This window comes from Micromonospora trifolii (genome assembly GCF_050516465.1).
Lineage (GTDB): Bacteria > Actinomycetota > Actinomycetes > Mycobacteriales > Micromonosporaceae > Micromonospora > Micromonospora trifolii.
This window is the reverse complement of sequence record NZ_CP191526.1, coordinates 5447735-5558733: the sequence shown is the minus strand read 5'-3', so window position 1 is coordinate 5558733 and position 110999 is coordinate 5447735. Positions and strand designations below refer to the sequence as shown.

Genomic DNA, 110999 nt, shown 5'->3' with positions numbered 1-110999 from the left:
GCGCTATCTGTTGGCGATTCCGGTGCCCCGGGCGCGGTTGTTGACGGTGAAGCTGGTGGTCGCGCTCGCGTACTCGGGACTGGCGCTGCTGCTGTTGGCCGGCACCGCGCTGCTGGCCGGCACCCTGCGCTACGGCTGGTCGCCGCTGCGCAGCACCGTCGCCGCCGAGCTGGAACCCACCGAGGGGTTGCTCCGGTTGCTGGCCGTGCTGGGCTACCTGGCGGTCGTACTGCTGGTGGTGGCCGGGCTGGCGTTCCTGCTGTCGGTGACCACGGACGCCGCGCTGGGCGCGGTGGGCGGTGCGGTCCTGCTCTGGATCCTGTCCAGCATCCTGGACCAGATCACCGCCCTGGGCGCGCTGCGCGACTTCCTGCCCACCCACTTCAGCACCGCCTGGCTGGGTCTGCTGTCGACTCCGGTGCAGACCGACGACGTGGTGCGCGGCTGCATCTCCGCGATCAGCTACGCGACGCTGTTCTGGGGGTTGGCGTTCTGGCGCTTCACCCGCAAGGACATCACGTCCTAGCGGGTCGGCTCACAGCCGGCTGTCGGGCGGGCTCACCGACGACGGCACCGCGCTCGGCGCCGGCGGCGGGGCCGGTCGGGTCGGCACCGGCGTGGACGGGTCGGCCTTCTTCCAGGCGCTGACGCCGATCCGGCCGGTGTTGCCGAGGTCGATCGGCCCGTCCGGGTCGACCTCTTCGGCCGGCTGCCCGGCAGCGGGTGCCACCGTCAGGAACTCGCCGTTGGTGGCCACCACCGTCGAGTCGGTGACCAGATTGCGCCAGAGCACCACGGCGGTGGCCCGCTCCCCGGCGGCGAGGGTGACCTGCCGGGGTGGCTGGTCGAAGCCCGAGGTGATCTCCTTGGCGCCGTTGACCACCCGCAGCATGATCGGCTCGCGCGCTTCGTCGAACACGTGCAGCACGGGGTACCCGTCGAGCTGGTAGGGGTGCTCGCCGCAGTTGACCAGCTCCAGGCCCAGCGCGCGCAGGCCCATCGCGGCGTCCCCGCCGGTCGACCGGATCCGAACGCCGGTGGCCGGGCACTCGGCCAGCGGGTCGACGCTCCCCGACGGACTTGCGGCGGTGGTGGGCGCGGTAAGTGGTCGCGGGCCGTCCGGGCCGCCCTGGCCGCGATGGTCGCCAGGCATACACGCGCCGAGAGTGAGAGCCGCCATGAACGCCGTGACCGTCGCGGACGCCGTGCTGACCCGTCGCCGCGCTGCCGTCCCGCGAAAGATCATCAGTAGATCTTCGCCCACGAAGAACAAACACCGTCACCCACCCCGCCCCCGCCCCCGCCCCCGCCCCTGCCGATCTTGCAGGCTCAGTCGCCGATACGCACGGAATGCCCGCTATCTCACGCAACAAGTGCAAGATCGCGAAGAAGGGGGCAGGCCCACCTCGTCGATCATGGAGTTGTGGTGCCTGGTCTGGTACCGGGTGGGCGCTTTGTCACCCACCACAACTCCTTGATCGACGGAGTGGTGTGGGGGCCGTTGTGGGGCCGGTCGGGTCGGGCGTTGCTGGGGACTCGACGGGGTGGCTTCGGCGGCGTGCCGGCCGAGGTGCCCGTTGGGCGGCGGCTCTTCGCTGATGTCGTAGACGATTCAGCTCCAAAGCGAGCGCCTGGGCAGATCCCGCCGCCGCCGGACGGGTCAGGGTGAGGCAGGGTCAGGCTGGCGGGCGCTGGGTGAGGACCGCGTCCAGCAGGCCGGGGTAGAGCTTGTCCAGCTCGTCCCGGCGGAGCCGGACCAGTCGGCTGGTGCCGGCGGCCCGGGTCCGGGTCAGGCCCGCCTCGCGCAGCACCTTGAGGTGGTGGCTACGGGTCGCCTTGGAGACGCCGAAGTCGAAACTGCCGCAGGCGGCCTCGCCGCCCTCGGCGAGCGCCCGGACGATCTGTAGCCGCACGTCGTCGGCGAGTGCGGCCAACACGCTGGTGACCGGTACGCCGGTCAGGTCGGGCTCGTGCGGCTCCATGTGAGCAGTGTAACCCTTGTTCGACAATCATCGAACAACACCCTATGGTCGGTGTCGTTGGTTCGACGATACTCGAACATTGGAGTTGCCGATGCGATCCCGCGCCACCGCCTACCCACTGGTCGCCGTGCTCGGCTGGGGCGTGATGTTCCCGATCCTGGCCAGCGCGCTCGACCGGGTCGACCCGCTCAACCTCACCACCGCGCGCTACCTGCTGGCCGCCGTCGTCCTGGTCGCCATCCTGCTGCTCCGCGAGGGTGCCGGCGCGCTGCGGCACGGTGGCCGGGCGCTGGAGGTGGTGGTGCTCGGTGTGGTCGGCTTCGCGGGCTTCAACCTGCTCACCAACCTGGCGCTCGAACACGCCGCCCCGCAGCAGATCTCCCTCTTCGTGGCCACCACTCCGGTGATCACCCAGCTCGTCCGCTGGGCTCGCGACGGCGTACGCCCGAAGCCGCTGCTGCTGGCCCTCTCCCTGGTCGCGCTCCTCGGCGTCGGTCTGGTGATCACGCGCGGCAGCCTGGCCGGGCTCGGCCAGTTCGGCCTCGGCGGGCTCATGATGATCGGCGCGGTGCTGGGCTGGGGCATCTACACCCACGGCGCCAGCCGGTTCGGCGAGTGGTCGCCGCTGCGCTTCACCACACTGACCGCGCTCGCCGGCACGGCCGCCATGCTCGTCCTGAGCATCGGCGCCGACGCCGTCGGCTGGCAGCACGCGCCGGCCGCCGCCGACCTCGTGGCGGTCGCCCCGCAGCTGGCGTACGCCGTGCTGGTGGGTGCCGTGATCGCGGTCCTGGCCTGGAACACCGGCGTGCAGCGACTCGGCGCCGCCAACGCCGCGCTGTTCATGAACCTGGTCCCGGTGACCACCTTCGCGGTGCAGATCGCCCGCGGCTACCGCCCGGAGCCCGTCGAACTGGTCGGGGCCGCCATCACGATCGCCGCCCTGATCGCCGCGAACCTCGCCGCCCGGCCCCGGACCACGTCGCTGCCCCGGCCGAGCGCGGTGACGGACCCGATCGCGGTGACCGACCCGGTGGCCGTGAGCGCCCGCTGACCCGCCGACGCGGGGCGGCGGCAGGGGACAGCTCCGGTGGTCCATCCGTGGCAGGATGAACCGCCGGGACCAGCGTGTCCATCGATCCGTCGATGCCTGGTGAGGGGGCCGTTGTGACGTCGCTCGAAACCGAGGCCATGCGCAAGGCGGGCCAGGCGATCAGCGCGGACGCGAAGTCATTCGCCGACACGGTGCTGCCCAAGATCGCCTCGCTGACACTGCCGCGGGATGCCTTTCCGATGTTCGCGTGGAACCTGCCTGACGACTACGAGCGGGTCCGGCAGGGCGTGGGCGACGTGGCAGCAGCACTCCAGAAGACGATGGACTCGATCGGCACCGCACTGACCACCATCGCCACCCACTACGAGGAGCAGGAGCGGGTGCGGGGCGAGAACTTCACATACCAGGATTGAACGGAGCCGCGATGTCCGACTCCTCGCTCTACTCCGACCGACTCGACGGCGACACCACCGAAAACCTGTGGGTGCTGGTCGGCATCCTCGGCACCGCGCTCGCAGCGGCCGTCTGGCCCACCGGTGGCGGCCCGGCGGTGGTGGCCGGCCTCACCGCACTTGTCGAGATCAACATCCGTACGCCGGACCCGTGGGACAAGGGTTCCGAGGCGTGGAACGACATGAGCGACGTGTTCGAGCAGTGCAAGGCGGGGCTGACCCGGGCGCGCGGTGACGTCGACACCTACTGGGCCGATCAGGGTGCCGAGGCGTTCAAGGCGTTCCTGGAAACGCGCATCGAGCCGGCACTCAACGCGATCGCGCAGGCGGCGAGCAACGTACGGAACATGTGCGACGACATGTGGTGGGGGCTGACCACGAACCTGGTCAGCTACATCAGCGTCACGGGCGCGGCGCTGGTGGCTGCCGGTGTGGCCTACGCTTCCGGCCCCTACACACCGGCCGTGCAGTGGGCGATCGTCGGAGCCTGGGCGGCATTCGCCATCACGACGCTCACCGCCGTGCTGACCTTCGTGCAGCAGGTGTGGACGGCTGGGCGTGACGTCGGCGACGCCTTCAGCGTTCTGGAGAACATGTTCACAAGCGACAGCGACCGGATCGACACCACGAGCCTGCAACTGCCCGAGCAGGTCCGGGTCCGCATCGCCGAGCCGAAGGGATGGGTGAAGGAGTGAGCGACGTACCAGCCTTCGAGCGCGCGACGCGCGAGGCGGAACGCGCGGCCCTGACCAGCGGGTCGCTGCGAGCGATGACCGACCAGCTCAACGGGGTCCTCGCCCGGATCGCCGAGGCGCAGGAGGCGGTCTACGAGGGCACTGACGACTCGGGCACCGTGGTGGTCAGGGCCACCGGCGCCGGCCGGGTCGAAGACGTCTACCTGAGCCCGCAGGCGGTCCGCGACCTCGACGCACAGGCCCTCGGGGCAGCGTGCGTGACCGCCGTGGGTGACGCCAGGATGCGCGCCGCCCAGGCGCTGACCGCGACGATCGCCGAGGTTTCCGGGCAGCCCGCCCCGGTCGATGTTCCCGCGCCGGTTCCGCAGACGTACGACCCGGCGTCGGCCGCCGAGGCCCTGCGCGCCGCCGCCCGGAGGGCCAGATGAACCCCGATGCCCTGTCCGCGATCCGCCGTGACATCGCTGCCGCCATGGAGTCTGCGGCGGATTTCGCCGAGCGGCCGGCGGGAGAGCAGTACCAGGCTGCGGCCGGCGACGGCGCGGTGGTCGCAACCGTCGGACCGGGCGGTCAGCTGCTCGACGTACGGATCACGCCGCAGGCCCGGCGTGCCGTGGACAACCTCACCCTCGGCGAGTACGTCCGCGATGCGATTCGAGCCGCCGAGGCCGAAGCCGAGCAGGCCCGCACCGCCCTGCTCGGGTCGCTGACCATCGGTGGCCGCTCGGTCGCCGAGATCCTGGCCAACCCGGGGGCCGCGATGCCCGGCACCGACCGACCGCGGCGGCAGCGATGACTCCCGCGCAGCGCGCCGTGGTCGTCATGGTGTCCGTCGTGGTCGCGCTTCTCGTCGTGTCGGGTGCGGTCTGGCTGCTCGCCGGCAGCGAACGGCCCTCGGGCGGCGCCATCGCGACCGCCGGCTGGATTCTGGTGGCCGTACTGGCCGTCTTCGGTGCCGTGGCGTTCTACCTGGGGCGTCGACGCCGGCGCTGACCAGCAGCGCGCCGCCCACCGGGATGCCGGTGGTCGGCTCACACCGTGGGATCTGCGGTAGCAACGACCGACAGCGTTGTCCTAGACTCGACGGCACAACTGAATACCTCATCCAGAGGGGCTGAGGGATACGGCCCGACGACGCCCCGGCAACCACCCCGCGCGCTCACCGCTGAGCGACCCGTGGGGCAGGTGCCAATTCCGTCCCCGCCGCACCGTGCGATGCGGGGAAAGATGAGAGGACTCTCGACATGACGTCGACGCTCGTCGCCTCCGGCATCGACACCTCCGCCAGCCCCGCCCGCGCCCTGGTCTGCCGTGCCTGTTCGGCCCGCTACCCGCTCGCCGCCCAGCACGCCTGTTACGAGTGTTTCGGCCCGCTGGAAGTCGACTACGACGCCGCCGCGCTGGCCGCCGTCACCCGCGAGCAGATCGAGGCCGGCCCGAACAACATCTGGCGGTACGCCGCACTGCTCCCCGCCGGTCAGGACCCGGCCAGCCGGGTCACCCTCGACCCGGGGCTGACCCCCCTGGTGGCGGCCCCGCACCTCGCCGCCGAGCTGGGCATCACCGCGCCGCTCTGGGTCAAGGACGACAGCGCCAACCCCACCCACTCGTTCAAGGACCGGGTCGTCTCGGTGGCGCTCACCGCCGCCAAGGCGCTCGGCTTCAGCCGGTTCGCCTGCGCGTCGACCGGCAACCTGGCCAACTCGGTGGCCGCCCACGCCGCCCGCGCCGGGGTGCCCTCGGTGGTCTTCATCCCCAGCGACCTGGAGCAGGGCAAGGTCATTACCACCGCCGTCTACGGCGGCGAACTGGTCGCCATCGACGGCTCGTACGACGACGTCAACCGGCTCTGCGGCGAGTTGGTGGAGACCGACGAATTCGAGGACACCGCGTTCGTCAACGTGAACGTCCGGCCGTACTACGCGGAGGGCTCCAAGACCCTCGGCTACGAGGTGGCCGAGCAGCTCGGCTGGCGGATCCCGGCGCAGGTGGTCATCCCGATGGCCAGTGGCGAGCTGCTCACCAAGATTGACAAGGCGTTCTCCGAGCTGGTGGAGATCGGCCTGGTCGAGGCGCCGGCCGGCGGCTGGAAGGTCTTCGGCGCGCAGTCCGCCGGCTGCAACCCGATCGCCGTCGCCCTGCACGCCGAGACCGACACGATCGTCCCGGTCAAGCCGACCGGCATCGCAAAGTCGCTCAACATCGGCGACCCGGCGGCCGGCCTCTACGCCCTGGAGGCGGTTCGCCGTACCGGCGGCTGGATGGAGTACGCCGACGACGACGAGATCCGCACGGGCATCCGCGATCTGGCCCGTACCACCGGGGTCTTCGCCGAAACCGCGGGTGGGGTCACCGTGGCCGTGCTGCGCAAGCTGGTCGAGTCCGGTCGGCTCGACCCGACGGCCGAGACCGTCGTGTTCAACACCGGCGAGGGTCTGAAGACCATCGACGCGGTGGCCGGCCAGGTCGGGCCGACCCACCACATCAAGCCCTCGCTGCGAGCCGCCCGCGACGCCGGCCTCCTCGGCTGACAGGCTCGCTCGGACCCGGGGCCGAGCCGATCAGTCGGTAACTGGGTTTTCGCTGTGAGTGTGGAAAACCCGCCGCTACGGACTTGACGGCAGGAACCGGACGGCGCAAGATGCTCCGTGCGGGAGGGCATTTCGCCGAAGACTTTTGAAGTTCTTGCGACCCAACGCCGGAGGCGTTGTGCGAGTGTCCCTCCCGACCACGTTCGATCGGGCCAGCGATTAAATCGCTGGCCCGATCGCTTTTCCCGGGTGCACGCTCAGCGGCATGAGCATCACGATCGCGTCGTTCGACGGCGCCGACCGGACTTCCGTCGACGAGGCGTACCGGATCGGGGTGGCGGTCAACGACGCCGATCTGCCGGACCTACCGCCCTTCTGCCGGCGCCGGTTCGACGCGCTGTTCCACACGCCGTTGCCCGGCACCCGGACGCTCTGGGCGCTGGCCCGACTGGACGGCGTCCCGGCTGGCTTCCTGCAACTGGACCTGCCGCAGCTCGACAACACCGACAACGCCACCGTCGAGCTGAAGGTGCGTCCGGAGCTGCGGCGCCGGGGCGTCGGTCGGGCACTGCACGAGTACGGCGTACGGCTGCTGCGCGAGCACGGCCGCAAGCGGGTCGTCGGGCTGACCGTCTCCGCGTTGCCCGACGGGCCGGCCCGGAGCGTGGCGGGCGACGCGTTCGCCGCGTCGACCGGCGCCCAGGCCGCGTTGGTCGAGGTGCGTCGCCGGCTGGAGATCGCCGAGATCGACCGGGTCGCGCTCCGCGCGGCACTCGTCGAGGCCCAGCCCCGGGCCGAGGGGTACCGATCGGTGTGCTGGCAGGGCGCCACCCCGCAGGAGTATCTGACGGACATCGCCTACCTGGACGGCCGGCTGATGATGGACGCGCCCCTCGGTGACATGCAGTGGGAGCCGGAGCAGGTGGACGCCGAGCGCATCCGCGGCACCGATCGGGCCCTGGAGGCAAAGGGCCGCCGGCGGTACCACCTCGGGATGCGACACGAGGCGTCCGGCCGGCTGGTCGCCTGGACGCTGCTGGAGGTTGGCGCCTCCGCCGACTGGCACGCGTTCCAGCAGATCACCATCGTCGACCCCGCACACCGTGGGCACCGGCTCGGCCTCATCGCCAAGGCGGAGAACCTGCACCACCTGCTCACCCACGAGCCGGCGGTCCGGAGCATCGACACCGTCAACGCCGCCAGCAACAGCTACATGGTGGCGATCAACGAGCAGCTCGGCTTCCGTCCGGTGGACTCCTGGACCGACTGGCAGCTCACCCTCTGAGCCGACCGTTCACCCGTCGGTCCGTTCCAGGCGCCCTACCAGCTCGCCGATCGCAGCGTGGAAGTCGTCGTCCGGACTGAACCGGTGGCCCTGCACCGGCGGGGGCACGGTGTCGGTCGGCGGGATGAGCAGTCCCTTCGGATCCCGTACCCGACGGTCGACCCGGGCAGCCCGGTCGTCGGGTCCGTCCGTGAACGGAACGAACACCGGTCCACCCACCGCGTCGGTGTACCGCCACAGGTTGATCCATCGCCAGGCCAACCGGCTGCCGACCTCGCGCAACATCTCGTCGCTGACGTACCCCGGGAAGATCCGCCGGTAGCGGTTTCCGAGCGGGGCGCCGTAGGTGAGCAGGGCCACCCGCCGGCGGCAGTGATCGGGCAGTTGAAGGATCGTCACCGCCGCTAGCACGCTGCCGTGACTCTGCCCGGACAGCACCACCGCATTACCGTCGGCGGTGAGCTGCCCGATCCGGCGGGTCAGCTCGGGGACCGCCCGCTCGACGTAGCACGGCGGGGCGAGCGGGTGCGCGGCACGCGGCCAGAAGGTGGCCAGTTCCCAGAGCACCCCGACCAGCCGGATCGCGCCGGATCGGTAGGCGACAAGTCCCATCACCGCGAGGACCGTCGCTAACAGCCCGATCAGCAGGGCGCCCAGGTCGGTCACGAAGATCACCGGACGGGCCAGCGGCTCGCCGCCGAGTCGCAGCGCCAGCGCACCCGGGCCGGGTCCGATCACCGAGAGCCCGGCCGCCGCGAGGGTGAGCAGCGCCAACACCACGTACGCGGCGGCCAGCAGCCCTCCGAGCCGGTCCGTCAGCCGGGCACGCACGATCGCGTCGCGGACGGCCCGGACCCGTTCGGGGGCCGCCCGGGAGGCCTCCGGGTAGTCCCGCCGGACCAGTTCCTCGGCCTCCCGACGGCGACGATCACGGCGAATCCGGGGCACGAGCAGGGCCGTCACGAACACCAGGAGCACGGCGAGGCTGAAGCCGAGGGTGACCCAGCGGTAGGCGATCGGCGGCGACAACGGTGGCGCACCAGGCGGCAGCGGCCGTGCGGGCGTCGGGCTGGAACCACGGTCCAGATACTCGGCGATCCCGTAGGTCAGGCCCGAGGAGTAGGCGACGCCCAGCCCGATCGCGACGGTTATCAGCACCGGCGCCCCCAGCCCCGCCAGCAGGAAGAGGGGACGGGGCAGGGAACGGCGCTGCACCACGACCACCAGGCCCAGCATCGCGAGCAGCACCACCTGCCCGGCGAACAGCCCGGCGACCAGCATCCCGTACCCCGGCAACATCCCCTCGGCCGTCCACGGCGGCCGTGGCAGCAACGCGTACCCCAGGGTCAGCGCGGTGAGCGCGACGGCCGCCCAGCGGATCGTCCGCGAGCTCCGCTGGTCCTGCTCTCCGCGCCGCTCAACCGCCGGTCGGCAGAGCAGCACCACCGCGCCGGCGAGCAGTGCCACGTCCGCGGCCAGCAGCAGCCAGCCGAGCAGTGTGGCGTCGTGCGGTGCCAGAACCAGCAGCAAAGTGATGTCGAGCGTGCCCAACGCCACCGCGACGTGAACCGAGCGCAGGCGGCGCAGCAGCGAGCGGGTGTCCCAGAAGGCGGGCGCGTCGAGCCGGTCCGCTCCCACCCCGGGCGCGTGGTCGCTGTCCTCGGGGAGCTGCCAGGTCCGGGCACCGAGCCGCCAGATCAGGACGATCGCGATGATCGGCGGTACGGCCAGCAGCGCGAGCCGCTGCCCGGGCGGCACGTCGCCCAGCCAGGAGATCTCCCGCCGCCCCTCCAGGCACCTCGGGTAGGCCGCGCACTGCCACGCGATCAGGTCGAGGGACACCCCGACGGTGGAGAGCACGTACATCGCGGTCATCGTCGCGGCCAGCAGTCGGCACAGCGCCCGCGCGGCATGGCCGCCGCGGCCGGTGACCGGCAGCATCCAGACCGCGATGTTGCTGAGCATGAACGGCAAGAGTAGGACCAGGGAAAACGTCCGGGTGGCGGTGCCGCCGGTCAGCCTGCTCCAGCGGTACGCCTCAAGCGTCACCCCGTTGCGGTCCGCGGGGGCACCGTAGCCGGGCCGGGGCCGGTAGAAGCCGGCGTTGTCGTCTCCCGCGACCCGCGCGACGATCGGCCGATCGAGGATCGTCTCGGGCCCCTTGTCGGCGACCCCGTGCACCCGGATCTCGGTGATCCTCACCCGCCGCCCTCCCCTGGCCGGCTTCCCTGGCCGGAGGCCCGCGGTTACCCGCTGCCGCCGCGAGCAACCCCGTGCCGTCGACCATTGGCGCTTCTGCTCCGGAACTCGACTGCGGCATGAGCCGCTGTCGGGCATTCGCGCTACTGCTCGCGGACCGGACTCAGGCATGATGGCGGGCATGACGGAGACCCCGCATCCCCTGTACGACAGGCACGCCGACACCCTCAACCGTGCGCTGACCGCGATCACGGAGCGGGGTTACTGGTCCGCCTATCCCGAATCCCCCAGCCCCCGGGTGTACGGCGAGACCGCCGCCGCCGACGGCAAGGCCGCCTTCGAGGCGTACCTCGGCGGTGATTTCCCGCTCGACCAGCCCGGCGCGGGCGTTCGGGTCGCCACCGAGACGAGCCCGTTCGGGGTGGAGTTGGCGGTGCGGTACCCGCACGCCGGCCCCGGCGAGCTGGTCGACGCCGCATCCGCCGCGCTGCCGGCGTGGCGTGACGCCGGCCCGCAGGCCCGGGTGGGTGTCTGCCTGGAGATCCTCGATCGGCTGCACAAGCACATCTTCGAGCTGGCCAACGCGGTGCAGTTCACCAGCGGGCAGGCGTTCGTGATGGCCTTCCAGGCCGGTGGCGCGCACGCGCTGGACCGGGCGCTGGAAGCGCTGGCGTACGCGTACGCCGAGATGACCCGGCACCCGGGCACGGCGGGCTGGGAGAAGGCCGCCGGCAAGGGTGACCCGCTACGGATGACCAAGACGTTCCACGTGGTGCCGCGTGGGGTGGCGCTGGTGATCGGCTGCAACACCTTCCCGACCTGGAACTCGTACCCCGGACTGTTCGCCTCGCTTGTCACCGGCAACCCGGTGATCGTCAAGCCGCACCCGCGCGCGGTGCTGCCGCTGGCCATCACCGTGAAGTACGCCCGGGAGGTGCTCGCCGAGGCCGGGTTCGACCCGAACCTGATCATGCTGGCGGCCGAGGCTCCCGGTGAGAAGCTCGCCAGCGACCTGGCCCTGCACCGCGCCATCCGGATCGTCGACTTCACCGGCTCCACCGAGTACGGCGACTGGCTGGAGACGCACGCCCGGCAGGCATCGGTCTACACCGAGAAGGCCGGCCTCAACACCGTCGTCATCGACTCCACCGACGACTTCGCCGGCATGTGCCGCAACCTCGGGTTCACGCTGACCCTCTACAGCGGGCAGATGTGCACCACCTCACAGAACATCCTCATCCCGGCCGGCGGCATCGAGACCGACCAGGGGCACAAGAGCTTCGACGAGGTGGCCGGCGGGATCGCCGCCGCCGTCGGCAAGCTCACCGCCGACCCGGCCCGAGGCGTGGAGCTGACCGGCGCCATCGTCAACGACGGGGTTCTGGAGCGGCTGGCCGAGGTGACCAAGGTCGGCGAGCCGGTGCTGGAGTCGCGGACCGTGGCCCACCCGTCGTACGCCGACGCGGTGGTGCGTACCCCGACGATCGTGAAGCTGACCGCTGACGACGCGGAGACGTACGGCCGGGAATGGTTCGGGCCGATCTCGTTCGCCATCGCGACCGACTCCACCACGCACAGCCTGGAGCTGCTGCACCGGACGGTCGGCGAGAAGGGCGCGCTCACCGCCGGGGTCTACTCGACCGACGAGGCCGTGCTGGACGCGACCGAGGCGGTGGCGGTCGAGGTCGGGGTGCACCTGTCCTGCAACCTCACCGGCGGTGTCTTCGTCAACCAGTCGGCGGCGTTCTCCGACTTCCACGGCAGTGGGGCCAACGCGGCGGCCAACTCGGCGCTGACCGACGGGGCGTACGTCGCCAACCGGTTCCGGATCGTGCAGTCTCGGCGGCACGTCTGATCTTTGGTTGCTGTTGTGGGTTTCCGGGGCAGCCCGACCCGCTCCGGGCGGTCAGGCTTGATCCCTGCGCAGGTCGGGCTGCTCCGGAAACCCCTCCTTGGGGCACGGTGGCGCGGATGCTTCCGGTTCTTGGGGTCAGGCTGTTCGGCGCATTTGTAGCTCGGTGAGGGCTGGGATGTTCGGGTGGGGGACTCGTACCCCGGTGTCCTTGAAGCCCAGGCGCTGGTACGCGCGATAGGCGCGGTCGTTGCCGACCACCACCTCCAGCAGCAGCTCCGGTCGGCCACAGGCTCGCGACCAGGCGGCCACTCCGTCGATCAGCTCGCCGAGCAGGCCACTGCCGCGCCAGGTCGGCGTGACGTACACGGCGTAGATCACGGTCAGCCCCGGTTCGTTCGGGTGGGTCGTGCCACCGGCGTGCCCCACCAGCCGGCCGCCCGGGTCGGCGATGAACTGCGCGTTACTGGCACCGGCCGAGGTGTAGGCGACCCGGGCGGCGAACTCGTTGTGCGGTCGGGCCGCCGCGTCCGCCAAGGTCTCCAGGAAGGCCAACGGAGCGTCGGCCAGCATCTCCAGGCGCAGCGCGCGCATCCTGGCGGCGTCCTCCGGCCGGACCCGGCGGATCTCCGCGAGCCGCAGGGCCGGCGAGCCCATGTCGGTGGTCATGTCCGCATGCCTACCACAGGGGAGGAACGGCGTTTGGGGAGCTGGGCCGATCCCGGTCACCTCGGGAGCGCCCTGCGACCCTTCCTCCATATCGCAATGACGCTGGCCAATCCGGTGGCTCGGGAACCTGGCCGATCAGCGCGGCAGGGACGTCCCGAAGTGTGTCCGATTTGTGGCCGTGCGCGGCCGTCACTCCTCGTGTAGCGTGCGATTTCGGTCACCTACTTCAATGGCGGTCATCGATCGCTGAGTCGGTGGTCGGCGGCGCCCGGCCGTGCCGTGCGCCGAGGTCAGGCAACGCCGCGCAGAGTGAGGGAAGTGCACCGTGGCACAGGGCTCCGTGAAGTGGTTCAACGCCGAAAAGGGCTACGGCTTCATCGCCGTCGACGGCGGTCAGGATGTGTTCGTCCACTTCTCCGCGATCGAGATGGACGGTTACAAGGCGTTGGACGACGGTCAGCGGGTCGAGTTCGAGATCGCCCAGGGCCAGAAGGGCCCACAGGCAGAGCACGTACGCGTCATCGGCTGAGCTTCTGGCCGATCGGCCCCGTGAGTCGGGGCTGCGGCTGGGGCGCGCAGCCGGGAAGATCGTGAACCGTTCCAGCCGATGCTGAGGAGCGTTCATGACCGACCAGCCACCCCCGCCCACTCCGTCCTCCGGGTCGGGGGAGCCGGACCCGTCCGATCCGTCCTCGCCCACCGGCAGCCCCGGTCACGCCGGTCCGCCGCCCGGCTGGGGGCCGGGCATGCCCCCGGCTGGCCCGCCCTCCGGCCCTGCCGGTCCGCAGCCCGGCTGGGATCCCGGGCAGGGTGCCTGGGGTGCGGCTCCGCCGCCGCAGGGCTGGGCGTTCCCGCCCACCGGGGGTTACCCGCCCGGGTCGGGTCCCTACGGCGGGCAGCCGTGGTACCCGGGGGCGCCGGTCGGCTGGTACCCGCCGGGTTACGGGTTCGACCCGAACGACGCCCTGGTCACGCCGCCCGGCGCCGGCCTCGGCGGCTGGTTCAACAGGTGCGGGGGAGCGCTGCGCCGGGGCTGGCGGCAGTTGGTGCCGATCATGCTGCTCACCCAGGTGCTGCCGGCGGCGGTGCTCTCGGTGATCTCCCTCGGGGTGGACCCGTCGGCGAAGTGGGCCGCCCAGGCCGAATCGACGTCGACCCCCGCGCTGCCGGACAATTTCGCCGCCGAACTGCTGAGCCTCCTGGTCCTGCTGGTCGGCGGCAGCCTGGTGGTCGGGTTGGTGCAGGCCGTCGGGTGGGCCGCCGGCACCTGGGTGATCACCCAACAGGCCGCCGGTCAGCCGGCCAGCCTGGAGTCTGCGCTGCGCTACGGCCTGCGTCGGGCACTCGGGCTGTGGGGCTGGACCCTGTTGGTCAGTCTGCTGATCGGCGTCGGTGTCTGTTTCTGCGTGCTGCCGGGCATCTACCTGGCCTTCGCGCTGAGCATGGCCGGCCCGGTCTATCTCTTCGAACGCCACAACCCGATCGGTCGATCGTTCCGGATGTTCCACGACCGGCTCGGCCTGCTGCTCGGTCGTGTGGCCCTGGTGGCCGTGGCGGTGATCGTCGGCACCCTGATCCCCGGTGGCCTGGAAGGGATCGGCACCTCCGCATTCGGAACGGATCCGTTCTCCTCGGCGGGTACCGCCGCCGGGACGGTGGTGGTGATCGGGATCACCGCCGTGCTGGCCCTGCCGGCCCACCTCGCTCAGATGATCGGTCTGCTGGTGACGTACGCCGAGCAGCGCGCCCATGAGGCGCCGGTGAACACCGCTGGACTGGCCGCGGAACTCGGCTGAGCGACCCCATCGTGCTTGCACTCGGCAGGGGAGAGTGCTAAACAAGTCATTGGCACTCGCATACCGTGAGTGCCAGCGGTCGGGACGGTGGGGCCAGGTTGCACCGGCGTGGAGACGCCGGGGCGGCACATGGCCGGTCGTCGCGGGCTATCCGGCCCGGCCGAAGGACGTCGCCGTCGCCAGGTGGCGACGTCCCAAGGTGCGCACACCAAACGGTCTATCCGGGGCACACATCTCGGGTGGCCCGTGAGTGTCCAGGAGGACAACACCGTATGGCCAAGATGATCGCGTTCGACGAAGAGGCGCGCCGCGGCCTCGAGCGGGGCATGAACCAGCTCGCCGACGCCGTAAAGGTGACCCTCGGCCCCAAGGGCCGCAACGTCGTGCTCGAGAAGAAGTGGGGTGCCCCCACCATCACCAACGATGGTGTGAGCATCGCCAAGGAGATCGAGCTCGAGGACCCGTACGAGAAGATCGGCGCTGAGCTGGTCAAGGAGGTCGCCAAGAAGACCGACGACGTTGCCGGTGACGGCACGACGACGGCGACCGTCCTGGCCCAGGCCCTGGTTCGCGAGGGCCTGCGCAACGTGGCGGCTGGCGCCAACCCGATGGCCCTGAAGCGGGGCATCGAGGCTGCTGTCGCGAGCGTCTCGGAGGAGCTGTCCAAGCTCGCCAAGGACGTCGAGACCAAGGAGCAGATCGCCTCCACCGCCTCCATCTCCGCTGGCGACAGCACCGTCGGCGAGATCATCGCCGAGGCGATGGACAAGGTCGGCAAGGAAGGCGTCATCACCGTCGAGGAGAGCAACACCTTCGGGCTGGAGCTGGAGCTCACCGAGGGTATGCGCTTCGACAAGGGCTACATCTCGGCCTACTTCATGACCGACCCGGAGCGTATGGAGGCCGTCTTCGACGACCCGTACATCCTGATCGCCAACAGCAAGATCTCGTCGGTGAAGGACCTGCTCCCGATCCTGGAGAAGGTCATGCAGTCGGGCAAGCCGCTGCTGATCATCGCCGAGGACCTGGAGGGCGAGGCTCTCGCCACCCTGGTGGTCAACAAGGTCCGTGGCACCTTCAAGTCGGTCGCCGTCAAGGCGCCGGGCTTCGGTGACCGCCGCAAGGCCATGCTGACCGACATCGCCATCCTCGCCGGTGGCCAGGTCATCAGCGAGGAGGTCGGCCTCAAGCTCGACGCCGCCAGCCTCGACATGCTGGGCCGCGCCCGCAAGGTCGTGGTGACCAAGGACGAGACCACCATCGTCGACGGTGCCGGTGACGCCGAGCAGATCCAGGGCCGGGTCAACCAGATCCGGGCCGAGATCGACAAGAGCGACTCCGACTACGACCGGGAGAAGCTGCAGGAGCGGCTGGCCAAGCTGGCCGGCGGCGTTGCGGTGATCAAGGTCGGCGCGGCCACCGAGGTCGAGCTCAAGGAGCGCAAGCACCGCATCGAGGACGCCGTTCGCAACGCGAAGGCCGCCGTCGAGGAGGGCATCGTCCCGGGTGGTGGCGTCGCGCTGGTTCAGGCCGGCAAGACCGCCTTCGACAAGCTCGACCTGGTCGGCGACGAGGCGACCGGTGCGAACATCGTCAAGGTCGCGCTGGACGCCCCGCTGCGGCAGATCGCCGTCAACGCCGGCCTTGAGGGCGGCGTCGTGGTGGAGAAGGTCCGTAACCTCGAAGCGGGTCACGGTCTGAACGCCGCCAACGGCGAGTACGTCGACCTGCTGGCCGCGGGCATCATCGACCCGGCCAAGGTCACGCGCTCGGCGCTGCAGAACGCCGCTTCCATCGCGGCGCTCTTCCTCACCACCGAGGCCGTTGTCGCGGACAAGCCGGAGAAGAACCCGGCTGCCCCGGCTGGCCCGGGTGGCGGGGACATGGACTTCTGAGTCCAGTTTCGACACCGAACGGGGCGGGCCGCTGACGCGGTCCGCCCCGTTCGTCGTCAGGTCGGTAGTGGGCGCTGGTTGCGCCGCTTCTGGGCCCGGTTGTACGGCGGAAGCAGTTGGATCGGCGCGTCCACCATCTCCTGCGGCTCCTCGACCACCGGCGGCTCACCGTCGGTGGTCATCTCGGCCAGCTGCTCGGCGTCGCCGTAGTCGAGCCGGTCGAACGGCAGTTGGCCGGGGAGTTCACCCACCGGTTTCCAGGTGATCGGCGTGCCGTCCTCGGTCTGGTTGTCATCCGTGGTCATGGCTGCCTCCTCTACCGAAACGGTAGGGGGCGTCGATGACCGATGCGGGCGAATGGATCTATGTCCTGTTTGCCCTGGTTGTCACCTGGATAGGGTTCGCCGGTACAGGAAGAAGACCCGCTCGATCCACGCACCCGCGCTGCCCGAATAGAACGGCACCGGTCCTACCCAGCCGATCTGTGCCCGGTCGAGCCCCGCCACCCGCTGGTCGCGCAGGCAGCGCCGCAACAGCACCCCGCCGATACCCGACCCCTCCGCGGCCGGCGCGGTGCCCATCGGCCCGAACCAACTCGGCCGGGACGACCCGTACGCGGCGAAGCCGAGCACCTCGCCGTCCCGCTCCGCCAGGTGGCAACCGGCGTCGGCGCGCCCCACCGACCCGGCCAGCTCGCCGTCCCACGTCCCGCCGAAGGTGGATCGGGCGAACGCGGTCAGCGTCGGCAGGTCAGCCGGCTCCGCCCGGCGTACGGTGACGCCCTGGTCGGCCAGCCGCCGCTCCGCCGCCTCGGTGGACCGCAGTGCCGGCGACCCGTCGTACGACAGGTCCGCGGTCATGTTCCAGGCGGTCCGGTCCTGCTGGTAGCCGAGCGCGAGGGCGGCGCAGACCGCCGGCGTGTAGCGGACGTCGATGCCCGGCCACGCGTAGTACGGCGGATTTCCGGCCAGCAGCACCTCGGTCGCCCCGCGCTCGGCGAGCACCCGCTCGGCCCGCTGGAGCAGCGCCCGGCCGACGCCCCGACGCCGCTGTTCCGCAAGGACCGCGACCAGGTCCACGTGCCCGATCCCCGGCTCGGTCGCCGACACCGAACAGATCAGCACCCCCACCAGGTCCGCACCCCGGTACGCGCCCAGCCCGACCACCGGCCGGTCGGCGGTGGCCCGGGTCCAGAGAACGTCAACGATGGCAGCCGCCTCGGCGGCGTCCTCGGGCAGGTCGAGAGCCTGCTGGCAGAGCTGTACGACGCTGGGGACCAGGTCGGCGGTCAGCTCGGTGACGGTGATCTCGGCGTCCATGGTCGCCGACCCTAGATCACCGGGTGTCGAGCCGCACCCCCGGCTCAGCACTTCAGGAAGGAAACCTGCCTATTGCTGGGCGGCGCGAACCGCGGCGTAGGCGTCGACCTGCCCGGCGCCGGTCACGTTCGACGGAGCACCGCAGGCGTCGGAGGGGCTGTCGGAGCGATAGGTGGGCGTCGCCGCAGTGGCGGTGTCCCGCAGGATCTGCCGGGTCCGGGTCACGTCGCCAACCAGCGCCGGGTTCGCCGACCACATCAGCGCGACCACCCCGGCCACCTGCGGGGTCGCCATTGACGTGCCGTCCAGCGCGGCGTACGTGCCGCCCGGCATGGCCGACACCACAGCCACCCCCGGTGCCAGCACGTCCGGTTTACCCGAGCCACCCGGCACCGGCCCGCGCGAGGAGAACTCGGCGACCCGCCGCTGGGCGTCCACCGCGCCCACGGTCAGCACGTCCGGGTACGGGGCCGGCGGATCGTCGATCGATGCGCACCACGGGCCGGTGTTGCCGGCCGCGGCGACCACGAAGATCCCGGCGGCGTCCAGGGCGGCCGTGGCCGGCCGCAGGACGCGCTGGTCGCAACCCTCGATGGACGGGCAGCCCCACGAGTTGGTCAGCACCTGCGGGGCGCGCTCCGGACGGCCGTCGCTGAACGGGTCGCCGCCGGCCGGAAAGGGCGCCAACATGAACTGGAGACAGTCCAGGTAGTGCGCGGGGCTGCCGAGGTTGCGGTCCAGGTTGACGCAGCCCACCCACTGCGCGTCCGGTGCCACCCCGATGCCGTCCCGCCCGACCGCGCTGCCCACCGTGTGGGTGCCGTGTCCGCCCTGGTCGGTTGGGCTCCGGGTGTCGTCCCAGGGGTCGTACCAGGAGTCGTCCCCACCACGGAACCCGGCCCGCAGCGCCGGATGGCCGCCGTCCACCCCCGAGTCGGAGCTGCCGACCACGATGCCCGTGCCGGTGACCCGGAGTTGGGACCACACCCGGTCGGCGCCGATCTGGCGAATGTTCCACTCCGGGCCGGTGGGCTTGGGCGCGGTGCCCCGGCTCTGCCCGGCCGGGGCCGGCAGCGGGCGCAGGCGTTGGCTGACCAGCACCCGGGCCACCTCCGGTCGGCGGGCGAGCCAGGCCCGCACCGCCGGGCCGCCGTCCACCTCGACCGCGTTGACCAGGTAGTACGACACCGGGTCGAGGCGCAGCCGGTTCAATCCCCGCAACAGGTCGCCCTGGCTCTGCTCGGCGGTCGTCACCAGCCGCCGGTAGACCTCCGCCGCGCGGGCGTCCCGCCCGGCCCGACCAGGCGCGGCGGCCGGAAGATCGCTCAGGTCGGCCTGCGCGCGAAGCACCACGAACAGCCGCTCGCCGTACAGGCCCGGTTGGCCGGGGCCGAGGTCGACCACGCCGAACGCCACCAGCAGCACCACGGCCGCCACCGCGGCGACCCGCCTGTTCGGGGTGCGCGCCGTGGGACGGGCGAGCAGCACCGCGTACCCGATGGCGACCAGGACCGCGACGGCGAGCCCGACGCCGGCGGCGGCCGCCACCCAGAACGGGATGTCCCGGATGCCGACCAGCAGCAGGCTGATCTCTTCCGGGTCGGTGAAGGCCAGCGGACCGAGCGCGGCCAGGCCCACGAGCCAGCCGGTCGCCGTTCGGCCGGCGCGGGTGGCCTCGGCCGGGTCGGCGGTGGGCCGCCAGGTCGCGGCCCAGAGCGCGGCCAGCGCGAAACCCACCGGCGGCAGGGTCAGCAGGGCGGGCAACTGCGCGCCGGACTGGCCGGTCCCCGCCGCGAGCAGCAGCAGCGCAACCCCGGCGACCAGGCCGCCGACCAGCACCAGCCGAGCCGGCCGGGGCGGTCGCCCAACCGCGAACGGGGCCCAGAAGGGTGCGTCCAGCAGAGTCGCGGCCAGCACCCCGAGCGCGGCGGCCGCCAGAAGCGCGAGCGCGGTCTCCAGGAGACCGCCCAGCGCGCCCAGCCAGGCCCACGGCAGCAGCAGCGCCAACCCGGCGGCGACCGCGAGCAGCGGCACCGGACCGAGCCCCAGCAACCTCCGCCGCCGCCCGACGGTCTCCGCGTTCCCGGTGGCCTCGGGCCGCGTGGCGTCGCCGTCTCCGGTGGCCTCGGGCCGCGTGGCGTCGCCGTCTCCGTTGGGTGCCGGGCCGCTGACCGAGCCAACCAGCCCGGGGTACGCCCACCGGCGAGCCGACCAGCGCACGGCGAGCGCGCCGAGCAGCGCGGCACCGGCCAGCGCGGCGAGGTACGCCTCGTGGTGCACCGGCGGCACGACCCGCAGCAGCGTGAGCAGGCCGAGCGCGAGTGCTCCGATCAGCCAGGCCCGCCCGGTGGCCCGGACCGCGGCCGACCGGGGCAGGACGGCCAGCAGCAGAGCGGGCGTGCCGGCCAGCACGACGGTGGCCAGGCCGAGCACCGGCCAGAGCCAGCCGAGCCGGTCCCGTCCGAAGCCCAGCAGCACCTGGTCGGTGAGCCAGCCACCGGTCTGGGTGCCCACGGTGACCGCAACCGTCCAGCAGCCGACCAGCACGGCCGCGACGACCGGCCACGGGGAACTGCGGTCGCTGAAACCGGGTTGCGTAGGTTGACCGTGCATCCGAGAACCTTACGACTACGACGAAGGGTTTCGACCCGAGCGTCGGGTTCCGGGACTTCGACGATCCGTGCAGATCTTGGACAGTTTCCGTTAGCGGGGCGGGCTCAACCGGTAACTGTCCAAGATCTCCGATCGGTCGGTCTGGATCGGGTGGCGAGACGTGTCGTGCGCTTCGGAGCAGGTAGGAGCGGTGCGGGGCGGGCGGCGAATGTCGACCCGTTGGCTCGGCGGTTACGGTGGACGGGTGCGCGACCCCAATATCTCCCGATCCGTCGCCGGTCAGCTCTCACCGGTCCGCCGTGCGTCCGACCTGCGTCGACTGCGTGCCGAGCGCTTCGACGTGCTGGTCATCGGGGGCGGGGTGACCGGAGCCGGTGCCGCCCTGGACGCGGCGTCCCGGGGCCTGAAGGTGGCGCTGGTCGAGGCGCGTGACCTTGCTGCCGGGACCTCCAGCCGGTCCAGCAAACTCATCCACGGTGGCCTGCGCTACCTGGAGCAGTTGGAGTTCCACCTGGTCCACGAGGCGCTCACCGAGCGCGGCCTGCTGGCCACCCGGCTCGCGCCGCACCTCGTACGCCCGGTGCCGATCATGGTGCCGCTGCCGGCCGGGCGGGGTCTGCGGGACCTGCCGGCCCGGGTGTTCCGCCGCTCGTACTACGGCGCCGGGGTGGCCGCGTACGACGTCTTCGCCGGGGTCTTCGGCGGCGGCCGGGGTATGCCCCTGCACCGTCACCTGACCCGGGAGGGTGCCCGCCGGATCTTCCCGAGTCTGCGGGCCGACGCGCTGGCCGGGGCGATCCGCTACTACGACGGGCAGGTCGACGACGCCCGGCTGGTGGTCACCCTGGCCCGCACCGCGGCCAGCCTCGGTGCCACGGTGGTGAGCAGTGCCCGTGCCGTCGGGTTGATCCGGCAGGCGCGCGAGGTGACCGGCGTCCGCGTCCGGGACCTGGAGGCGCCGCCGGGCTCGCCGGACGCGGAGTTCGAAGTGCAGGCCCGCACCGTCATCGCCGCCACCGGCGTGTGGAGCGACGACATGTCCCGGATGCTCAACGACGTGGGCCTGCGGCCCGGCGTCCGGGTACGCGCCTCCAAGGGGGTGCATCTGGTGGTGCCCCGCTCGGCGATCACCGGCGAGACGGGGCTCATCCTGCGTACGGCGAGTTCGGTGCTCTTCGTCATCCCGTGGGGTGGGCACTGGATCATCGGCACCACGGACACCGACTGGCGGCTGGACCGTTCGCACCCGGCCGCCTCGGCCCGCGACATCGACTACCTCCTCCAGCAGGTCAACACCGTGCTGGACCGGCCGCTGACCACCGCCGACATCGAGGGGGTGTACGCCGGGCTGCGGCCGCTGCTGGCCGGCGAGGCCGACTCGACCTCGAAGCTCTCCCGGGAGCACGCGGTCTTCGAGCCGATGCTCGGGCTGCTGCTGGTCGCCGGCGGCAAGTACACGACGTACCGGGTGATGGCGTCCGACGTGGTCGACCGAGCTGCTCGCCGGCTCGGTGGCGCCCGCTCGTCGCGTACCGCCGACCTGCCGCTGCTCGGTGCTGACGGGTACCCGGCGATGTGGCGGGACCGGGCCGACCTGGCGCGCCGGCACGGCGTGCCGGTGGGCGTGGTGGAGCACCTGCTGGAGCGGTACGGCACTCTCACCCTGGACCTGCTGGCGCTGGTCGACGCCGATCCTCTGCTGGCGTCTCCGCTGGCCGGTGCTCCGGAGTATCTGGCGGCGGAGGTCACCTACGCGGCGCGGGCCGAGGGCGCGCTGCACCTGGAGGACGTGCTGACCCGGCGGACGCGGATCTCGTTCGAGACCAGCCACCGGGGGCTGGAGTCGGCGGAGCACACCGCCGAGTTGATGGGCGCGGTGCTCGGGTGGGACGCGGCGACCCGGGCACGCGAGGTCGAGCACTACCGGGCCCGGGTGGAGGCGGAGCGGCAGTCCCAGTTGATGCCGGACGACGCGGCGGCGGACGCGGCCCGGCTCGGCGCTCCGGACGTGCGGGGTTACGCGGCCGACCGGGGCGGCGACGACGATCAGGCGGAGCTGCGCCCGTCCGCTCGATGACGAATTGCGACGTTACCGATGGGTAACCATCGATACCGGCCCGGATGGTGGTTTCGAACGCTACCTACGGTGGGGTAGGTTTCCGCGCGTGCTACCCCGCGCGCGCCCTCGTCTGCTCTCACCCCTGCTCGCCGTCGCGCTCGTCGGCGCCCTGACCGGGTGCTCCCTCTTCGACGGAGACAAGCCGAGAACCCCGGTGGCGCAACCGACCCCCGGCACGGCGGGTGGCGGCTCGCAGCTGGAGATCCCCACCACTGTCGCCGCCGGTCAGGTGAGCCTGCTCCAGCGGCTCGGCGAGGACGGGCCGATGCGCACCCTGAGCGTCGAGCGGAACGGCGCGTGGCAGTGCGTCGACTGCGCCGGCGACGGCGTGACCTCCCGGGGCACCCTCGCACCGGAGCTGACCGAACGGCTCCAGGTGCTGCTCGCCAACCCGGCGCTCGCCGACGAGACCGACCAGGCCCGGCGGTACCGGACCACCTGCATCGACGCGCTGACGTCCAGCCTCATCACCTCGACCGGGCTGATCACCTCGCAGGACTGCCCGGGTGAGGAACTCACGCCGGTCGCCGGGGAGATCCTGCTGCTGCTCACCCAGGCGACCCCGGCCGAGGTCAAGGGCTGACCGCAGCCGGTCAGAGCACCTTGCCCGGGTTGAGCAGGCCGGCCGGGTCGAGGGCCGACTTGATCGCCTGATGCACCCGGACACCGACCGGCCCGATCTCCCGGGCCAGCCAGTCCCGCTTGAGCAGCCCCACCCCGTGCTCGCCGGTGCACGTGCCGCCCAGGTCCAGGCCGAGCCGCATGATCTCGTCGAAGGCCCGCCGACCCCGCTCAACGCTCGCCGGATCGGCCCGGTCGACCACGATGTTCGGGTGCATGTTGCCGTCCCCGGCGTGCCCGACCACGCCGATCGGCACCTCACACTCGGCCGCGATCCGGGCGACCCCGTCCAGGAGCGCGGCGAGCGCGCCGCGCGGCACCGCCACGTCGTCGATCACCAGACCGCCGTTGCCGCCCGGATAGGCGTCCGCCGCGAACTTCTCCATGGCCGGGTGGGCCAGCCGGCGAGCCTGGAGCAGCGCCGCCGCCTCCACCGCGTCGGTGGCCGCGTAGACCTCGTCGGCGCCGACGGCATCACACACCTCGGCCAGCACAGCCAGGTCGTCCGCCGCCCGGGAGCCGGTGTCGGCGGCGGCCAGCAGCAGGGCCTGCGCGTCGGTCCGCAACCCCATCGGCTGGTACGCCTCGATCGCCCGCAGGTGGGTCTGGTCCAGCAACTCCAACAGGCTGGGGGTGAGCCCGCGAGCCGCGATCTCGGCCACCGCCGCGCCGGCCGTGGCGGTCGATCCGAAGACCGCGACCAAGGTCAGCGAGTCGGCCGGGGCGGGCCGCAGCGCCACGGTCACCTCGGTGATCACGCCGAGGGTGCCCTCCGAACCGACGAACAGTCGGGTCAGGTCGTAGCCGGCCACCCCCTTGGCCGTACGCCGGCCGGTGCGCAGCACCTCGCCGGAGGCGAGCACCACCTCCAGGCCGAGCACGTACTCGGTGGTGACGCCGTACTTCACACAGCACATGCCGCCGGCGTTGGTGGCCACGTTGCCGCCGATGGTGGAGGACTCCCAGGAGCCGGGGTCCGGCGGGTACCAGAGGCCCTGTCTGGCCACCGCCCCGGCCAGCGCCGCGTTGACCACCCCCGGCTGGACCACAGCGATCCGGCTCACCGGGTCGATCTCCCGGATCTCGTTCATCGCGACGGTGCTGAGCACCACCGCGCCGTCCACCGCGTTCGCAGCGCCGGCCAGCCCGGTCCGCGCGCCCTGCGGCACCACCGGTACGCCGTGCCGCGCCGCCGCCTGGATCACGGCGACCACCTGCTCGGTGTCGCGCGGGCGGGTCACCACCAGCGGAACGCCGGCCGCGCACAGGTCGGCCTCGTCCCGCTGGTGCATGCGCAGCAGGTCCGGGTCGGTGAGCACGGCGTCGTCACCGAGCGCGGCGCGCAGATCGTCGAGGAGCGCGGTGGGGGCCATGCAGCCGAGGCTAGGTCGCCGACCGGCGATCATCAACATGATCGACTGGGCGGGATAACTTGGGCCCATGCTCTACCTGGACCGGCCGGCCTGGCCGTGGCGCGGTCGGCTCTGGTCGCACCTGATCAGTGACGTCTCGTACGCCGAGCTGCACGCCTTCGCCGAGGCGCTCGGCGCGCCCCGGCGCGGCTTCGACCGGGACCATTACGACATCCCGGCCGACCGGTTCGCGGCGGCGGTGTGGCTCGGTGCCCAGGTGGTGCCGAGCCGGGAGCTGGTCCGTTTGCTCCGCGCCGCCGGCCTGCGTCGGCCGAAGCACCTGGTCAGCCCGCGTTCTCCGGCTCCCCGGTGAGCGCGGCCAGCTCGCGGCGCACATTGTCCCGGGCGGGCTCTTCCCACCGGCTCGCCAGCGGTGGCGACCAGAACAGCGCGGGCAGCGCCAGCAGGCCGGTCAACACGGCGGCCCGCCCAGCCCGGAAGGCCGGCTCCGGCACATGGGCGTACTCCTGGCGGATCGCCGCCGCGTAACGCTCGTAGCTGGCCGGCGGCGTGGCCAGCACGGCCAGGTCCGCATCGCACAGCAACACCCCGTCCCGGTCGCCCGGCGTCACGGTGTGCCCGGCGGTGAGCAGCACCAGCCGGCGCACCTCGGCCACCGTGGGCGCCGGCACCCCGAGCCCGGTGAGCACGCTCTCGGCCAGCGTGGCGCTGTCCCGTTCGTTGGCGTCGCCAGCGGCCCGCGGGTCGTAGACCGCGTCGTGGAACCAGGCCGCCAGCCGGACCACGTCGGCCCGAGCGGCCAGGTCGGCGTGCTGGTCCACCACATCGAGCACCGCCGTCAGATGGGCCAGCGTGTGATAGTGCCGGTGCGGCTCCCGCCAGCGGGCGATCACCTGCTCACCGGCCTGGGTCGTGTCCGGGCCGGGCCTCGCGCCGGCACCTCGGGCCGCCGCCCGCCACCGGTCCAACAGATCAACCACCGCCCGAGTCTGCCGCATCCGCCCGCGACGCGCGGGAAGGGAGGGTTCAGCGGGCCCACCACGGGTAGTCGCGCCCATGGCCGTGGCCCGGGACAAGCGACCTCCGATGGTGCGACGTACCGCGCTGCGCGACGGGTTGGTGGACATCGACGGCGCGCGGATCGCCGAGGCCACCGAACAGCTGCGCCACCGTGGCCGAGCCACCCTGCACGACCGACTGCACCGGGTACGGATGGCCGGCGGACTCGCCGTGCAGGCCGGCCTGGCCGCCGGGCTCGCGTACCTGATCTCGCACAAGGTGCTCGGCAACCCACAACCGGTCTTCGCGCCGATCTCCGCGGTCGGCACCCTGGCCGCGTCTGTCGGCCAGCGGTTCCGCCGGACCATCGAGTTGATCGTCGGGGTGGGGGTCGGGGTGTTCGTCGGCGACCTCCTGATCTACCTGCTCGGCACCGGGGCGTGGCAGCTCGGCCTGGTGGTCACCGTGGCGATCCTGCTCACCATCTTCGCCGGGGCGAGCGTGGCCATCGTCATCCAGGCGGCGGCCACGGCGGTGCTGATCGTGACACTGAGCCCGTCGACGCAGAACCTGGAGATTCCCCGCTTCGTCGACGCGTTCCTCGGCGGTGGAATCGCGCTGCTGGTCACGGCGGTGCTGCTGCCACTGAACCCGCTTCGAGTGATCAACCGGGCCGCCCGACCCGCCCTGGACCTGCTCGCCGCCCAGCTCGACGCCACCGCGGACGGGCTGCGCAACCGGGACCGCGCCACCATCCAGGGCGCGCTGGAGAGGCTGCGCAACAACAAGGAGGAACTGGCCACGCTGGGCGAGGCGATCGAGGGAGCCAAGGAGACCGCCACCCTCTCCCCGGCCCGCTGGCACCGCCGCGACGAACTCACCCACTACGCGGAGGCGGCCGACCCGATCGACCGGGCGATGCGCAACAGCGGCACGCTGATCCGCCGGTCCGTCACGCTTGTCGAGGACGAGGAACCGGTGCCCGATCCGATGCCGGACGCCATCGGCCACCTCGCCGAGTCGGTCCGGCTGCTCAAGCACGAGTTCGCCGCCGGCGAGGAGCCGGAGAAGGCCCGGGAACGGTCGCTGCGGGCGGTCAGCGAGGCCGGCCGGGCGTACGGCGCCGGGGTGGGCTTCTCCGGCAGCGTGGTGGTCGCCCAGATCCGCACCACCGCGAGCGACCTGCTGGTCGCCTCCGGGATCGAGCAGGAGGAGGCGAACCGGTGGATCCGCACCGCCTTCGGGGAGCAGGAGCGGCCGGTCGGTGAGCCCGCCGAGCCCGGCGAGACACCGAAGCCACCCACTGCCCCGCCGGTCGGCTGAGCGGAGCCCACCGCCGGCCGGGCCTCAGCCCAGCTCGGCCAGCGCCGCGAGCAGCCGGTCAACCTCAGCGGCCGTGCTGCCCAGCCCGATGCTGGCACGTAGCGCGGTGGGCGGCAGGTCCCGTCGGCCGGTACGCCCCGCCGCCTCGCTGAGCAGACGCCGGGCCAGCGGGTGGGCACAGAACAACCCGTCCCGTACGCCGATGTGGTGCTCGGCGGCCAGCCGCATGGCCACCTCGGTGGAGTCCCAGCCGGCGACCACGAACGAGACGATGCCGACCCTTGGCGCGTCCGGGCCGAAGGTGCGCAGCTCGACGACGTGCGGCAGGGCGGCGAGGCCGGTCCGCAACCGGGCCAGCAGGGCCTGCTCGTGGGCGGCCAGCGCAACCTGGTCCGCGTTGTCGAGCGCCTTGCACACCGCCGCCAGCGCGGCCGCGCCGAGCAGGTTCGGGGTGCCGCCCTCGTGTCGGGCCGGGCCGGTCGCCCAGGTCACGTCGTGGGTGGCCGGCCCGACGTGGCTGGTGGCGCCACCACCGGCCAGGTAGGGCGGGGCGGCGTCCAGCCAGTCGGCCCGGCCGATCAGCACTCCCGCGCCGAACGGCGCGTACAGCTTGTGGCCGGACACGGCCAGGTAGTCGACGTCGAGCGTGAGCAGGTCGACCGGGGCGTGCGGGGCGAGCTGCGCGGCGTCGAGCACGATCCGGGCACCGTGCCGGTGGGCCACCCGCGCCAGTTCGGCGACCGGCCACCGCTCACCTGTCACGTTGCTCGCACCGGTCACCGCGACCAGCACCGGCAGCGCGGGGCTACTGCCCCGGCGCAGCTCGGTGAGGGCGGCGGCGAGATCGCGTACCGCCCCGTCGGGGTCGCTGGGCACCGGCAGCCGCACCGACCCGCGCGGCCAGGGCAGCAGGTTGGCATGGTGTTCGCCAGCGAACGTGACCACAGTCGTGCCGGCCGGGACGGCCCGCGCCAGCAGGTTGAGCGCGTCGGTGGTGTTGCGGGTGAAGATCACATGATCGTCGGCGCGAGCGCCGAAGAAGTCGCCGATCGTCTGCCGGGCCTGCTCGTACGCGAGGGTGCAGCGCCGCGACAGCGCTCCCGCTCCGCGATGCACGCTGGCGTACCAGGGCAGCAGCTCGGCCACCGCGTCGGCGGCGGCCCGCGCGCACGGCGCACTGGCCGCGTAGTCCAGGTTGATCTCGCCAGGCACGCCGAGGACGTCGAGCGGCGCGGACGGCGCCGACGAAACGGTGGGCAGGCTGGGCAGCGAGGGGACGAGAGTGACGGACACGCCGGAACCTCCGGGGTCAGGGACCCCGGGTGCGACATCGGGACGGGGTCCGCGCTTGCCCAGCACACCGATCGGGCTGGGCCCGGTCATCACCCGGGGCACCCCACCGCGAACTCGACGAGGGTTGCCGGCCAGCAAGCCGGGGCTTGACGCTGGCGCTCGTGACCTGCCGGCAGCATAGCGGCTACCGATGCGGCCGAACCAGCCGGCGGCGGATGGCTACGCTGACCGCATGGCCGACACCCCGCCCGGTTCACCGCTGCCGCCGTCGCCCGCCGCCCCGCCTGCGCCCGCCGTCCCGCCCATGGGTGAGACGCCCCGGATGCCGCTGCGCCGACTGGGCTGGCGGCGGTTCCTGGCGCTGGCCGGGGTGGTGCTGTTGATCGCGGCGTGCGCGGTCTTCATGGTCTTCACGCTCGGCCAGTCGCTCGGTGTGCAGGCCCTGCTGATCGGGGTGGTGGCCGCCATCCTGCCGGTGCCGGTGCTGGTCGCCTGCTTCCTCTGGCTGGACCGGTACGAACCGGAGCCGCTGAAGTACCTGATCTTCTGCTTCGCCTGGGGGGCGTTCGTCTCCACCGCCGCCTCGCTCACGGTGAACGACTTCGCGGCCAACCGCTTCGCCGACTGGGGCCTGCCGTCCGCGTTGACCGGGGTGCTGGTGGCGCCGTTCATCGAAGAGCTGACCAAGGCGTTGGGCCCGATCCTGCTGCTGGTGTTCCGCCGCCGCGAGTGGTCCGGGATCACCGACGGTCTGGTCTACTGCGGGCTCAGCGCGGTCGGCTTCGCGATGGTGGAGAACATCCTCTACCTGGGCGGATTGGGGTACGCATCCGGCGCCGACCGGTACGGCCCGGCCACCGGCATCCAGCAGGTCATCGCGATCTTCATCCTGCGGATCCTGCTGTTCGGGTTCGCCCATCCCCTTTTCACCTCGATGACCGGTGTGGGGCTGGGTATCGCCTCCCGGACGGCCGACCGGCGCATCCGGGTGCTCGCCCCGATCGCCGGCCTACTGCTGGCGATGATGCTGCACGGCACGTGGAACCTGCTGCCCACGCTGACCCAGGCCACCGGCGAGGCCATGATCATGCTGTACGGCTTCCTGGGCCTCATGGTGCCGGTCTTCTTCGGCACCGTGGGGCTGGCGCTGTGGTTGCGCGCCTGGGAGGGGCGGCTCACCGAGCGGGTCCTGCCCGACTACGTCCGCGCCGGCTGGCTCAGCCCGCCCGAGGTGGCCGCCCTGAGCAGTCTCGGCCGGCGGCACGCCGCCCGCAGTTGGGCGCGGCGGGTGGCCGGCGACGCCGGGGTACGGGCGATGCGGGGTTACCAGTCCGCGGCCACCCGGTTGGCCCTGCTGCGCGACGGGGCGCTGCGCGGCCTGGACCGCAAACCCGCCGACCAGGAGCGGACCGCCCGCGAGGAGCGGGAGCTGCTGGACGCGATCACCGAGTACCGGTCGTTCTTCGTGGGTCGGGACCCGCAGGCCCCGGCGGGGGTCTGGGACGGCAGCCGCTACCACCTGCGCTTCCCGGACGGCACGCAGCGCGCGGTGGACGCGCCGGACGAGCCGGTGGTGCCGATCCCGGTGGTGCTGGCTCCCGCCCCGGCTCCGGTGGGGTACGCCCCGCCCGGCTGGCCCGGCCTGCGCCCGGCGTCGCCCTGGCCGCCGACGCACCCCTGACAGCTGCTGCCCGCGAGCTGACGGCTGGCGGTTCAGGCCAGCAGCGAGGTGAGGAAGTCACCGAGGCCCTGGAACATCGCGATCAGCGCGGCCCCGATCCCTCGGAACATCTGCGCGGCGCCGTCCGGCCGAAAGGCCATGAAGTAGATCAGGAACGCGACACTGCCCCAGGTCAACAGCTTCTTCACGAATACCGGCATCGTCCCTCCCCAGGGCCACGGTCGCCGGATGGCTTCCCGTCGTGCGGCCGGGCAAACGGTGCGCGACGGGGCCCGGTGGCCGGGGGAGGTGCGTCAGAGGTAGAGGCCGGTCGAGTCGTTCTCGATGCGCTCGGCGGCCACGGCGTGCACGTCCCGCTCCCGCAGCAGCACGTAACCGCGGCCGTGCAGCTCGACCTCGGAGCGGTCGTCCGGGTCGAAGAGCACCCGGTCGCCGGAGACGATGGCGCGGACGTTCGGCCCCACCCCGACCGCGGTGGCCCAGGCGAGGCGCTTGCCGACCGCGGCGGTCGCCGGAATGACGATGCCGGCGGTGGAGCGGCGTTCGCCTTCGCTGCCCTCCATCCGCACCAGCACGCGGTCGTGCAGCAGGCGGATCGGCAGGCCGGCGTCGAGATCGTTGTCGACGGTCACGCCGCAGACGCTACCGTGTGGCCGACGGTGGCCCGTCGGTGGTTACGCCGGAGGTGGTCGGGGCATTGTGTGGCGGAACCGCCCTACGGTGTCGGGAACGGACGTATGCTGTCCGACCTGTCGCCGTTGGCGGGCCGGGTTTTCTGCCAGGAGGTGCGCTTGAGCCGCTTCGAGCGGGTACGCGGGCGGCTTCGCCGCGCCTACCAGTCACGACAGGAGTCGGCGCGCGCCGACGAGGGCCCCTCGGGTGACGCGTTGAACGACGCGTCGGAGGCGGCCCGGGTGGCGTCGCCGGCCGTGCCGGGGCCGACCGCGCCGCCCAGCACCATGGTCTACGGCGCGCAACCTCCGGTGGACCTGCACAGTTCCACCACCAGCCGGGACGACGCCGACGTTCCGCACGGGCTCCGGATCGCCGCAGCGTGGTGTTGGCGACTGATCGTGATCGGCGTGGTGGCCTGGGCGCTGCTGCGGATCGTCGGCACGATCAAGATCGTGATCATTCCGCTGGCCATCGCGCTGCTGCTCTCCGCGCTGCTCGCCCCGGCGGTGGGCTGGCTGCTGCGGGCCCGGTTCCCCCGGTCGCTGGCGACGGCGGTCGTGCTGGTCGGCGGCCTGGTCGCGGTGATCGGCACGCTGACGCTGGTGGTCAACGAGTTCATTCGTGGCGTACCGGAGCTGAGCGAGAAGTCGTCGGAGGGTGTCCGGCAGATCCAGAACTGGCTGAAGACGGGCCCGCTGCACCTCTCGGACACTCAGCTCGACCGCTACATCGACGAGGCGCAGGCCTGGATCAACTCCAACACCTCCAATCTCACAAGTGGCGCCCTGAGCACCGCCGCGACGCTGGCCGAGGTGCTTACCGGCACGCTGCTGGTCCTGTTCGCGACGTTCTTCTTCCTGCGCGACGGCAACCGGATCTGGCGCTTCCTGGTTCGGCTGCTGCCGGTGGCTGCCCGGTGGAAGGTCGACGACGCGGGTCGCGCCTCCTGGCACACACTCGGCGCCTACGTCCGCGCGACAGTGCTGGTCGCCTTCATCGACGCGGTCGGCATCGGCATCTTCCTGGTCGTCTTCGACATCCCGTTCGCCTTCCCGCTGGCCGCGCTGGTCTTCCTCGGCGCGTTCATCCCGATCGTCGGTGCGGCGCTCTCTGGCGGCGTGGCGGTGCTGGTGGCCCTCGTCGACAGTGGCCCGGTAACCGCGTTGATCATCCTCGGCGCGGTGATCGGCGTACAGCAGATCGAGGGGCACGTGCTGCAGCCGCTGATCATGGGACGGGCGGTCGCCCTCCACCCGCTCGCGGTGATCATCGGTATCGCCGCCGGTGTCGTACTCGCCGGCATCACCGGTGCGCTGGTCTCCGTGCCGCTCATCGCGGTGCTGAACACCGCGGTCCGCCGGCTTGCCGCCCGAAGGGTCCCGGACACCCCGCCCGACGCCGTGGTCGTCGCCTCCCAGGCCCCCTAGACCCGCGCGTCTCGACCGCTAGATCACGCAGGATCACGGAAAGAGTGGCCTCCCGCCAGCGGGAGACCACTCTTTCCTTGTTGTAACGCGATCCTGGGCCTGCCCAAGCGGAGCGGCGCGGGTCAGGACTTGGCCAGGCGTTCCAGGGCGCCTCGGGCCACCTCGGGACGGGTCGTGTACCAGAACGGGGGCAGTGAGCGGCGCAGGAACGGCCCGTAACCTCGGGCCGTCTCCAGCCGGGAGTCGAGCACCGCGACCACGCCCCGGTCGCCGGTCGCCCGGATCAGCCGGCCCACGCCCTGCGCCAGCCGGACCGCCGCGATCGGCACGCTGACCGCCGCGAAGCCGGAGCCGCCGCCCGCGTCCACCGCCGCCGCGCGGGCCGCCGCCAGCGGTTCGTCCGGGCGGGGAAAGGGCAGCCGGTCGATGACGACGAGCTGACAGGCGTCACCCGGCACATCCACCCCCTGCCAGAGCGACATCACCCCGAACAGGCAGCTGGCGCGCTCCTCGCGGAAGCGACGCACCAGCAGCGGCAGCGCCTCCTCGCCCTGGAGCAGCACCGGCAGGTCGGTCCGCGCGCGCAACAGCTCCGCCGCCTGCTGCGCGGCCCGCCGGGAGGAGAAGAGCCCGAGAGTACGACCACCGAGCGCCTCGACCAGCCCGAGCAGCTCCTCTCCGGCAGCCTCGGGCAGCCCGGAGACGCTGGGGCGGGGGAGGTGCGCGGCGACGTACAGGATGCCCTGCCGGGCGTAGTCGAACGGCGAACCGACGTCGAGTGACCGCCACCCGGGGCCCTCGGTGGCCGGTACGACGGTGTTCGCTGTGACGTCGCCAGCGAGACGACGGCCCGGCATCTCGGCGGCCGGCCGGCCGGGGCCGGTGCGGGCGGCCAGCGCTGCTGCGGCGGGTGTCGGTGGGGCGGGCGGTGGCGCGTCGAGCCCGAGGGCGCGGGCGACCGTGTCGAACCGGCCGCCCAGCGCGAGGGTCGCCGAGGTGGCCACGACGGTGCGTTCGTCGTACAGGTGGGTGGCGAGGGTGCCGGCCACCGACAGCGGCGCGACCACCAGTGCCCGGCGGTTGCCGCTGTCGTTCTTCTCCACCCAGGCCACGTCGTGGTCGCCCTCCTCCAACAGCCGCTGCGCGGTGGTGGAGAGCTCGTCCAGGGCGGCCTTGGCCTGCTGCTTGCGGACCGGGTCGGGGTCGTCGGCCTTGACGTCGCCGATCGCGTCCAGGGCGGAGCGGGTCGCCGCGTCGAGCAGCGTGCACGCCTCCCGCAGTGGCGTCGGCAGCCCCGCGGTGATCCGCCCGGCCGGCGCCTCGGCCAGCCCGACCGCCAGGGCGTCGCCGGCGGCGGTGAGCGCCTCGGCGGTCTCCGGGCGCAGCAGCGTACGGGCCCGCCGGGTGGTCCGGTCGATCAGCTCCGGCACCAGCTCCGCCTGGGCGGCGGAGGAGACCCGGTCGGCCAGCTCGTGCGCCTCGTCGACGATGAGCAGCTTGTGCGGCGGCACGATGTGCCGGTCGGCGAGCATGTCGACAGCGAGCAGGCTGTGGTTGGTCACCACGATGTCGGCCTCCCGGGCGCGGGCCCGCGACGCCTCGGCGAAGCACTCCTGCCCGAACGGGCAACGGGTCGCGCCGACGCACTCGCGGGCCGGCATCGACACCAGCCGCCAGGCCTGGTCGTCGACGCCTGGGTCCAGCTCGTCCCGGTCGCCGGTGGCGGTCTTCTCGGCCCAGTCGCGCAGCCGCTCGACCTGCTTGCCCAACCGGCCCGCCTCACCGAGCCACTTCGTCCCGCCGCCGGGGCGCGCCGCGGGGGCGTCGAAGAGGGTGTCCTCCGGCTCCTCCTCGGTGGAGTTGTCCAGTCGGGCGAGGCAGAGGTAGTGATGGCGGCCCTTGAGCACGGCGAAGGTGGGCCGACGGCCGAGCACCGGCTCGACCGCGTCGGCGAGCCGGGGCAGGTCGTGGTCGACCAGCTGGGACTGCAACGCCAGGGTGGCCGTGGAGACCACCACCGGGCCGTCCACAGTGAGCGCCGGCGCGAGGTAGGCCAGCGACTTGCCGGTGCCGGTGCCCGCCTGCACGAGCAGATGCTCGCCGCCGGCCACGCACTCCTCGATCGCCGTGGTCATCTGCAACTGGCCGGGGCGCTCAGCGCCGCCGGGCACCGCGCCGACGGCCGCCGCCAGCAGCTCGGTGCCGCTGGGCCGGGCACCCCGCCGCCGGCCCTTGGCCCGAGCCGACGGGGTGGCGGAACCGGTGGCGGTGCGGGGCGGAGTCACCGTGCGACGGTACCCGGCGCCGCCGACACCGACCGCGCCCATCCGCCGCGTGGCGCGACGCCGACCGGGGCGGGTTGCGGCCGACCCCGTCCGGTTACGGCCGCGCTACGACGCGTTGGGCTGTATCGGTTAGGGTGCGAATCATGCCGAGCGACATGGTCCGCGTGATCTACCGCAAGTACGACGGCAGCGCCCACCGTGACTACCCGGCCCGCCGGCTCACCGAGGACGATCTCGGCGTCTGGCTCGGCGTGCCCGAGGGCACCGAGTCGGTCTACCACGGCCGGCCCTCGGTGGAGAAGATCCCGTTCGTGCTGCTGGTGCCCCATCGCGCGTGGTGGACGGCCATGTTCAACCCCCCGCCCCGCACCAGCGAGGTCTACTGCGACATCGCGACCCCGGCTCGCTGGGAGTCCGACGACACCGTCCACCTGATCGACCTCGATCTGGACGTCGTCCGGCGTCGGGCCACCGGCCTGGTGGAGCTGCTCGACGAGGACGAGTTCGCCGAGCACCGGGCCCGGTTCGGCTACCCGGACGACGTGGTGGCCGAGGCCGAGGCCGCGGCACAGCGGCTGTTCGGGGCCCTGGGCGACGGCACCGAGCCGTTCGCCACCGCCTACCGCAAGTGGTTGGCCCTGGTGGTCTGAGGCCGCACGCCCGGGTCGGGCCGGCTCACCAGCGTGGCGGCCAACCGTCGTCGGCGTCCAGCGGCGGCAGGTCGGTCAGCTTCTCCGGGTTGAGCTGGTTGTAGATGGCGGTGATCCGGCCCTGGTCGACAGCGAACGCGGTGACCACGCGGATCGGTCTGCCGTCGCTGTGCGACGTCTCCAGTTGCAGGCCGAGAATGCCGTCGACGAGCATGGGCCGAGCCAGCACCCGGTCGGCGTACCGGCCGGTCCGGCCGAACAGGCCGAGCGCGAGGCGGGCCACGGCGTCCGCGCCGAGCACCGGCCGACGGGCTGCCGGGAAGTGCCCACCCGAGTCGCCGACGAAGACCACGTCCGGCGCGAGCACCTGGAGGAGCTGGTCCAGATCGCCGGACTCGGTGGCGGAGACGAACGCCTTGAGCACCCGACGTTGCTCGGCCGGGTCGGCGGTGTGCCGGGGTACGTCCGGCGCGGTGACCGCCCGTCGGGCCCGGGAGGCGAGCTGCCGGGCCGCCACCTCGGTGGTGCCGAGCACCCCTGCGACCCGGGCGAACGGCAGCGCGAACACGTCGTGCAGCACGAGGGCGACCCGTTGCTCCGGCGCGAGCCGCTCCAGCACCACCAGCAGCGCCGTGCCGACCTCGTCGTTGCGGACCGCCCGCTCCGCCGGGTCGGGCGCGTAGCCGTCGGCCGGCGGCCGGCCGCCCAACGGGCTCACCACCGGCTCCGGCAGCCACTGCCCGGGGTACGCCTCCCGGCGGACCCGGGCCGAGCGGAGCACGTCCAGGCAGATCCGAGCGCAGGTCGTGGTCAGCCACGCGGACAGGTCACGGATCTCGGCGCGCGCCGCCGGGTCCGCCAGCGCCCCGGCGTAGCGCAGCCAGGTCTCCTGCACCGCGTCCTCCGCCTCGCTGCGGCTGCCCAGCATCCGGTGGGCCACCGCGAGCAGTCGGCCCCGCTCGGCCTCGAACTCCGTCGCCAACTCCCGCACGACCCACCACCCCTTCCGGTCGGCGTCCCGGCCTACATCCTCCCGCCGAGCGGGCACGCCGGCAGCCCCGAAACGGCCCGGCGGGACCGGTGCCTGCCGTCGGCGGAGGTCGGTAGGTGCCGATCAGCGGGCCCAGGTCCCGAGGTGGTTCTCGGCGGGCGGAACGGCGGTGGGTGGGCGATGATCCGTGCATGAGCGCACCCCAGCAAGGGCAGATCGTGGCACCGGACGGCGGTTCCGTGCGGGAACTGCTGCGGGTCACCGCGCCGGTTGATCTCGGCGCGATCGACCCGCGGTCCATGCCCGGCCTGCCGGAGCCCGCGGGCCGCGGCGAGCACCGCAAGACCTGGGCGCGGGAGCAGGTGGAGCTGGTCGGCGAGGAGTTGGGCCGGCAGCAGGAGATGCTCTTCGCGATGGCCAAGACCGGGTCGGAGCGGCCGGCGCACCGGGTGCTGCTGGTGCTCCAGGCCATGGACTGCGGCGGCAAGGACGGCACGATCAAACGGGTGGCCGGCGCGATGAACCCGCTGGGCCTGCACATCCGCTCGTTCGGGCCGCCGACCCGCCAGGAGCTGCGGCACGACTTCCTCTGGCGGATCCGCCGGGAGCTGCCGCCGCCGGGGTACGTGGGGATGTTCAACCGTTCGCACTACGAGGACGTGTTGATCGCCCGGGTCGGCTCGCTGGTGCCGGAGACGACCTGGCGAGCCCGCTATGACGAGATCAACTCGTTCGAGCGGGAGCTGACCGAGGGCGGCGTCACGCTGATCAAGGTGATGCTGCACATCTCGTACGCCGAGCAGGGCGAGCGCCTGCTGGACCGGCTCACGGACTCGCGCAAGCACTGGAAGTACAACCCCTCCGACATCGATTCGCGGGGGCAGTGGGACGACTATCAGGCCGCGTACGCCGAGGCCCTGAGCCGGTGCGGCACGGACGCCGCGCCCTGGTTCGTGGTGCCGGCGGACCGCAAGTGGTACCGGGACTGGGCAGTGGCCCACCTGCTGCGTGAGACGTTCGACACGCTCGAACTGGGGTATCCGGCTGCCGATTTCGACGTGGCGCACGAGCGCGAGCGCCTGCTTGCTGGTGGAGCGGGTGCGGGTGGGACGGCCGAGATGAACAGCAGGTGAACGAGCGGTGAATGAGGCCTGGCCAGGGGTGGGCCGGCGAATTCGCGGTTCGGTCGTTTCCTAGCATTCACCTGGCGGGCGCTTATGGGCGCCTCCACCCTTCCACCGACGCGACGAGGTCTGTGCTGTGAAGTTTTCCTTCCGCCCCACCGAGGGCGCCTTCTACGAGCTCTTCACCAGGGCCGCGCAGAACCTGGTCCGGGGCACCGCGCTGCTCAACGAGCTGGCCCTGCCCGGCGTGGACGTGCAGTCCGTCAGCGAGCGGCTGACCGAGGTCGAGCACGACAGCGACCAGATCACCCACGAGCTGTACAAGAAGATCAACTCGACCTTCATCACCCCGTTCGACCGGGAGGACATCTACCGGCTCGGCTCGCTGCTGGACGACGTGATGGACCACTTGGAGGCCGTCGGCGATCTGCTCTACCTGTACGGGCTGACCGAGCTCCCGGCGCTGCCGCGCGAGCTGCACGAGATGGTCAACGTGCTCGACCAGCAGGCCAAGCTGACCGCCGACGCGATGCCCCGGCTGAAGTCGATGAAGCATCTCGAGGACTACTGGATCGAGTGCAACCGGCTGGAGAACGAGGGCGACCGGATCAACCGGCAGTTGCTCGTCCGGCTCTTCTCCGGTGAGTACGACGCGTTGACGGTGCTGAAGATGAAGGAGGTCGCCGACGAGCTGGAGGCCGCCTGCGACGCCTTCGAGCACGTGGCCAACACCGTCGAGACCATCGCGGTCAAGGAGTCCTGATCCTGTGACTGTGACACCCGAACTCATCGCCGTGCTGGCGGTGATCGGGGTAGCCCTGGCGTTCGACTACACCAACGGCTTCCACGACGCCGCCAACGCGATCGCGACAAGCGTCTCCACCCGGGCGCTGACACCCCGGATCGCCCTCGGGCTCGCCGCGGTCGGCAACTTCGTCGGCGCCCACTTCGGCGCCGGGGTTGCCAAGACCGTCGGCGACAACCTGGTCACCCTCCCCACCGGGGTGAGCAGCCTCGGTGTGGTCTTCGCCGGGGTGCTCGGGGCGATCGCCTGGAACCTCATCACCTGGTACTTCGGTCTGCCGTCGTCGTCCTCGCACGCGCTCTTCGGCGGCCTGGTCGGCGCGACCCTGCTGTCCACCGGCGGCATCGTGCAGTGGGTCAACATCGGCGAGAAGGTGCTGCTGCCGATGGTGCTGTCGCCGATCGTCGGCCTCACCCTCGGCTACCTGCTGATGCTGGCCATCCTCTGGCTGTTCCGGAAGGGGCAGCCGGGCAAGCTCAACCGGGGCTTCCGGTGGGCGCAGACCGCCTCGGCGGCCGCCATGTCGGTCGGCCACGGCATGCAGGACGCCGCCAAGACCATGGGCATCGTGGTCCTGGCGCTCTACACCGGTGGTTTCCAGGAGAGCAAGACGCACATCCCGGGCTGGGTGTTCTGGACCTCGGCGACGATGCTGGCTCTCGGCACGTACGCCGGCGGCTGGCGGATCATCCGGACCCTCGGTCGCAAGATCATCGACCTGGGGCCGCCGGAGGGCTTCGCCGCCGAGACCGTCGCCAGCGCGGTGCTCTACTTCAACGCCCTGGTGTTGAAGGCGCCGATCTCCACCACCCACACGATCACCTCGGCGATCATGGGTGTGGGCGCGACCAAGCGCCTCTCCGCGGTCCGCTGGAACGTGGCCGGCAACATCGTGCTCGCCTGGATCATCACGTTCCCGGCCGCCGCGTTGATCGCGTGCGTCACGTACCTGCTGGTCCGGCCGCTCTTCGGCTGAGCTTCCGGAAGGGCCCCCGGTCACGGTCTCGCCGTGGCCGGGGGCCCTTCCGCCGTTCAGACGTAACGCACGCCGATCTGCTCACGGACCGTGTCCAGCAGGGTCATCACCTCAAGGGTCGTGGCATGCGGCACCGCCGGGCTCTCGGTCAGGCCGGCGGCCAGGCAGCGCTGCACCTCGATCGCCTCGTACTGGTAGCCGTTGCCGGCCCCGTCGGCGACGATCGTCTCCGGCTCGGCACCGGCCCGGTGCAGGGTCACCGAACCCGGCCGGAAGAACGGCTCCGGCAGGTCGATCCGGCCGGTGGTGCCCGTGATCGAGGCGGTCTGCCCGCTCAACCCGACCATGCCGCAGCTCAGGGTCGCCAGCGCCCCGCTGTCGTAGCCGAACAGCATGCCGGTGTTCTCGTCCGTCCCCTCCGGGCCGAGCTGCGCCCAGGACCGGATGTGCTGCGGCGCCCCGAGCAGCAGGTGCGCCAGGCTGATCGGGTAGATCCCCAGGTCGAGCAGGGCACCCCCGCCCAGCGCCGCGTTGCGCATCCGATGCTCCGGCGGGAACGGCCCGGCCACCCCGAAGTCGGCCCGGACGCCGGTCACCGTGCCGATCGCCCCGTCCGCGATCAACTCGACCACCCGCAGGATCATCGGATTCAGTCGCATCCACATGGCTTCCATCAGGAAGACCCCGGCGGCGCGGGCAGTGTCGATCAACTCGGTGCTGGTGGCCAGGTCGAGGGTGAACGGCTTCTCCAACAGCACCGCCCGTCCGGCGGTGAGGCAGGTCATCGCCGCCTCGTAGTGCGCGGAATGCGGGGTCGCCACGTAGATCGCGTCCACCTCCGGGTCGGCGGCCAACTCCACCCAGGAGCCGTAGGCGCGCTTCGCGCCGTACGTGTCGGCGAAGCGCCGGGCGCTCTCCGCCGCGCGGGAACCGACCGCGACCAACTCGGCGTCCGGCACCAGCCGGAGGTCTTCGGCGAAACGGCTGGCGATGTGGCCGGTGGCCAGGATGCCCCAACGAGTCATGCCGGAACGCTAGCCGAGCCAGGTGAACCGCCCGCTCCCCGGCCGCCGACCAGTTCATCCGGCGGGACCCCGGTGTGCTCCTGGCCGCCCCGCAGCGCGCCGCACCCCGCACCCCGGGAACTAGGCTCGCGGCATGACGATCGACAGTGACGGCTTCGCCGCCCCGGCCGCCCTGGTCGAGCACGCCCGCCGGTTCCAGGCCGAGGGTGGCACCCCGGCGACGCCGCGGGTCGCGGCCACCGTGTTGCTGCTGCGTCCGACCGACGCCGACTTCGAGGTGTACGTCATCCGCCGGGTCGCCGCGATGACCTTCGGCGGGATGTACGCCTTCCCCGGAGGTGGGGTGGACCGCTCCGACTCGGAGGCGCACCTGAACTGGGCCGGCCCGACGCCGGGCGGGTGGGCGGGCCGGCTCGGGGTGGCCCCGGAGGCCGCGCAGGCGGTGGTCTGCGCCGCCGCGCGGGAGGTCTTCGAGGAGGCCGGCGTACTGCTCGCCGGTCCGAACCGGGAGACCGTGGTGGGCGACGTCAGCAGCGACGACTGGGAGGCTGCCCGGCAGGACCTGGAGGGGCGCCGGCTGGGCTTCGCGGCGCTGCTCGCCGACCGTCAGCTCACCCTGCGGTCGGACCTGCTGCTGCCGTGGAGCCGGTGGATCACTCCCGAGTTCGAGCCGCGCCGCTTCGACACGTACTTCTTCATCGCCCTGTTGCCGGCCGGCCAGCGGACCCGCGACGTCTCCGGCGAGGCCGACCACACCCTGTGGATCCGGCCGGCGGACGCGCTGGCCCGCGCGCAGGCCGGCGAGCTGACCATGCTGCCACCGACCCTGGTCACGCTGGCCCAGGTGGCGGCGGCCGGCGACCTGGCCGGGGTGGCGCGGGCGGCGGCCGATCGGGACGCCGCCACCCCGGTCACCCCGCGTCTGGATCTGCCCCCGAACGGCGAACCCCGCTTCGTCCTGGGCTGAGTCCGGGCGAACCGCGTCCGGACACGCCAAGGGGCGCCGGTCAGGTCGACCGACGCCCCTGGCGGACCGGGAGCCAGCGGCTCAGCCGAAGCGGCCGGTGATGTAGTCCTCGGTCTTCTTCACGCTCGGGTTGCTGAAGATCTTCTGGGTGTTGTCGTACTCGATCAGCCGGCCCGGGTCGCCGGTCTTCTCGATCGAGAAGAAGGCGGTCCGGTCCGACACCCGCGCGGCCTGCTGCATGTTGTGCGTCACGATGATGATCGTGAACTTGTCCTTGAGCTGGAACATCAGGTCCTCGATCGCCAGCGTGGAGATCGGGTCCAGGGCGGAGCACGGCTCGTCCATCAGGACGACCTGCGGCTCGACCGCGATGGTCCGGGCGATGCAGAGCCGCTGCTGCTGACCGCCGGAGAGGCCCGCGCCGGGCTTGGCCAGCCGGTCCTTGACCTCGCCCCACAGGTTCGCGGCGCGCAGGGCCTTCTCGGCCGCGTCCTCCAGGATCGACTTCTTGCGGACCCCGTTGAGCTTCAGCCCGGCCACCACGTTCTCGAAGATGCTCATGGTGGGGAACGGGTTCGGCCGCTGGAAGACCATGCCGATCGTGCGCCGGACCGCGGTGACGTCCACGTCCCGGTCGTAGATGTCCTGGTCGTCGATGGTCAGACTGCCCTCGACCCGGGCCCCCGGCAGCACCTCGTGCATCCGGTTGATCGACCGCAGGAACGTCGACTTGCCGCAACCGGACGGCCCGATGAGGGCGGTGACCGTCTTCGGCTCGACAGTCAGGTTGATGTTCTCGATCGCCTTGAAGCTGCCGTAGTACGCGGTGACGTTCGAGGCGGAGACGCGCTTGGCCATGGTGGTACCTCCGGGGTTCATCGGCTGAGCCTGTTGCGACGGGCCAGCAGCTTCGCCGCGATCGTCAGGATGAGTACGAGGGCGACCAGGGTGAGTGCCGCGGTCCACGCCCGTGCCGGTGCGTACTTCGACGCGTCACCGGCCTGCTGGTAGACGAAGAGGGACAGCGACGACTGGTTGTTCTCGAAGGGGTTGCTGTTGATCGCGGCACCACCGCCGGCGACCAGCAGCACCGGCGCGGTCTCGCCGGCCGCGCGGGCGATGGCGAGCATGACGCCTGTGACGATGCCGGGCAGCGCCGTCGGCAGCACCACCCGCAGGATCGTCTTCCACTTGGGTACGCCGAGCGCGTACGCGCCCTCGCGCAGTGGCGCCGGTACGAGGCGGAGCATCTCCTCGGTGGACCGGACGATGGTGGGCAGCATGAGCACGCTCAGCGCGAGCGCGGCGGCGAAGCCGGAGAAGCTGGGCCGGCCGTCGTTGAACCACGGCGACACGATCAGCACCCAGAACGCCAGCACGAAGAGGCCGGAGACGATCGACGGAATGCCGGTCATCACGTCCACGAAGAACCGGATCGCGAAGGCGAACTTGCCCCGCCCGTACTCGACGATGTAGATCGCGCAGAGAACGCCGAGCGGGACGGTGATCAGGGTGGCGATGCCGACCTGCTCCAGCGTGCCGACGATCGCGTGGTAAGCGCCGCCGTTGGCGTCCCGGGCCCCGATGTTGTTCATCGAGGTCTGGAAGAAGTTGACGTCCAGTCGGTCGGCGCCCTTGCTGACCAGCGTCCAGACCACCGACACGAGCGGCAGCACCGCCAGTACGAAGGCGGAGTGGATCAGCGCGCTCCAGGTGCGGTTGCGGGCCGATCGGCGCCCCTCGACCGCGTTGGCTGCGGCGAAGAGCCCGACCAGGTAGAGGATCGCGCCGAGGACGACCACGAGGACCGGGCCGCCGATGCCGGTGCCGTAGACGACCACGGCGGAGAGCGCCAGGGCCGCCACGGCGATGGCCGGGGCGGCGTACCAGGGCAGCCGCTTGGCCCGCAGCGAGTCGGGCTGGGCCGGCGGCCGGGTGCGGTGGGAGGTGACGGTTGTGGTCATGCGGCCGACTCCGTGAACTCCCGGCGGCGGTAGATGATCGCCCGCGCCGTGATGTTGACGATCAGCGTGATGGTGAACAGCACCAGACCGGAGGCGATGAGCGCGCCCCGGCCGGTCTCGTTCGCCTCGCCGAACGCGTTGGCGATGTTGGCGGCGATGGTGTTGCCGCCGTTCTCGATCAGGTTGAACGAGATGCCGAAGGTGATGCCGAGGGTCAGCGCCAGGGCGATGGTCTCGCCGAGCGCCCGGCCGAGGCCGAGCATCATCGCGGCGATGATGCCGGGGCGGCCGTAGGGGAGTACCGCGGTGCGGAGCATCTCCCAGCGGGTGGCGCCCAGGGCGAGGGCCGCCTCCTCGTTCGCGGTGGGAGTCTGGAGGAACACCTCGCGGGAGAGCGAGGTGATGATCGGCAGCACCATGATCGCGAGCACCAGGGCACCGAGCATGACGGACGCCCCGAAGGGGCCGTCGCCGCCGAAGAGCGGGATCCAGCCGAAGTGCTGGTTCAGCCAGACCGAGAAGTCCCGGACCGGGCTGCTGAAGACGTCCCGTCCCCAGAGGCCGAAGACCACGCTCGGTACGGCGGCCAGCAGGTCGACCAGGAAGCCGAGCGCGGTGCCCAGCCGACGCGGCGCGTAGTGCGACAGGTAGAGCGCGATGCCGAGCGCCACCGGCACCGCGATGAGCAGCGCGAGTGCCGAGCTGAGCACGGTGCCGAAGGCGAGCGCTCCGATGCCGAACTTCGGCTGGGTGTCGTTGGGGGACCAGCCCTCGTAGGACCAGAAGTTCTCGGTGTTGGCGCGTAGGGCCGGCACCGCCTTGGCGACCAGGAAGATCGCGATTGCGGCGATGATGACCAGAACGGCGGTGCCGGCGGCCAGGGTGAGACCGCGGAAGGCCCGCTCGGCGCCGAACTTACGGCTGCGCGGTAGCGCGCCGCCGCCGCCCAGCCCGGTGCCGCCCGGGGAACGGGTGCTGACTGGTGCCTCGGCCACACGCGCCGAGGCACCGGCGGGCCACTCGTGACTCTGCGTCACGCGCGTCCCACCGGTGCCGGCGTCGGCCGAGCGGTGAGGGGTTTCACCCATCTGCTCGCTCGATTCGGTTGCGGAGGTGTGGAATCGGGTCAGGAGAGGTTCTTGACCGCGGTCTCGACCTTGGTGCGGACCGTCTCCGGCAGCGGGGCGTAGCCCAGCTCGGTGAGAGAGGCCTGGCCCTCGGCGCTGGCGGCGTGGCCCAGCAGGCCCTTGACCAGCTTCAGCTTGTCGGCCGCGAGGCCCTTGCTGCAGACGATCTCGTACGTCGCCAGGACGATCGGGTAGGCCCCGGCCTCCTTGGTGTTGTAGTCGATCTTCAGCTTGAGGTCGTCGCCCTGACCCTCGACGGCAGCACCGGCGATGGTCTTGCCGGCGGCCTCGGCGGTCAGCGCGGCGAACTCGCCGTTGCCGTTGCCGATCTTCGACATCTTCAGACCGGCGTTCTCGGCGAACGACCACTCCATGTAGCCGATGGAGCCGTCCGCGCCCTTGACCCGGCTGGCCACGCCGTCCGAGCCCTTGGCGCCGGTGCCGCCCGGGGCCTTCCACGCCTTGGCGTTGCCCAGGGTCCAGTCGGTCTCAGCGGTCTTCGAGAGGTACTTGGTGAAGTTGTCGGTGGTGCCCGACTCGTCCGAACGGTGGACGGTCTGGATCGTGGTCGCCGGGAGCTTGGCGTCCGGGTTGTCGGCCTTGATCGTGGCGTCGTCCCACTTGGTGACCTTGCCGGCGAAGATCTTCGCCAGGGTGGCCGGCTTGAGCTGGAGGTTGTCCACGCCGCTGACGTTGTAGGCGACGGCCACCGGGCCGATAACCATCGGCAGGTGGATGGCCTTGCCACCGACGCACTTGGCGTCCGCCTGCGGCTGCTCCTCCGGCTTGAGCGCGGAGTCGGAACCGGCGAAGTCGGCGGTCCCGGCGATGAACGCCTGGATGCCGGCGCCCGAGCCGGAAGCCTCGTAGTTGATCGTGGTGCCCTGGCACTTCTGCTGGTACGCCTTGATCCACTCGGCCATGGCGTTCTTCTGCGCCGACGAGCCCTGGGCGTTCAGCGTGCCGGTAGCGCAGTCGACCGCGGCGGCCGAGCCCGAAGCACTCGCGCCGGAGGCGGGCTCGTTGTTGTCCGAGCCGCATGCACTGAGGCCGAGCGTCGCGGCAAGAGCGAGGCAGGCAATAGTGCCGTACCGCTGGAGCTTCACCTGAGGGGTTTCCCTTCGCGTCTGACTTGGCGCCCCGATCCCGGGGCCCGAGGACCGGCACTGACCGGCTGACACGAAAGTTAGAAGTGCCAGGTAGCCGGTTCGCCGGTCGCAAGTGAACGCAAGGTGAACACGTACGGCCCCCGAGATGACCGCTTGCTGAGGGTGAGTTGTCCGTTAAGTGAACCCGGGTACACCTGTCGGAAGTATGGGTATATTTCCGGTTCGGCGTTATCCCGCCGATGCTCGGCCGTTACCCACCGGTGACTCGGTCGGGGCGGCGGCCGACGGTCAGCCCAGGTGGTAGTTGATGTGCGCGGACCAGCGGGCGAAGCCCAGCCGCTCGTAGAGCGCGACGGCCCCGGTGTTCGAGTCGTCCACGAAGAGCATCACCCGGTCGAGGCCGCGCTTGTCCCGCAGATATGTCAGCCCAGCGGTGGTCAGGGCCCGGCCGAGCCCGCCACCGTGCGCGGTCGGCTCCACCCCCAGGACGTACACCTCGCCGATCCGGGCCGACCCCGGCCGCTCGTGCACCTTGGTCCAGTGGAAACCGAGCAGCCGGCCGGTCGCGGTCTCCTCGGCGAGCAGGAAGCCCGCCGGGTCGAACCACGGCTCGGCGAGGCGGACCCGCAGGTCGTCCGACGTCCACCGGCCCTGCTCGGGGTGCTCGGCGAAGGCCCGTGCGTTGAGGGTCAACCAGGCCGCGTCGTCCGCCCCGGGCCGGAACGCGCGCAGCGCCACCCCGTCGGGCACGCGCGGCTCACCCAGCGGGGCGGCCAACGGCCGGCGCAGCTGCCAGAGCACCCGGGCGCGGGTGAAGCCGAGGTCGACGGCGAGCGCGGCGGCCGAGGGGTGGTCGCCGTGCGCCCAGGCCCGCAGTGGCCCGGTGGCCGAGGCGAGTACGCCCCGGGCGAGCGCCCGTCCGGTGCCCCGCCGCCGGTACGCGGGGTGCACCACCAGCTCGACCCCGATCCCGCCGACCGGGTCGGTGGTGTCCAGGTGCGCGTACCCGGTGAGGGTGCCGTCGTCGGCGCGGGCGATCAGATGCACGGCGGGGGCGTCGGCGTCGCGCAGCCGCAGCAGGACGTGTTCGTCGAGCGGGTCCGCTCCGTCCGTGTCACCTGCGGCGCTGGCGAGGGCGAGTACGTCGGCGATCTCCGCCGGCGCCAGTCGGTCGCTCCGGGTCACCTGGTCGCTGGTCGGCTCCGCGCTGCTCATCCCGCCACCGTAGCCGTTGCGTGTCGTGACGCCCGGAGCGTCGCCGTAAAGCCGCGGCTCACGTCGGGTCGGTGGGTAGTGCCTCCAGCTCGAACCGGGCGGTCAGGTCGGGCAGGATCCGGCGCAGCGCCTCCACCGTGCCCTGCCGGTCCCCACCGGCGTCGTGCAGCAGCACCACCGAGCCCGGTGCGGCCTGGCTCAGCACCGTCGCGGTGATCTTGGTGGCGCCGGGCAGTTCCCAGTCCGACGGATCCACCGACCAGTGCAGCGGGGTCATGCCGAGCTGCTGCGCCACCGACACCACCGGGTACGTCCAGGCTCCGCCCGGCTGGCGGTACCAGACGATCGGGGCGTTCGGCACCGCCGCCCGGATCGCCGCGTTGGTGCGCAGAAGGTCGGAGCGGATGGCGTCGGCCGATCGGGCGCCCAGGCCGACGTCGTGGTGCCAGGAGTGGTTGCACAGGGTGTGCCCGGCGTCCACGATCGACTGGACCAGGTCGGGGTGGTTCTGCGCGTTCTCGCCGACCACGCAGAACGTGGCGCGTACGTCGTATTCGCGCAGGAGGGCGAGGACCTGCGGCGTGTAGCGCGGGTCCGGCCCGTCGTCGAACGTCAGCGCGAGCCGCGGGGTGCCGGTGGTGGTGTACGCGCCGAACAGGTTGTCGCCTCCGGCGTCCCGTCCGGACCCGTCCTGGCCGGTCTCGGCTGGGCCGGTCTCGGCCGCGCTGGCGGTAGCGCGCGGGGCTCCGCCCGGCTCGCCAACACTGGGTTGGTCGGCGTAGTGCGGCCCGTCGGCGCTCGTGGTGACTCCGGTGGAGTGCCGAGGCGTCTGGTCGGGGACGAGGCTGCGGCCCAGCACGTACGCGGAGCCGAGCAGCCCCGCCACCACCAGCGTCACGATCCCCACGGCCCGCGCGGTGGAGCTGCCCCGCGTCACGACTTCCACCTGGCTTGCCGGTCACGCCGGCCCGTCGCCCCCGTGTTCAGTGCGCGCACCGTCGCCCCTTTCTCCGACAAACCCGGCAGTCAGAATAGAACTGCCAAGCTGCGCAAAAAGGGCATATGGGAAATCGTCTGGAGCGGTCTGCGGATCAGACCGGCAGGGGCGCGTGCTCCGCCTCGGGAAGCGACCGCGACGGCGGAACGACGAACTTGTAGCCGACCTGGCGGACGGTGCCGATCATCGACTCGTACTCCGAGCCGAGCTTGGCGCGCAGTCGCCGGACGTGCACGTCCACAGTGCGGGTGCCGCCGAAGTAGTCGTAGCCCCAGACCTCGCGCAGGAGCTGGTCCCGGGTGAACACCCGGCCCGGGTGCTGGGCCAGGAACTTCAGCAGCTCGAACTCCTTGTAGGTGAGGTCGAGCGGACGGCCCTTGAGCTTGGCCGCGTAGGTGTCCGGGTCGATGGTCAGCTCGCCGGCCCGGATCGAGCCACCCGCGCCAGCAGTCGCGTTGCTGAGCCGGCCCACCGCCAGCCGCAGCCGTGCCTCGACCTCGGCGGGGCCGGCCGAGGCGAGGATGACGTCGTCGACGCCCCAGTCGGCGTTGAGTGCGATCAGGCCGGCCTCGGTCACCACCGCGACCAGCGGCACGCCGAGCCCGGTGGCGTGCAACATCCGGCAGGTCGCCCGGGCCTCGCTCAACTCCGATCGCGCGTCCACCATCACCGCGTCCGGGCTGGGGCCTGCGACCAGGGTGCGAACATCACGCGGCGCGGTGCGGACCGAGTGCGGCAGCAGGTCGAGTGCCGGCAGTACAGCCGACGGTTCCCCTGCGCGTGCGGTCACCAGCAGCAGGATCTCCACGATCACCTCCGTCCCGGCGGCGCGAGGCCGCACGCGACCAGTCGCACTCATCAAGGAGTGCGCTGAGAAATTGCGTGGTCCCGGCGTCGCTGACGGGCGGGTAACGCGTTGAGCCTAACCGATCGCCTCGGCCGCGCCGTCAGGCCATTTCCTGTTTGTCTACCTTGCCCCTGATCGTGGCCCGGATTTTAACGTCGCTGAAACCCGTGACCACCGCGTCGGGCCGTCGGTCTGGCACGATCGGGTCGTGTTTCCCTCCACCTCGCCCGAGGCCGGCCGCGAATCGTGGCCCGCTGGGCCCCAACCGGGTCCGGCCGCCGCAGCGACGCGCGGCCAACCGCCCGCGCCGCGTACCGGTCCGGCCACCACCGATGGCGACCGCCGCGAACGGGGTGGGCCGCGCCGTGCCCGCCGCGCCGGCGAACCGGCCCGCCGATCCGAAGACGAGATCGACGAGCCGGAAGAGGAGGTCATTCCCCCGGTCGCGGTGCACCGTCAACTGGCGCTGACCATCGCCGGCTTCGCGGCGCTGCTCGGTGTCGGTCTGGTGCTCGGCGCGCAGACGTCGGGCCCCGGTCACCGGCTGCCGTTCGCCTTCATCATCTTCGGCGTCCAACTGTTGTTCGTGCTCGCCTGGACGATGGCCATGCGTCCGCCCGCGCTGTTCGTGGTCGCCGGGATCAGCGCCGCGGTCGCGGCGTTGGTCGACATCGCGGCGGTGCAGACCGACGTCGCCGGCCTGGCGCCGCTGGGCTACCTGGCCGCCGGTGGGTTCCTCGCCGCGGTGCTCGGCCAGCTGGTTCGTCGGGTCGACCGGGTCCGGGTCACCGACTCCCTCGGCTCCACGCTGCTCATCGTGGTCGGCGTGGTGGCCTTCGGCACCCTGATCGTGCTCAGCCGGATCCCGGCCGGCACCCAGGCGATCACCGTCTGCCTGACCGCGAGCGGTGTCGCGCTCACCGTCGCCCGGCTCACCGACGCCGTGCTGCCCTGGCCCCGGCTCGCCCCGCAGGTGCCCCGGGGCGCCGCCGGCGTGGTGGCCGGCGCGATGGTCGGCACGCTGACCAGCGCCCTCCTCGGCAGCTACCTGGTGGCTCCCTTCACGCCGACCCGGGCCGCCGTGATCGGCCTGGTCGCGGCGGTCACCGCCGTCCTCTCCGACCTCGCCGTGGGGTACGCGGAGGCGGGCCGGTTGATGGCCGGCGAACCGCCAACCATGTGGGTGGCCCGGCACATGCAGGGTCCGCTCGGCGGCTTCGCCCTGGCGGCGCCCGCCGCGTACGCCATGTGCATGCTCTTCCTCTGAGTCACGGTTGAGCGCTGAGCCGGTCGGGTACCTACGGGTGCGCCGCCCTGCGGCGTCGGTACGAACGACTCGTCGCGGCGCGACGGGCGGAGACAGGAGGCGGCGTGGCGCAGGACTATCCGGTGGACCAGGCGCGACCCCGACGGCGTGGCCGCAAGCTGCTCATCGGGCTGTTCGTGCTGCTCCTGCTGCTGGCGGCGTTGCTGGTGGTCGCCGACCGGGTCGCGGTCGGGGTCGCCGAGCGGATGATCGGCGACCGCGTACGCCAGGAGATCGCCAAGCAGGGCGCGCAGTCCGCCGCGCCTGAGGTCGAGGTGGGCGGAACTCCGTTCCTCACCCAGGTGTTGGATGGCCGTTACCAGCGGATCACCATCAACCTGCGGGACGTGCAGGCATCGGTCGAGGGCGACGCCGTCCGGCTGCCGGTGCTGGACGTGACCGCCCGCAACGTTCGGGCCTCGCTGGACACTCTGCGCACCGGCCAGGGCGACGTCGTGGCGGACACCGTCAACGGCGCCGGCACGATCAGCTACGAGAGTCTGGCCGCGCTGCTGAACCGCCCGGGTCTCACCCTCGGCGAGCAGAACGGCAAGCTCACCGTCACGGCCCCGGCCGACATCCTCGGTCAGAAGCTCACCATCAGCGGCACCGCCGACGTCACCGTCGCCGACAACGGCGCGGTCGCCCTGCGGTTCAACGACCTGGACGCCGCGGGTCTGCCGAACCTGCCGCTGGCCCGTGCCTTCCTGAGCAACTACGCCAAGAGCATCTCCATCGACGTGCCCCTGCCGGAGTTGCCGTTCCAGCTCGCGGTCCGGGAGGTCCGTCCACTGCCGGAAGGGCTGGCGGTCACCGCCGACGCCAAGAACGTGCCGATCAACTCCGCTGGCTGACGCCGGAGGCGCGGTGGGACGCCGAAATCCTCGGCGATCCCGGCGATTCCCGGATGGTGGTCGGCCCAGTGGCAGCACGGTCACTGGCTGGTAGGCTCCCTGGCCATGGGGACCCACCTCACCAAACGGCGCGCGGTCGACCTGTGCCGCGTGGCCACCTGCCTGTGTCGCCCCGTCATCTGACGGCGGGGCTGTCTCCGGCCGCCTGACGGCGGCCACCGGCACAGGGTTCTCGCACCCTCCGGTTATCCCACCGAACGCCCGGCAGCGGCGCCGTCGCACGAACCCGTGATCCCGTCCTTCCGCTGGGTCCCGCGCGTGGTGCGACAGATACATCCATCGATTCGCGCGCGTTGGCTCACCATCCATCCTCACCAGGGAGTGATTCGATGAGTCGCGACACCGCACTCGTTTCGGCCGAGTGGGCCGAGAAGAACCTCGACGCCCCGGGCGTCGTCTTCGTCGAGGTCGACGAGGACACCTCGGCCTACGAGACCGGCCACATCGCCGGCGCCATCAAGATTGACTGGAGGACCGACCTCCAGGACCAGGTCCGCCGGGACTTCGTCAACAAGACGCAGTTCGAGGCGCTGCTCTCCGAGCGGGGCATCAGCAACGACGACACCGTCATCCTGTACGGCGGCAACAACAACTGGTTCGCCGCGTACGCCTACTGGTACTTCAAGCTCTACGGCCACCGCGACGTGAAGCTGCTCGACGGCGGCCGCAAGAAGTGGGAGCTGGACGCCCGTCCGCTCGTCACCGACGCGGTGTCCCGCCCGGCGACGCAGTACGTCGCGCAGGAGCCGGACACCTCCATCCGGGCCTTCCGCGACGAGGTCGTCGCCGCGATCGGCACCAAGAACCTGGTCGACGTGCGCAGTCCCGACGAGTTCGCCGGTCGCCTGCTCGCCCCCGCCCACCTGCCGCAGGAGCAGGCGCAGCGGGCCGGCCACATCCCCACGGCGATCAGCGTGCCGTGGTCCAAGGCGGCCAACGAGGACGGCACCTTCCGGTCCGACGACGACCTGCGCAAGATCTACGGCGACGCGGGGCTCGACGACGGCAAGGAGACCATCGCGTACTGCCGGATCGGTGAGCGCTCGTCGCACACCTGGTTCGTGCTCCAGGAGCTGCTGGGTCACCGCAACGTCAAGAACTACGACGGCTCCTGGACCGAGTACGGCTCGCTGGTCGGTGTGCCGGTCGCGCTCGGCGACGAACCCGGGGAGGCCTGATCATGACTCTTCCCACCGCCGCGGGTTGCGCCGCACCGGACCAGGCCGCGCCGCTGCCGGCCAGCCTGGACCTGGAGAAGGAAACCGTCATCACCGGCATCGTCCGCTCCGCCGAGGCCGAGCCGGTGCCGGGCGCGTACGTCCGGCTGCTCGACTCGACCGGTGAGTTCACCGCCGAGGTGGTCACCTCGGCGGCCGGGCAGTTCCGGTTCTTCGCCGCGCCGGGTTCCTGGACGCTGCGGGCGTTGTCCCGGCACGGCAACGGTGACACCGCTGTCACTGCCGGCCGAGGCGTCAACGAGGTTGCCGTCACCGTCGCCTGACCCACTGCTCTGATCGACCGGGGCCGGTCACCCTCCCGGGGGTGGCTGGCCCCGGTCGTTTCTTCGCAGCGTGCCGGCACGCCGGGGCGGGTGCCGAAATCCATCGGCATGCGTCACTATCTACGGGTGGATTTCAGGGATGAAAGTGGCGGGTCCGACGAAGCGGTCCCCATCGTCCTCTGCGTGGGCACTGACATGTCGATGCGGGAACGGGTGCTGAGCCAACTCGACGGGAGCGCCCCGGTGCTCAGCTGTTCCGATCTGACCGAGCTACGCGAGCTGTTGTCGTCGCCGACGGGCCCGGCGCCGGTCAATCCCACAGTCCTTCCGCTCACCGAGGCGCGGGGCCTGGTGGAGTGGGGTGAGCTGGTCGTCGACCGGGCCGGACACCGGGTCACCTGGCGCGGCGAGGTGCTCCCGCTGACCCCCACCGAACGGGAGTTGCTCACGCTGCTCATCGGCCCACCGCTGGTGGTGTGGAGCTACGAACGGCTCTGCGCCTCCGCGCTGGGTGGCGCGGACACCGCGGCGCTGCAATCCGCCATCAAACGGCTTCGTCGCAGGCTGCGGGGCCTGCCGGGCGGTCCGCAGGTGCACACCGTACGAGGGATCGGCTACCGGCTCGACCCGCCGCCCCGGCTGAACGACCACTGACTCGCGGTCGCCCCGCCGGACCGACCGCCTCCGCTGCCGGCCCGGCGGCGGGCGCGTGACACCATGGCCGGGTGAGCGGTGCTGTCCAGACGGGTTGGGCCTCTTCGGCCGGCCCCGCCGCGCCGACACCGGCCCGGTCGCGGCGGCGTTGGCTGCTGGCCGTGACCGTGGCCTGGGCCTTGCTGCTGGCCGGGCTCACCTGGATCTCGGTGCGGAACGACCCGCCGACAGTGCGCGAACAGCGTTCCCTCGACCAGGCCGGCCCGGTGGTGGACCGGGCTGTCGGCGAGTTGGCTCGCGCGGCTGGTGCGGCCGGTCTGCTGGAACTGGGTCCGGCGCGGGTCGCGTCCGGCTGCCGGGTCACCCCGTTCGCCGACGGGGCGAGGCTGCGACGCGAGGTCGGGGTGCTCGCGGCCACCGGTGACGAGCAGGCGGTGCTGGCCGGCATCGCCGGCCGGCTGCCGGCGAGCTGGCGGGCCGGGGTCGGGCCCGGGGTGGACGGCCCCGAGCTGCGCGCCGACGCCGGAGACTTCGTGGCCGTCGAGGGTCGGCCGACCGTCGACGGCCGGGTGCGACTGGTCGTCGACACCGGTTGCCGGCCGGTCGGCGCCGGCTACACGCCGTCCCCGGCCACCGCTACCGGCCCGGAGACCGCCGTGCTGACCGCCGCGCTGCGGGCCCTCGACCGGCCGGGCGGCGCCGCTTCGGAGCTGGTCACCGCGCCCTGCCCGGGAGGCGGGCTCGCCCGTACCGCGTGGTCCGCGAACGGTTCCGGCCCGGCGGCCTCGACTGCCGCACTCGCCCCGCTGGCCGGCAACGCCCCACTGCTGGACGAACCCCCGGTGTACGCGTACCGCAGCGGTGCCGTCACGGTGCTGGCCGAGATCAGCCCGGACGCCACTCGACTGGCCGCCACCGTCGGCTGCCCGAGCTGAGTCGGGCGGCCCGCTCGGGTCAGCCGTCGCCCGGCTGATCCTCCGGGTCACGGCTGCGGCCCAACGCGTCGACCATGCCCCACCGGCCGGGGATGTCCAGCAGCTCGACCCGGCCCATCCCCGGTGGCACGGCCGGGTCGATGATCAGGTGCTCGCCCTGCGGCTCCAACCCGAGCATCACCCGCAGCAGCAGCAGCGGGGTGCCGGTCGACCAGGCCTGCGGGCTGCACGCGGTCGGGTACTCCACCGGGTAGTCGGTGAGGTCGCGGGCATAGCCGGCGAACGCCTCCGGCAGCCGACCCTCGAAGTACCGGGACGCCGCCAGCATCGTGTCGCAGAGCAACCCGGCCTCCTCCCGGAAGCCGTACCGCCACAACCCCCAGGCGATGATCGAGTTGTCGAACGGCCAGACCGTGCCCACGTGGTAGCCGATCGGGTTGTACCGTCCCTCGTTCGCGGCGAGCGTCCGCACCCCCCAGCCGGAGAACAAGCCGGGCCCGAGCAGGTGTTCGACCACCTTGCCGGCGCGCGACTCGTCCACGATGCCGCTCCACAGCAGGTGCCCGATGTTCGAGGTCAGCGCGTCCACCTGCCGACCGTCGGCGTCCAACGCGAGCGCGTAGTGCTCGCGGTCGGCGATCCAGAAGTCGCGGTCGAACCGCCGTTTGAGGTCGGCGGCCTGCCGCTCCAGCTCGTCGGCGAACTCCGGGTCGTTCCAGAACTCCCGAGCCAGCCGGGCGGCGCGGACCTTCGCGTCGTACGCGTAGCCCTGCAACTCGCAGGTGGCCCGAGGGAAGCCGGGCAACTGTCCGTCGGCGTATGAGATGGCGTCCCAGGAGTCCTTCCAGCACTGGTTTTGCAGGCCGGTCTCCGGGTTGCGGGTCTGGTACCAGAGGTAGCCGGTGCCGAGCAGGTCACCGTAGGTGTCGATCCACTCCAACGCCCTGCGGACCTGCGACTCCAGCTTGCGGACGAGTGCGGCGTCACCGGTCCACCGCTCGTACTCGTCGATCAGGATGATGAACAGGGGCGTCGCGTCGGCCGAACCGTAGTACGGCGAGTGTGGCTGCTCCTCGAAGCCGGCGGTCTCCCCGTACCGCAGCTCGTGCAGGATCTTGCCGGGTTCCTCGTCCCGGAAGTCGTCCACCCGCTGCCCCTGCAGTCCGGCCAGCATCAGGATGGTCGGCGGAACCAGCTCCGGCAGGAACGGCAGCACCTGCAACGAGGTGATGATGCTGTCCCGGCCGAACAGGGTCATGAACCAGGGCAGTCCGGCGGCGATCAGCCGTACGCCCAGGGCGATCGACTCGTAGCGCAGCGCGGCCAGGTCGTTGAGGCTGCGCCGGTACGCCCCGGCCAGCGGCTCGCAGTCGCAGCCGAGCTTCGGCGCCCGGTCGATCAGCTCCTGCTGCTCGGCCCGGATGGCGTCCGCGCTGCGGCTGCCGCCGTACGGGAGGGTGGCCCGGATGTCCTCGCCCCGGGCCCCGTAGACGACGCTGGACACGTGTAGTCGGGTGGTCCACCTGCCGTTGCGGGCCATCCGGATCCGGAAGGTCATCCCGGTGTCGTCGACCTGTGCCGGCGCGGTGGTGCTGACCACCATCTCCCGGTGGAACGCCTCCCGGCGGTAGGTCAGCCGCAGCTCGTTCTCGGCGACCGTGACCGTGGTCCGGCCCCGCTTCTGCAGAGAATTCTTGATCTCGAACAGGTCGGCGAAGTCCGCCCCGATCTCGATCCGGACGGTGCGCTCGACCTCCGCGCCGAGGTGGTTCAGCACGGTCAGCTCCTCCTCGAAGCTGCCCACTATCGCGCGGCTGCGGATCACCGACGCCTTGGCGTCGAGATAGTGCGTGGGTTCGCCGGGGGCGAGGAAGAACTTGGTGCGGTACGACTCGGCGTCGTCGACAGAGAGGGCGTGCAGCCGTTCGCCGTCCAGGGTGAGCACCCAGGTGGACAGGAAGCGGGTGTCGAAGGAGAACAGCCCGGTGGGGAAGTCGTAGGACGGCTCGATGTCCCCACGCCGATCGCTGACCAGGAAGGTGTTGCCGTCCAGAATGCTGACGAGGTCCTTCACCGAAGTCGCCCGGTTGCTCGACGGGCCGTTTCGCGGGGGTCGCGGGTGCCGGGCGGGTTCGGGAAGAACCGGCGGAAGGCGAGGAAGAGCACCACGTTCCCGCTGAACGTGCTCTCGTTGCGCAGCACCGCCGCGACCCCCTGGGCTTCGCCGGTGATCAGTCGGTCGAAGAGGGCGACACTGCTGTACCAGATGGCGTCGGCCGGGCCACGCCCACGGCTGACCTGCACGAACCCGGGCCGCATCCGGACCAACCAGTGTTCGGTGCGGTGGTCGTCGCCGAGGTCGATCTGGAGGGTGCCGTCGGCGAGGCCGCCCAGGACGTCGGGTGCGCGCGACGGCAGCGCTTCGAAGAATCTCTCCGCCGCCTCGGTCACATCCGAATCGTAGGCAGCCGTCCGAGATGTCGGGTCGGTATCGGCACTCCGCTCGGATCGACCCACCGCCGCCGTGCGGTCAGTAGACGAGTGCCTGTGCGCCCTCGGCCAACGCCTCCTCGACGAAGACCGCGGCACCGGCGATCCGGACGCCGGGCAGTACGTCGTCCGGGCCGATCTCCCGTCGGGCCGCGCACTGCGTGCAGGCGGTCACCCGACCGCTGGTGAGGATGACGTGCAACAACTCGGCCAGGGGTGCGGAGTGCGGCAGGTCGAACTGCTGGGCGCGACCGGGCAGCGCGAACCAGGTGGACTCACCGGTCAGCCAGAGCGAGACGTCCACCCCGGCCGCTACCGCCGTCGCGGCGACGGTGAATGCCTGCGCGCACCGCTCCGGGGCGTCCGCCCCTGCGGTGGCCTTGACGACGAGAGTGCGGGCCATGTGGCCCAGCATAGGATGGCCGGGATGGTTACCGAGATCGGGTTTGTCAGCCTGCTGGTCGCTGGCCTGGGCGGGCTCGCCGGTGGCCTGGTCTACCTTGCCGTACGCATTTCGAGAGGACGTTGGTGACGCTGGTGAGCGAGAACCCGCTGCAGCCGCCGTGGCTGAACGCGCCGCCGGTCGAGGAGTACCCGTTCGAGGAGAGCCACGACCTGCGGGTCGGGCCGAAGCTGCACCCCGCGCTGGATGCCCTGCTGCCGTACGTCGGTCTGTGGCGTGGCCGGGGCAAGGGCGGTTTCCCCACCATCGAGGATTTCGACTACGCGCAGGAGATCCGGATCAGCCACGACGGCCGACCGTTCCTGCACTACGAGTCGCGTGCCTGGATCCTCGACGAGCAGAGCAAGCCGGTCCGTCCGGCCGGCCGCGAGGTGGGCTGGTGGCGGCCGGTGCTGGTGGACGGGCGGGCGACCGACGAGCTGGAGGCGCTGCTGACCACCCCGACCGGGGTGATGGAGCTGCACCTGGGCAAGCGCACCGGCACGCAGCTCGAGTTCGCCACCGACGCGGTTATCCGGACTCCGACCGCCAAGGAGGTCACCGGCGGGCACCGGCTCTTCGGCATCGTCGAGGGTGCGCTGCTCTACGCCCAGGAGATGGCCGCCATGGGGCACGGGCTCAGCCCGCACCTCTCGGCCCGACTCGTCCGGGTCGGCGGCTGACCTCGACGGTCGGCGGCCGACTAGACGGGGAAACCCAGCAGGGCCTGTAGGGCGGGGGTACGCGGGCAGCGAGCCCGTCGTACCCCGTCGAGCGTGTGGACCTCGGCGGCTCCGCGCAGTGACGAGGTGAACCACACGCCGTCCGCCGCGTGCAGTTCGGCGGTGCTGACCATCCGCTCGGCGGCGCGCAGGCCCAGCTCGCTCGCGTGGGCGAGCAGCCAGGCCGCGGTGGTGCCGGCGAGGATGCCGGTGCTGGCGGCCGGCACCGCGCAGAGCGTGTCGTCGGTGAGCCACACCACATTGGCGGTGGGTCCCTCCAGCGCGTACCCGTCGGAGGAGATCCAGAGCACGTCGTCCACGCCGGTCCGGCGGGCCCAGCGGCGGGCAGCGCTGTTCACCGCGTACGACGTGGACTTGATGCCGGCCGGCAGCCAGGTCAGCCCGTTGCGGGCGGCGGCGGGCAGCCCCAGCGGCAGGGTGGCCACCGTGATTCCGTCCCGCCGGGCGGCTCGGGAGGCCGCCGGCACCGGGGCCAGCGTTGCGTAGATCGTGGGCGGGCCGCCGGCCTCCGGGCCTCGGGTGCACACCAACCGAAGTGCCCCCTCCACAGGTGCTGGCCAGCCTGTTCCCACCTGGTCCAGCAGGTCGATCAGCGCGGTGGTGGGAGGCAGGGGCAGCTCGACGGCGGCGGCCGCCGTGGCCAGGCGGGTCAGGTGTTCGTCGCGCAGCCACGGCTGGCCGTCGCGCAGGTGCATGGTCTCGAAGAGGCCGTCGCCGTGCAGCACCCCGAGGTCGTCACCGCGGAGCACCGGGTCGCCGGGCGACACCGGGCCACGCCCCAGGACGGCGATCCGCGCGGTCGGGTCGACCGCGTTCTTCCCGACGGACGACCTCACCATGACCGTCGAGCGTAGCGGTGATCGATCGCGGTGCGGGGAACAGCCGGGTGGCCGAACTATGATCGGACGGTGTCCGAATCCTCCCTCGCGGAAATGCTGCGGGCCCGTGGGCTGCGGCTGACGGCCCAGCGGCAGCTCGTCCTCCAGGCGGTGCTCGATCTGGGCCACGCCACCCCGGAGCAGGTGCACACCGCGGTCCGGGAGGTCGCCGCCGGCGTCAACATCACCACCATCTACCGCACGCTTGAGCTGCTGGAACGGCTCGGTCTGGTCACCCACACGCACCTGTCGCACGGCTCACCGACCTATCACGCCGCCGGTGAACACCAACACGTCCACCTGGTCTGCCGGGAGTGTGGCGCGATCGACGAGATCGATCCGGAGCTGCTCCGCCCCCTCGCCGAGCAGTTGGCCGCGCAGCGCGGGTTCCGGGTGGACATCGGGCACGTGTCACTCTTCGGCGTCTGCGTACGCTGCGAGAACGGGGACGAAAAATGATCGACATCGCGGGTGCGGTGGCCGTCGAGGGCATCGACGAGGCCAGCCGTGACCAGCCGGATCCGGCGCACGTCGCGGCCGGGGTGCGGGGGGTGGCCGCCCACTACGGCGACCCGCTGCGCGAGCAGCGCACCCTCGACACCGAGGTCGGTCTGGTCGACCGGTCGCATCGAGGCGTCATCGCGGTTGCCGGGGAGGAACGCGCCGGCTGGCTGCACACGGTCACCTCGCAGCACCTGAGCGCGCTCGCCGCGGGCGAGGGCACCGAGTTGCTGGTGCTGTCGCCGCACGGCCACATCGAGCAGCACGCAATGGTCGCCGAGGACGGCGAGACCGCCTGGCTGGACACCGAGCCCGGCGCCACCCAGGGCCTGCTGACGTACCTGGAGAAGATGCGGTTCTTCAGCAAGGTCGAACCACGCGACGCGACGGCCGAGCGCGCGCTGTTGTCGCTGGTCGGGCCGGCGGCCATGGAGGCGCTCGGCACGCTCGGCGTGACCGGCCTCGCCGCACCGGACGTGGTAGCGGTGCCGGGTCCGAAGTTCCCGCACGGTGCCGTGCCACTCCGGGCGAGCGCGCGGTACGACGTACGACCGCTGCCGATCGGCGGCTGGGCCCGACGTGGTCCGCTCGGGGTGGACCTGCTGGTGCCCCGGTCGGCGATGGACCAGGTGGTGGCGGAGTTGCGCGGCGCCGGGGTGCCGGTCGCGGGGCTGTGGGCGTACGAGGCGATCCGGGTGGCCGCCCGGCAGCCGCGGGTCGGGGTGGACACCGACCACCGGACCATTCCGGCCGAGGTCGACCTGATCGCCCCGGCGGTGCACCTGGACAAGGGTTGCTACCGGGGGCAGGAGACGGTGGCGCGGGTGCACAACATGGGCCGGCCGCCGCGTCGCCTCGTACTGCTGCATCTGGACGGGGTGACCACCGATCAGCCGCCGGTGGCCGGTACGCCGGTGACCCTCGACGGCCGGGCGGTCGGCTTCGTCGGCACCGCCGTGCTGCATCACGAACTGGGCCAGGTCGCTCTCGCGGTGCTGAAGCGGAACGTCCCGGACGACGCCGCGTTGCTGATCGGCGAGACCGCGGCGGCGATCGACCCGTCCTGAGCGGGCCGTCTAGGATCGCCGGCATGACGACAGGGACGTTGATCACGGTGGCCCCGACCGGCGCTGAGTCGGCCAAGGCGGAGGTGCCGGCGCTGCCGGTGACCCTCGACGAGTTGCTGCTCACCGCCAAGGAGTGCGAGGCGCTCGGCGCCGCCGTGATCCACGTCCACATCCGCGACGACGAGGCCCGGCCGACGCTCGACCCGGTGCGGCTGGCCGACACCGTGGCGGCGCTGCGAGAGAGCACCGACCTCATCGTGCAGCTCTCCTCCGGCGGCGCGGTGACCGACCCGGAGGCCGCCCGGCTCGCCGTGCTCGACGCCCGTCCGGACATGGCCTCCTGCACCATGGGCACCGTCAACTTCGGCGACGACGTCTTCCTCAACCGCTGGGAGTTCATCGTCGACCTGCACACCCGCATGCAGGAACGCGGGATCGTGCCGGAGTACGAGATCTTCGACCTCGGCCACCTGTCCGCCTTGCAGCGGTTGCTCGGCAAGTACGGGCTGCCGGCCGGCGGGCACGTGCACGTCGACTTCGTGATGGGCGTGCCGGGCGGTATGCCGGGCACCACCGAGACCCTGGTCGCGGCCCACCGGATGCTGCGGGACCTGCCCGAGGGCACCACCTTCTCGGCCACCGGCGTCGGCCGGAGCACCATCGCGGTGCTGCTGGCCTCGCTGTCGACCGGCGGGCACCTGCGGGTCGGCATGGAGGACACCGTGACGTACGCGAAGGGCCGCCCGGTGGAGTCCAACATGCAGTTGGTCGCCCGCGCGGTCGGTTTCGCCCAGCTCGCTCAGCGCCCGCCGTTGACCACTACCGAGGCCCGCGAGCTGCTCGGGCTGTAAGGCCGGGTCTGTCCCGCGCCCCTGTCACCCGGGCGGTGGACCTCCTGGTCACCCCGCCGCCGGGCACCCCCGGACCGTCGGTACCGTCCAGCGCGTGACGAAGACGTACGAGGGCGGCGCGCCGCTCGCCGAGGTGGTCCGGTCCGGGTTCGTGGAGGGTGCGCACCGCGGTTCGGTGGTGGTGCTGGACGCCGCCGGTGTCGCGGTGGCGTCCGCCGGGGACGTGACCTCGCCGATCTTCCCCCGCTCGGCCAGCAAGCCGATGCAGGCGATCGGGATGCTCCGGGCCGGTCTGGCCCTGACCGACCCGGCCGACGTGGCGCTGGTCTCGGCGAGTCACGCCGGCGAGGAATTCCACCTGGCCCGGGTCGGTGCGCTGCTGGAACGCGCCGGGCTGGACGCGTCGGCGCTGCACTGCCCACCCGACCTGCCGGTGGGCGCCGCGGCCCGGGAGGCGGTGCTGCGCGCCGGTGGCGGCCCGAGCCGGGTGCAGATGAACTGCTCCGGCAAGCACAGCGGGATGCTGCTGACCTGCGAGGCCGCCGGTTGGTCGCGGGAGGGCTACTGGCGGCCGGAGCACCCGCTACAGCAGCGGCTGCGGGCCGCCATCGAGGAGTTCACCGGCGAGCAGGCGGCGGCGGTGGGGGTCGACGGCTGCGGTGCCCCGGTCCTCGCGGTGTCGCTGACCGGCCTGGCCGGGGCGTACCTCCGGCTGGTCGACGCCGAGCCCGGCTCGGTGCCGCGCACGGTGGCCGACGCGATGCGGGCGTACCCGGAGATCGTGGGTGGCACCCAGGCCGACGACACCCGGCTGATGCGTGGTGTCCCGGGGCTGCTGGCCAAGGTCGGTGCCGAGGGTGTGATCGCCGTGGCGCTGCCGGGCGTCGGCGCCGTCGCGCTGAAGGTCGACGACGGCGCCGACCGGGCCCGGATGCCGGTACTGGTCTCCGCGCTGCGCCGGCTCGGCGTGGACGCTCCGGTGCTGACCGAGTACGCCGAGGTGCCGCTCTTCGGCGGTGGGGTCCCGGTCGGGGCGGTCCGCCCGCTCTGGTGACACCACCGGCCCGCCGGCCCGCCGTGGCGGCCAACTCCGGATCGAGCGCTATACCTCACAGGTATGAATATGACTCTGAGGTATAGCGCTCATCGCGGCAGGTCTGCCGGCGGCGGTGGCTAGCTCAGGAAGTCGAGCAGCGCGGCGTTGACCGGCTCCGGACGCTCCAGCGGCAGCAGGTGCGCCGCGTCCGGCACGTCGGGCAGTCGTACCGCGCCGGGGACCTCGGCGGCGATCCGGTCGGCGAGCCGACTGATGTCCGGCACGTCCGCGGCGCCGGCGGTGACCAGGACGGGGATCTTCAGCTCGCCGAGACGGCCGATCGCCGGTGGCGACAGCTCTCCCACCTCGACCGCGCCGAGCGCCAGCTCTGCGGCGAGGGCACGCTGGTCCATCTCCTGCGCGAACGCGAGCAGCTCCCTGTCGAGGTCCTCCGGCTGGCGTCGCGGGCCGACCACCCAGAACCGCACCTCGCCGGCCGCGCCGGCGACGAAGTCGTCCGGGTCGACCTCTCCGACCAGGTCGTCCCAGAGGTCGTTCGCCTCGTCGGACCACTCGTTGCCGGAGACCGCCGTGTCGAACAGCGCGAGCGCGCTCACCCGGTCGGGGTGGGCCAGCGCGGTGTCGATGGCGACCGCCCCACCGAAGGAGCAGCCGACCAGGGCGGCCCGGGGCAGGTCGAGCGCGTCCAGCAGCCCGGCCACGTCGTCGTGGTGCGTGAACGGGGTCGGCGGAAGCTCCGAGTCTCCGTAGCCGCGCAGGTCCGGGACGATCACCCGGTGCCGGGCGGCGAGCGCGGACACCTGCCCCCGCCACATCCGCCGGTCGGCGATTCCGGCGTGCAGCAGGACGACGGGCGAGCCGGTGCCGGCCTCGTCGTACGCGATGCTTGCTCCATTGACTGTGATCTTGTGCACGGACGGACCGTACGGATCGGCCGAGCGGCGCGCAAACGGGGTGCTGAGACCTTGCTAACTATGGTTAGCGTTTTGCTTGCAAGAGCTAGCGCGGGCGATTAGCGTCGCTGCCATGGCCACACCCAAGGACCTTCCCGACGTCGGCGGGTTCATCCGCGATCTGCGGCGCAACGCCAAGATCTCGCTACGGCAGCTCGCCGAGCAGGCGGGGGTCAGCAACCCGTACCTCAGCCAGATCGAGCGCGGCCTGCGCAAACCCAGCGCCGAGGTGCTCCAGCAACTGGCGAGCGCGCTGCGGGTCTCCACGCCGGCGATGTACCTGCGCGCCGGTCTGCTCGACGACAAGGAAGGCCACGGGGTGCTCGCCGCCATCGCCGTGGACGCCGACCTGACGATGGCGCAGAAGCAGTCGCTCAGTCAGATCTACGAGACGTTCCGCCGGGAGAACACCCGGCTGGCCGAGACCCAGGCCGAAGCCGAGGCGGCGCAGGCCGACCAGCCCGCCAGCGAGGCCGCGGACCTGGCCAATGTGGCCGCCACCGGCCCCACCACAGTGGGCGGCACCCCGACCGAGGCCGTGCTCGAGTCGGTCGCCGTCACCGAGGCGGGCACCGCCCCCGCCCCGGGCAGCACCCACATCCCCCAGAAGAAGAAGGCCGCCGAGGCGGCCGAAGAGGAGACGTCATGAGCGAGCCGAAGACCAACCGCATCCCCGCCCCGATCTACGCCGCAGCCGGCGCCGGTGAGCTGGCCATCGAGCAGCTGCGCAAGCTGCCGGCCGTGGTCGGCGTCCTCAGCACCCGGGTCGTCGCCGACCTGGGTGGCCGGGCCGTGCTGACCGGCTTCGAGCTCAAGCAGAAGGCCACCGAGACGCTGCGCACCGCCAACGAGACCGCCGACCTGGCGAAGCTGCGCGAGGTGGCCGACATCGACAAGCTGCGCGCCGCCGCGACCCGCAACGCCGCCCTGGTGGTCGCGGGCGCCCAGGTCGCCCAGGAGCGCGCGTTCGCCGCGTACGGCGCGCTGGTCGCCCGGGGCGAGCGGGTCGTCGGTGCCGGCGTGCTGGAGGCCGCCGAGACGGTCAACGCCGACATCGAGGCCACCGAGGCCGTGACGCCGGCCACCCCCACCGCTGCCACCACCCCCACCGCTGCGGCCCCCGCCAACGTGCCGACCCCGGCCGACGTGGCCGAGATCGCCGAGGCCAAGCCGGCCGCGGTCAAGAAGGTCGCCCGCGCGCCGAAGGCTGCCAAGCCGGTCGAGACCCCGTCGGCGAAGCTTCCCCGGGCCACCAAGCGGACCCGCCCGGCCGCCGAGTAGCTCATCCTGTCGACGACCCCGGCGGCGTCCTTGTCGGACGTAGCCGGGGTCGTGGACATAAACTTGCCGACATGGCCAACGCCGCGCCGATCTTCGCGTTCGAAGTCCGCTACGTGATCGAGCTGATTCTGCTCGTCTTCGCGCTGATCATCCAGGGTGTCGCGCTGGTGCATGCCGTCACGCAGCGCTCCGACGCCTTCCCCGCCATCGGGACGCTGCCCAAGGGCGGCTGGATCGCCATCCTGGCGGTCTGCCTCGTGCTCACCCTGCTCGGCTTCGGTCCGATCAGCCTCTTCGGACTGATCGGCATCGCCGCCGCGCTCATCTACCTGCTGGACGTCCGGGTCGGTCTGCGCGACCTGAGCGATGGCAAAGGGTTCTGGTGAGAGGTTTTCGCTGGCCGCCCCCACCCGACAGCGGGCCCCGCACCTGGGGGCCCGGGCCGGGTGGGCCGCGTACCGGCCGGCCGGCGCTGCCGGAGCCGGAGACCGAGCTGGTCACCACCCCGCACGGCGTACGGCTGGAGCGGCTGGTCACCGGCACCGGTGATCCGGTCACCGTGTTCGCGCACGGGCTGGGCAACGGCATCGCCACCACCCGTCCGTTCGGCAGCGGGGTGAACGGCCGCAAGGTGTTCTTCCAGTTCCGCGGGCACGGCCGCTCCGAAGCTCCGGACGGGCCGTGGGACTACCTGGACCTGGCCCGGGATCTGCGGGCGATCGCCGACCTCGGGGGCGCCAGCCGGGCGTTCGGCGCGAGCCTCGGCGCGGGTGCCCTCTGCCGACTCCTCGTGGAGAGCCCGGAGCGTTTCGACAAACTGGTCTTCTTCCTGCCGGCGGTCCTCGACGAGCCACGCGGGCCGACCGCCCGGGAACGCGTCACCGACCTGCTGGAGGCGGTGGAGAGCGGGGACGCCTCGGCGGTCGCCGACATCGTCACGCTGGAGTTGCCCCCGGCGGTGCGCAACACCCCGGCCGGGTGGGCCTACCTGCGCCAACGGCTCGACCAACTGCTCCGCGACGGTCTGGCTGACGGTCTGGCCACGCTCACCGACCAGACACCGCTGCGCCAGATCGGTGACCTGACGGGCGTCACCGCGCCGGCGCTGGTGATCGGTTGCGCCGGCGACGACCTGCACCCGGTCGAGGTCGCCGAGCGGCTAGCCGTCGCGCTGCCCCAGGCCACCCTGCACGTGTACGACCGGCCCGGCGTGCTCTGGTCGGAACGCGCCGATCTGCGGGACCGCATTTCCGGCTTCCTGAACGAGTAGCCTGCCCTGTCATGGGCGTCACACAGCATGGCCGCACGCACCGGCTGGACCTTGCCGACCCGACCCTGCGCGAATGGACGTGCACGGTCCTGCACTCCGATGCGGAGCAGGGCATCGTGCTGGACCGTTCGGCGTTCTACCCGGGCGGCGGTGGTCAACCACCCGACCACGGCGTGCTGCTCTGGCAGGGCGTGCAGACCCGGATCGTCGGCACCCGCAAGGGCGACGACCCCTACCTGATCCCGGCCGAGGGTGACCCGCTGCCGCCGGTCGGCACCGAGGTCGTCGGCGCGGTGGAGGACGAGCGCCGCACCCGGCTGATGCGTACCCACTCCGGCCTGCACGTGCTCTGCGGTGTGGTGTTCCGCGACTTCGGCGCGCTCGTCACCGGAAACTCGATGGAGCCGGGCGAGGCCCGGATGGACTTCAACCTCCCCGAGGTGCCCCCGGACTTCAAGAGCCGCATCGAGGAGCTGGTCAACGCCGAGGTGGCCGCCGACCGCTCGGTCGCCACCCGGGTGCTGCCGCGCACCGAGGCGCTGGCGCTGCCGGACATCATCCGTACCCAGTCCAACCTCATCCCGCCGGATGAGCAGGAGGTCCGGATCGTCGACATCGTCGGGCTGGACGTGCAGGCCGACGGCGGCACCCACGTCGCCTCCACCGCCCAGATCGGCAAGGTCCAGGTGGTCAAGGTGGAGAGCAAGGGCCGGGCCAACCGCCGCGTCCGGGTCCGGCTGGTCGACTAGATCGAGTACCGAATTCGGACGTCGGTTGTCAGGTATTCCTGACAACGTCGCAGGCATGACACAACCGCTCACAGGAAAGATCGCGCTCGTCGCCGGTGCCACCCGTGGTGCCGGGCGGCAGATCGCCGTTCAGCTCGGCGCGGCCGGTGCCACGGTCTACGCCACCGGTCGCAGCACCCGGGCCGGCCGCTCCGAGATGGACCGACCCGAAACCATCGAGGAGACCGCCGAGCTGGTCAGCGCGGCCGGCGGCACCGGCATCGCCGTTCAGGTCGACCACCTGGCGCCCGAGCAGGTCCGCGACCTGGTCGCCCGGATCGACGCCGAGCAGGGTCGACTCGACGTGCTGGTGAACGACATCTGGGGCGGCGACCCACTGGTCACCTGGGACAAGCCGGTCTGGGAGCAGCCGCTCGACGCCGGCTTCCGTACCCTGCGACTGGCCGTCGACACGCACATCATCACCAGCCACTTCGCCCTGCCGCTGCTGATCCGCAAGCCCGGCGGCCTGGTGGTGGAGATGGGTGACGGCACCAAGGCGTACAACGACGAGAACTACCGGCTGTCGGTCTTCTACGACCTGGCCAAGGTCTCGGTCAACCGGCTCGCCTTCAGCCAGGCGCACGAGCTGAAGCCGCACGGCTGCACGGCCGTGGCGCTCACCCCCGGCTGGATCCGCTCTGAGGCGATGCTGGAGCACTTCGGCGTGACCGAGGAGAACTGGCGCGACGGCGCCGCCACCGACCCGAACTTCCTCATCTCGGAGACCCCGGCCTTCGTCGGCCGGGCGGTGGCCGCGCTCGCCGCCGACGAGGAGAAGGCCCGCTGGAGCGGCAGGTCCGTCGACGCCGGCACGCTGTCCAAGGTGTACGGGTTCACCGACCTCGACGGCAGCCAACCCGAGGGTTTCCGCTACATCACCGAGGTGGTCGACGCGGGCAAACCGGCGGACGTGACCGGCTACCGGTAGAGCGCAGCGAGCCGGTCGGCGCTCTCCGCGAACAACTGCCGCAGCTCAGGTGGGCCGAGGACCTCCACCTCGGGGCCGAGCCCCAGCAGTTGGTGGTACGCCACCTGGACCGACTCGACGGGCAACCGCGCCACCACCCAGCCCTGCCCGTCGGGCGGGCTGGCGGCGGCGACCAGCTCGTCGTACACGAAGGGGGCATCGACCAGGTGCCGGAGCTGGCGCAGGCCGGCGGGGCTCAGCCGGACGGCGACCTCGGCCCGCAGCATTGTCCGCAGGAACGACCCGGCCTGCTCGCGCCAGTGCCCGGCCAGGTCGAAGCCCTCGTCGCGGTCGAAGTGCTCGTCGCCCACCTCGACCCCGGTGACCCGGTCCACCCGGTAGGTGCGCACATCCTCGCCGACCCGGCCGACCAGATACCAGACCCCGCTCTTGAGCACCAGGCCGTACGGCTGGACCAGGCGGGTCACCTCCCGGTCGCCGCGTCGGTAGCGCAGCTCCACCACCCGGTCGCCCCAGACCGCCCGGGCCAGCTCGGGCAGCCACAGCGGTGGCGCGGTTTCCCGGAACCAGCCCGGCACGTCCAGGTGGAACCGCTGCCCGGCGCGCGCCGGCGCGTCGCGCAGGGCGGGTGGCAGCGCGGCGAGCACCTTCAGTTCGGCGGACGCGACCGCGTCGGCGAGCCCCATCTCGCCGGCCGGCCCGGGCAGTCCGGCGAGGAAGAGCGCCTCCGCCTCGTCCCGGGTCAGCCCGGTCAGTCGGGTGCGGTACCCGCCGAGCAGGCGGTAACCGCCGGCCCGCCCCCGGTCGGCGTAGACCGGCACGCCCGCGGCGGAGAGCGCCAGGACGTCCCGGTAGACGGTCCGCTCGGAGACCTCCAGCTCCCGCGCCAACTCGCTCGCGGTCATCGACCCGCGCGACTGCAACAGCAACAGCAACGAGATCAGTCGGGACGCGCGCACCCGACCATCCTGCCCGGTGCCGCTCACCGCCCGCCGGGCGTCAGCAACCCCCGGTCGTACGCGGTGGCCACCGCGGCAGCCCGGTCGTTGACCCCGAGCTTGGCGTACACGTGCAGCAGGTGCGTCTTGACGGTGGCCTCGCTGATGAACAGGCGGGTCGCCGCCTCCCGGTTGGAGGCACCCCGGGCCACCAGGGTGAGTACCTCCAGCTCCCGTTGGCTGAGCGGCTCCTCGGCGGGTGCGCGCAGCCGGCCCATCAGCCGGCCGGCGACGCTCGGCGCGAGCACCGACTCACCCCGGGCCGCGGCCCGGACCGCCCGGACCAGATCCTCCCGAGGGGTGTCCTTGAGCAGGTAACCGGTCGCACCTGCCTCGATCGCCGGCAGCACGTCCGCGTCCGTGTCGTAGGTGGTGAGCACCAGCACCCGGGCGGTGCTGCCGGCGCGAGCCAGCCTGCCGATGGCGGTCACCCCGTCCATCCCGGGCATCCGTAGGTCCATCAGCACCACGTCCGGCCGCAGCGTCGCGACCTGGGCCAACGCCTCCGAACCGTCCGCCGCCTCGCCCACCACCTCGAAATCGGGGTCGCCGGTGAACATCCCCCGCAGCCCGTCCCGCACCACCGGATGGTCGTCGACGATCAGCAGTCGAACCGGGGCGGTCAACCGGCACCTCCGGGTAGCGCGGGGACGGACGCCGAGATGGCGGTGCCGCTGCCCGGCTCGGATTCGACGGCCAACTCGCCACCGACCCGGGTCACCCGCTGTCGCATGGCGGTCAGTCCGTACCCGCCACCCGGCTCACGGGGCAGCGGCTGGTCGGTGAGGTCGAAACCCGTCCCGTCGTCACGGACATCAAGCGTGACCACGTCCGCCATGTACGACAGGGTCAGCCCGACCCGCGACGCGGCGGCGTGCCGGGCCACGTTGGACAGCGCCTCCTGGGCGGCCCGCAGCAGGGTCACCTCGACTTCCGGGTGCAGCGGGCGGGGCGTGCCGGTGGTGGCCACGTCGGCCCGTACCCCGTTGAGGGCCGCCCAGCGCCCGCCCAGCTCGGCGAGGACATCCGGTAGCCGGGCCGTCTCCAACGGTTCCGGACGGACCGCCTGTACCGAGCGGCGGGCCTCGGTGAGGCTCTCCCGGGCCAGCGCGAGCGCGTTGTCGACGTGCCGGCGCCAGTCGGCGGACCGGTCGCGGGTCTGCTCGGCCGCCTCCAGTTGGGTGATGATGCCGGTCAACCCCTGCGCCAGGGTGTCGTGGATCTCGCGCGCCATTCGTTGCCGCTCGTCCAGTACGCCGGCCTCCCGGGCCTGGGTGAGCAGTTGGGCGTGCAGCCCGGCGTTCTCACTGACCGTCTCGGTGAGCTGGCGGTTGGTCTCGCCGAGTTCCGCCACCAACCGCTTGCGTTTGGCGTCCTCCTGTTCGGCGACCATCGCGAACCAGCTCACCGAGCCGGCCACCACCAGGTTGAACAACACCAGCACCAGCCAGAGCGGCCAGTGCGACACCACCACCGACAGGCCGCCGCCCTGAGAGGTGGCGACGAGGGCGGCCGTGGTGACCACGCCGGCGACCCGCCAGCGCCCGGGCAGCACCGGAAAGGCGTGGATGTAGCCGATCCAGGCGAAGAAGCCGTACCACGGGCTGGCGGCCACCAGTGCGGCGGCGAACGTGAGCAGCCCGGCGTAGTAGACCGCCATCAGCGTGCGCCGGCTCTGCCAGCCGGGGTGCACTGTGACGAACCAGGCGACCCAGCATCCGGCCGCCACGGCGATGGCGAGGGTGGGCAGCGCCCCGAGGTGGTGGGGTGCCGGTGCGACGAGGGCCAGCAGGGTGCCCAGGGCCAGCCCGCCGAAGGGGAACACCCGATAGAGGCTCGCCTCGCGCTCTCGCCAACTGGTCAGACGGTCGTGCCCACCGTTGCAGGTCATCGCATCTCCGCTCACTCCCAGCGGAACAGTTTCGCCGCGCCGGCGCCGGCCACCACGGCGATCACCGCCATTATCCCCAGGTGCAGCGGCTGCGGCGGGGTGCCGGTCCAGGCGTCGAGGAGCGCCTGCACCCCGGGCGGCGTGTAGTCGCCGATCCGCGCCACGACGTCCGGGAGCAGGAACCGGGGAAGGTAGACCCCGCCGAAGAACATGGTGACCAGGAACAGCGGCACGGCCAGGGCCTGTGCGGCCTTCGTCGTGCGGGCCACGGCGGCGACCAGCAGGCCGAGCGACAGCAGGGCCGCCGTGCCGAGGATGAACGCCAGCGTGAAGCCGAGCGGGTGCCGGGGAAACGGCACCCCGAACGCGAGCCGGGCGACCAGGATGAGCAGCAGCGCGCTGGCCAGGATCCCGGCCAGGGCCAGCACCAGTTGGGCGGCGAGCAGCGCCGCCGGATGCGCCGGGGTGGTCGCCAGCCGGCGCAGCACGCCGCGTTCCCGGTAGGTGGCCAGCACGGCCGGCAGGATGTTCACCCCCACCATGGCGAGGGTGACCACCAGCAACGACGGGGCGAAATAGCTGACGAAGGTCTGCCCGTCGAAGGTCGGATCCGGCTTGCGCAGCGAGGGAACCAGCCCGAGCACCACCAGGATCACTGTGGGCAGCCCGACGGTGAGAAGCAGCGTCGGCAGGTCCCGCAGATAGAGCCGCGCCTCGATTCTCAGGATGTTGCGGAAGGCGTGCATGCTGGCTTGGCTCCCTCTCAGTTGGCGGGCCGGTGCCCGGTCAGCTCGACGAAGGCGTCGTCGAGGGTGGACTGCTCCAGCCGCAGGTCCGCGGCGACGATCTGGTGACGGGCGAGCACCGAGGTGACGGCGTGCAGCAGCTCACCGGTGCCGGTCACCACCACCTGGCTGCCGGTGCGCTGCACGGCGGAGACCTCGGGCAGGTCGGTGAGGAGCCGGTCGTCGACCGGAGCCGAGGGCCGGAACCGGATCCGCTGCTCCGGAGCCACCGTCGACACCAGGCCCGCCGGGCTGTCCAGGGCGACCACCCGACCCCGGTCGATCACCGCGACCCGGTCGCAGAGCCGCTCGGCCTCCTCCATGAAGTGGGTGACCAGCACGATCGTCACCCCGCTGTCGCGGACCTGTTCGATGAGACCCCAGGTGTCCCGGCGAGCCTGCGGGTCCAGCCCGGTGGTCAGCTCGTCGAGGATCGCGATCTCCGGGTTGCCCACCAGGGCCAGCGCGATGGAGAGTCGCTGCTTCTGACCGCCGGAGAGCTTCTTGTACGCGGTGTTCCGCTTGTCGCCCAGGCCCAGCTTGTCGATCAGCTCGGCCGGGTCGGCCGGGTTCCGGTAGAACGAGGCGTACAACTCCAGTGCCTCGGCCACCCGCAGCCGGTCCGGCAGTTGACTCTCCTGGAGTTGCACCCCGACCCGCTGGCGTAGCTGGGCCGCGTCCCGGCGGGGGTCGAGCCCGAGGACCGACACCCCGCCCCCGTCGGGGACACGCAACCCGGCGACACACTCCACGGTGGTGGTCTTGCCTGCGCCATTGGGACCGAGGACGCCAAAGATCTCGCCGGCCTCCACGGCGAGCGACACGTCGTCCACCGCCATCAGGTCGCCGTACCGCTTCTTCAGGTGGGTCACCTCGATGACCGGCATCGTGCCGCCTTCCGCCGCCGCTGACTTCGTACCCCTCAAGGGTTGTCGGGGTGAGCCGGCGGCGAATCGACCGGTCAGCGACGAACCTCAGCGTCCCCGGTGGATCACTGCCGTCCGTCAACCGGTTGATGTGTACGCGGTGAGTCGCTGCTAGCGCTCCGCCCGGCGGATCCGATCACGGCTGGTTAGGCTGCTCGATCGTGGATGCCAGCAGAATCGCCAGCCCGGTGACCGGGGTCGTCGGACGCTTCCTCGCCGGGGCGGGGCTGCTCCTGCGCGGGTTGGGCCTCTACGTCCGCAGCCCGGGGTTGATGCTGCTCGGCATCGTGCCGGCGCTGATCTCCGGCGTGCTCTTCCTGGCCGCGCTCGCCACGCTGGTGTACTTCGTGGACGACCTCGCCGCGCTGGTCACCCCGTTCGCCGACGACTGGTCGAGCACCGGCCGCAGCCTGGTCCGGGTGATCGCCGGGCTGGCCTTCCTGGGGCTCGGCGGCCTGCTCGGCGTGCTCACCTTCACCGCGGTCACCCTGGTCATCGGCGACCCCTTCTACGAGAAGATCTCCGAGCAGGTCGAGCAGCGGTACGGCGGCACGCCGGGCGCGGTGGACGTGCCGTTCTGGTCGTCGCTGCGCCGCAGCCTCGCCGACTCGGTACGCCTGGTGGCGCTCACGGCGCTGGTCGGCATCCCGCTCTTCGTCGCCGGCTTCATCCCGGTGATCGGTCAGACGGTCGTCCCGGTCATCGGGGCGGCCGTGGGCGGGTGGTTCCTCGCCGTCGAGCTGGTCGGTGCGCCGTTCTACCGACGCGGGATGCGGCTGCCGCAGCGCCGGACGATCCTGAAGGCCGACCGGCCCACCGCGCTCGGCTTCGGGGTGGCCGTCTTCCTCTGCTTCCTGATTCCGCTCGGCGCTGTGCTGATCATGCCGGCCGCGGTCGCCGGTGCCACGTTGCTGGCCCGTCGCTCGATGGGCCAGCCGATCGAGGAGAGCTGACATGGAGATCACCCTGGTCGAGGGGGACATCACCACCCAGCGGGCGGACGCCATCGTGAACGCCGCGAACTCGTCCCTGCTCGGCGGCGGCGGGGTCGACGGCGCGATCCACCGGCGCGGCGGGCCAGCCATCCTGGCCGACTGCCGGGCGCTGCGGGCGTCCCGCTACGGCAAAGGGCTGCCCACCGGCCAGGCGGTGGCGACCACCGCCGGGGAGCTGCCGGCGCGCTGGGTGATCCACACCGTCGGGCCGGTCTGGTCGGCCACCGACGACAGGTCGGCGCTGCTGCGCGACTGCTACGCCAACAGCCTGCGGGTGGCCGACGAGCTGGGCGCGAGCACTGTGGCCTTTCCGCTGATCTCCGCCGGCATCTACGGCTGGCCGGTCGACGACGCGGTCGGTCAGGCGCTGGCGGTGCTGCGCTCGGCCACCCCGACCACCGTCACCGAGGCCCGCCTGGTGCTCTTCGGCCCCGACACCCACGCCGTCGCCCGCCAGGTGTTCGAGGAGCGGCCCTCGCCTTGAACACCTGCCTTCTCCTTGATCCACTTGATGCTGAGTAGGTCAACCCCGCCGCTACCCCGTTGATCATGGAGTTGTGGTGGGTGGTAAAGCGCCCATGTCGCACCAAAACAGGCACCACAACTCCATGATCGACGAGTTCGGGCTCGTCACTTCCGCGATCTTGCACTTTCTGTCGCGGCACAGGGGGCATTCCGCGCACCTCGCCGTTGAGCAGCTGATCCGCTCTCGTACTGAGGGTGACTGCTGATCAGGTCAGGTCGGCCAGGCAGGACCACTCGGCCGCCACCGGGCGGTAGCCCAGCCGGGTGTTGATCGCGAGCATCGGCCCGTTCGCCTCGTCGTTCGAGGTGTACGCGACGCGCACGCCGTTCGCGGCGGCCCGGTGCAGCGCCACCGTCTTGGCCAGCCGGGCCAGCCCTCGGCCGCGGTACGCCGGGAGGCTGCCGGTGAAGTCCGACCACATCCGGTCCCCGTCCCGCTTCACCAGGCTGAACGCGGCCACCTCCCCGTCGACTTCGACGGCGGTGCTGGCCTCCTTGTCCAGGCCCAGGTTGTCCCAGACGTCGTACAGCCAGCTCTCGTAGCTGATCGAGTCGACCGGTACGTCGCCCGGCTCGTCCAGGGCCGCGGCCACGTCCGCCGCGTAGAGCCGCTGCGGGGCCAGTTCCGTGATCGGAAGTAGCCGTACGCCCGGCGGCGGGTCGGGCAGCGCGGGTGCCGGGTTCAGATCGAGCGCCGAGAAGCGCAGCTCGCGACTGGGCTCGTAGCCGTGCCGACGGGCGAACGGCAGCGCGTCCGGCTGGGCGAAGGTGCGGAGCCGGCGGACCCCCAGCGGTGCGAGGTGACCTGTCGCGGTTGCCAGCAGCGCGGTGCCGATGCCGCGCCGCCGGTGCTCCGGGTGGACGTGCAGGAGGGTGATGTCACCGAAGTTCGCCGTCGAGGTCGAGTCGTTGCGTTGGGCCGTCACCCAACCGACGACCTGGGCATCGACCTCGGCCACGAAGGCGACCCAGTCCCTGCCCGGTACCGGCTCGGCGATCATCTTCCGGGTCGACTCGACGCCGCGCACCTGGTACGGGTAGACGATCGCCCGCAGCGCCACCACGCCCGGGGCGTCGTCCGGCTGCGCCACCCGGATGCGCATGTCAGGCCCCCATCCGTACGGCCGCGATGGCCTCGACCTCGACGATTTGGTGGGAACAGCTGAGCAGCGCGACAGGATCCGGCATGTCGGCGAGGCTAACCAGGATCCCCCGCCCGAGCGACGCAATAAATTGCCCGCCGCGGTCAGGCCGAGGCGCGGCGGATCAGCTCGGTGGGGAGCATGATCGCCTGCTCGATGCTCTCCCCGGCGGCCAGCCGGAGCAGTTGGCGGGTCATCCGGCGGCCGAGTTCCACGATCGGCTGCCGGACGGTGGTCAGCGGCGGCTCGGTGTAGGCGGCGGTCTCGATGTCGTCGAAGCCGACCACCGCCACGTCGTCGGGCACCCGCCGACCAGCCTCGCGCAGCGTCCGCAGGGCGGCGTGCGCCATCAGGTCGGAGGCGGCGAAAACGCCGTCGAGGTCGGGATGTTCGGCGAGCAGGCGGCGCATCGCCGCCGACCCGGATTCCCGGGTGAAGTCACCGATGGCGATCAGCTCGGGCAGCCCCGCGTCGGCGACCGTGCTGCGGTAGCCGCTGAGCCGTTCGATCCCGGCGACCATGTCCTGTGGCCCGGCGATGGTGGCGATCCGTCGGCGACCGCTGTCGATCATGTGTCGAACGGCTGCGGTCACCCCGCCCACGTGGTCGACGTCGACGTACGGGACGGGCACGTCGCCGAGCGGGCGGCCACTGACCACCACCGGGATGCCGAGTCGGGCCAGTGTGCCGGGCAGCGGGTCGGCGCCGTGCAGCGACGCGAAGAGCACGCCGTCGACGTGCCGGCCGGTGGTGTACCGCTCGACCCGATGATGCCCGGCCGGGGAGCCGGCGAGCATCAGCACCAGTTGCTTGTCGGCCGCCTCCAGCTCCTGGCTGACGCCCCGGATGATGCCGGGGAAGACCTGGTCGTCGGAGAAGACCCGGGTGGCCGCCTCCGGCATGACCAGGGCGATCGAGTCGGTGCGCTGGGTGACCAGGCTGCGGGCCGCCAGGTTGGGGACGTACCCCAACTCGGCGACCGCCCGGGTGACCGCCTCGCGGATCGGTTCGGCGACGGTGGTGGAGCCGTTGACCACCCGGGAAACGGTGGCGCGGGACACCCCGGCCCGCGCTGCCACCGCTTCGAGCGTCGGCCGCTGCGCCGTCGTCATCGCGCTTTCCCCCCGCTCGTCACAGCCCGTTCCGGGAGATCACCTCCTGGTACCACCGGGCGCTGGCCTTCGGTGTGCGCCGCTGGGTCAGGTAGTCGACGTGCACGATCCCGAACCGCTTGCGGTAACCCTCCGCCCACTCGAAGTTGTCCAGGAATGACCATACGAGATAACCGCGCAGGTCCACGCCCCGGGAGATCGCCTCGTGCGCCGCACGGAGGTGCCCGTCGAGGTAGGCGATGCGATCGGCGTCGATCACCTGCGCCGGGCCGTCGGGCGAGTCGGCGCCGGCCTTGTCGGGGAACGCCGCACCGTTCTCGGTGATCAGCAGCGGCACCCCGGGGTAGTCGGCGGCGATCCGCTCCAGCAGCCGAGTGAGCCCGGCCGGTTCGATCATCCAACCCATGTCGGTGAGCGGCCCGGCCGGCGGCAGGAAGTGCACCGCGCCCTCGGTGCCCGGATACGCGCCATTGCCCGCGCCGTCGGGCCGACCGGCCACGTAACTCGGGGCGTAGTAGTTGATGCCGAGCAGGTCGATCGGGGCGGCGATCACCTTCTCGTCGCCGTCGCGGATGAACGTCGGCTCGACGATCCGGGCCACGTGCTCGCGGACGTCGTCCGGGTAACCGCCGGCCAGCAGCGGGTCGAGGAAGATCCGGTTGTGCAGGCCGTCGACCAGGCGGACCGCTGCGGCGTCGGCCGCGCTCTGCGGGTCGGCCGGGCGTACATCGGCCGGGTTGACGGTGACGCCCACGCTGCGCGCGCCGGCCGCCCGCAACGCCCGCGCCGCCAGGCCGTGCCCCAACAGCAGATGGTGTACGGCGGTGAAGGCCGCCGCCGGATCCTGCTCGCCCGGAGCGTGCAGCCCGTTGGCGTAACCGAGGTAGGCCGAGCACCACGGCTCGTTCAGCGTGGTCCACACGTCGATCCGGTCGCCGAGGCGGGCGTACACCGCCGTGGCGTAGGTGGCGAAGTGCTCGGCGGTGTCCCGGTTGGTCCAGCCGCCCCGGTCACCGAGGGCCTGCGGCAGGTCCCAGTGGTAGAGGGTGACGATCGGGTCGATTCCCCGATCGAGCAGCGTGTCGGTGAGCCGGTCGTAGAAGTCCAGCCCACGGGGGTTCGCGGGGCCGGTGCCGTCGGGCTGGATCCGCGGCCAGGCGACCGAGAACCGGTACGCCCGCAGGCCCAGCTCGGCCATCAACGCCACGTCGTCGGCGTACCGGTGGTAGTGGTCGCAGGCGACGTCGCCGGTGTGGCCCTGGTACACCTTGCCCGGCGTACGGCTGAAGGTGTCCCAGATGGACGGACCGCGACCGTCGTCGCGGGCCGCGCCCTCGATCTGGTACGCGGCGGTGGCCGCCCCCCAGAGGAAGTGTTCGGGAAACCGGATCTCGTTGCTGGGCCGGTTGGTTGGCTCGCTCCGCTCGTTCACGCCTTGACCGCACCTTCCATGATTCCGCCGATGATCTGCCGGCCGAACAACACGAAGACCAGTAGCAGGGGCAGCGTCGCGATGGCCGTTCCGGTGAACACCTGCGACATGTCCTGGTAATACCCGTCCGACAGTGCTCGTAGGGACAGTTGCACTGTCGGATTCGCCGGATCGTTCAATACAGCGTACGGCCAGAGGAAGTCGTTCCAGGTGGTCATGAAGGTGAGCAGACCGAGGACGGCGGCGGCGGGACGTAGGGCGGGCAGCACGACGTGCCACCAGATCCGGGCGGTGCCACAGCCGTCCATCCGGGAGGCCTCGATCAGTTCGTCGCTGACCGCCTGGCCGGCGTACTGCCGCATCATGAACACCCCGAACCCGGTGACCAGCACCGGAACGATGACCGCGGGCAGCCGGTCGTTCCAGTGCAGCTTGGTCATGAGCAGGTAGAGCGGGATCACGCCGAGCTGCGTCGGCACCATCATGGTCGCGATGATCACCAGCAGCATGGCGTTGCGGCCACGGAACCTGAGCTTGGCGAAGGCGAACCCGGCCAGGCTGGAGAAGAACACCACGGAGACGGTCACCGTGGTCGCGACGACCGCCGAGTTGATCAGACCGGTCAGGAAGTACGCGTCGGTGTTGTCGAACAGGCGGGCGATGTTCGCGCCCAGGTTGCCGCCGGGGGTGACCGGGGGTGGCAGTTGGCCCATCGCGTCGTTGCTGCGGCTGGCGACGACGAACATCCACCAGATCGGGAAGACCGACAGGCCGGCGGCGACGACAAGGGCGAGGTAGGTGAGCGGGCTGGCCCGCCAGAGTCGGCTCATCGCGCCGTTCCCTTCTGCGGTCGGTCCCCGCCGCCGAGGCGGCGCAGGAGCAGCACGTTGACCGCCGCGACGATCGCGATGAGCGCGAAGAGCAGCCAGGCCACGGCGGAGCCGTATCCGAAGTTGTAGTGCGGCGCGAAGGCGTTCTCGAACATGTACATGGTCAGGGTCTGCGACTCGCGCAGCGGTCCGCCCCGGATCGGGTTGGTGCCGGAGTGGAACATCCGGGGCTCGGTGAAGAGTTGCAGGCCGCCGATCGTGGCGATGATGGTGCAGAAGATGATCGTCGGTTTGAGCAGCGGCACGGTGACCGACCAGAACTGTCGGGCCCGGTTGGCGCCGTCGATCGCCGCCGCCTCGTACAGGTCGCGGGGGATGGCCTGCATCGCGGCCAGCAGGATCAGCGCGTTGTAGCCGGTCCACCGCCAGTCGACCATGGCGGAGATGGCCACCCAGGAGGCCAGCCGGTTGGACTTCCATTCGATCGCGTCCAGCCCGACCAGGTCGAGCGCCCAGTTGATCATGCCGAATTCGCGGCCGAAGAGCACCCCGAACACGATCGCCACCGCGGCGGTGGACGTGACGTTGGGGACGAGCACCGCCATCCGCCAACCGGTGCGCGCCCGCAGGCCGCGGTTGAGCAGGTTCGCCAGCCACAGCGCGGCGAGCAACTGTGGGACGGTCGAGATGACGAAGATCCCCAGCGTGTTGACCAGCGCGTGCCAGAAGTCGGCGTCGGCCAGCAGCCGGGTGTAGTTCTCCGCCCCGACGAAGGGGTGGTCGGCTCCGAGCAGGTCCCAGTCGTGCAGCGAGACCCAGAAGGTGTACGCCAGCGGGTACGCCCCGAAGATGCCGAAGATCAGGAAGAACGGGGCGATGTAGAGGTACGGCGAGAGCCGGGTGTCGAGCCGGCTGAGCCGGCCTGGCGAACGCTGGGGTGCCGGTGCGACCGGCGGGCGGGCGTCGAGCTGGACGGTCATGCCCGGGAACTCCTTTCCGCCGTGCGGGCGGGACTCCGGTCGTCGGAGCCCGCCCGCACGCTGGTTGGGCTACTTGGCGGCGGCCTTCTTCGCGTTGGTCACCGCGTCGGTCCAGCCCTGTGCGGGATTGCGCTGCCCCAACTCCACGGTTCGTACGGCGTTCTCCACCTCGGTCCGTACGGCCTGGTTCTTCGGGCCCATGTAGACCGGCTTCAGGCTCTTCGCGCCGGTGCCGAAGATGGCGCCTACCGGTGCCCCCGAGAAGTACGCGTTGGTCGCGCCGGTGATCGCCGGGTCGTCGAGCGCCTGCGGCGAGGAGGGCAGCGGACCCTTGGCCTTGAACGCGCCGATCTGCCCCTTGGCGCTGGTCAGGAACTTCGCCAGCTTGATCGCCTCGGCCTGGTGCTTGCTCTGCTTGGGCACGGCGAGGTGCGAGCCACCCCAGTTGCCGCCGTTGCCGGGCACCTGGGCGATGTCCCACTTGCCCTGGGCGCCCGTGCCCGCGTTGGCCTCGATGACGCCGGTCATCCAGGCGGGGCAGGCGATGGTGGCGAACTTCGACTGCTTGAAGGCGGAGACCCACTCTTCCGACCAGGAGCCGTACTTTCCGGAGAGCCCCGAGTCGATGATGTCCATTGTGGTGTCGTAGGCCTGTCGCACGGCCGGGTTGGTGTCGACGACCAGCTTCTCGCTGGTGTCGTAGTAGCTGTAGCCGCTGCTGTTGCCGGCGGTTTGCAGCAGGATGGTGTTGAAGGTGTTGGTCGCCCCGTCGAGGAACGACGCGCCGGTCTTCGCCGCGGTGAACCGCTCGCCGGTGGCGATGTAGTCCGGCCAGGTGGGCCAGAGCTTCGAGACCGCCTCCCGCTCGGTTGGCAGGCCGGCCTTCTGGAAGAGGTCCTTGCGGTAGCACATGGCGATCCCGCCGACGTCGGTACCGAGGCCGATGAGCTGCTTGCCGTCGGCGGTCAGGCCCGCGTTCCACTTCCACTCCAGGAAGTTGCCCTTGAGGTCGGCGGCGCCGTGGTCCAGCAGGTTGACGAAGTTCGCCGGATTGGCCTTGTACTCGACCAGCAGACCCTCCTCGATGGCCACCACGTCGCCGGCGCCTCGGCCGGCGGCGAGCCACTGGGTCAGCTTCGGCGAGTACTCGTCGAGGTTGGTGCCGGTGCCGCGCTCGACGATCTTCACGTCGGGGTTCGCGGCCATGTACTCCTGGTAGAGCTGCTCGTAGCCGAACTGGCCGAAGACGTCGACGGTCAGGGTGACCGGTCCGTCGCCCGGCTCGTCGCCGCCGCCGCAGCCAGCGGTGACGAGCAGGGCGGTGGCGGCGGCGAGGGCCACCGCGGCGAGGCGGCGGCGCGGGAAGACAGCCATGGATTTCGACCTCTCTCAAGGCGGGCGGGTGATGGCAGATGGCTAAGAGAGCGCTCTCACGACAGGGTGGTGGGTCGCCAACCCGCTGTCAAGAGAGCGCTCTCTCAGCGTTGTGGTCCCGTGATGGACGGTCGCCAGAGCACGGCGCGCCGGTGCGCGGTGAACCCCCGGACGCCGACGAGGGCGCCACCCCCGCCGGGGTGACGCCCTCGTTCGTGGTGGGTCGGTCAGCCGGTGCGCAGACCGTCCAACAGGGTGCGGTCACCGGCGACGTCCAGCGTCTCGAAGCTCACCCGACCCCAGAGCGCCAGCAGCAGGTCGCTCGCGGTGCCGCTGACCTGGGCGCGAGCGTGGTGATCGTCGTGGTCGAAGATGGTCGCGGTGTCGAGCAGCGCCACCCCCTCGCCGCGCAACCGCAGATACCAATCCTGGGCCGCATCGGTCGCGCAGAGCTGCACCACCCCGTGCCAGTCGCCCGGCACCTGCCGCCGGCCCGCCGGCAGCCAGGTGTCCAGCAGCTCACTCACCCCGTCGGCCGCGAGCTTCGCCTCCACCGGGTCACCAGCACCGATGGCGAGCTGGGCGTCCCAGCGGTGCACAGCCGTCTCGTGCGCCATCCGACGCGGCCAGAAACCGGCCTTCTTCGGCTGCGGGGCCCAGTTCCACGCCGGCGCCTCCGGGTCGAGCCCGTCGAAGAGGGTCATCACCCGGTCGTAACCCTGCTGCCACAGCTGGAGCGCGTTCACGCCCGGGTCGGCCTCGATCTTCTCCCGCCGAGGCGGTTGGCTGGTCTGACCGGAATTGGCGAACGACGAAACCCAGTGGTAGATGCCGGCCATGTGCAGTGTGAGGTCGTTGACCGTCCAGCCCGGACAGGACAGCACCGGTGTCTCCGGCGGCGCCTCGGCCACCGCTGCCGCGAAAGCCGGACCCTCCGTCCGTAGCGCCCCGATCCAGAAATCCTTGCTGCCCTGCAGTCTGCTCATCGCCATCCTCCCGGGGGTGCCGGGCGACCAGTGGGTGCCACGGCTACTTGTCAGCCTAAGGTGAAGGGCGTGCCAGACGCCTCCGCCCAGCCGACAACCGACGCCGATCGTGCCATCCCCGGTCCACTCGCCGGCTACACCACCCTCCGAACGGGTGGGCCGGCCGAGCGGATCGTGGCCGCCGGCAGTGCCGACGAGCTCGTCCAGGCGGTGCGCGCCGCGGCAGAGCCGATCCTGATCCTGGCCGGGGGTAGCAACGTGGTGATCGGCGACGCCGGCTTCCGCGGCACCGTCGTGCTGGTGCGCTCCCGTGGCGTGCGGGTCATCGCCGAGGACGCCACCTCGGTCACCGTACGGGTCGACGCCGGCGAGCCGTGGGACGACCTCGTCGCCGCTACGGTCGCCAACGGCTGGGCCGGGCTGGAGTGCCTCTCCGGCATCCCCGGCTCGACGGGCGCCACCCCGATTCAGAACGTCGGCGCGTACGGCCAGGAGGTCGCCGAGACGATCACCGGCGTCGAGGTGTACGACCGGGTCGAGGGCACCCGTCAAATCATCCCCGCCGCCGACTGCGGCTTCGCCTACCGGGGCAGCATCTTCAAGTACGTGGACCGCTGGGTGGTGCTCTCGGTCGACTTCCGGCTCACCAGGTCTCCGCTCTCCGGGCCGGTGCGCTACGCGGAGCTGGCCCGAGCCCTCGGTGTCGAGGTGGGCGACCAGGTGCCGCTGGCGGACGCCCGAGCGGTGGTGCTGCGGCTGCGGGCGGGCAAGGGGATGGTGCTGGACGCCAATGACCCGGACACCCGCTCGGTCGGCTCCTTCTTCACCAACCCCGTGCTCGACCGGGCGACGTACGAACAGCTCCTGGAACGCTCCGCCGAGCTGGGCGACCCGCCCGCCTGGCCGGGGGCGGACGGCCTGGTCAAGGTGAGCGCAGCCTGGCTGATCGACAAGGCCGGCTTCGCCAAGGGCCACCCCGGCGAGGGTGGGGTGGCCATCTCCAGCAAGCACACCCTTGCCCTGACCAACCGCAGCGGCACCGCCCACACCAGCGACCTGCTCACCCTGGCCCGCACCATCCGCGACCAGGTCCACGCCCGCTTCGGCGTAACCCTGTACCCCGAACCAGTCCTCATCAACTGCACCCTCTAAAGCCACGCCATCCCGCGCCTCCCACCACCGGCCCGTGTCGATCAAGGAGTTGTGGTGGGAGGCATTTGCCCCAGTAGCGGTCAAAACGCCCACCACTACTCCATGATCGACGGCGAGGGTGACAGGGCGGGGGTGGGGTGGGGTTTGGTGGGGGTGTGGCGGGGGTTAGGGGAGGGGCCAGGGGAGGGTTAGTTCGCCCTGGCGCCAGCGGGTGGGGTTGTTGAGGATGGGCCAGCCCGTTTCGCGGAGACGGGTCACCGCGCGCAGCCAACGTTGGCGGGGGCCGAAGGTGGCGTACGGGGCGGCGGCCTGCCAGGCGTCGTCCAGGGCGCGGATCAACGCGTGCACCGGCTCACCGGGAACGTTGCGGTGGATCAGCGCCTTGGGTAGCCGCTCGGCCAACTCGGCGGGGCTGCCCAGCGTGGTGAGCTTCGCGGCCAGGGTCAGCGTCCGGGGGCCGTCGGCGTCGATCAGCAGCCAACTGGCGAGCCGCCCCAACTCGTCGCACGTGCCCTCGACGAGCACTCCGCCGGGGGCGAGCGCGGCGGTGATCGTCTGCCAGGCCTCGGCCACCTCGCTCTCGTCGTACTGTCGCAGCACGTTGAACGCGCGGACCAGCACCGGCCGGAGCCCGGCCAACTCGAACCCACCCCGGGCGAACGTCAGCCCGGGCGGGTCGGCGGCCGGCGCCGCGGCCGCCACCCGGGCCGCGTCGATCTCCAACCCGACCAGCCGTACGTCCGGACGGACCCCGGCCGCCAGCCGAGCGCGCAACTCCACAGCGGTCACCGGGTTGGCGCCGTAGCCCAGGTCGACCACCAGGGGGTCGTCCGCCGCCAGCAGCCGGTCGGCGCAGGTGGCGACGATCCAGTTGTCCACCCGACGGAGCCGGTTCGGGTTCGTCGTGCCGCGCGTGACCGCGCCGACCGGCCGGCGCCGCGCCGCTGGGCTCATGTCGACCTCAGCGCCAATCTTCGTTCGCGACTGCGGGGCTCGCAAACCCGGCTCACTCCTCGCGCTTCACTGCGTGGTCTTCGTTCGCGACTGCGGGGCTCGCAAACCCGGCTCACTCCTCGCGCTTCACTGCGTGGTCTTCGTTCGCGACTGCGGGGCTCGCAAACCCGGCTCACTCCTCGCGCTTCACTGGACCGACCCGGTGGACCTTGTGCTGGGCGGCCTGTGCCCGTGGCCGGACCACCAGTCGGTCGATGTTCACGTGCTCGGGGCGGGTGGCGCACCAGGCAATGCAGTCGGCGACGTCCTCGGCGACCAGCGGCCCCGGCACCCCGGCGTAGACGGCGGCCGCCCGTTCCGCGTCGCCCTCGAAGCGGACCAGCCCGAACTCGTCGGTCTTCACCATGCCCGGGTCGATCTCGATGACCCGCAGCGGCCGGCCACAGAGCTCCAGGCGCAGCGTGCCGGCGATGGCGGTCTGCGCGTGCTTCGCGGCGGTGTAGCCGCCCCCGCCCTCGTACACGGTCAGGCCGGCGGTGGAGGAGACCACCACGATGGTGCCGGAACCGGAGGCCTCCAGCGCCGGCAGCAGCGCCTGGGTGACCCGCAGGGTGCCGAGCACGTTCACGTCGTACATCCACTGCCAGTCGGCGACCGAGCCGGACTCCACCGGGTCCAGCCCGCGCGCTCCACCGGCGTTGTTGACCAGCAGGGTGACCGGCCCGGGTGCCTGGGCGGCGGCCTGGGCCAGCCCGGCCACCGACTCGTCCGAGGTGATGTCGCAGGTCACCGCGGTGGCCTGTCCGCCGGCGGCGGTGATCTCGGCGACCAGGTCGGTGAGCCGTTCGGCGCGGCGGGCGGCGGCGAGGACGTGGAAGCCCTCGGCGGCGAGCCGGCGGGCGGTGGCCGCGCCGATTCCGCTGGACGCTCCGGTGACGATGGCGACTGAGGTCATCCCGACATTGTCACCCCGGGCGTACGACCCGCCCCGACCGGGCGTACGGCCGCCATTGACGGGTGTTCGGTGATGAGGTCCGTCACCCCGAGGGGCCGCGCCGGGGAATTTCCGAAGCCCGATGGGGAAGATGACGTCCGGCGTACAGGTTGACCGAGAAGCGCCGGTCGTGCGAGACGGCATCAACCGTGACGAAGGAGCGGATGTGGCGGAAATGCACACCGGTGTCGGGCGTCAGCGAGGTGCCCAACCGTGGCCCCGGCCTCGCCGCATCGCCACCCTGTCGGTACACACGTCACCCCTGCACCAGCCCGGCACGGGTGATGCCGGCGGAATGAACGTCTACATCCTCGAAGTCGCCCGGCGTCTCGCCGAGGCCAACGTGGAGGTGGAGATCTTCACCCGGGCCACCTCCGGTGACCTCCCCCCGGTGGTCGAGATGGCGCCCGGCGTGCAGGTCCGACACATCACCTCCGGTCCCCTGGAAGGTCTCACCAAGGAGGAGCTGCCCGGTCAGCTCTGCGCCTTCACGGCCGGGGTGCTGCGCGCCGAGGCGTCCCGCCCGCCCGGCCACTACGACCTGATCCACTCCCACTACTGGCTCTCCGGCCAGGTCGGTTGGCTGGCCAAGGAGCGCTGGGGGGTGCCGCTGGTGCACACCGCGCACACCCTCGCGAAGGTCAAGAACGCCCAGCTCGCGGCCGGCGACCGGCCGGAGCCCAAGGCCCGGGTCATCGGCGAGGAACAGGTCGTCGCCGAGGCGGACCGGCTGGTTGCCAACACCCGGTTCGAGGCCAGCGACCTGCTCGACCGGTACGACGCCGACCCGACCCGGGTGTCCGTCGTGCAGCCGGGTGTCGACCTGGCCCGGTTCCGGCCCGCGCCGGGCGACCGGTCCGCGGCCGCCCGCCAGGCCCGTCGGCGGCTGGGGCTTCCCGTCGACGGGTACGTGGTCGCCTTCGTCGGTCGGATCCAGCCGCTCAAGGCCCCCGACGTGTTGATCCGGGCGATCGCCGCGTTGCGGGAACGCGACCCGGCGCTGGCCGACCAGGTGACAGTGGTGATCTGTGGTGGGCCCAGCGGCAGTGGGCTGGACCGGCCGACCGCCCTGATCGAGCTGGCCGCCAAGCTCGGGGTCACCGACGGGGTGCGGTTCCTGCCACCGCTCACCGGGGACGACCTCCCGGCCCTGTACCGGGCGGCGGACCTGGTCGCGGTGCCGTCGCACAACGAATCGTTCGGGCTGGTCGCCCTGGAGGCGCAGGCCTGCGGTACGCCGGTGCTGGCCGCCGCCGTCGGAGGGCTGGTCACCGCGGTACGGGACCAGGTCAGTGGCGTACTGATCGACGGGCACGACCCGGTCGACTGGGCCGCTGCGATGGGCAGCCTGCTGCCGAACCGGGCCCTCCGTTCGGTGCTCGCCCGAGGTGCGGAGCAGCACGCCCGGCACTTCTCCTGGGAACGTACGGTCGCCGGTCTGCTCGGGGTCTACGGCGAGGCGATCGCCGGGCAGCGCGCCCGGCTCGCGGCCGACCTGGCGGGTGACCCGGCGCTCTCCTGCTCCTGGTGACCGCGGGCGTCGGTCGCCACCCGGTGCGCGAGCCCGGTCGGTCGTAGAGTGGGTCCGGTGAGCCCGAAGAGCGATCTTGCGACCCTGATCGAGTCGGTCTGCGCCGAGCGGGACCTGGCCTGGGAGTCGACCGGCCCCGGCTCGTACGCGGTGACGCTGCCGGGCACCCACAAGCTCAAGACGATCTGCAACCTGATCGTCGGCGAGCACGCGCTGCGGATCGAGGCGTTCGTGATGCGCCAGCCGGACGAGCGCCGCGAGGAGCTGTGGGCCTGGCTGTTGCAGCGCAACGCCCGGATGTACGGCGTCTCCTTCTCCACCGACGCGGTCGGCGACGTGTATCTCACCGGTCGGGTCAACCCGGCCGGCGTGGACGCCGACGAGTTGGACCGACTGTTCGGCGCTGTGCTCACGTACGCCGACGAGTCGTTCGACACGATGCTGGAGATCGGCTTCGGCAGTTCGATCCGGCGCGAGTACGAGTGGCGGGTGAAGCGGGGTGAGTCGACCGCCAACCTGGCCGCCTTCGCCCACCTCTTCGAGCCCTCCGGCGCCGGCCCCGACCCAACCTGACCCAACCCCCGCGCTGTACCCGCGCCTGCGCCCTGCCCCCGCCCTGCCCGCGCCCCGCGCGCTGCACCCGCGTCCCATGATCGTGCTCGAACCAGGAAGTAGTGGTGTCGCCGACGTCGCAAGGCCACTCGATCCTGGATCCAGCACGATCATGGCGCGCTGACGGTGGTTCGGAGTGCTCCTGACGGGTATGCCGCACCGCGCGGTGCGGCAAGGGACCCCCGCGCGCCGATGACGGAGTGCCAAGGAGCGGAGCGTCCCATGGCTCAGCGGAACAGCTCAGGTCGCGGCGCGACTGCGACCAGGACGAAGCGACAGGCCGGCAACCAGACGCCGGGTACGCCCGGAGTCTCCGAGTCGGAGATTTCCCGGATGCGGGTGGACGACATCCGCGGGCAGCTGCGCAAACGCGGGGTCTCCGGGATCTCCGCATTGCGCAAGCCCGAGCTGGTGAAACAGCTGGTGCGTTCGATGCGGGCCGGCGCGGGTCGGAGCAGTACCGGCCCGTCGGGCCGGGCCACCGGTACCCGGGCGTCGGCGGGTCGTGCCGCCGCCACCAAGAAGTCGGCGGCCAGGCCGGCGTCGAGCCGCGCGAAGGCCGCGCCGGCGAACAAGAGCGCGCCCGCCAAGCGGGCCGCCGCAACCAAGGCGACCGTCGGGCGGAAGTCGACGGCGGCAGCGAAGCGGGCACCGGCGAAGAAGGTGACCGCCGCGAAGAGGACCACAGCGGCGACGTCGACGGCCGCCCGCAAGACCACGGCCGCCCGGAAGACCACGGCCGCGAGCAGGACCACCGCCGCCCGGAAGACCGCCGCAGCGCGGAAGACCACGGCGGCCCGGAAGACAGCGACGGCGCGTACGGCGCCCGCGCGGAAGGCGCCGGCGAAGAAGGCACCGGCACGACCGGCGGCGAAGCGCGCGGCGCCGGCCAAGAGCGCGGCGGCGAAGCGCACGACGGCGAAGCGCACGGCGCCGGCCAAGAGCGCGGCGGCGAAGCGCACGGCACCGGCCAAGAGCACGGCGGCCAAGCGCACGTTGACGCCGTCGACCGGTGGCGGGACGGCGGCCGGCGGGATCCGGACCGGACGGGGTACGGGTCGGTCGGTCCGCAGTTCGCAGGTGATCTCGTCGATCATGGATCGGCCGGAGCGGCCGGGGCGGAGTTTGATCACGGCGAACCACGAGGTGATCCAGCGCTGGGCCCGGGAACGCGGGGCGAAGCCGGCGACCATCGCCGGCACCGAGCGGGACGGCCGGGCGGGTGTGTTGACCTTCAACATTCCCGGATACCGGGAAAGCAGCCGGATTCGCGAGATCACCTGGGATGAGTGGTTCTACACGTTTGACCTGCGCCGGCTGAACCTGATTTATCAGGAACAGTTGCGGGACGGCCGGCAGAGCAGCTTCTTCCGGACCGAGTCACCCGATCGGGAAGACGGTTGAGGTGTTTGCGGGAATGGCCGACGGGTAACCGGCTGTTGCCAACGGACGAGGCCGGAGCAGCGGATACTCGCCAGTTGTGACCGGCGAGACAGCCGTTCTGGGTTGAATCCAGAATCCGGGCGAACTAGCTTTATTGCACCGCGCCACGTTTGGAAACGTTCGGGGGAGCGGCGGATCGATCAGATCCGCGCACCAGACGAGGCGCGAGGGGACGGGTGGATTAACCGTTGGGGGACGGTTCCCACCTGTTTGGACCGGCGGCGTGAGCGGGCGATGCTTACGGGGGTGAGTGTTGCCCGCCGCCGCCGGCCCCACCGGCGGGCGCCCACCACGACCTCAGGGACGTGGTGGGCGCTTTGCGTCGGTTATCCGGTCGGTACGCGGTCTGCGGGGGTTGTCGGCTCGTGGTCGACGACCCGGCGCAGCGCGGCGACGTGCCGCTCCCGGGGTGGTCCGGCGAGCAGGTGGCCGAGCGCGGCCAGCAGACCCAGCCCGCCCACGATCAGCCAGTGCCGGTCGCCGAGGTGCTGGAGGCTCACCCCGCCGAGGGTGGGCGCGACGAACGCCGCGGCTGGGAACGTCAGGTAGAAGACCGACTGGTAGCGCGCTCGTAGCTGCGGTGGCGCCAGGTCCGCGTTGATCTGCGCGTTGGGCGGAGCGGCGAGCATCGAGCCGACCGTCCAGACCACTGCGGCACCCAGGTAGATGGCCAGTTCGTCGGCGATGGCGAGCGCCCCGAAACCGAGCGCGAGCAGCGCCGTGGAGGCGGCCAGCACGACGTCCTTGCGGTGCCGGTCGATCAGCCGGGGCACGAACAGTTGCCCGACCACGATCAGCGCTCCGCCGAGCGCCACCACCAGCCCGTACGACGATGGCCCCAGGCCGTCCGCGCGCATGGCCAGCGGCATGATGGTCGACGTCTGCATGGTGAGTACGGCCAGCACGAAGGTGAGCCCGACGAACACCAGGAAGGTGCGGTCGGTGAGCGCGGTGTGCAGTCCCGGCCGGCGGGTCCGGATGGACCTGGGTGCCGCGCCCGTGGCGGGCGTTGGGCCGGCCGGTGGCCGGGTCAGCCGCAGCGTTTCGGGCACCTTCCAGGCGATCACGGCGGCGGCGGTCAGGGTGGCGCCCGCGTCGACCAGGAACAGTGCGGTGAAGCTCGCCTCGGCCAGGACCCCGGCGAGCAGCGAGGCGACCGCCATGCCCAGGTTGAACGCCCAGAACTGAAGGTTGAACGCCCGCGAGCGGCGCTCGGCGGGCACCACGTCGACGATCGCCGCCACGAACGCCGGGCTGGGCATCGAGTGGACCACGCCGATCAGCGCGGAGAGCACCGCGATCAGCAGCAGGGGTCGAGTGAAGGCGAGCGTCACCATCAGGCCGACAGTGGTCAGGTGCGCGGCGAGCAGTGTCGCTCGGCGGCCCCACCGGTCGGCGAGGACCCCGCCGAGCAGCACTCCGGCCGCCCCACCGGCCCCGTACGCACCGACGACGGTGCCGGCCAGCCCTTCGCTCGCGCCGCGTACGTCGGTGAGGTAGAGCGAGAGGAAGAGCATGGCGAACGCGCCGGCCCGGTTGATCAGCAGGCCGGCCCAGAGGTACCAGAAGGTGGCGGGGAGCCCGCCTGCGGTGTCGTGCCACCAGCGCCGCAGGGCGTGCACCCGACCTCCCGACAGTTCAGGTTATTAACTGTTTCCCCTGCACAGTAGAAAATCCGGCACCGCCGCGCCAGTCGTCACGCCTCGGCGGGCTGCGGCGTTCGGGAAGCGGCGGCCGGTCCCAGTGCCTCGCCGGAGCGGCGCAGCGCGGTCGCCCGCCGTTCCCGGGCCGGCCCCGACACCAGGTGGGCCACCGCGGTCAGGAGGCCGAGAGCGGCGCACCCGTACCAGAGCGTGTCGTTGCCGGCGTGCTCGCGCACCAGGCCACCGAGGATCGGCGCGCTGGCCCCGGCGATCTGCCACGAGAGGGAGAACACGCCCTGGTAGCGACCGCGCAGCTCGGCCGGGGAGAGCTCGGCGATCAGCGTGGAGTTGGAGGGCGAGTTGAGCATCTCGCCGACCGTCCAGATCAGCACGGTCAGCCCGTAGAACCAGGGGGTGCCGGCGAACGCGGTCAGCCCGAACCCCACGCCCATCACCACGGATGCCAGCGCGAGCACGTGCGAGCGGCTCCGACCCCGGATCAGTCGGGGCACGAAGAGCTGGCCGACGACGATGAGGATGCCGTTGAGCGCGATCACCGAGCCGTAGGTGGCGGGGCTCAGACCGTCGTCGCCCATCGCGATCGGCAGCATCGAGATGTGCTGGAGGAACACCAGCGCGGCGAAGAGGTTGAGTGCCACGAAGCCGAGGTAGACCCGGTCGGTGAGGATCGTGCGCAGCGCGCCGCGCGGAGCTGCTGCCGCCGTGACGGCGGTGGCGGGGCCGGCCTGTCGGGTCTCCGGCACCTTGCTGAAGATGATCAGCGCGGTGATCAGCATGGTGGCCGCGTCGACCACGAACAGCAGCAGGTAGTCGGCCTGTGCGGCGAGGCCGGCGAGGACGGCGGCGCAGGCGAAGCCCAGGTTGATCGCCCAGTAGTTGAGCGAGAAGGCGCGCAGCCGGTCCTTCGCCGGCACCACGTCGATCATCATCGCCCCGAACGCGGGCCGGGCCGCCTCGGCGAACATGCCGAGCAGCAGCGCGCCCAGCGCCACCGCCCAGAGATCCCGGACCAGCCCGAGCCCGAGCATCATGGCCGCCGCGCCCACGTGGGCGGTGAGCAGCGTCGGCCGGCGGCCCCACCGGTCCGCCAGAGTGCCGCCGGCGGTCGTGCCGAACGCCCCGCCGACGCCCCAGAGGCCGATCACCAGGCCGGCCTGCGAGGCCGAGAAGCCACGTTCCTGAGTCAGGTAGATGGCGAGGAAGACGAGGACGAACGAGCCGAGTCGGTTGATCAGGGTGCCTGACCACAGGTACCAGAAGGTGGTCGGTAGGCCGCCGGTGGTATCCCGGAACCAACTCCGCATCGTCCGCATATGGCGCCCCGCTTGCAAGTAATGACCGATGTGACTGGCGTGCCTTACAACCCTAGTGGCGGCCGGATCCGCTGGTCATCAGCTTTTTCACGTGGTGGTCGTCACGACGGCTGCCCGCGTGTCCGTCGGGCGGTTGAGGCAGGATGATCCGCATGACTGCGAGCGAAGGGCCCACCGTCGGGACGCTGGTCCTGCTGCGACACGGTGAGAGCGACTGGAATGCCAAGAACCTCTTCACCGGCTGGGTGGACGTCGACCTGACCGAGAAGGGCGAGGGCGAGGCGCGGCGCGGCGGCGAGTTGATGCGCGAGCACAGCCTGCTGCCGGACGTCGTGCACACCAGCGTGATGCGCCGTGCGATCCGCACCGCCGAGCTGGCGCTCAACGCCGCCGACCGGCACTGGATCGCCGTGCGCCGGTCGTGGCGGCTCAACGAGCGCCACTACGGCGCCCTGCAGGGCAAGAACAAGAAGCAGACCCTTGACGAGTACGGCGAGGAGCAGTTCATGCTCTGGCGCCGGTCGTACGACACGCCGCCACCGCCGATCGACGACAACGACGAGTGGTCGCAGGTGGGTGACCCGCGCTACGCGCTGCTGCCGACCGAGCTGATGCCGCGCACCGAGTGCCTCAAGGACGTCGTCGACCGGATGCTGCCCTACTGGTACGACTCGATCGTGCCGGACATCCTGGCCGGCCGGACGGTGCTGGTGGCCGCGCACGGCAACTCGCTGCGTGCCCTCGTCAAGCACCTCGACCAGATCTCCGACGAGGCGATCGCCAAGCTGAACATCCCGACGGGCATCCCGCTGCGCTACGACCTCGACCCGCAGCTGCGTCCGCTCACCCTGGGCGGCACCTACCTCGACCCGACCGCTGCGAAGGCAGCCGCCGCGGCGGTGGCCAACCAGGGGCGCTGAGCCACCAGTAAAGGGGCCCCTCGGCATCGCTCTCCGCGATGCCGAGGGGCCCCTTTACTGCGGGTCAGTTACTGCTGGGCGCGCTCTCCCCGGTGATCAGGTAGATCACGTGCTCGCCGGCGTTGACCGCGTGGTCGGCGAAGCGCTCGTAGAAGCGGCCCAGCAGGGTGGCGTCGATCGCCGTCTCCACCCCGTACGGCCAGTCGTCGCCGAGCAGCACCGCGAACAGGTTCTTGTGCAGCTCGTCCATGGCGTCGTCGTCGCGGTCCAGCTCGCCGGCGAGGTCGGCGTCGGGCTTCGCCAGCACCGAACCGATCTTCACGGCCATCCGGTCGGCGATCTCGGACATCTCGGTGAAGACCGTCCGCAGCTCGGCCGGGACGGCGGGGGAGGGGTGCCGGCGCAGCGCGGTCTTCGCCACGTGCTCGGCGAGGTCGCCCATCCGCTCCAGATCAGCGGCCACGTGCAGCGCGGTGATCATCGCCCGGAGGTCGGAGGCGACCGGCGCCTGTCGGGCGAGCAGGTCACAGACCCGCTCCTCGACGTGCCGGTAGAGGTCGTCGATCTCGGCGTCCCGCTCGATGACCGTCTCGGCGGCCTGCCGGTCGGCGGTGAGCAGGGCCCGGGTGGCCTGGCGCATGGCGGCGCGGACGCCCTCCGCCATGTCCACCAGCAGTTGGCTGACGATCTGGAGGTCGGCCCGGAACTCGTCGCGCATCATCACGTCCTGTGGTCGGTCGCCGCCGACGGGTGCCGGCGCAGGGGGTTGAGCAGGTGCGACGCCAACGGTAGGGCGCGCGGACGGATCCCGGATGAACCACGGTGAACGACGCCAGACGTGGGGGTGAACACTTCCGTAAGTGAGGGTAGTTCGTCCCGTTCTGTGTGGTAGCCAGGTTAACAATGACCCTACGATCGCCGGGTGGAGTGGGCGGTGGCGGTCGTGGTGGCCCTGGCGTTGGTGGCCGGGATGGCCGCCGGTCTGCTGCTGCCCCGGTTCCTGCCGAGGCGGGACGGTCACTCCACGTCGACGGGGAGCGTCAGCTTCCGCTGGAGCAGGGGGAGGCCCGCGATAGCCGACGAGCAGCAGGTCGGGCTCGGCCGCCGGACGATCGACTCACTCCGGGCCGGTGTCGTGGTCCTGGACAACGACGACGTCCCCGTGCTGATCAACCCGGCGGCCCGCGCGATGGGGCTTCTGCGTACCGGCAGCACCCCTGGCTCAATCGCCGCGCACCCGCTGATCCGTACCCTTGCCGGCCAGGTGCGACGGACTGGCGTGCGACGCGAGATCGAGCTGGACCTGCCCCGAGGTCGCGACAGCGCGGGGGAGAACCCGCTCGGCGTGCACCTGCGGGCGATGGGTCTCGGCAACGGCTTCATCGCGGTCGAGGCGGTCGACGTGACCGAGTCGCACCGGCTGACCCGGGTACGACGCGACTTCGTGGCCAACGTGAGCCACGAGCTGAAGACCCCGATCGGGGCCCTGCAACTGCTCGCCGAGGCGTTGCTGGACGCGACCGAGCCGGCCACCGCCGCGGCACCCGACCTCTCCGAGGACCTGGTGGCCGCCCGCCGGTTCGCCGAACGGATCCAACACGAGTCGACCCGGCTGGGTCGGCTGGTGCAGGAGTTGCTGGAGCTGACCCGGTTGCAGGGGGCTGAGCCGCAGCCGCCACCCGAGCCGGTCGCGCTGGACTGGGTGATCGCCGAGGTGGTCGACCGGACCCGCACCACGGCCTCCGCCCGGGGTGTCGCGGTGACCGTGGACGGGGCGCGTGGTCTCACCGCGTACGGCAGCGACTCCCAACTCGCCACGGCGGTGGCGAACCTGGTGGAGAACGCCATCAACTACTCGGGCGAGGACACCACGGTGCGGGTGACCCTCCGCGGTGACGACGAGCACGTCGAGGTCGCCGTCGCTGACCAGGGCATCGGTATCGCCCCCACCGACGTCGACCGGATCTTCGAGCGGTTCTACCGGGCCGACCAGGCCCGCTCGCGTGCCACCGGCGGCACCGGGCTCGGTCTGGCGATCGTGAAACACATTGCGAGCAACCATGGCGGACGGGTCGAGGTGTCGAGCACTCTTGGTGGTGGATCGACGTTCACCCTCCGGCTGCCCGCCAGTCCACCGGATGACCTCCTGGCGACACTGCCGCCGGTTGGGATCGAGTCCGGTCCGACTGGGCTACGGCAGGTCTGACAGCAAATGGAAAGGAAATCCCCGTTGAGCCGCGTTCTCGTGGTCGAGGACGAGGAGTCGTTCTCCGACGCCTTGTCGTACATGCTCCGTAAGGAGGGCTTTGAGGTTTCGGTCGCCGCGACCGGCACCGACGCCCTCACCGAGTTCGACCGGACCGGCGCCGACATCGTGCTGCTCGACCTGATGTTGCCCGAGATGTCGGGGACCGAGGTCTGCCGGCAGTTGCGGCAGCGCTCCGCCGTGCCGATCATCATGGTCACCGCCCGGGACAGCGAGATCGACAAGGTGGTCGGGCTGGAGATCGGCGCCGACGACTACGTCACGAAGCCGTACTCGCCGCGGGAACTGGTCGCCCGGATCCGGGCGGTGCTGCGCCGGCAGAGCCCGGAGGTGGCCGAGGCGGGTGCGCCGACGCTGGCCGCCGGGCCGGTGCGGATGGACATCGAGCGGCATGTGGTGACCGTCGACGGCGGGGCCGTGCAGCTGCCGCTGAAGGAGTTCGAGCTTCTGGAGCTGCTGCTGCGCAACGCGGGCCGGGTGCTCACCCGCGGCCAGCTCATCGACCGGGTCTGGGGCGCCGACTACGTCGGTGACACCAAGACGCTGGACGTGCACGTCAAGCGGCTGCGCTCCAAGATCGAGCCGGAGCCGTCCGCGCCGCGTTTCATCGTGACCGTCCGGGGTCTGGGCTACAAGTTCGAGCCGTGATCGGCGTACCCGAAGGGGGTCTGCGTTCGACGCAGGCCCCCTTCGGCCTGTCCGCGGAAGCGTCGCAGCCAGTGCGAGACCGCTAGACCTCGTCGGCGGGGTGCGGGGCGATCATGCCCTGCTTCGTTCTGGTCGCGCACAGCTCGGCCAGCCGCTCGTACGCGGCAGCGCCGATCAGGGCGGTCAGCTCCGGCCCGTACGACAGGTACATCGGCTCGGCGCCGACGTGCGCGTCCGTCGAGGAGGTGCACCACCAGTCCAGGTCGTGCCCGCCAGCTCCCCAGCCCCGCCGGTCGAACTCGGACAGCGTGGAGACCAGCACCTTGCTGTTGTCCGGTCGCTTCACCCAGTCCTGATCCCGACGGATCGGCAGCTGCCAACAGACGTCCGGCTTGTATTCCAACGGGTGCACCCCGTCGCGCAGCGCCTGGGCGTGCAGGGCGCAACCGCCACCGCCGGCGAAGTCGGCGTCGTTGAGGAACACGCACGGCCCGTCGGCGCCCTGGGTGGCGGTACGGCGGGCCGGGTTCTTGCCGTCGATGGTGTCCTCGTCGGTCCAGTTCTTGAACCCGCGCCGGAAATGCTGCCAGGTCGACGGGGTGAGCCGCCGGACCGCGTTGCGAACCCGCTTCTCGTCGTCCGAGTCGGTGAAGAACGCCCCGTGCGAGCAGCAACCGTCGGCGGCCCGGCCGGCGATGATGCCGTGGCAGCCCTTGCCGAAGATGCAGGTCCAGCGGGAGAGCAACCAGGTCAGGTCGGCCCGGATCAGGTGCGTCTCGTCGGCCGGGTCGGTGAACTCGATCCACTCCCGAGGGAAGTCCAGGGGCACCTCGCGGCTTCGCGGGTCACCCGGGTCGTCCACCAGCACACGGAGCTCCATCGTCACTCGGCCCAGCGTACGCGCGGTGACGACCGCAGGCCGGTGAGCCGCGCAAACGTGTTGCGCCTAGGGTCATCACCATGCGACTGGGTGTCCTCGACGTCGGATCCAACACGGTGCATCTCCTTGTGGTGGACGCGCACCACGGCGCGCACCCGTGGCCGGCGCACTCCGAGAAGGTGGTGCTCCGGCTGGCCGAGCAGATCGGCCCCGACGGTGCGCTGACCGAGGCGGGTGCGGACGGCCTGGTCAAGGCGGTCGGCATGGCCAAGGCGGCGGCCGCAGGGCTGGAGGCCGACGACCTGATCGCTTTCGCCACGTCCGCGGTGCGCGACGCCACCAACGCGGCCGAGGTGCTGGCCCGGGTCCGGGACGAGACCGGCGTACGCCTGGCTGTGCTCTCCGGGGCGGACGAGGCGCGCTCGACGTTCCTGGCCGTACGGCGGTGGTTCGGCTGGTCGGCGGGCCGGCTGCTGGTGCTGGACATCGGTGGCGGCTCGTTGGAGATCGCCGCCGGCATCGACGAGGACCCGGACGTCGCGGTCTCCCTGCCGCTCGGGGCCGGTCGACTGACCCGGGAGCGGCTGCGGGTCGATCCGTCCAGTGCGGCCCCGCCGTCGATGGAGGCCGTCGAGAAGCTTCGGGAGTACGTGGACGGCCGGCTGGACAAGGTCGTCGACCAGATCACCCAGGTTGGCTGGGACCGGACGGTGGCCACCTCGAAGACGTTCCGCACCCTGGCTCGACTGGCCGGGGCCGCTCCGTCCGGTGCTGGGCTGTGGGTGCGACGCAGCCTGACCCGGGCCGGCTTGCGGCAGGTCATCGGCTTCATCCGGCACATCCCACCGGCGCAGTTGATGGAGTTGGAGGGGGTCAGCGCGGGTCGGGCCCACCAGTTGCTGGCCGGCGCCGTGGTCGCCGAGGCGGTGATGCGCCGCCTGGATCTGGACTCGCTGGACATCTGCCCGTGGGCGCTGCGGGAGGGTGTCATTCTCCGCCGGCTCGATCAACTCGAACCGATCTGATCGGGCGGCCGTTTTCGGTCGGTTTGCCGGCGCTCGTCACGATGCCCCCGGCGCTGCCGGGCTACGCTGGCTGATGTGACTTCCCGCGTTCCCGTGCTTTTGTCCAGCTCGTCGGTCTTTCCCGAGCCGACCGCGGCGGCGTTCCAACTGGCCGCGGCGCTCGGCTACGACGGCGTCGAGGTGATGGTCTGGACCGACGTGGTCAGCCAGGACGCGGGCGCGCTGCGCGGCCTCTCCACGCACTACGACGTGCCGGTGCTCTCGGTGCACGCGCCCTGCCTGCTGGTCACCCAGCGGGTGTGGAGCCCGGACCCGTGGGAGCGGCTGCGCAAGGCCGCCGAGCTGGCTGAGACGCTGGGCGCGCCGACCGTCGTGGTGCACCCACCGTTCACCTGGCAGCGCGACTACGCGCGCAACTTCGCCGAGGGTCTGGCCACCGTCGCGGACCGGTTCACCGGGCTGCGCTTCGCTGTGGAGAACATGTACCCGGTGCGGATGGCGGGTCGGCAGTTCGTCCCGTACGTGCCCGGCTGGGACCCGACCGACGCCGGCTACCCGTCGTACACCCTGGATCTGTCGCACTGCGCGGCCTCGCACAGCGACCCCCTGGAGATGGCCGACCGGATGGGCGCCGGGCTGGCGCACGTGCACCTCGGTGACGGCACCGGCGAGGGCCGCGACGAGCACCTGGTGCCCGGGCGCGGCACCCAGCCCTGCGGGGAGCTGCTCTCCTCGCTGGCCGGCCGGGGTTTCACCGGGGCGGTGGCGGTGGAGGTCGCCACCCGGGGCGCGAAGAGCCGCGCGGTGCGCGAGGCGGACCTGCGCGCCGCGCTGGAGTTCGCCCGCCAGCACCTGACCGCGTCGTCACCGGTCGACGCCTGACCCGTCCGCCCACGATCGGGCAGCGGTGTCAGCTGACCGGTGAGAGGGAATCGGCGGCGGAGGTCGGCTGCGGGGCGACCGTCACCTGCTCGCCGACCGCCGCCCGCTTACGGGCCCGGTGCGCGGCGACGTGCGAGCGGGTGGCGCAGCGCTCCGAGCAGAACCGCCGGCAGCAGTTGGACGACGTGTCCAGGTAGACGTTGCCGCACCGCTCGTCGGCGCAGACCCCGAACCGGGCGCTGCCGTACTCGCAGAGCCAGACCGACAGCCCCCAGACCGCGCCGGCCAGGTATTCGGCACTGACCGAGGCACCCCGACTGGTCACGTGCATGTGCCAGTCGCTCGAGTCGTGCCCGGAGATGCGCGGCTGCACCGGGAACGCCTCAAGCAGCGCGTTCAGCTCGGTGACCGCCTGGGCGTCCCGCCCCGAGGTGCCGTACTCGAAGACGTCGCGCAACCGTTTCTGCGCCCGGCGGAAAATCGCCACGTCCCGATCCGCGACCTCGTCGCGCATCCAGGCGTTCTCGTCGGGGAAGAGGGCCCGCAGGTCGTCGAGGTCGTCCAGGCGGGCGTTGACCAGGTCAACGCCGGTCCGGGCGTACGCGTCGAAGTTCACGCCCCCAACGGTAGACGACTCAGCGGGTGCGCGGCGCGTCGATGTAGTGCGGCAGGAACCGCGCGTAACCGTCGGTGATCAGACTCGCGCTCTCCCGCACACCCACGCCGGCCGATTCGCCGTCGACGATCCAGCTGCCCAGCACCATCCGGTTGCCGGCGAACTGCGGCAACGCCCGGAACTCCTGGTAGCACCAGCCCTCGTCGCCGTAGATGCCCGGGTTGGTGATCTCCTCATCGGCGGTGACGATGCGTACCGACCCGCCCTCGCGGCCGAGCAGTGGCTTGGCGACGTACTCCGCCATGCCGCGCGGCGAGTCGAGGTACGCCGGGAGCAGGTACTCGTGGCCGGGGTACAGCTCCCAGAGGACCGCGAGCAGCGCCTTGTTGGAGAGCAGCAGTTTCCAGGCCGGTTCGATCCAGGTTGTCGGGGTGCCCGGGGCCAGGGCCGCCGCCCCGTACGGCTCGGCCAGCATCCACTCCCACGGGTAGAGCTTGAAGCAGGTGGTCACCGGGTTGTCGTCGGCGTCGACGAAGCGTCGGCCGTCCCAGCCGATCTCCTGGATGGGCTGGAGCTCGACGCTGAGGCCGGCCTGGCGGGCGGTCTCGGCGAGGTAGCCGGCGGTCATGTGGTCCTCGCCGGACTCCTCCTCGTTCGACCAGAGCACGTGCACCCGGGGGTCGTGCAGCCCGGCCCCGATCTTCGCCCAGGCGCCGACCAGCCGCTCGTGCAGGCTGTTCCACTGGTCCAGCTCCGGCCGGGTCTGCTCCAGCCAGTACCACTGGATGATGCTCGCCTCGACCAACGCGGTGGGGGTGTCCGCGTTGTACTCCAACATCTTCGGGGGCCAGGTGCCGTCGTACGCGAGGTCGAAGCGCCCGTACAGGGTCGGTGGCGCCTCCCGCAGCGACCGGGCCACCGCCTCGGCCGCCCACTCCGGGATGCCGAACTCGGCGTACCGGCGCTGCGCCACCACGTGCTCGGCGGCGGCCACCGACATCCGGTGCAGCTCCTCGGTGGCCTCCTCCAGCCGCAGCACCTCGTCCAGGTCGAAGGCGTACGCGGCGGTCTCGTCCCAGTACGACATGATCCCGCCGTCGGGCAGCTCGGTGTCGACGTAGACCAGCCCCTGGGACCGGATGGTGGCGTCCCAGTCGGGTCGCGGCGTGACCGTCTCGCGGCGCACCTCAGCCGCCGCAGGCGGCGAGGTGGGTGCCGAATCCGCCGCGTTCGGGCAGGGCCGCGGTGGTCGGCTCCGGGGCGGTGCGACCGGCGGCCGGGTCGGTGACCCGCATCGCCAGCGCGACGGTGTCACCGCCGCCGACCGGCCCGAGGGCGCAGTCGTCGTCATCGTCGTCGTCCGAGGTCATGTTGCAGCCGGAGAGGGCGAGCGCGAGAGCGGTGAGCGCGCCGAGCTGCACGGAGGCCGAGCGGAGTCGGCGGCGGGGGCGTTGGTCCACGGCATCGTTGTAGCCGATCGACGCCACCGCCGCCGCCCCGCCCCCATGTCGAGGTGGCCCGGCCGCCCCTCGGCGGGGCCCCTGGCAGGGGCGTTACGCTCGGCTCATGCTCCGTTCCGTCATCCTCGCCGCCTCCCGGTCATCCCAGGTCGAGCGGCTCGTCGCGACTGCCCCGTACACCCGGGACGTCGTCCGCCGGTTCGTCGCCGGCGCCGCCACCGAAGACGCGTTGCGCGCGACCCGCGGGCTCGTCGACGACGGCCTCGCGGTCACCCTCGACCACCTCGGTGAGGACACCGTCCGCCCCGAGCAGGCCACCGCCACCCGGGACGAATACCTGAAACTGCTGAAGATGCTCGGCGATGCGGGGCTCACCCCGGCCGCCGAGGTGAGCGTGAAGCTCTCCGCCCTCGGCCAGATGTTCGACGAGCAGTTGGCGTACGACAACGCGCGGGCGATCTGCGCGGCGGCCGACGCGGCGGGCACCACTGTCACCCTGGACATGGAGGACCACACCACCACCGACTCGACGTTGGAGGTGCTGAGCCGGCTGCGCAAGGACTTCCCGTCGACCGGCGCGGTGCTCCAGGCGTACCTGCGCCGGACCGAGTCGGACTGCCGGGAGCTCTCCTCGGCCGGGTCGCGGGTGCGGCTGTGCAAGGGCGCCTACAAGGAGCCGGAGTCGGTGGCGTACCAGTCGGCCCGTGAGGTGGACAAGTCGTACGTGCGCTGCATGAACATCCTGATGTCCGGCGACGGGTACCCGATGCTGGCCACCCACGACCCGCGGATGATCGCGATCGGTGAGGACCGGGCCCGGTGGTTCGACCGGGGGCCGGAGCGCTTCGAGTTCCAGATGCTCTACGGCATCCGCCCCGAGGAGCAGGCCCGGCTGGCCGGCGACGGCTACACCGTGCGCACGTACGTCCCGTACGGCGACGAGTGGTACGGCTACCTGATGCGCCGGCTCGCCGAGCGCCCCGCCAACCTGGTCTTCTTCGGCCGTGCCCTGATCTCCAAGAAATAGTTTCTCCGGTTCGGCCGACGGGCCGGCGGCGACCCCTCGGGTCACCGTCGGCCTGTTTCGCGTATCCGGCTTGCCAACGCTGGCTAAGTGTCTTAGCTTTAAGGCTATGAGAACTAGCCACGTGCGGCGGAACGGCGGACACATCGCGTACGAGGTGCAGGGCGAAGGGCCGTTGGTAGTCCTCGCGCACGGCATGGGCGAGAACAGGGCGAGCTTCCGGCACCTCGTGCCACTGCTGGTGGCCGCCGGTCACCGGGTCGCCTCGGTCGACGTCCGGGGGCACGGCGAGTCCAGCGCCGGCTGGCCCACGTACGCCCCGGCGGAGGTCGGCGCGGACCTGCTGGCCGTGGTCCGGGACCTCGACGCCGGTCCGGCCGTGCTGGTCGGCAGCTCGTCCGCCGCGGCGGCGGTGGTCTTCGCCGCCACCGACGCGCCCGAGCTGGTCACCGGCATCGTGCAGATCGGTGCGTTCGTCGGTCAGCCGAAGCTCAACCCGCTGCTGCGGATGGCGATGTGGTCCGTGCTGCACAGCCCTCGACTGTTCGGGATGTTCCACAACACCCTGTTCCCGGTGCACCGACCCGCCGACGACGCCGCCTACCGCCGCTCGATGGTGACCAACCTGCGCGAGCCCGGCCGGATGGCCGCGACGCGCGGCGTGATCGCACCGGCCGAACCGCACTGGACCGCCCGCGCCCCGCAGGTGCGGCAACCCGTGCTGGTGCTGATGGGGTCCAAGGACCCGGACTTCCCCGACCCCGGAGCCGAGGCGCGAGCCGCCCGGCGGCTCTTCGGCACCGCCGAGGCCCGGATGATCGAGGAGTCCGGCCACTACCCGCACGCCGACCAGCCGCAGCGCACCGCCGAGCAGTTGCTCGGCTTCCTGGCGGTGTGCACCGGTGCCTAGGGTCGGCCTCAACCAGCAGACAGTCGTACGGGAGGCGGCCCGGCTGGCTGACGAGGTCGGCTTCCAGCAGCTCACCCTCGCCGCGCTCGCCAGCCGGCTCGGGGTGGCGCTGCCCAGCCTCTACAAGCACGTGCGGGGGGCGGACGCGCTGGCCCAGAAACTGGCCGCCCTGGCCACCGCCGAGCTGGCCAACGAGATGACCACCGCCGCCGTCGGCCGCTCCGGTGGCGACGCGCTCCGGGCCATGGCGGACGCCTACCGTGACTACGCCCTCCGGCACCCCGGCCGCTACCCGGCTACGCAGCGGGTGCCCGACCCGGCCGACCCGGAACACGTCGAGGCGGGCGAACGCGCCGTCGGTGCCATCTTCGCGGTGCTGCGCGGGTACGGGCTCACCGGCGACGACGCGGTGGACGCGACCCGCGCGCTGCGCAGCGCCCTGCACGGATTCGTGACCCTGGAGGCCGCGGGCGGCTTCGGCCTGCCCCGCGACGTCGACCGCTCGTACCACCAGTTGGTCGCGAGCATGGACATCTCGTTCCGCTCCTGGCCGCGCACCGGCGGGTGAGCGATCGGCCGGGCGATCGGCCCGGGGCGGCCTCGCCGCATCCAGGTAGTGGTCGTACCCTTCGGCGGGTGACTGACGAGGTGCAGCAGCCAGCACCACGGCGGCTCTGGCCGCTGTGGACGGTGCTCGTGGTGGTCGTCCTGCTGCTGGGCTGCGGCCTGCCGGCTGCGCTCGTCGTCGGAGTGATCCGGGAGACAGACTCGCGCCCCACGGTCAGCCGGGTCGGCGCCTCGGCGGCCGACGACCCGGCCACCGCCGTGGCCCGCGGGCTGTCCGACCGGATCACCGCCCAGCTCCACAAGCAGTCCGCCGCACTCCTCGGCGGTGACCGCGCCGGTTTCCTCGCCGTCGCCGATTCCGCCGCCCACAACGACCTGCGCCGACGCTTCGCCGCACTACGCGAGCTCAAGGTGACCGGCTGGCGGGCCGAGCCGAGTGGCTTGCCCGTGCCGATCATCGGCAAGCCCGGCGAGTGGCGGCTGCTGGTGCGCTTCCAGTACTGCTTCGTCACGCCGAACTGCCGGCCCAGCCCGGTGCTGATCGGCACCCGGTGGCGGGAGAACGGCGACCAGCCCCGGATGGTCGCCATGGAGGAATCCAAGTCGGTGGAGACCGGCACCCGACCGTGGGAGATCAGCGACCTGGCGGTCGCCGTCGGCGCGCGGACCATCGTCGCCACCACCCCGGCGCTGCGCGGAAAGCTGCCCGGCCTGCTCGCACAGGCCGAGGCGGCGGCGAAGGTCGCCGACGGGTACGCGGTGACCGGCTCACCGCCGGACCGGTACCGGATCTTCTACGCCGGTCGCACCGAGTGGCAGCGCTGGTACGGCGGGGAGCGCCCGGAATGGACCGGCGGTTACGCGGTGACCGTGGGCGGCGGCCACCACGAGGTGGTGCTCAACGCCGAAGGGCTCTCCAACAGCGGCACCGACGACCTGCTGCGGCACGAGCTGACCCACGCGGCGTCGTTGCCGGAGCGCGGCTACCCGGGCAAGCTCACCTGGTGGTTGGTCGAGGGCCTGGCCGAGTTCGCCGGTGCCGGCGGCCAGGCGGTCGACCGGTACGAGGGGATCGCCGACGTGCGCAAGATGGTCCGGGGCGGCTGGGACGGCAAGTTGGAGGGCGTCAACCCCGCCGACGATGCCTCCGCCGAACGGGTCGCCGCCAGCTACGGCATCGGCTACCTGGCCGTTCGGCACCTCGTCGACCGGTACGGGCCGCTGCGGCTGCTCACCTTCTTCAAGACCGTGGTGCACGATGGCAGGAGCATCGACGCGGCCTCCGAGAAGGCGTTCGGTGAGCAGTGGTCGACGCTGCACGACGAGTGCGTGGCGTACGTCCGCGCCACCGCCGCCTGACGCAGCTCGGAGGCGGTGCGGCGGTGCGCCGTACCATCGATGGGTGCGCCGTCCTCAGTCGTCACGGCCCGCCAGCACCATGCGGCCCCGCCTGCTCATCGCCCTGACCGCCGTCGTCGTCCTCACCGCCACCTCCGCCGCCTCCTGCGGCGACGAAGGCCCCGATCTCGCGCTGGCGTCGGCCGCCCGCAACCCGGTCACCGAGGTGATCGACGCACCGGCCACGGTGACCGCCCGCGCCGCCGCCACCCTCACCGCTCCCGCCGACGGCACCCTGTCCAGCCTGCGCGTCCAACCTGGACAGCGGGTCAAGCGCGGTCAGGTGCTGGCCGTGGTCGACTCACCGAACGCGCAACAGCGTCTCCGTCAGGCCAAGGAGGCACTGGCCGCCGCGAAGCGCGCCGGTCGAGGCGTCGGAGCGGGCAGCCTGACCAGCAGCCGGCGTGGCACCGACAAGGCCGCCGACGAGGCGTTCGACGCGGCCCGGAAGGCCGCTGAGAAGATCGCCGACCCGCAACTGCGCGACGCGCTGCTGACCCAGGTGACGTCCGCGCAACGCCAGTACGCGGCCGCCGCGCGCAGCGCCGACCAGGCGGTCCGCGCGGTGCAGCGGGGGATCAACGGGTTGAGCTCCGCCGTCGGCGCGCTCTCCGCGGCGCAACGGCTCCAGGCCCAGCAGGCGTACGACCTGGCGAAGGCGACCGTCGACGCGCTGACCCTGCGGGCCCCGATCGCCGGGGTGGTGCAGCCCGGCGGCACCCGGGCCGGCGGTGGCGCGAATGCCGGTCTGGCCGGGCTGTTGGAGCAGGCCGGTGGCGCGCAGGCGGCCGGCCTCGATCCGTCCGTGCTGGCCCCCAGCCAGGGTGGGCCGCCGGCCGGCGTGGACGACGCCGTCGCGGTCGGCGGTCAGGTCACCGCCGGCACCCCGGTGCTGACCGTGGTGGACACCGGGCAGTTGGGTCTGCTCGCCGAGGTGGACGAGACCGACGTGTTGCTGGTCAAGGCCGGCGTGCCGGCCACTGTCGAGTTGGACGCCGTCACCGGCGCCAGTTACGAAGCCACCGTCCGCTCGGTCGACGTGCTGCCCACCAACTCCGCGCAGGGCGGGGTCACCTACCGGGTCCGCCTCGCGCTGGGTGCCGGGAGTTTGGCCGAGGACGAGCCGGCCCCGACGCCCCGCCCCGGCATGAACGCGATCGTGCACCTGCGGGTACGCGAGGCCGTCGACGCGGTGACCGTCCCCGCCTCGGCCGTGTTCTCCGCCGACGGCCGGGACGCGGTCTGGGTGGTCCGTGACGGTAAGGCGGGCCGGGCGCCGGTGACCGTGGGCGTTCAGGGGTCCGACCTGGTGCAGATCCTCAACGGCGTGCAGCCCGGCGACCGGATCGTGGTGCGCGGCGCCGACCAGGTCCGCGACGGCCAGGAAGTCCGGTGACCGAATCCGCCGTCGCCGATCCGCGCGGCGACCGGCCGGCAGGGGAGCGCGTTCCGGCCATCGAGGCGGTGGACGTGTCCCGGACGTACCAGCTCGACGGGGTGTCTGTGGAGGCGCTGCGCGGGGTGTCGCTCACCGTGCAGGCGGGGGACTACGTGGCCCTGGTCGGCCCGTCCGGCTCGGGCAAGTCCACCCTCATGCACCTTCTCGGGGGGCTGGACCGGCCAACCGGTGGCCGCCTGGTGATCGGCGGGCGGGACGTCAACGCTCTCGCACCACCGGAGATGGCGACCCTGCGCAACGAGACGATCGGCTTCGTCTTCCAGGCGTTCCACCTGTTGCCGCGTACCTCGGCGGTGGAGAACGTGGCGTTGCCCCTGGTCTACCGGGGGGTGTCGGCCCGGCAGCGGCGGGAGCGGGCGGCGGCGATGCTGGGCCGGGTCGGCCTCGGGCACCGGCTGGACCACCGTCCCAACCAGATGTCCGGCGGCGAGCAGCAGCGGGTGGCTATCGCCCGCGCGCTGGTCACCGAGCCGACGGTGCTGCTGGCCGACGAACCCACCGGCAACCTGGACAGCGTCACCGGCGCCGCCGTGCTGGAACTGTTGGAACAGTTGAACGCGGAGTCCGGGGTGGCGCTGGTGATGGTCACCCACGACCAGGAGGTGGCGGCCCGCGCCCACCGCCGGATCACCATGCGCGACGGGGTGGTCGTGGCGGACAGCGCCAACCCGCGCTCTGCCCATGATCGACCGCTGTCCGTTGATCACGGTCGACCTGCGACACTGGTCCCCGCTCCCAGCGCGGAGCCCCGGTCCGCGTCCGGAAGCGGTCCGGGGCACCCGTCCGGTGGCTCCGGTGGCGCCGCCGGAGCCACCGGGCGCCTTCCGCGCGAGGTCGAGCGGCCCGAGGCCCACCCACGCGACGCCTTCCCGGGCGATGCCGTTCCGTGCGAGGGCGCTGCGGGCGCGCGCGAGGTCGAGCGGCCCGGAGGTACGGCGTGAGAGTCGCCGAGGCGTGGCGGGTGGCGCTGGACGCCCTGCGGGCCAACCGGCTGCGCAGCGCGCTGACCATGCTCGGGGTGATCATCGGGGTGGCCTCGGTGGTGCTGCTGGTGGCGATCGGCACCGGCACCAAACAGAAGGTCGAACAACAGGTCGAGGGTCTCGGCTCCAACCTGCTGCTGGTCGTACCCGGCCGGATCGAGGTGGGCAACGCGCCGGTCGTCTCGCCGCTGACCCTCAAGGACGTGGACGCCGTCACCCGGGTGGTCGGCGACCCCGATCGGGTGGCGGTCACCGTCGCCTCGGGGGCGACCGCGCGGGCCGGCGCCCGTTCCGACTTCACCACCGTGCAGGGCGTCCTGGAGACGACCCCGGCGGTGTTCACCCGGTCGCTGGCGCGGGGACGCTACCTCACCGGCACCGACGTGGACACCAGCCGACGGGTGGCGGTGCTCGGAGACTCGGTCGCCCGTGCGCTCTTCCCCGACCGGGACCCACTCGGCCAGCAGGTGGCGCTGGCCGGGGTGCGATTCCGGGTGATCGGTGTCTTCGCGCCCCTCGGGCAGAGCCTCGGCGTCGACCGGGACGACGAGGTGCACGTGCCGGTGACCGCCGCGCAACGACTCTGGGGCACCCAGCGGGTCGACGGCATCGCGGTGAAGGCGCCGGACCGGGAGCGGATCGACGAGCTGGGCGAACGGATCGTCGCCGAGTTGAACCGCCGCCACCCGGACACCGAGTTCAGCGCCGTCACGCAGCAGCAGATCCTCGGTGTGCTCGGCGACATCCTCGGTGTCCTCACCGGCGTGCTGGCGGCCATCGCCGGCATCTCGCTGCTCGTCGGCGGCGTCGGCGTCTCCAACATCATGCTGGTCAGCGTCCGGGAGCGGACCCGGGAGATCGGGTTGCGCAAGGCCGTCGGCGCGCGTCCCCGGGACATCGGCGTGCAGTTCCTGCTGGAGGCGGTGCTGCTCACCACGATCGGCGGGCTCACCGGGATGGCGCTGGGCGTGGGAACCGCCCTGCTGGTCGACGCGCTGTCGCCAATTCCGGCGGCGATCACCTGGTGGTCGTTGGCGCTCGCCTTCGGTGTGTCGGCGGTGGTGGGCATCGTCTTCGGGGTGGTTCCCGCGCAGCGCGCCGGCCGTCTCGACCCGGTGGTCGCGCTGCGCACCGAGTGAGCAGCGCCGCAACAACCGGACGACGGACGCGGACGGGCGGATACCGGGAGCGCGGATCGGGTGAACCGACCACCGAAGCATGATCAGTTGCAGGAAGGGATCGCGCCGGTCACAACCGCCCCGCTACCGTACTGGTAACACGCGCGTCGCCGGCCCGGCCCGGAGCATCCGTCGGGTTGGCACGCGCCGGGCATGGGATGGGTCGGTGAGCCATGGCCGGGTCACAGTCCGACGGACGGCTGTCGGAGGTCAAGTTCCTGACCGTCGCGGAGGTGGCGACGGTCATGCGGGTGTCAAAGATGACGGTCTATCGCCTGGTGCACAGCGGTGAGCTCACCGCCGTCCGGGTCGGCCGGTCATTCCGGGTGCCCGAGCATGCGGTGCACGAATATCTCCGGGGTGCCTTTCAGGAGACCGCCTGAGCCACCACCCCGCCCTCCGATCGGCAGCTGACCGGCATCGGTGGGCGTAGGGAGTGAGCTTGCGGGCCCCGCGGTCGCGAACCAGAGGCGGCTGTGACGGGGGCGCGTTGGTCCGGCCGACGCCCTCCGGCTACCCTGGAGCCCGACCGAGACCCCACCGGTGCGCCCCGCCGCCCAGACTGGTCCGGTCCGTTGTCCGCAAGCGGTCGCCGTCGCCACCTGCGTGGTGTCATCCGGTCCGCCCCGCACGTTGTATCGAAAGGCTGTCGTATGGGCTCGGTGGTCAAGAAGCGCCGTAAGCGCATGGCTAAGAAGAAGCACCGCAAGCTGCTGCGCAAGACCCGCGTCCAGCGTCGCCGTCTCGGCAAGTGATCGCCGCCGGGCTCAGTGCCCGGCGTTCGGCGTCGCTTGCCAAACTGTCGACCTCCGGAGGCTCAGGTGATCAGGCCGTGGTCGTCCCGGCTCGGTCCATCCTGCCGGCGTAGGTGCGTCAGATGACCCCCGGTGGCACCTCAGGTGCTCCGGGGGTCGTCGTCGTCACCGGAGTGGGCCGTTACCTGGGTGCCCACGTGGCGGCCCGACTGGCCGCCGACCCGCGCATCGAACGGGTCATCGGGGTCGACGCACCGGACTCGGGCACGGAGTTCACCGACCTGCTGGACCGGGTCGAGCGGATCCGCGTCGACAGCGCTTCGCTCGGTGGCCTCCTCGCCGACCTGGACGTCGACGCGGTGGTGCACCTCGCGCTGGTCACCTCACCCGACCCGCAGCATGGCGGCCGGTCCGGGATGAAGGACCAGAACGTCATCGGCAGCATGCAGATGCTCGCCGCCTGCCAGCGGGCACCCCGACTGCGCAAGCTCGTGGTCCGCTCGTCGACCGCCGCGTACGGGGTGTCGTTCCGGGATCCGGCGGTCTTCACCGAGGAGACCGAACCCCGCGAGGTGCCGCGCGGCGGTTTCGGCCGCGACATCCTCGACCTTGAGGGGTACGTGCGCGGCTTCCGCCGCCGCCGGTCCGACGTCACCGCCACGGTGCTGCGCTTCGCCCCGTTCATCGGCTCGACGGCCGACACCACGTTGACCCGCTACTTCTCGCAGCCGTTCGTGCCGACCGTCTTCGGCCGTGACCCCCGCCTTCAGTTCCTGCACTTCGACGACGCGTTGGAGGTGCTGCACCGGTCGATCGTGGAGGACCATCCCGGCACGTACAACGTCGCCGGTCCCGGGGTGCTGTCGCTGTCCCAGGCGATCCGGCGCGCCGGCCGAGTCGCCGTGCCGGTGCTGGAGCCGGGTCTCTCCGGGGCCGCCGCGCTGGCCCGCACCATGGGTTTCGGCCGCTACGGCCTGGACCAGGTCGACCTCTTCGTGCACGGCCGGGTGGTCGACACCAGCCGGCTTGAGCAGGAGTACGGCTTCACGCCCCGGTCGACCGCCGAGGCGTTCGAGGACTTCATCCGGGCCCATCACGGCGGGGTGGTGGTCACACGGAATCAGCTGGCCGCCGCCGAGCAACTCGTCCTGGACGGCATCCGGCAGGTCCGCTCAGCGGTCCGGGAGCGGTCATCGTGAGCGCGAGGAGTGAGCCGGTCTTGCGAGCCCCGCAGTCGCGAACCGAGGCGGCATCATGAGTGGGCCGGAGGAGGGGCGAGACCCGCAGTCGGTCGGGCGTTTCGACGTACCCGAGCAGGTTCCTCCGCCGGACGCGGAGCCGGCGCGGCGCAACGGACATCGACCGGCCGCGCAGGCCGCCCCGACCCCGACCCCACCGCTGGCCTCGACCGCACCGCCGACCTCGACCTCGACCTCGACCTCGACCTCGACGCCGGCCGACGGGGTCGACGCCGGGTTGCCCGGCGGCACCGAGCCGGCCGTGTCGGACCGGCCCGGGGACCACTGGGACCGCAAGGTCGCGAACGGGTTGGCGTTTCTGCGCCGGCGGCTGTCCGGTGACTACGAGGTCGACGAGTTCGGTTTCGACTCGGAGTTGACCGACGCGGTCTTCCACCCGCTGCTGCGGCTGCTCTACCGGGACTGGTTCCGCACCGAGGTCAGTGGGGTGGAGCACGTCCCCGTGGACGGGCCCGCCCTGGTGGTCGGCAACCACTCCGGGACGGTGGCACTGGACGCCCTGATCCTCTCGGCGGCGCTGCACGACAAGCATCCCGCCCACCGCTACCTGCGGCTGCTCGGCGCCGACCTGGTGTTCCGGATGCCGGTGGTCTCCGAGTTGGCGCGCAAGACCGGCGGCACGGTGGCCTGCAACCCGGACGCCGAGCGGCTGCTCGGCGGCGGCGATCTGGTCGGTGTGTTCCCCGAGGGCTTCAAGGGCATCGGCAAGCTCTACGCCGACCGTTACAAACTGCAACGCTTCGGGCGGGGCGGGTTCGTCTCGGCTGCGCTGCGCACCGGCACCCCGATCGTGCCCGTCGCCATCGTCGGCGGCGAGGAGATCTACCCGATGCTCGCCGACATCAAGCCCCTGGCGCGGCTGCTGAAGCTGCCCTACTTCCCGGTCACGCCGACGTTCCCGCTGCTCGGCCCGTTGGGCATGGTGCCGCTGCCCAGCAAGTGGCTGATCGAGTTCTGCCCGCCGATTCCCACCGCCCACCTGACCGACTCGGCGGACGACCCGCTGGTGGTCTTCAACCTCGCTGACCAGGTGCGGGAGACCATCCAGCAGACACTGCACACGCTGCTTGAGCGACGCCCCGACCCGTTCGGCCCCTAGGGCGTGGGGGCGGAGCCGAGGGTTTCGAAATTCGCCCTGAACGGTTGGCTCAGCCGGCGCGGCGGCGGCGCTGCAGGGCCAGGCCGGCGGTGACGGCCCCCGCTACCAGCCCGGCCGCCGCGGTCGACGGCACGGCGATCTTGACCGCTCGGCGGCCGCTGCGGAAGTCCCGCACCTCCCAGCCGTGCTGGCGGGCCTGCCGCAGCAGGGCGCCGTCCGGGTTGACGGCCACCGCCCGGCCCACAGCGGAGAGCAGCGGCAGGTCGTTCGTCGAGTCGCTGTAGGCCGCGCAGCGGGCCAGGTCGAGCCCTTCCAAGGCGGCGAGCTGGGTGACCGCCTCAGCCTTGGCCGGTCCGTGCATCAGGTCACCCACCAACCGCCCGGTGTACGCCCCGTCGAGCACCTCGGCCACCGTGCCGATGGCACCGGTCAGGCCGAGCCGGGCGGCGATCACCCGGCCGATCTCGACGGGGGCGGCGCTGACCAGCCAGACCCGCTGACCGGCATCCAGGTGACGCTGAGCGAGCTGGTGGGTGCCAGCCCAGATCCGAGGGGCCATCATCTCGTCGAAGATCTCCTCGGCGAGGTGTTCGACCTCGTTGACCCGCCAGCCCTGGACGAAGGCCAGCGCCGCCTCCTTGGCCAGGGACATGTCACCGGCGTGCTCCCGGGCCAGCAGGCGGAAGCGGAGCTGCTGCCAGGCGAATCGGGCCAGGTCGGCGGTGGTCACGTAGTTTCGGGAGGCGAGCCCACGGGCGAACCAGTAGATCGACGCGCCCTGCATCATCGTGTTGTCCACGTCGAAGAACGCCGCGGCGGTCGGGTCGGGTGCGCTGACCGGGGCCAGGTCGGTCTCCGCCCAGGCTGCGGTATGCCCCTCGGCGTCGGTGCTGACCGTCACCTTACGGCTACGCGCCACGCGAATCCCTTCCTCACCGGTACGACGGATGCTCCCCCGCGAGGGTATCCGCCGCAGACGGGCGACCGGCCGGGCACACAGCGAACTGTGGCCCGGCCGGTCGGACGTGCGGTATAGGGACGCAGGTCAGCGGGCCCCGGGGCAGGTGTTCGGGTCCGGCCCGAGGGTGTCGCTGGCAGTCGGTGCCGGCAGGCTGCAGGCGATCGCCGCGCGCAGGTCGTCCGAGCGTTCCCGGATGCTGTCCAGCAACAGCAGCGACCGCTGGGTCCGTTCCCGGTCGACCCGGGTGCTCCCGTCGAGCAGACCGCGTACCGCCCGGCGCTGGCTCGACACGAAGGTGTTGAGAGTGTCCAGGCTGCCCGGCTCGGCCCGCTGCACAGCGGCCGAGGTCAGCAGGCGAACTCCCTGCCGGCTGTCGGCGTCCATGTCGTCGAGGACCGCGCTGAAGCCGATCCGGTCGCCGCGCAGCTTGGCGGCTTCGCCGACCCTGGTCCGGGCGAAGTCCAGGAAGAGTTGGCCTCGGCTGATGTCGGAGCTGGCCAGGGCGAGTTGTGCGCGCTCGGTGGAGCGCTTCATGCCGTACAGCGCGTCACCGGGCACCGCGTTCTCGCTGGC

At 71.8% G+C, this 110999-nt stretch carries 113 protein-coding genes, 3 pseudogenes and 2 riboswitches (2 of these 118 running past the window's edge); of the genes and pseudogenes, 65 read left to right on the top strand and 51 right to left on the bottom strand.

Translation table 11 applies throughout. The annotated features are described in order from the left end of the window. Positions 1–526, top strand: partial view of an ABC transporter permease gene (locus ACQRWP_RS25915; RefSeq protein ID WP_357279966.1) — the 3' portion only. It extends 341 nt beyond the left edge of the window; only the last 526 of its 867 coding nucleotides appear in the window; the start codon falls outside the window, past its left edge; its stop codon occupies positions 524–526. Between the two features lie 9 nt (positions 527–535). Here ACQRWP_RS25915 and ACQRWP_RS25910 read toward each other — a convergent pair whose 3' ends face one another. Next, positions 536–1246 carry a DUF4232 domain-containing protein gene (locus tag ACQRWP_RS25910; RefSeq protein ID WP_430498400.1) on the bottom strand — a complete coding sequence of 237 codons (711 nt, stop codon included), beginning with the start codon at positions 1244–1246 and terminating at the stop codon, positions 536–538. 430 nt (positions 1247–1676) lie between these two features. Next, complete coding sequence (locus ACQRWP_RS25905; protein WP_430498398.1) at positions 1677–1982, bottom strand: ArsR/SmtB family transcription factor; 306 nt, start codon at positions 1980–1982, stop codon at positions 1677–1679. Between the two features lie 91 nt (positions 1983–2073). Between ACQRWP_RS25905 and ACQRWP_RS25900 the strand changes: the two genes are divergently transcribed. The 8 genes from ACQRWP_RS25900 to ACQRWP_RS25865 all read left to right on the top strand — a co-directional run bounded on the left by ACQRWP_RS25900 (position 2074) and on the right by ACQRWP_RS25865 (position 7999). Beyond that, on the top strand, positions 2074–3036 hold the full coding sequence (locus tag ACQRWP_RS25900; RefSeq protein WP_410822408.1) for a DMT family transporter: 963 nt from the start codon (positions 2074–2076) through the stop codon (positions 3034–3036). Positions 3037–3110: 74 nt separating this feature from the next. Then, a complete protein-coding gene (locus ACQRWP_RS25895) occupies positions 3111–3449 on the top strand; it encodes a hypothetical protein (protein WP_430498395.1) in 339 nt (112 codons plus the stop codon). 11 nt (positions 3450–3460) lie between these two features. Continuing rightward, positions 3461–4183 carry a hypothetical protein gene (locus tag ACQRWP_RS25890; RefSeq protein ID WP_430498394.1) on the top strand — a complete coding sequence of 241 codons (723 nt, stop codon included), beginning with the start codon at positions 3461–3463 and terminating at the stop codon, positions 4181–4183. Next, positions 4180–4611: a YbaB/EbfC family nucleoid-associated protein gene (locus ACQRWP_RS25885; RefSeq protein WP_430498392.1), complete on the top strand. Its 432-nt coding sequence runs from the start codon at positions 4180–4182 to the stop codon at positions 4609–4611. Before ACQRWP_RS25890 ends, ACQRWP_RS25885 begins: the two co-directional genes overlap by 4 nt. Next, positions 4608–4979, top strand: coding sequence for a YbaB/EbfC family nucleoid-associated protein (locus ACQRWP_RS25880; RefSeq protein WP_430498391.1), 372 nt, complete (start codon positions 4608–4610; stop codon positions 4977–4979). Before ACQRWP_RS25885 ends, ACQRWP_RS25880 begins: the two co-directional genes overlap by 4 nt. Next, entirely contained in the window at positions 4976–5176 is a 201-nt protein-coding gene (locus ACQRWP_RS25875) for a hypothetical protein (protein ID WP_430498389.1), read from the top strand. The genes ACQRWP_RS25880 and ACQRWP_RS25875 overlap by 4 nt, the downstream gene beginning before the upstream one ends. Before the next feature lie 105 nt (positions 5177–5281). Next, positions 5282–5417, top strand: a riboswitch (SAM riboswitch). A gap of 10 nt (positions 5418–5427) precedes the next feature. After that, positions 5428–6714: a threonine synthase gene (gene thrC, locus ACQRWP_RS25870; RefSeq protein WP_430498387.1), complete on the top strand. Its 1287-nt coding sequence runs from the start codon at positions 5428–5430 to the stop codon at positions 6712–6714. A 265-nt stretch (positions 6715–6979) separates the two neighbouring features. Beyond that, positions 6980–7999 carry an N-acetyltransferase family protein gene (locus ACQRWP_RS25865; RefSeq protein WP_430498385.1) on the top strand — a complete coding sequence of 340 codons (1020 nt, stop codon included), beginning with the start codon at positions 6980–6982 and terminating at the stop codon, positions 7997–7999. Positions 8000–8008: 9 nt separating this feature from the next. On the opposite strand, the gene ACQRWP_RS25860 is transcribed toward ACQRWP_RS25865, so the two are convergent. After that, positions 8009–10201 (bottom strand): hypothetical protein, encoded by a 2193-nt coding sequence (locus ACQRWP_RS25860; protein ID WP_430498384.1) that lies wholly within the window; start codon positions 10199–10201, stop codon positions 8009–8011. A gap of 178 nt (positions 10202–10379) precedes the next feature. Here ACQRWP_RS25860 and paaN point away from each other — a divergent pair, with 178 nt between their 5' ends. Continuing rightward, positions 10380–12053 carry a phenylacetic acid degradation protein PaaN gene (paaN, locus tag ACQRWP_RS25855; protein ID WP_430498382.1) on the top strand — a complete coding sequence of 558 codons (1674 nt, stop codon included), beginning with the start codon at positions 10380–10382 and terminating at the stop codon, positions 12051–12053. A 135-nt stretch (positions 12054–12188) separates the two neighbouring features. On the opposite strand, the gene ACQRWP_RS25850 is transcribed toward paaN, so the two are convergent. Then, entirely contained in the window at positions 12189–12719 is a 531-nt protein-coding gene (locus ACQRWP_RS25850) for an N-acetyltransferase family protein (protein WP_430498380.1), read from the bottom strand. A 325-nt stretch (positions 12720–13044) separates the two neighbouring features. Here ACQRWP_RS25850 and ACQRWP_RS25845 point away from each other — a divergent pair, with 325 nt between their 5' ends. From ACQRWP_RS25845 to groL, 3 genes are all read left to right on the top strand, one after another. Continuing rightward, positions 13045–13248, top strand: a complete 204-nt coding sequence (locus ACQRWP_RS25845; protein ID WP_124815530.1) for a cold-shock protein — start codon at positions 13045–13047, stop codon at positions 13246–13248. Between the two features lie 94 nt (positions 13249–13342). After that, the gene (locus ACQRWP_RS25840) at positions 13343–14515 is read left to right on the top strand and encodes a hypothetical protein (protein WP_430498378.1); all 1173 of its coding nucleotides are present in this window, start codon (positions 13343–13345) and stop codon (positions 14513–14515) included. Positions 14516–14787: 272 nt separating this feature from the next. Continuing rightward, positions 14788–16410: a chaperonin GroEL gene (gene groL, locus ACQRWP_RS25835; RefSeq protein ID WP_088950420.1), complete on the top strand. Its 1623-nt coding sequence runs from the start codon at positions 14788–14790 to the stop codon at positions 16408–16410. A 56-nt stretch (positions 16411–16466) separates the two neighbouring features. On the opposite strand, the gene ACQRWP_RS25830 is transcribed toward groL, so the two are convergent. From ACQRWP_RS25830 to ACQRWP_RS25820, 3 genes are all read right to left on the bottom strand, one after another. Further along, complete coding sequence (locus tag ACQRWP_RS25830) at positions 16467–16715, bottom strand: hypothetical protein (protein WP_430498377.1); 249 nt, start codon at positions 16713–16715, stop codon at positions 16467–16469. Positions 16716–16796: 81 nt separating this feature from the next. Beyond that, positions 16797–17729 carry a GNAT family N-acetyltransferase gene (locus ACQRWP_RS25825; RefSeq protein WP_430498376.1) on the bottom strand — a complete coding sequence of 311 codons (933 nt, stop codon included), beginning with the start codon at positions 17727–17729 and terminating at the stop codon, positions 16797–16799. Between the two features lie 69 nt (positions 17730–17798). After that, positions 17799–20342 (bottom strand): S8 family serine peptidase, encoded by a 2544-nt coding sequence (locus ACQRWP_RS25820; RefSeq protein WP_430498375.1) that lies wholly within the window; start codon positions 20340–20342, stop codon positions 17799–17801. Between the two features lie 259 nt (positions 20343–20601). Here ACQRWP_RS25820 and ACQRWP_RS25815 point away from each other — a divergent pair, with 259 nt between their 5' ends. Together ACQRWP_RS25815 and ACQRWP_RS25810 are read left to right on the top strand one after the other, a co-directional pair. Next, positions 20602–22419 carry a glycerol-3-phosphate dehydrogenase/oxidase gene (locus tag ACQRWP_RS25815; protein WP_430503292.1) on the top strand — a complete coding sequence of 606 codons (1818 nt, stop codon included), beginning with the start codon at positions 20602–20604 and terminating at the stop codon, positions 22417–22419. 88 nt (positions 22420–22507) lie between these two features. Then, positions 22508–23044: a hypothetical protein gene (locus tag ACQRWP_RS25810; RefSeq protein ID WP_430498373.1), complete on the top strand. Its 537-nt coding sequence runs from the start codon at positions 22508–22510 to the stop codon at positions 23042–23044. Between the two features lie 10 nt (positions 23045–23054). Here ACQRWP_RS25810 and ACQRWP_RS25805 read toward each other — a convergent pair whose 3' ends face one another. Further along, positions 23055–24455, bottom strand: coding sequence for an FAD-binding oxidoreductase (locus tag ACQRWP_RS25805; protein ID WP_430498371.1), 1401 nt, complete (start codon positions 24453–24455; stop codon positions 23055–23057). Between the two features lie 67 nt (positions 24456–24522). Between ACQRWP_RS25805 and ACQRWP_RS25800 the strand changes: the two genes are divergently transcribed. Then, a complete protein-coding gene (locus ACQRWP_RS25800; RefSeq protein WP_366629570.1) occupies positions 24523–24807 on the top strand; it encodes a DUF4031 domain-containing protein in 285 nt (94 codons plus the stop codon). Here the strand turns inward: ACQRWP_RS25800 and ACQRWP_RS25795 are convergent. Next, entirely contained in the window at positions 24779–25435 is a 657-nt protein-coding gene (locus ACQRWP_RS25795) for an HD domain-containing protein (RefSeq protein ID WP_430498370.1), read from the bottom strand. The genes ACQRWP_RS25800 and ACQRWP_RS25795 overlap by 29 nt on opposite strands. 106 nt (positions 25436–25541) lie before the next feature. On the opposite strand from ACQRWP_RS25795, the gene ACQRWP_RS25790 reads away from it, so the two are divergent. Then, positions 25542–26777, top strand: coding sequence for an FUSC family protein (locus ACQRWP_RS25790; RefSeq protein WP_430498369.1), 1236 nt, complete (start codon positions 25542–25544; stop codon positions 26775–26777). Positions 26778–26801: 24 nt separating this feature from the next. On the opposite strand, the gene ACQRWP_RS25785 is transcribed toward ACQRWP_RS25790, so the two are convergent. Next, positions 26802–28070, bottom strand: coding sequence for an aminotransferase class V-fold PLP-dependent enzyme (locus tag ACQRWP_RS25785; protein ID WP_430498368.1), 1269 nt, complete (start codon positions 28068–28070; stop codon positions 26802–26804). A gap of 46 nt (positions 28071–28116) precedes the next feature. Beyond that, positions 28117–28237, bottom strand: a riboswitch (SAM riboswitch). Between the two features lie 23 nt (positions 28238–28260). Here ACQRWP_RS25785 and ACQRWP_RS25780 point away from each other — a divergent pair. After that, positions 28261–29751, top strand: a complete 1491-nt coding sequence (locus tag ACQRWP_RS25780; RefSeq protein ID WP_430498367.1) for a PrsW family intramembrane metalloprotease — start codon at positions 28261–28263, stop codon at positions 29749–29751. 32 nt (positions 29752–29783) lie between these two features. Here the strand turns inward: ACQRWP_RS25780 and ACQRWP_RS25775 are convergent, their stop codons facing one another. Next, positions 29784–29951: a hypothetical protein gene (locus tag ACQRWP_RS25775; protein WP_167362445.1), complete on the bottom strand. Its 168-nt coding sequence runs from the start codon at positions 29949–29951 to the stop codon at positions 29784–29786. 93 nt (positions 29952–30044) lie between these two features. After that, positions 30045–30383 carry a GroES family chaperonin gene (locus tag ACQRWP_RS25770; RefSeq protein ID WP_238676642.1) on the bottom strand — a complete coding sequence of 113 codons (339 nt, stop codon included), beginning with the start codon at positions 30381–30383 and terminating at the stop codon, positions 30045–30047. Positions 30384–30488: 105 nt separating this feature from the next. Here ACQRWP_RS25770 and ACQRWP_RS25765 point away from each other — a divergent pair, with 105 nt between their 5' ends. Next, positions 30489–31853 carry an AI-2E family transporter gene (locus tag ACQRWP_RS25765; protein WP_430498366.1) on the top strand — a complete coding sequence of 455 codons (1365 nt, stop codon included), beginning with the start codon at positions 30489–30491 and terminating at the stop codon, positions 31851–31853. 122 nt (positions 31854–31975) lie between these two features. On the opposite strand, the pseudogene ACQRWP_RS25760 reads toward ACQRWP_RS25765, so the two are convergent. Both ACQRWP_RS25760 and ACQRWP_RS25755 read right to left on the bottom strand, forming a co-directional pair. Further along, positions 31976–32662, bottom strand: a pseudogene (locus ACQRWP_RS25760) (ATP-dependent DNA helicase); the annotation flags it as partial. 111 nt (positions 32663–32773) lie between these two features. Next, positions 32774–34180: pseudogene (locus ACQRWP_RS25755) on the bottom strand (ATP-dependent DNA helicase); the annotation flags it as partial. Positions 34181–34281: 101 nt separating this feature from the next. Between ACQRWP_RS25755 and ACQRWP_RS25750 the strand changes: the two are divergent. Continuing rightward, complete coding sequence (locus tag ACQRWP_RS25750; RefSeq protein ID WP_238676645.1) at positions 34282–34788, top strand: DUF402 domain-containing protein; 507 nt, start codon at positions 34282–34284, stop codon at positions 34786–34788. 25 nt (positions 34789–34813) lie between these two features. Here the strand turns inward: ACQRWP_RS25750 and sigJ are convergent, their stop codons facing one another. After that, positions 34814–35779 (bottom strand): RNA polymerase sigma factor SigJ, encoded by a 966-nt coding sequence (sigJ, locus tag ACQRWP_RS25745; RefSeq protein WP_430498365.1) that lies wholly within the window; start codon positions 35777–35779, stop codon positions 34814–34816. A 191-nt stretch (positions 35780–35970) separates the two neighbouring features. On the opposite strand from sigJ, the gene ACQRWP_RS25740 reads away from it, so the two are divergent. The 3 genes from ACQRWP_RS25740 (at position 35971) to ACQRWP_RS25730 (ending at position 38684) form a co-directional block, all read left to right on the top strand. Beyond that, positions 35971–36912, top strand: a complete 942-nt coding sequence (locus tag ACQRWP_RS25740; protein ID WP_430498364.1) for a PPK2 family polyphosphate kinase — start codon at positions 35971–35973, stop codon at positions 36910–36912. 127 nt (positions 36913–37039) lie between these two features. Then, positions 37040–37666: a DUF47 domain-containing protein gene (locus ACQRWP_RS25735; RefSeq protein ID WP_430498363.1), complete on the top strand. Its 627-nt coding sequence runs from the start codon at positions 37040–37042 to the stop codon at positions 37664–37666. 10 nt (positions 37667–37676) lie between these two features. Next, on the top strand, positions 37677–38684 hold the full coding sequence (locus ACQRWP_RS25730) for an inorganic phosphate transporter (RefSeq protein ID WP_410822200.1): 1008 nt from the start codon (positions 37677–37679) through the stop codon (positions 38682–38684). Positions 38685–38740: 56 nt separating this feature from the next. On the opposite strand, the gene ACQRWP_RS25725 is transcribed toward ACQRWP_RS25730, so the two are convergent. After that, on the bottom strand, positions 38741–39709 hold the full coding sequence (locus ACQRWP_RS25725) for a Gfo/Idh/MocA family protein (protein ID WP_430498362.1): 969 nt from the start codon (positions 39707–39709) through the stop codon (positions 38741–38743). Positions 39710–39842: 133 nt separating this feature from the next. Here ACQRWP_RS25725 and ACQRWP_RS25720 point away from each other — a divergent pair, with 133 nt between their 5' ends. Further along, positions 39843–40676, top strand: a complete 834-nt coding sequence (locus ACQRWP_RS25720; RefSeq protein WP_430498361.1) for an NUDIX hydrolase — start codon at positions 39843–39845, stop codon at positions 40674–40676. An 81-nt stretch (positions 40677–40757) separates the two neighbouring features. Here the strand turns inward: ACQRWP_RS25720 and pstB are convergent, their stop codons facing one another. The 7 genes from pstB to ACQRWP_RS25685 all read right to left on the bottom strand — a co-directional run bounded on the left by pstB (position 40758) and on the right by ACQRWP_RS25685 (position 47902). Next, positions 40758–41534, bottom strand: a complete 777-nt coding sequence (gene pstB / locus ACQRWP_RS25715) for a phosphate ABC transporter ATP-binding protein PstB (protein WP_430503291.1) — start codon at positions 41532–41534, stop codon at positions 40758–40760. A gap of 17 nt (positions 41535–41551) precedes the next feature. Continuing rightward, positions 41552–42640 carry a phosphate ABC transporter permease PstA gene (pstA, locus tag ACQRWP_RS25710; protein ID WP_430498360.1) on the bottom strand — a complete coding sequence of 363 codons (1089 nt, stop codon included), beginning with the start codon at positions 42638–42640 and terminating at the stop codon, positions 41552–41554. Continuing rightward, the gene (gene pstC, locus ACQRWP_RS25705; protein WP_430498359.1) at positions 42637–43728 is read right to left on the bottom strand and encodes a phosphate ABC transporter permease subunit PstC; all 1092 of its coding nucleotides are present in this window, start codon (positions 43726–43728) and stop codon (positions 42637–42639) included. Before pstC ends, pstA begins: the two co-directional genes overlap by 4 nt. Before the next feature lie 38 nt (positions 43729–43766). Continuing rightward, entirely contained in the window at positions 43767–44873 is a 1107-nt protein-coding gene (gene pstS, locus ACQRWP_RS25700) for a phosphate ABC transporter substrate-binding protein PstS (RefSeq protein ID WP_238659677.1), read from the bottom strand. Positions 44874–45164: 291 nt separating this feature from the next. Further along, positions 45165–46091: a mycothiol synthase gene (gene mshD / locus ACQRWP_RS25695; protein WP_430498357.1), complete on the bottom strand. Its 927-nt coding sequence runs from the start codon at positions 46089–46091 to the stop codon at positions 45165–45167. Positions 46092–46149: 58 nt separating this feature from the next. Beyond that, the gene (locus ACQRWP_RS25690) at positions 46150–47028 is read right to left on the bottom strand and encodes a polysaccharide deacetylase family protein (RefSeq protein WP_430498356.1); all 879 of its coding nucleotides are present in this window, start codon (positions 47026–47028) and stop codon (positions 46150–46152) included. 154 nt (positions 47029–47182) lie between these two features. Continuing rightward, positions 47183–47902: a winged helix-turn-helix transcriptional regulator gene (locus tag ACQRWP_RS25685; RefSeq protein WP_181518701.1), complete on the bottom strand. Its 720-nt coding sequence runs from the start codon at positions 47900–47902 to the stop codon at positions 47183–47185. A 241-nt stretch (positions 47903–48143) separates the two neighbouring features. Here ACQRWP_RS25685 and ACQRWP_RS25680 point away from each other — a divergent pair, with 241 nt between their 5' ends. The 7 genes from ACQRWP_RS25680 (at position 48144) to ACQRWP_RS25650 (ending at position 53245) form a co-directional block, all read left to right on the top strand. Next, entirely contained in the window at positions 48144–49202 is a 1059-nt protein-coding gene (locus ACQRWP_RS25680; protein ID WP_430498355.1) for a hypothetical protein, read from the top strand. Positions 49203–49306: 104 nt separating this feature from the next. Then, positions 49307–50095 (top strand): LmeA family phospholipid-binding protein, encoded by a 789-nt coding sequence (locus ACQRWP_RS25675; RefSeq protein WP_430498353.1) that lies wholly within the window; start codon positions 49307–49309, stop codon positions 50093–50095. A 105-nt stretch (positions 50096–50200) separates the two neighbouring features. After that, positions 50201–50278, top strand: a complete 78-nt coding sequence (locus tag ACQRWP_RS25670; RefSeq protein WP_310503780.1) for an Ms5788A family Cys-rich leader peptide — start codon at positions 50201–50203, stop codon at positions 50276–50278. Between the two features lie 206 nt (positions 50279–50484). Continuing rightward, entirely contained in the window at positions 50485–51333 is an 849-nt protein-coding gene (locus ACQRWP_RS25665; protein WP_238676657.1) for a sulfurtransferase, read from the top strand. A gap of 2 nt (positions 51334–51335) precedes the next feature. After that, the gene (locus ACQRWP_RS25660) at positions 51336–51656 is read left to right on the top strand and encodes a DUF1416 domain-containing protein (RefSeq protein WP_091402852.1); all 321 of its coding nucleotides are present in this window, start codon (positions 51336–51338) and stop codon (positions 51654–51656) included. Positions 51657–51851: 195 nt separating this feature from the next. After that, the gene (locus ACQRWP_RS25655; RefSeq protein WP_430503290.1) at positions 51852–52310 is read left to right on the top strand and encodes a winged helix-turn-helix domain-containing protein; all 459 of its coding nucleotides are present in this window, start codon (positions 51852–51854) and stop codon (positions 52308–52310) included. Between the two features lie 71 nt (positions 52311–52381). Then, positions 52382–53245: a hypothetical protein gene (locus ACQRWP_RS25650; protein WP_430498350.1), complete on the top strand. Its 864-nt coding sequence runs from the start codon at positions 52382–52384 to the stop codon at positions 53243–53245. 19 nt (positions 53246–53264) lie between these two features. Here ACQRWP_RS25650 and ACQRWP_RS25645 read toward each other — a convergent pair whose 3' ends face one another. The 3 genes from ACQRWP_RS25645 to ACQRWP_RS25635 form a co-directional block, all read right to left on the bottom strand. Further along, a complete protein-coding gene (locus tag ACQRWP_RS25645) occupies positions 53265–55319 on the bottom strand; it encodes an amylo-alpha-1,6-glucosidase (protein ID WP_430498348.1) in 2055 nt (684 codons plus the stop codon). Continuing rightward, positions 55316–55696, bottom strand: coding sequence for an SCP2 sterol-binding domain-containing protein (locus ACQRWP_RS25640; protein WP_430498347.1), 381 nt, complete (start codon positions 55694–55696; stop codon positions 55316–55318). The genes ACQRWP_RS25645 and ACQRWP_RS25640 overlap by 4 nt, the downstream gene beginning before the upstream one ends. 79 nt (positions 55697–55775) lie before the next feature. After that, a complete protein-coding gene (locus ACQRWP_RS25635; protein ID WP_112584197.1) occupies positions 55776–56150 on the bottom strand; it encodes a DsrE family protein in 375 nt (124 codons plus the stop codon). A 12-nt stretch (positions 56151–56162) separates the two neighbouring features. On the opposite strand from ACQRWP_RS25635, the gene mtfM reads away from it, so the two are divergent. Then, entirely contained in the window at positions 56163–56267 is a 105-nt protein-coding gene (gene mtfM, locus ACQRWP_RS25630) for a small membrane protein MtfM (protein ID WP_030327764.1), read from the top strand. Between the two features lie 2 nt (positions 56268–56269). Beyond that, positions 56270–56860, top strand: a complete 591-nt coding sequence (locus tag ACQRWP_RS25625) for an FABP family protein (protein ID WP_430503289.1) — start codon at positions 56270–56272, stop codon at positions 56858–56860. Between the two features lie 20 nt (positions 56861–56880). On the opposite strand, the gene ACQRWP_RS25620 is transcribed toward ACQRWP_RS25625, so the two are convergent. Further along, entirely contained in the window at positions 56881–57759 is an 879-nt protein-coding gene (locus tag ACQRWP_RS25620; RefSeq protein ID WP_430498344.1) for an aminotransferase class IV, read from the bottom strand. Between the two features lie 69 nt (positions 57760–57828). On the opposite strand from ACQRWP_RS25620, the gene ACQRWP_RS25615 reads away from it, so the two are divergent. The 4 genes from ACQRWP_RS25615 (at position 57829) to ACQRWP_RS25600 (ending at position 61271) form a co-directional block, all read left to right on the top strand. Continuing rightward, positions 57829–58257, top strand: coding sequence for a Fur family transcriptional regulator (locus ACQRWP_RS25615; RefSeq protein ID WP_430498342.1), 429 nt, complete (start codon positions 57829–57831; stop codon positions 58255–58257). Continuing rightward, positions 58254–59366: a YgfZ/GcvT domain-containing protein gene (locus ACQRWP_RS25610; RefSeq protein ID WP_430498340.1), complete on the top strand. Its 1113-nt coding sequence runs from the start codon at positions 58254–58256 to the stop codon at positions 59364–59366. The genes ACQRWP_RS25615 and ACQRWP_RS25610 overlap by 4 nt, the downstream gene beginning before the upstream one ends. 23 nt (positions 59367–59389) lie before the next feature. Then, positions 59390–60217, top strand: coding sequence for a 3-keto-5-aminohexanoate cleavage protein (locus ACQRWP_RS25605; protein WP_210782456.1), 828 nt, complete (start codon positions 59390–59392; stop codon positions 60215–60217). A 94-nt stretch (positions 60218–60311) separates the two neighbouring features. Further along, positions 60312–61271: an asparaginase gene (locus ACQRWP_RS25600; protein WP_430498338.1), complete on the top strand. Its 960-nt coding sequence runs from the start codon at positions 60312–60314 to the stop codon at positions 61269–61271. A gap of 119 nt (positions 61272–61390) precedes the next feature. Here ACQRWP_RS25600 and ACQRWP_RS25595 read toward each other — a convergent pair whose 3' ends face one another. Further along, a complete protein-coding gene (locus ACQRWP_RS25595) occupies positions 61391–62188 on the bottom strand; it encodes an alpha/beta fold hydrolase (RefSeq protein WP_430498336.1) in 798 nt (265 codons plus the stop codon). Positions 62189–62300: 112 nt separating this feature from the next. On the opposite strand from ACQRWP_RS25595, the gene ACQRWP_RS25590 reads away from it, so the two are divergent. The 6 genes from ACQRWP_RS25590 (at position 62301) to ACQRWP_RS25565 (ending at position 66497) form a co-directional block, all read left to right on the top strand. Continuing rightward, a complete protein-coding gene (locus tag ACQRWP_RS25590; RefSeq protein WP_430498334.1) occupies positions 62301–62876 on the top strand; it encodes a helix-turn-helix domain-containing protein in 576 nt (191 codons plus the stop codon). Beyond that, positions 62873–63508: a hypothetical protein gene (locus ACQRWP_RS25585; RefSeq protein WP_430498333.1), complete on the top strand. Its 636-nt coding sequence runs from the start codon at positions 62873–62875 to the stop codon at positions 63506–63508. The genes ACQRWP_RS25590 and ACQRWP_RS25585 overlap by 4 nt, the downstream gene beginning before the upstream one ends. 71 nt (positions 63509–63579) lie before the next feature. Further along, entirely contained in the window at positions 63580–63894 is a 315-nt protein-coding gene (locus tag ACQRWP_RS25580; protein WP_030327754.1) for a DUF2516 family protein, read from the top strand. Further along, positions 63891–64778 carry an alpha/beta fold hydrolase gene (locus ACQRWP_RS25575; RefSeq protein WP_430498330.1) on the top strand — a complete coding sequence of 296 codons (888 nt, stop codon included), beginning with the start codon at positions 63891–63893 and terminating at the stop codon, positions 64776–64778. The genes ACQRWP_RS25580 and ACQRWP_RS25575 overlap by 4 nt, the downstream gene beginning before the upstream one ends. Positions 64779–64789: 11 nt before the next feature. Next, on the top strand, positions 64790–65527 hold the full coding sequence (locus tag ACQRWP_RS25570; RefSeq protein WP_124858939.1) for an alanyl-tRNA editing protein: 738 nt from the start codon (positions 64790–64792) through the stop codon (positions 65525–65527). Between the two features lie 55 nt (positions 65528–65582). Further along, a complete protein-coding gene (locus ACQRWP_RS25565; RefSeq protein WP_430498328.1) occupies positions 65583–66497 on the top strand; it encodes an SDR family oxidoreductase in 915 nt (304 codons plus the stop codon). Here ACQRWP_RS25565 and ACQRWP_RS25560 read toward each other — a convergent pair. From ACQRWP_RS25560 to ACQRWP_RS25540, 5 genes are read right to left on the bottom strand one after another with little or no spacing between them, the layout of a single operon-like run. Beyond that, positions 66488–67456, bottom strand: a complete 969-nt coding sequence (locus tag ACQRWP_RS25560; protein WP_430498326.1) for a helix-turn-helix transcriptional regulator — start codon at positions 67454–67456, stop codon at positions 66488–66490. The two genes, ACQRWP_RS25565 and ACQRWP_RS25560, sit on opposite strands and share 10 nt — an antisense overlap. Before the next feature lie 23 nt (positions 67457–67479). Next, positions 67480–68121 carry a response regulator gene (locus ACQRWP_RS25555; protein ID WP_430498321.1) on the bottom strand — a complete coding sequence of 214 codons (642 nt, stop codon included), beginning with the start codon at positions 68119–68121 and terminating at the stop codon, positions 67480–67482. Then, positions 68118–69386, bottom strand: coding sequence for a sensor histidine kinase (locus ACQRWP_RS25550; protein ID WP_430498319.1), 1269 nt, complete (start codon positions 69384–69386; stop codon positions 68118–68120). Before ACQRWP_RS25550 ends, ACQRWP_RS25555 begins: the two co-directional genes overlap by 4 nt. Before the next feature lie 11 nt (positions 69387–69397). Continuing rightward, positions 69398–70132, bottom strand: coding sequence for an ABC transporter permease (locus tag ACQRWP_RS25545; RefSeq protein WP_430498318.1), 735 nt, complete (start codon positions 70130–70132; stop codon positions 69398–69400). A 17-nt stretch (positions 70133–70149) separates the two neighbouring features. Continuing rightward, positions 70150–71058, bottom strand: coding sequence for an ABC transporter ATP-binding protein (locus ACQRWP_RS25540; protein ID WP_430498316.1), 909 nt, complete (start codon positions 71056–71058; stop codon positions 70150–70152). A gap of 200 nt (positions 71059–71258) precedes the next feature. Here ACQRWP_RS25540 and ACQRWP_RS25535 point away from each other — a divergent pair, with 200 nt between their 5' ends. Both ACQRWP_RS25535 and ACQRWP_RS25530 read left to right on the top strand, forming a co-directional pair. Next, the gene (locus ACQRWP_RS25535) at positions 71259–72050 is read left to right on the top strand and encodes an EI24 domain-containing protein (RefSeq protein WP_430498314.1); all 792 of its coding nucleotides are present in this window, start codon (positions 71259–71261) and stop codon (positions 72048–72050) included. A gap of 1 nt (position 72051) precedes the next feature. Continuing rightward, complete coding sequence (locus ACQRWP_RS25530; RefSeq protein WP_430498312.1) at positions 72052–72576, top strand: O-acetyl-ADP-ribose deacetylase; 525 nt, start codon at positions 72052–72054, stop codon at positions 72574–72576. Positions 72577–72823: 247 nt separating this feature from the next. Here the strand turns inward: ACQRWP_RS25530 and ACQRWP_RS25525 are convergent, their stop codons facing one another. From ACQRWP_RS25525 to ACQRWP_RS25495, 7 genes are all read right to left on the bottom strand, one after another. Further along, positions 72824–73720: a GNAT family N-acetyltransferase gene (locus ACQRWP_RS25525; RefSeq protein ID WP_430498310.1), complete on the bottom strand. Its 897-nt coding sequence runs from the start codon at positions 73718–73720 to the stop codon at positions 72824–72826. Between the two features lie 143 nt (positions 73721–73863). Beyond that, entirely contained in the window at positions 73864–74871 is a 1008-nt protein-coding gene (locus tag ACQRWP_RS25520) for a LacI family DNA-binding transcriptional regulator (RefSeq protein WP_354940597.1), read from the bottom strand. A gap of 19 nt (positions 74872–74890) precedes the next feature. Then, on the bottom strand, positions 74891–76303 hold the full coding sequence (locus tag ACQRWP_RS25515) for a GH1 family beta-glucosidase (protein ID WP_430498307.1): 1413 nt from the start codon (positions 76301–76303) through the stop codon (positions 74891–74893). After that, positions 76300–77133, bottom strand: a complete 834-nt coding sequence (locus ACQRWP_RS25510) for a carbohydrate ABC transporter permease (RefSeq protein WP_430498305.1) — start codon at positions 77131–77133, stop codon at positions 76300–76302. The genes ACQRWP_RS25515 and ACQRWP_RS25510 overlap by 4 nt, the downstream gene beginning before the upstream one ends. Beyond that, positions 77130–78113, bottom strand: coding sequence for a carbohydrate ABC transporter permease (locus ACQRWP_RS25505; protein WP_430498303.1), 984 nt, complete (start codon positions 78111–78113; stop codon positions 77130–77132). The genes ACQRWP_RS25510 and ACQRWP_RS25505 overlap by 4 nt, the downstream gene beginning before the upstream one ends. Before the next feature lie 69 nt (positions 78114–78182). Beyond that, positions 78183–79487: an ABC transporter substrate-binding protein gene (locus ACQRWP_RS25500; protein ID WP_430498301.1), complete on the bottom strand. Its 1305-nt coding sequence runs from the start codon at positions 79485–79487 to the stop codon at positions 78183–78185. 227 nt (positions 79488–79714) lie between these two features. Beyond that, a complete protein-coding gene (locus ACQRWP_RS25495) occupies positions 79715–80473 on the bottom strand; it encodes a maleylpyruvate isomerase family mycothiol-dependent enzyme (protein ID WP_430498300.1) in 759 nt (252 codons plus the stop codon). A 69-nt stretch (positions 80474–80542) separates the two neighbouring features. Here ACQRWP_RS25495 and ACQRWP_RS25490 point away from each other — a divergent pair, with 69 nt between their 5' ends. After that, entirely contained in the window at positions 80543–81625 is a 1083-nt protein-coding gene (locus tag ACQRWP_RS25490) for a UDP-N-acetylmuramate dehydrogenase (RefSeq protein WP_430498298.1), read from the top strand. A 165-nt stretch (positions 81626–81790) separates the two neighbouring features. On the opposite strand, the gene ACQRWP_RS25485 is transcribed toward ACQRWP_RS25490, so the two are convergent. Both ACQRWP_RS25485 and ACQRWP_RS25480 read right to left on the bottom strand, forming a co-directional pair. Continuing rightward, a complete protein-coding gene (locus ACQRWP_RS25485; RefSeq protein ID WP_430498296.1) occupies positions 81791–82579 on the bottom strand; it encodes a class I SAM-dependent methyltransferase in 789 nt (262 codons plus the stop codon). Between the two features lie 172 nt (positions 82580–82751). After that, positions 82752–83534: an SDR family NAD(P)-dependent oxidoreductase gene (locus ACQRWP_RS25480; protein WP_430498294.1), complete on the bottom strand. Its 783-nt coding sequence runs from the start codon at positions 83532–83534 to the stop codon at positions 82752–82754. A 205-nt stretch (positions 83535–83739) separates the two neighbouring features. On the opposite strand from ACQRWP_RS25480, the gene mshA reads away from it, so the two are divergent. The 3 genes from mshA (at position 83740) to ACQRWP_RS25465 (ending at position 87120) form a co-directional block, all read left to right on the top strand. Then, a complete protein-coding gene (gene mshA / locus ACQRWP_RS25475) occupies positions 83740–85104 on the top strand; it encodes a D-inositol-3-phosphate glycosyltransferase (RefSeq protein ID WP_430498292.1) in 1365 nt (454 codons plus the stop codon). Positions 85105–85161: 57 nt separating this feature from the next. Next, a complete protein-coding gene (locus ACQRWP_RS25470) occupies positions 85162–85677 on the top strand; it encodes a YbjN domain-containing protein (protein ID WP_112605262.1) in 516 nt (171 codons plus the stop codon). A gap of 372 nt (positions 85678–86049) precedes the next feature. Beyond that, a complete protein-coding gene (locus tag ACQRWP_RS25465; RefSeq protein ID WP_430503288.1) occupies positions 86050–87120 on the top strand; it encodes a hypothetical protein in 1071 nt (356 codons plus the stop codon). A 365-nt stretch (positions 87121–87485) separates the two neighbouring features. On the opposite strand, the gene ACQRWP_RS25460 is transcribed toward ACQRWP_RS25465, so the two are convergent. After that, a complete protein-coding gene (locus ACQRWP_RS25460; RefSeq protein ID WP_430498290.1) occupies positions 87486–88781 on the bottom strand; it encodes an MFS transporter in 1296 nt (431 codons plus the stop codon). Positions 88782–88855: 74 nt separating this feature from the next. Further along, a complete protein-coding gene (locus tag ACQRWP_RS25455) occupies positions 88856–90136 on the bottom strand; it encodes an MDR family MFS transporter (RefSeq protein WP_430498288.1) in 1281 nt (426 codons plus the stop codon). Positions 90137–90288: 152 nt separating this feature from the next. Between ACQRWP_RS25455 and ACQRWP_RS25450 the strand changes: the two genes are divergently transcribed. Further along, positions 90289–91056 (top strand): phosphoglyceromutase, encoded by a 768-nt coding sequence (locus tag ACQRWP_RS25450; protein WP_091403562.1) that lies wholly within the window; start codon positions 90289–90291, stop codon positions 91054–91056. Positions 91057–91120: 64 nt separating this feature from the next. Here the strand turns inward: ACQRWP_RS25450 and phoU are convergent, their stop codons facing one another. Beyond that, positions 91121–91774, bottom strand: a complete 654-nt coding sequence (gene phoU / locus ACQRWP_RS25445; protein WP_091403559.1) for a phosphate signaling complex protein PhoU — start codon at positions 91772–91774, stop codon at positions 91121–91123. Between the two features lie 204 nt (positions 91775–91978). On the opposite strand from phoU, the gene ACQRWP_RS25440 reads away from it, so the two are divergent. Further along, positions 91979–93262 (top strand): sensor histidine kinase, encoded by a 1284-nt coding sequence (locus ACQRWP_RS25440; protein WP_430498286.1) that lies wholly within the window; start codon positions 91979–91981, stop codon positions 93260–93262. A gap of 24 nt (positions 93263–93286) precedes the next feature. Further along, entirely contained in the window at positions 93287–93970 is a 684-nt protein-coding gene (locus ACQRWP_RS25435; RefSeq protein ID WP_030329696.1) for a response regulator transcription factor, read from the top strand. A gap of 82 nt (positions 93971–94052) precedes the next feature. Here the strand turns inward: ACQRWP_RS25435 and ACQRWP_RS25430 are convergent, their stop codons facing one another. After that, a complete protein-coding gene (locus ACQRWP_RS25430; RefSeq protein WP_430503287.1) occupies positions 94053–94850 on the bottom strand; it encodes a hypothetical protein in 798 nt (265 codons plus the stop codon). A gap of 80 nt (positions 94851–94930) precedes the next feature. Between ACQRWP_RS25430 and ACQRWP_RS25425 the strand changes: the two genes are divergently transcribed. Both ACQRWP_RS25425 and ACQRWP_RS25420 read left to right on the top strand, forming a co-directional pair. Next, positions 94931–95875, top strand: coding sequence for a Ppx/GppA phosphatase family protein (locus tag ACQRWP_RS25425; protein WP_430498284.1), 945 nt, complete (start codon positions 94931–94933; stop codon positions 95873–95875). A gap of 75 nt (positions 95876–95950) precedes the next feature. Continuing rightward, positions 95951–96757, top strand: a complete 807-nt coding sequence (locus ACQRWP_RS25420) for a sugar phosphate isomerase/epimerase family protein (protein ID WP_091402756.1) — start codon at positions 95951–95953, stop codon at positions 96755–96757. 28 nt (positions 96758–96785) lie between these two features. Here the strand turns inward: ACQRWP_RS25420 and ACQRWP_RS25415 are convergent, their stop codons facing one another. Genes ACQRWP_RS25415 through ACQRWP_RS25405 form a run of 3 tightly spaced genes read right to left on the bottom strand, consistent with a single transcriptional unit; the run spans position 96786 to position 98833 of the window. Further along, on the bottom strand, positions 96786–97373 hold the full coding sequence (locus ACQRWP_RS25415; protein ID WP_091402753.1) for a CGNR zinc finger domain-containing protein: 588 nt from the start codon (positions 97371–97373) through the stop codon (positions 96786–96788). 19 nt (positions 97374–97392) lie between these two features. Continuing rightward, on the bottom strand, positions 97393–98559 hold the full coding sequence (locus ACQRWP_RS25410) for a glutathionylspermidine synthase family protein (RefSeq protein WP_430498281.1): 1167 nt from the start codon (positions 98557–98559) through the stop codon (positions 97393–97395). A gap of 1 nt (position 98560) precedes the next feature. After that, entirely contained in the window at positions 98561–98833 is a 273-nt protein-coding gene (locus ACQRWP_RS25405; RefSeq protein ID WP_225855034.1) for a hypothetical protein, read from the bottom strand. Positions 98834–98939: 106 nt separating this feature from the next. Between ACQRWP_RS25405 and ACQRWP_RS25400 the strand changes: the two genes are divergently transcribed. From ACQRWP_RS25400 to ACQRWP_RS25350, 11 genes and pseudogenes are all read left to right on the top strand, one after another. After that, the gene (locus tag ACQRWP_RS25400; protein WP_430498279.1) at positions 98940–99860 is read left to right on the top strand and encodes a proline dehydrogenase family protein; all 921 of its coding nucleotides are present in this window, start codon (positions 98940–98942) and stop codon (positions 99858–99860) included. Between the two features lie 106 nt (positions 99861–99966). Further along, positions 99967–100767, top strand: coding sequence for an alpha/beta fold hydrolase (locus ACQRWP_RS25395; RefSeq protein ID WP_430498277.1), 801 nt, complete (start codon positions 99967–99969; stop codon positions 100765–100767). Next, entirely contained in the window at positions 100760–101335 is a 576-nt protein-coding gene (locus ACQRWP_RS25390) for a TetR/AcrR family transcriptional regulator (RefSeq protein ID WP_430498275.1), read from the top strand. The genes ACQRWP_RS25395 and ACQRWP_RS25390 overlap by 8 nt, the downstream gene beginning before the upstream one ends. A 68-nt stretch (positions 101336–101403) precedes the next feature. After that, positions 101404–102693, top strand: a complete 1290-nt coding sequence (locus tag ACQRWP_RS25385) for a hypothetical protein (protein ID WP_430498273.1) — start codon at positions 101404–101406, stop codon at positions 102691–102693. Between the two features lie 79 nt (positions 102694–102772). Then, entirely contained in the window at positions 102773–104128 is a 1356-nt protein-coding gene (locus ACQRWP_RS25380) for an efflux RND transporter periplasmic adaptor subunit (RefSeq protein ID WP_430503286.1), read from the top strand. Beyond that, positions 104125–105036: pseudogene (locus tag ACQRWP_RS25375) on the top strand (ABC transporter ATP-binding protein); the annotation flags it as partial. The gene ACQRWP_RS25380 and the pseudogene ACQRWP_RS25375, both read left to right, overlap by 4 nt. A 92-nt stretch (positions 105037–105128) precedes the next feature. Beyond that, positions 105129–106313, top strand: coding sequence for an ABC transporter permease (locus ACQRWP_RS25370; RefSeq protein ID WP_091402733.1), 1185 nt, complete (start codon positions 105129–105131; stop codon positions 106311–106313). A 212-nt stretch (positions 106314–106525) separates the two neighbouring features. Next, a complete protein-coding gene (locus tag ACQRWP_RS25365) occupies positions 106526–106735 on the top strand; it encodes a helix-turn-helix domain-containing protein (protein ID WP_007465625.1) in 210 nt (69 codons plus the stop codon). A 270-nt stretch (positions 106736–107005) separates the two neighbouring features. After that, positions 107006–107107, top strand: a complete 102-nt coding sequence (locus tag ACQRWP_RS25360; protein WP_007465623.1) for a 30S ribosomal protein bS22 — start codon at positions 107006–107008, stop codon at positions 107105–107107. Between the two features lie 122 nt (positions 107108–107229). Next, positions 107230–108306: an NAD-dependent epimerase/dehydratase family protein gene (locus ACQRWP_RS25355; RefSeq protein WP_430498268.1), complete on the top strand. Its 1077-nt coding sequence runs from the start codon at positions 107230–107232 to the stop codon at positions 108304–108306. A gap of 277 nt (positions 108307–108583) precedes the next feature. Next, positions 108584–109465, top strand: a complete 882-nt coding sequence (locus tag ACQRWP_RS25350; protein WP_112670362.1) for a lysophospholipid acyltransferase family protein — start codon at positions 108584–108586, stop codon at positions 109463–109465. A 49-nt stretch (positions 109466–109514) separates the two neighbouring features. Here the strand turns inward: ACQRWP_RS25350 and ACQRWP_RS25345 are convergent, their stop codons facing one another. After that, complete coding sequence (locus ACQRWP_RS25345; protein ID WP_430498266.1) at positions 109515–110384, bottom strand: HAD family hydrolase; 870 nt, start codon at positions 110382–110384, stop codon at positions 109515–109517. A 126-nt stretch (positions 110385–110510) separates the two neighbouring features. After that, positions 110511–110999 carry the 3' portion of a DUF5667 domain-containing protein gene (locus tag ACQRWP_RS25340; protein WP_430498264.1) on the bottom strand. The gene runs 381 nt beyond the window's last position, so the window shows 489 of its 870 coding nt (coding positions 382–870); its start codon lies beyond the right edge, outside the window; the stop codon is at positions 110511–110513.

What these genes read in the sequence shown, in the direction of transcription:
- ACQRWP_RS25660 (WP_091402852.1), top strand. Translation starts at nt 51,336, where the DNA reads ATGACTCTTCCCACCGCCGCGGGTTGCGCCGCACCGGACCAGGCCGCG.
- ACQRWP_RS25400 (WP_430498279.1), top strand. Translation starts at nt 98,940, where the DNA reads ATGCTCCGTTCCGTCATCCTCGCCGCCTCCCGGTCATCCCAGGTCGAG.
- ACQRWP_RS25825 (WP_430498376.1), bottom strand. Translation starts at nt 17,729, where the DNA reads ATGGACGCCGAGATCACCGTCACCGAGCTGACCGCCGACCTGGTCCCC.
- ACQRWP_RS25585 (WP_430498333.1), top strand. Translation starts at nt 62,873, where the DNA reads ATGAGCGAGCCGAAGACCAACCGCATCCCCGCCCCGATCTACGCCGCA.
- ACQRWP_RS25875 (WP_430498389.1), top strand. Translation starts at nt 4,976, where the DNA reads ATGACTCCCGCGCAGCGCGCCGTGGTCGTCATGGTGTCCGTCGTGGTC.
- ACQRWP_RS25500 (WP_430498301.1), bottom strand. Translation starts at nt 79,487, where the DNA reads ATGGCTGTCTTCCCGCGCCGCCGCCTCGCCGCGGTGGCCCTCGCCGCC.
- ACQRWP_RS25510 (WP_430498305.1), bottom strand. Translation starts at nt 77,133, where the DNA reads ATGAGCCGACTCTGGCGGGCCAGCCCGCTCACCTACCTCGCCCTTGTC.
- ACQRWP_RS25590 (WP_430498334.1), top strand. Translation starts at nt 62,301, where the DNA reads ATGGCCACACCCAAGGACCTTCCCGACGTCGGCGGGTTCATCCGCGAT.
- ACQRWP_RS25570 (WP_124858939.1), top strand. Translation starts at nt 64,790, where the DNA reads ATGGGCGTCACACAGCATGGCCGCACGCACCGGCTGGACCTTGCCGAC.
- ACQRWP_RS25355 (WP_430498268.1), top strand. Translation starts at nt 107,230, where the DNA reads ATGACCCCCGGTGGCACCTCAGGTGCTCCGGGGGTCGTCGTCGTCACC.
- ACQRWP_RS25780 (WP_430498367.1), top strand. Translation starts at nt 28,261, where the DNA reads ATGCGGCCGAACCAGCCGGCGGCGGATGGCTACGCTGACCGCATGGCC.
- ACQRWP_RS25550 (WP_430498319.1), bottom strand. Translation starts at nt 69,386, where the DNA reads ATGACCTGCAACGGTGGGCACGACCGTCTGACCAGTTGGCGAGAGCGC.
- ACQRWP_RS25775 (WP_167362445.1), bottom strand. Translation starts at nt 29,951, where the DNA reads ATGCCGGTATTCGTGAAGAAGCTGTTGACCTGGGGCAGTGTCGCGTTC.
- ACQRWP_RS25395 (WP_430498277.1), top strand. Translation starts at nt 99,967, where the DNA reads ATGAGAACTAGCCACGTGCGGCGGAACGGCGGACACATCGCGTACGAG.
- ACQRWP_RS25750 (WP_238676645.1), top strand. Translation starts at nt 34,282, where the DNA reads ATGCCGAGCGACATGGTCCGCGTGATCTACCGCAAGTACGACGGCAGC.
- mshD (WP_430498357.1), bottom strand. Translation starts at nt 46,091, where the DNA reads ATGAGCAGCGCGGAGCCGACCAGCGACCAGGTGACCCGGAGCGACCGA.
- ACQRWP_RS25670 (WP_310503780.1), top strand. Translation starts at nt 50,201, where the DNA reads ATGGGGACCCACCTCACCAAACGGCGCGCGGTCGACCTGTGCCGCGTG.
- ACQRWP_RS25850 (WP_430498380.1), bottom strand. Translation starts at nt 12,719, where the DNA reads ATGACCACCGACATGGGCTCGCCGGCCCTGCGGCTCGCGGAGATCCGC.
- ACQRWP_RS25380 (WP_430503286.1), top strand. Translation starts at nt 102,773, where the DNA reads ATGCGGCCCCGCCTGCTCATCGCCCTGACCGCCGTCGTCGTCCTCACC.
- pstC (WP_430498359.1), bottom strand. Translation starts at nt 43,728, where the DNA reads ATGGGTGAAACCCCTCACCGCTCGGCCGACGCCGGCACCGGTGGGACG.
- ACQRWP_RS25800 (WP_366629570.1), top strand. Translation starts at nt 24,523, where the DNA reads ATGCTCTACCTGGACCGGCCGGCCTGGCCGTGGCGCGGTCGGCTCTGG.
- ACQRWP_RS25465 (WP_430503288.1), top strand. Translation starts at nt 86,050, where the DNA reads ATGCGGGTGGACGACATCCGCGGGCAGCTGCGCAAACGCGGGGTCTCC.
- ACQRWP_RS25455 (WP_430498288.1), bottom strand. Translation starts at nt 90,136, where the DNA reads ATGCGGACGATGCGGAGTTGGTTCCGGGATACCACCGGCGGCCTACCG.
- ACQRWP_RS25740 (WP_430498364.1), top strand. Translation starts at nt 35,971, where the DNA reads ATGAGCGCACCCCAGCAAGGGCAGATCGTGGCACCGGACGGCGGTTCC.
- ACQRWP_RS25540 (WP_430498316.1), bottom strand. Translation starts at nt 71,058, where the DNA reads ATGCCGGTCATCGAGGTGACCCACCTGAAGAAGCGGTACGGCGACCTG.
- ACQRWP_RS25765 (WP_430498366.1), top strand. Translation starts at nt 30,489, where the DNA reads ATGCTGTCCGACCTGTCGCCGTTGGCGGGCCGGGTTTTCTGCCAGGAG.
- pstA (WP_430498360.1), bottom strand. Translation starts at nt 42,640, where the DNA reads ATGACCACAACCGTCACCTCCCACCGCACCCGGCCGCCGGCCCAGCCC.
- ACQRWP_RS25530 (WP_430498312.1), top strand. Translation starts at nt 72,052, where the DNA reads ATGGAGATCACCCTGGTCGAGGGGGACATCACCACCCAGCGGGCGGAC.
- ACQRWP_RS25720 (WP_430498361.1), top strand. Translation starts at nt 39,843, where the DNA reads ATGACGATCGACAGTGACGGCTTCGCCGCCCCGGCCGCCCTGGTCGAG.
- ACQRWP_RS25890 (WP_430498394.1), top strand. Translation starts at nt 3,461, where the DNA reads ATGTCCGACTCCTCGCTCTACTCCGACCGACTCGACGGCGACACCACC.
- ACQRWP_RS25425 (WP_430498284.1), top strand. Translation starts at nt 94,931, where the DNA reads ATGCGACTGGGTGTCCTCGACGTCGGATCCAACACGGTGCATCTCCTT.
- ACQRWP_RS25620 (WP_430498344.1), bottom strand. Translation starts at nt 57,759, where the DNA reads ATGGTGAGGTCGTCCGTCGGGAAGAACGCGGTCGACCCGACCGCGCGG.
- ACQRWP_RS25580 (WP_030327754.1), top strand. Translation starts at nt 63,580, where the DNA reads ATGGCCAACGCCGCGCCGATCTTCGCGTTCGAAGTCCGCTACGTGATC.
- ACQRWP_RS25655 (WP_430503290.1), top strand. Translation starts at nt 51,852, where the DNA reads ATGTCGATGCGGGAACGGGTGCTGAGCCAACTCGACGGGAGCGCCCCG.
- ACQRWP_RS25665 (WP_238676657.1), top strand. Translation starts at nt 50,485, where the DNA reads ATGAGTCGCGACACCGCACTCGTTTCGGCCGAGTGGGCCGAGAAGAAC.
- ACQRWP_RS25905 (WP_430498398.1), bottom strand. Translation starts at nt 1,982, where the DNA reads ATGGAGCCGCACGAGCCCGACCTGACCGGCGTACCGGTCACCAGCGTG.
- pstB (WP_430503291.1), bottom strand. Translation starts at nt 41,534, where the DNA reads ATGGCCAAGCGCGTCTCCGCCTCGAACGTCACCGCGTACTACGGCAGC.
- ACQRWP_RS25830 (WP_430498377.1), bottom strand. Translation starts at nt 16,715, where the DNA reads ATGACCACGGATGACAACCAGACCGAGGACGGCACGCCGATCACCTGG.
- ACQRWP_RS25365 (WP_007465625.1), top strand. Translation starts at nt 106,526, where the DNA reads ATGGCCGGGTCACAGTCCGACGGACGGCTGTCGGAGGTCAAGTTCCTG.
- ACQRWP_RS25635 (WP_112584197.1), bottom strand. Translation starts at nt 56,150, where the DNA reads ATGCTGGGCCACATGGCCCGCACTCTCGTCGTCAAGGCCACCGCAGGG.
- ACQRWP_RS25820 (WP_430498375.1), bottom strand. Translation starts at nt 20,342, where the DNA reads ATGCACGGTCAACCTACGCAACCCGGTTTCAGCGACCGCAGTTCCCCG.
- ACQRWP_RS25900 (WP_410822408.1), top strand. Translation starts at nt 2,074, where the DNA reads ATGCGATCCCGCGCCACCGCCTACCCACTGGTCGCCGTGCTCGGCTGG.
- ACQRWP_RS25605 (WP_210782456.1), top strand. Translation starts at nt 59,390, where the DNA reads ATGACGACAGGGACGTTGATCACGGTGGCCCCGACCGGCGCTGAGTCG.
- mtfM (WP_030327764.1), top strand. Translation starts at nt 56,163, where the DNA reads ATGGTTACCGAGATCGGGTTTGTCAGCCTGCTGGTCGCTGGCCTGGGC.
- phoU (WP_091403559.1), bottom strand. Translation starts at nt 91,774, where the DNA reads ATGCGCGACGAGTTCCGGGCCGACCTCCAGATCGTCAGCCAACTGCTG.
- ACQRWP_RS25565 (WP_430498328.1), top strand. Translation starts at nt 65,583, where the DNA reads ATGACACAACCGCTCACAGGAAAGATCGCGCTCGTCGCCGGTGCCACC.
- ACQRWP_RS25790 (WP_430498369.1), top strand. Translation starts at nt 25,542, where the DNA reads ATGGTGCGACGTACCGCGCTGCGCGACGGGTTGGTGGACATCGACGGC.
- ACQRWP_RS25520 (WP_354940597.1), bottom strand. Translation starts at nt 74,871, where the DNA reads ATGACGACGGCGCAGCGGCCGACGCTCGAAGCGGTGGCAGCGCGGGCC.
- ACQRWP_RS25545 (WP_430498318.1), bottom strand. Translation starts at nt 70,132, where the DNA reads ATGCACGCCTTCCGCAACATCCTGAGAATCGAGGCGCGGCTCTATCTG.
- ACQRWP_RS25505 (WP_430498303.1), bottom strand. Translation starts at nt 78,113, where the DNA reads ATGACCGTCCAGCTCGACGCCCGCCCGCCGGTCGCACCGGCACCCCAG.
- thrC (WP_430498387.1), top strand. Translation starts at nt 5,428, where the DNA reads ATGACGTCGACGCTCGTCGCCTCCGGCATCGACACCTCCGCCAGCCCC.
- ACQRWP_RS25480 (WP_430498294.1), bottom strand. Translation starts at nt 83,534, where the DNA reads ATGACCTCAGTCGCCATCGTCACCGGAGCGTCCAGCGGAATCGGCGCG.
- ACQRWP_RS25495 (WP_430498300.1), bottom strand. Translation starts at nt 80,473, where the DNA reads ATGAGCAGACTGCAGGGCAGCAAGGATTTCTGGATCGGGGCGCTACGG.
- ACQRWP_RS25450 (WP_091403562.1), top strand. Translation starts at nt 90,289, where the DNA reads ATGACTGCGAGCGAAGGGCCCACCGTCGGGACGCTGGTCCTGCTGCGA.
- ACQRWP_RS25360 (WP_007465623.1), top strand. Translation starts at nt 107,006, where the DNA reads ATGGGCTCGGTGGTCAAGAAGCGCCGTAAGCGCATGGCTAAGAAGAAG.
- ACQRWP_RS25485 (WP_430498296.1), bottom strand. Translation starts at nt 82,579, where the DNA reads ATGAGCCCAGCGGCGCGGCGCCGGCCGGTCGGCGCGGTCACGCGCGGC.
- ACQRWP_RS25910 (WP_430498400.1), bottom strand. Translation starts at nt 1,246, where the DNA reads ATGATCTTTCGCGGGACGGCAGCGCGGCGACGGGTCAGCACGGCGTCC.
- ACQRWP_RS25840 (WP_430498378.1), top strand. Translation starts at nt 13,343, where the DNA reads ATGACCGACCAGCCACCCCCGCCCACTCCGTCCTCCGGGTCGGGGGAG.
- ACQRWP_RS25430 (WP_430503287.1), bottom strand. Translation starts at nt 94,850, where the DNA reads ATGGAGCTCCGTGTGCTGGTGGACGACCCGGGTGACCCGCGAAGCCGC.
- paaN (WP_430498382.1), top strand. Translation starts at nt 10,380, where the DNA reads ATGACGGAGACCCCGCATCCCCTGTACGACAGGCACGCCGACACCCTC.
- ACQRWP_RS25880 (WP_430498391.1), top strand. Translation starts at nt 4,608, where the DNA reads ATGAACCCCGATGCCCTGTCCGCGATCCGCCGTGACATCGCTGCCGCC.
- groL (WP_088950420.1), top strand. Translation starts at nt 14,788, where the DNA reads ATGGCCAAGATGATCGCGTTCGACGAAGAGGCGCGCCGCGGCCTCGAG.
- ACQRWP_RS25725 (WP_430498362.1), bottom strand. Translation starts at nt 39,709, where the DNA reads ATGACTCGTTGGGGCATCCTGGCCACCGGCCACATCGCCAGCCGTTTC.
- ACQRWP_RS25610 (WP_430498340.1), top strand. Translation starts at nt 58,254, where the DNA reads ATGATCGACATCGCGGGTGCGGTGGCCGTCGAGGGCATCGACGAGGCC.
- ACQRWP_RS25805 (WP_430498371.1), bottom strand. Translation starts at nt 24,455, where the DNA reads ATGGCCCCCACCGCGCTCCTCGACGATCTGCGCGCCGCGCTCGGTGAC.
- ACQRWP_RS25525 (WP_430498310.1), bottom strand. Translation starts at nt 73,720, where the DNA reads ATGCGCATCCGGGTGGCGCAGCCGGACGACGCCCCGGGCGTGGTGGCG.
- ACQRWP_RS25865 (WP_430498385.1), top strand. Translation starts at nt 6,980, where the DNA reads ATGAGCATCACGATCGCGTCGTTCGACGGCGCCGACCGGACTTCCGTC.